The sequence below is a fragment of the Pleomorphochaeta sp. DL1XJH-081 genome (assembly GCF_049310885.1).
GTDB lineage: Bacteria > Spirochaetota > Spirochaetia > Sphaerochaetales > Sphaerochaetaceae > CAYZJV01.
The window spans coordinates 173015-286491 of the sequence record NZ_JBMDYO010000001.1 but is presented as its reverse complement, the minus strand read 5'-3'; the positions used below and the strand labels follow the sequence as shown (position 1 = coordinate 286491).

Annotated in this window: 99 protein-coding genes and 1 tRNA gene (1 of these 100 cut by a window edge); 61 read left to right on the top strand and 39 right to left on the bottom strand. The window is 45.7% G+C overall.

The features are described 5' to 3' along the window. On the bottom strand, window positions 1-1588 hold a 1588-nt coding region (locus ACODJP_RS01285), incomplete at its 3' end, for a hypothetical protein (protein ID WP_422477653.1). A gap of 172 nt (window positions 1589-1760) precedes the next feature. Between ACODJP_RS01285 and ACODJP_RS01280 the strand changes: the two genes are divergently transcribed. Next, on the top strand, window positions 1761-2126 hold the full coding sequence (locus tag ACODJP_RS01280; RefSeq protein ID WP_422477651.1) for a DUF7670 domain-containing protein: 366 nt from the start codon (window positions 1761-1763) through the stop codon (window positions 2124-2126). 1 nt (window position 2127) lies between these two features. After that, window positions 2128-2520, top strand: coding sequence for an FMN-binding protein (locus tag ACODJP_RS01275; protein ID WP_422477649.1), 393 nt, complete (start codon window positions 2128-2130; stop codon window positions 2518-2520). Between the two features lie 17 nt (window positions 2521-2537). Here ACODJP_RS01275 and ACODJP_RS01270 read toward each other — a convergent pair whose 3' ends face one another. Both ACODJP_RS01270 and ACODJP_RS01265 read right to left on the bottom strand, forming a co-directional pair. Then, window positions 2538-2948, bottom strand: coding sequence for a flavodoxin domain-containing protein (locus ACODJP_RS01270; protein ID WP_422477647.1), 411 nt, complete (start codon window positions 2946-2948; stop codon window positions 2538-2540). A gap of 21 nt (window positions 2949-2969) precedes the next feature. Then, window positions 2970-3773 (bottom strand): SDR family NAD(P)-dependent oxidoreductase, encoded by an 804-nt coding sequence (locus ACODJP_RS01265; protein WP_422477645.1) that lies wholly within the window; start codon window positions 3771-3773, stop codon window positions 2970-2972. 138 nt (window positions 3774-3911) lie between these two features. Between ACODJP_RS01265 and ACODJP_RS01260 the strand changes: the two genes are divergently transcribed. Beyond that, window positions 3912-4709 carry an inositol monophosphatase family protein gene (locus ACODJP_RS01260; protein ID WP_422477643.1) on the top strand — a complete coding sequence of 266 codons (798 nt, stop codon included), beginning with the start codon at window positions 3912-3914 and terminating at the stop codon, window positions 4707-4709. Window positions 4710-4718: 9 nt separating this feature from the next. On the opposite strand, the gene ablB is transcribed toward ACODJP_RS01260, so the two are convergent. Both ablB and ablA read right to left on the bottom strand, forming a co-directional pair. Continuing rightward, the gene (ablB, locus tag ACODJP_RS01255; RefSeq protein WP_422477641.1) at window positions 4719-5555 is read right to left on the bottom strand and encodes a putative beta-lysine N-acetyltransferase; all 837 of its coding nucleotides are present in this window, start codon (window positions 5553-5555) and stop codon (window positions 4719-4721) included. Between the two features lies 1 nt (window position 5556). Further along, window positions 5557-6891, bottom strand: coding sequence for a lysine 2,3-aminomutase (gene ablA / locus ACODJP_RS01250; RefSeq protein WP_422477639.1), 1335 nt, complete (start codon window positions 6889-6891; stop codon window positions 5557-5559). Between the two features lie 561 nt (window positions 6892-7452). On the opposite strand from ablA, the gene ACODJP_RS01245 reads away from it, so the two are divergent. The 6 genes from ACODJP_RS01245 (at window position 7453) to ACODJP_RS01220 (ending at window position 12269) form a co-directional block, all read left to right on the top strand. After that, window positions 7453-7848, top strand: a complete 396-nt coding sequence (locus ACODJP_RS01245) for a MarR family winged helix-turn-helix transcriptional regulator (protein WP_422477637.1) — start codon at window positions 7453-7455, stop codon at window positions 7846-7848. Between the two features lie 16 nt (window positions 7849-7864). Continuing rightward, a complete protein-coding gene (locus tag ACODJP_RS01240; protein ID WP_422477635.1) occupies window positions 7865-8527 on the top strand; it encodes a methyltransferase domain-containing protein in 663 nt (220 codons plus the stop codon). Between the two features lie 335 nt (window positions 8528-8862). Next, complete coding sequence (locus ACODJP_RS01235) at window positions 8863-10170, top strand: radical SAM protein (RefSeq protein ID WP_422477633.1); 1308 nt, start codon at window positions 8863-8865, stop codon at window positions 10168-10170. A 35-nt stretch (window positions 10171-10205) separates the two neighbouring features. Then, a complete protein-coding gene (locus ACODJP_RS01230) occupies window positions 10206-11486 on the top strand; it encodes an FAD-dependent oxidoreductase (RefSeq protein WP_422477631.1) in 1281 nt (426 codons plus the stop codon). Window positions 11487-11494: 8 nt separating this feature from the next. Next, window positions 11495-12049 carry a DUF1847 domain-containing protein gene (locus ACODJP_RS01225; RefSeq protein ID WP_422477629.1) on the top strand — a complete coding sequence of 185 codons (555 nt, stop codon included), beginning with the start codon at window positions 11495-11497 and terminating at the stop codon, window positions 12047-12049. Between the two features lie 58 nt (window positions 12050-12107). Then, complete coding sequence (locus ACODJP_RS01220; RefSeq protein WP_422477627.1) at window positions 12108-12269, top strand: hypothetical protein; 162 nt, start codon at window positions 12108-12110, stop codon at window positions 12267-12269. A gap of 5 nt (window positions 12270-12274) precedes the next feature. Here ACODJP_RS01220 and ACODJP_RS01215 read toward each other — a convergent pair whose 3' ends face one another. Further along, window positions 12275-14011 (bottom strand): M3 family metallopeptidase, encoded by a 1737-nt coding sequence (locus ACODJP_RS01215; protein WP_422477625.1) that lies wholly within the window; start codon window positions 14009-14011, stop codon window positions 12275-12277. Between the two features lie 192 nt (window positions 14012-14203). Here ACODJP_RS01215 and ACODJP_RS01210 point away from each other — a divergent pair, with 192 nt between their 5' ends. The 5 genes from ACODJP_RS01210 (at window position 14204) to ACODJP_RS01190 (ending at window position 21542) form a co-directional block, all read left to right on the top strand. Beyond that, on the top strand, window positions 14204-15286 hold the full coding sequence (locus tag ACODJP_RS01210) for an ABC transporter substrate-binding protein (protein ID WP_422477623.1): 1083 nt from the start codon (window positions 14204-14206) through the stop codon (window positions 15284-15286). 66 nt (window positions 15287-15352) lie between these two features. Continuing rightward, window positions 15353-16978, top strand: coding sequence for an ABC transporter permease (locus tag ACODJP_RS01205; RefSeq protein ID WP_422477621.1), 1626 nt, complete (start codon window positions 15353-15355; stop codon window positions 16976-16978). 3 nt (window positions 16979-16981) lie between these two features. Next, on the top strand, window positions 16982-18073 hold the full coding sequence (locus ACODJP_RS01200) for an ABC transporter ATP-binding protein (protein WP_422477619.1): 1092 nt from the start codon (window positions 16982-16984) through the stop codon (window positions 18071-18073). A 47-nt stretch (window positions 18074-18120) separates the two neighbouring features. Continuing rightward, window positions 18121-20790, top strand: a complete 2670-nt coding sequence (locus tag ACODJP_RS01195) for a histidine kinase (protein ID WP_422478831.1) — start codon at window positions 18121-18123, stop codon at window positions 20788-20790. Continuing rightward, window positions 20787-21542, top strand: a complete 756-nt coding sequence (locus ACODJP_RS01190; RefSeq protein WP_422477617.1) for a LytR/AlgR family response regulator transcription factor — start codon at window positions 20787-20789, stop codon at window positions 21540-21542. The genes ACODJP_RS01195 and ACODJP_RS01190 overlap by 4 nt, the downstream gene beginning before the upstream one ends. Before the next feature lie 80 nt (window positions 21543-21622). On the opposite strand, the gene ACODJP_RS01185 is transcribed toward ACODJP_RS01190, so the two are convergent. Further along, the gene (locus ACODJP_RS01185; protein ID WP_422477615.1) at window positions 21623-23146 is read right to left on the bottom strand and encodes a catalase; all 1524 of its coding nucleotides are present in this window, start codon (window positions 23144-23146) and stop codon (window positions 21623-21625) included. A gap of 147 nt (window positions 23147-23293) precedes the next feature. Between ACODJP_RS01185 and ACODJP_RS01180 the strand changes: the two genes are divergently transcribed. Further along, entirely contained in the window at window positions 23294-23863 is a 570-nt protein-coding gene (locus tag ACODJP_RS01180) for a TetR/AcrR family transcriptional regulator (protein WP_422477613.1), read from the top strand. Here the strand turns inward: ACODJP_RS01180 and ACODJP_RS01175 are convergent. Beyond that, window positions 23784-24953, bottom strand: coding sequence for a mechanosensitive ion channel family protein (locus ACODJP_RS01175; RefSeq protein WP_422477611.1), 1170 nt, complete (start codon window positions 24951-24953; stop codon window positions 23784-23786). The two genes, ACODJP_RS01180 and ACODJP_RS01175, sit on opposite strands and share 80 nt — an antisense overlap. A gap of 101 nt (window positions 24954-25054) precedes the next feature. On the opposite strand from ACODJP_RS01175, the gene ACODJP_RS01170 reads away from it, so the two are divergent. Together ACODJP_RS01170 and ACODJP_RS01165 are read left to right on the top strand one after the other, a co-directional pair. Then, window positions 25055-26095 carry a polyprenyl synthetase family protein gene (locus tag ACODJP_RS01170; protein WP_422477609.1) on the top strand — a complete coding sequence of 347 codons (1041 nt, stop codon included), beginning with the start codon at window positions 25055-25057 and terminating at the stop codon, window positions 26093-26095. An 11-nt stretch (window positions 26096-26106) separates the two neighbouring features. After that, on the top strand, window positions 26107-27336 hold the full coding sequence (locus tag ACODJP_RS01165; RefSeq protein ID WP_422477607.1) for an arginine deiminase: 1230 nt from the start codon (window positions 26107-26109) through the stop codon (window positions 27334-27336). An 8-nt stretch (window positions 27337-27344) separates the two neighbouring features. On the opposite strand, the gene ACODJP_RS01160 is transcribed toward ACODJP_RS01165, so the two are convergent. Then, entirely contained in the window at window positions 27345-28589 is a 1245-nt protein-coding gene (locus tag ACODJP_RS01160; RefSeq protein WP_422477605.1) for a TIGR00300 family protein, read from the bottom strand. A gap of 508 nt (window positions 28590-29097) precedes the next feature. Here ACODJP_RS01160 and ACODJP_RS01155 point away from each other — a divergent pair. Together ACODJP_RS01155 and ACODJP_RS01150 are read left to right on the top strand one after the other, a co-directional pair. Further along, complete coding sequence (locus tag ACODJP_RS01155) at window positions 29098-29706, top strand: carboxymuconolactone decarboxylase family protein (RefSeq protein WP_422477603.1); 609 nt, start codon at window positions 29098-29100, stop codon at window positions 29704-29706. 5 nt (window positions 29707-29711) lie between these two features. Beyond that, window positions 29712-30920 carry a hypothetical protein gene (locus ACODJP_RS01150; RefSeq protein WP_422477601.1) on the top strand — a complete coding sequence of 403 codons (1209 nt, stop codon included), beginning with the start codon at window positions 29712-29714 and terminating at the stop codon, window positions 30918-30920. Between the two features lie 14 nt (window positions 30921-30934). On the opposite strand, the gene ACODJP_RS01145 is transcribed toward ACODJP_RS01150, so the two are convergent. Continuing rightward, a complete protein-coding gene (locus ACODJP_RS01145; RefSeq protein WP_422477599.1) occupies window positions 30935-32203 on the bottom strand; it encodes a POTRA domain-containing protein in 1269 nt (422 codons plus the stop codon). A 173-nt stretch (window positions 32204-32376) separates the two neighbouring features. Here ACODJP_RS01145 and msrA point away from each other — a divergent pair, with 173 nt between their 5' ends. Continuing rightward, the gene (gene msrA, locus ACODJP_RS01140; protein ID WP_422477597.1) at window positions 32377-33024 is read left to right on the top strand and encodes a peptide-methionine (S)-S-oxide reductase MsrA; all 648 of its coding nucleotides are present in this window, start codon (window positions 32377-32379) and stop codon (window positions 33022-33024) included. Here msrA and ACODJP_RS01135 read toward each other — a convergent pair. Further along, a complete protein-coding gene (locus tag ACODJP_RS01135) occupies window positions 33000-33743 on the bottom strand; it encodes an HAD family hydrolase (protein ID WP_422477596.1) in 744 nt (247 codons plus the stop codon). The two genes, msrA and ACODJP_RS01135, sit on opposite strands and share 25 nt — an antisense overlap. 126 nt (window positions 33744-33869) lie before the next feature. Here ACODJP_RS01135 and ACODJP_RS01130 point away from each other — a divergent pair, with 126 nt between their 5' ends. From ACODJP_RS01130 to ACODJP_RS01110, 5 genes are all read left to right on the top strand, one after another. Next, entirely contained in the window at window positions 33870-34637 is a 768-nt protein-coding gene (locus ACODJP_RS01130) for an SDR family NAD(P)-dependent oxidoreductase (RefSeq protein ID WP_422477594.1), read from the top strand. Between the two features lie 54 nt (window positions 34638-34691). Next, the gene (locus ACODJP_RS01125) at window positions 34692-35675 is read left to right on the top strand and encodes an AEC family transporter (RefSeq protein ID WP_422477592.1); all 984 of its coding nucleotides are present in this window, start codon (window positions 34692-34694) and stop codon (window positions 35673-35675) included. A gap of 110 nt (window positions 35676-35785) precedes the next feature. Next, on the top strand, window positions 35786-37564 hold the full coding sequence (locus ACODJP_RS01120; protein WP_422478829.1) for an MASE3 domain-containing protein: 1779 nt from the start codon (window positions 35786-35788) through the stop codon (window positions 37562-37564). 56 nt (window positions 37565-37620) lie between these two features. After that, on the top strand, window positions 37621-38553 hold the full coding sequence (locus ACODJP_RS01115; protein ID WP_422477590.1) for a polysaccharide deacetylase family protein: 933 nt from the start codon (window positions 37621-37623) through the stop codon (window positions 38551-38553). Between the two features lie 11 nt (window positions 38554-38564). Next, window positions 38565-39323: a serine protease gene (locus ACODJP_RS01110; protein ID WP_422477588.1), complete on the top strand. Its 759-nt coding sequence runs from the start codon at window positions 38565-38567 to the stop codon at window positions 39321-39323. Here the strand turns inward: ACODJP_RS01110 and ACODJP_RS01105 are convergent. The 8 genes from ACODJP_RS01105 to ACODJP_RS01070 form a co-directional block, all read right to left on the bottom strand. Then, window positions 39304-42153, bottom strand: a complete 2850-nt coding sequence (locus ACODJP_RS01105) for a glycosyltransferase family 2 protein (protein WP_422477586.1) — start codon at window positions 42151-42153, stop codon at window positions 39304-39306. The two genes, ACODJP_RS01110 and ACODJP_RS01105, sit on opposite strands and share 20 nt — an antisense overlap. 2 nt (window positions 42154-42155) lie before the next feature. Continuing rightward, complete coding sequence (locus ACODJP_RS01100; protein WP_422477584.1) at window positions 42156-44186, bottom strand: diguanylate cyclase; 2031 nt, start codon at window positions 44184-44186, stop codon at window positions 42156-42158. A gap of 3 nt (window positions 44187-44189) precedes the next feature. Next, the gene (locus ACODJP_RS01095; protein ID WP_422477582.1) at window positions 44190-47426 is read right to left on the bottom strand and encodes a hypothetical protein; all 3237 of its coding nucleotides are present in this window, start codon (window positions 47424-47426) and stop codon (window positions 44190-44192) included. Between the two features lie 104 nt (window positions 47427-47530). After that, window positions 47531-48478 (bottom strand): hypothetical protein, encoded by a 948-nt coding sequence (locus ACODJP_RS01090; protein ID WP_422477580.1) that lies wholly within the window; start codon window positions 48476-48478, stop codon window positions 47531-47533. 14 nt (window positions 48479-48492) lie between these two features. Further along, the gene (locus ACODJP_RS01085; protein WP_422477578.1) at window positions 48493-49197 is read right to left on the bottom strand and encodes a hypothetical protein; all 705 of its coding nucleotides are present in this window, start codon (window positions 49195-49197) and stop codon (window positions 48493-48495) included. An 11-nt stretch (window positions 49198-49208) separates the two neighbouring features. Then, complete coding sequence (locus ACODJP_RS01080; protein ID WP_422477576.1) at window positions 49209-49835, bottom strand: hypothetical protein; 627 nt, start codon at window positions 49833-49835, stop codon at window positions 49209-49211. A 12-nt stretch (window positions 49836-49847) separates the two neighbouring features. After that, window positions 49848-50516, bottom strand: a complete 669-nt coding sequence (locus ACODJP_RS01075) for a hypothetical protein (protein ID WP_422477574.1) — start codon at window positions 50514-50516, stop codon at window positions 49848-49850. Between the two features lie 67 nt (window positions 50517-50583). Next, the gene (locus ACODJP_RS01070; protein ID WP_422477572.1) at window positions 50584-51216 is read right to left on the bottom strand and encodes an RNA polymerase sigma factor; all 633 of its coding nucleotides are present in this window, start codon (window positions 51214-51216) and stop codon (window positions 50584-50586) included. A 217-nt stretch (window positions 51217-51433) separates the two neighbouring features. Between ACODJP_RS01070 and ACODJP_RS01065 the strand changes: the two genes are divergently transcribed. The 7 genes from ACODJP_RS01065 to ACODJP_RS01035 all read left to right on the top strand — a co-directional run bounded on the left by ACODJP_RS01065 (window position 51434) and on the right by ACODJP_RS01035 (window position 56687). Then, on the top strand, window positions 51434-54274 hold the full coding sequence (locus tag ACODJP_RS01065; protein WP_422477570.1) for a hypothetical protein: 2841 nt from the start codon (window positions 51434-51436) through the stop codon (window positions 54272-54274). A gap of 117 nt (window positions 54275-54391) precedes the next feature. Then, window positions 54392-54949 carry a DUF4256 domain-containing protein gene (locus ACODJP_RS01060; RefSeq protein ID WP_422477568.1) on the top strand — a complete coding sequence of 186 codons (558 nt, stop codon included), beginning with the start codon at window positions 54392-54394 and terminating at the stop codon, window positions 54947-54949. Further along, on the top strand, window positions 54946-55200 hold the full coding sequence (locus tag ACODJP_RS01055; RefSeq protein ID WP_422477566.1) for a hypothetical protein: 255 nt from the start codon (window positions 54946-54948) through the stop codon (window positions 55198-55200). The genes ACODJP_RS01060 and ACODJP_RS01055 overlap by 4 nt, the downstream gene beginning before the upstream one ends. A gap of 41 nt (window positions 55201-55241) precedes the next feature. Continuing rightward, window positions 55242-55487, top strand: a complete 246-nt coding sequence (locus ACODJP_RS01050) for a hypothetical protein (RefSeq protein ID WP_422477564.1) — start codon at window positions 55242-55244, stop codon at window positions 55485-55487. 28 nt (window positions 55488-55515) lie between these two features. After that, window positions 55516-55881, top strand: a complete 366-nt coding sequence (locus ACODJP_RS01045) for a DUF4180 domain-containing protein (protein ID WP_422477562.1) — start codon at window positions 55516-55518, stop codon at window positions 55879-55881. A 63-nt stretch (window positions 55882-55944) separates the two neighbouring features. After that, window positions 55945-56016 (top strand) — tRNA-Val (locus ACODJP_RS01040). A 503-nt stretch (window positions 56017-56519) separates the two neighbouring features. Beyond that, the gene (locus ACODJP_RS01035) at window positions 56520-56687 is read left to right on the top strand and encodes a hypothetical protein (RefSeq protein WP_422477560.1); all 168 of its coding nucleotides are present in this window, start codon (window positions 56520-56522) and stop codon (window positions 56685-56687) included. Window positions 56688-56840: 153 nt separating this feature from the next. On the opposite strand, the gene ACODJP_RS01030 is transcribed toward ACODJP_RS01035, so the two are convergent. Together ACODJP_RS01030 and ACODJP_RS01025 are read right to left on the bottom strand one after the other, a co-directional pair. Further along, window positions 56841-57689 carry a YjjW family glycine radical enzyme activase gene (locus ACODJP_RS01030; RefSeq protein WP_422477558.1) on the bottom strand — a complete coding sequence of 283 codons (849 nt, stop codon included), beginning with the start codon at window positions 57687-57689 and terminating at the stop codon, window positions 56841-56843. Next, complete coding sequence (locus tag ACODJP_RS01025) at window positions 57686-59197, bottom strand: YjjI family glycine radical enzyme (protein WP_422477556.1); 1512 nt, start codon at window positions 59195-59197, stop codon at window positions 57686-57688. Before ACODJP_RS01025 ends, ACODJP_RS01030 begins: the two co-directional genes overlap by 4 nt. Before the next feature lie 102 nt (window positions 59198-59299). On the opposite strand from ACODJP_RS01025, the gene ACODJP_RS01020 reads away from it, so the two are divergent. From ACODJP_RS01020 to ACODJP_RS00980, 9 genes are all read left to right on the top strand, one after another. After that, a complete protein-coding gene (locus tag ACODJP_RS01020) occupies window positions 59300-60001 on the top strand; it encodes a Crp/Fnr family transcriptional regulator (RefSeq protein WP_422477554.1) in 702 nt (233 codons plus the stop codon). Window positions 60002-60021: 20 nt separating this feature from the next. Next, window positions 60022-60774 (top strand): GntR family transcriptional regulator, encoded by a 753-nt coding sequence (locus ACODJP_RS01015; protein ID WP_422477552.1) that lies wholly within the window; start codon window positions 60022-60024, stop codon window positions 60772-60774. A 147-nt stretch (window positions 60775-60921) separates the two neighbouring features. Beyond that, window positions 60922-61983, top strand: coding sequence for a BMP family lipoprotein (locus tag ACODJP_RS01010; RefSeq protein WP_422477550.1), 1062 nt, complete (start codon window positions 60922-60924; stop codon window positions 61981-61983). A gap of 88 nt (window positions 61984-62071) precedes the next feature. Further along, window positions 62072-63559, top strand: a complete 1488-nt coding sequence (locus ACODJP_RS01005) for an ABC transporter ATP-binding protein (protein ID WP_422477548.1) — start codon at window positions 62072-62074, stop codon at window positions 63557-63559. A gap of 2 nt (window positions 63560-63561) precedes the next feature. After that, window positions 63562-64626, top strand: coding sequence for an ABC transporter permease (locus ACODJP_RS01000; RefSeq protein WP_422477546.1), 1065 nt, complete (start codon window positions 63562-63564; stop codon window positions 64624-64626). 5 nt (window positions 64627-64631) lie between these two features. Next, entirely contained in the window at window positions 64632-65540 is a 909-nt protein-coding gene (locus tag ACODJP_RS00995; protein ID WP_422477544.1) for an ABC transporter permease, read from the top strand. After that, a complete protein-coding gene (locus ACODJP_RS00990; RefSeq protein WP_422477542.1) occupies window positions 65540-66868 on the top strand; it encodes an amidohydrolase family protein in 1329 nt (442 codons plus the stop codon). Before ACODJP_RS00995 ends, ACODJP_RS00990 begins: the two co-directional genes overlap by 1 nt. 11 nt (window positions 66869-66879) lie before the next feature. Further along, window positions 66880-67665: a nucleoside phosphorylase gene (locus ACODJP_RS00985; RefSeq protein WP_422477540.1), complete on the top strand. Its 786-nt coding sequence runs from the start codon at window positions 66880-66882 to the stop codon at window positions 67663-67665. Between the two features lie 167 nt (window positions 67666-67832). After that, window positions 67833-68771: a nucleoside hydrolase gene (locus tag ACODJP_RS00980; protein WP_422477538.1), complete on the top strand. Its 939-nt coding sequence runs from the start codon at window positions 67833-67835 to the stop codon at window positions 68769-68771. A gap of 445 nt (window positions 68772-69216) precedes the next feature. On the opposite strand, the gene ACODJP_RS00975 is transcribed toward ACODJP_RS00980, so the two are convergent. Next, a complete protein-coding gene (locus ACODJP_RS00975; protein WP_422477536.1) occupies window positions 69217-70758 on the bottom strand; it encodes a Fic family protein in 1542 nt (513 codons plus the stop codon). 438 nt (window positions 70759-71196) lie between these two features. On the opposite strand from ACODJP_RS00975, the gene ACODJP_RS00970 reads away from it, so the two are divergent. The 4 genes from ACODJP_RS00970 to ACODJP_RS00955 all read left to right on the top strand — a co-directional run bounded on the left by ACODJP_RS00970 (window position 71197) and on the right by ACODJP_RS00955 (window position 76157). Beyond that, window positions 71197-72630 (top strand): amidohydrolase family protein, encoded by a 1434-nt coding sequence (locus tag ACODJP_RS00970; RefSeq protein ID WP_422477534.1) that lies wholly within the window; start codon window positions 71197-71199, stop codon window positions 72628-72630. Between the two features lie 30 nt (window positions 72631-72660). Next, window positions 72661-73299 carry a hypothetical protein gene (locus ACODJP_RS00965; protein ID WP_422477532.1) on the top strand — a complete coding sequence of 213 codons (639 nt, stop codon included), beginning with the start codon at window positions 72661-72663 and terminating at the stop codon, window positions 73297-73299. 278 nt (window positions 73300-73577) lie between these two features. Further along, the gene (locus ACODJP_RS00960; protein WP_422477530.1) at window positions 73578-74411 is read left to right on the top strand and encodes a hypothetical protein; all 834 of its coding nucleotides are present in this window, start codon (window positions 73578-73580) and stop codon (window positions 74409-74411) included. Between the two features lie 459 nt (window positions 74412-74870). Continuing rightward, entirely contained in the window at window positions 74871-76157 is a 1287-nt protein-coding gene (locus ACODJP_RS00955) for an alpha/beta hydrolase family protein (RefSeq protein ID WP_422477528.1), read from the top strand. A 10-nt stretch (window positions 76158-76167) separates the two neighbouring features. Here the strand turns inward: ACODJP_RS00955 and ACODJP_RS00950 are convergent, their stop codons facing one another. Together ACODJP_RS00950 and ACODJP_RS00945 are read right to left on the bottom strand one after the other, a co-directional pair. Continuing rightward, window positions 76168-78657: an HD domain-containing phosphohydrolase gene (locus tag ACODJP_RS00950; protein ID WP_422477526.1), complete on the bottom strand. Its 2490-nt coding sequence runs from the start codon at window positions 78655-78657 to the stop codon at window positions 76168-76170. A gap of 177 nt (window positions 78658-78834) precedes the next feature. Further along, window positions 78835-80235, bottom strand: coding sequence for an MATE family efflux transporter (locus ACODJP_RS00945; RefSeq protein ID WP_422477524.1), 1401 nt, complete (start codon window positions 80233-80235; stop codon window positions 78835-78837). Window positions 80236-80522: 287 nt separating this feature from the next. Between ACODJP_RS00945 and ACODJP_RS00940 the strand changes: the two genes are divergently transcribed. From ACODJP_RS00940 to ACODJP_RS00915, 6 genes are all read left to right on the top strand, one after another. After that, window positions 80523-81272 (top strand): FadR/GntR family transcriptional regulator, encoded by a 750-nt coding sequence (locus tag ACODJP_RS00940; RefSeq protein ID WP_422477522.1) that lies wholly within the window; start codon window positions 80523-80525, stop codon window positions 81270-81272. A 70-nt stretch (window positions 81273-81342) separates the two neighbouring features. Next, window positions 81343-82356: a zinc-binding alcohol dehydrogenase family protein gene (locus ACODJP_RS00935; protein ID WP_422477520.1), complete on the top strand. Its 1014-nt coding sequence runs from the start codon at window positions 81343-81345 to the stop codon at window positions 82354-82356. Between the two features lie 73 nt (window positions 82357-82429). Beyond that, entirely contained in the window at window positions 82430-83440 is a 1011-nt protein-coding gene (locus tag ACODJP_RS00930) for a TRAP transporter substrate-binding protein (protein WP_422477518.1), read from the top strand. 54 nt (window positions 83441-83494) lie between these two features. Beyond that, a complete protein-coding gene (locus ACODJP_RS00925; protein ID WP_422477516.1) occupies window positions 83495-83983 on the top strand; it encodes a TRAP transporter small permease in 489 nt (162 codons plus the stop codon). Continuing rightward, window positions 83984-85276 carry a TRAP transporter large permease gene (locus ACODJP_RS00920; protein ID WP_422477514.1) on the top strand — a complete coding sequence of 431 codons (1293 nt, stop codon included), beginning with the start codon at window positions 83984-83986 and terminating at the stop codon, window positions 85274-85276. It begins immediately after the preceding gene. 12 nt (window positions 85277-85288) lie between these two features. Further along, window positions 85289-86572, top strand: a complete 1284-nt coding sequence (locus tag ACODJP_RS00915; RefSeq protein WP_422477512.1) for a lactate racemase domain-containing protein — start codon at window positions 85289-85291, stop codon at window positions 86570-86572. Between the two features lie 2 nt (window positions 86573-86574). Here ACODJP_RS00915 and ACODJP_RS00910 read toward each other — a convergent pair whose 3' ends face one another. Then, window positions 86575-87027: a putative immunity protein gene (locus ACODJP_RS00910; RefSeq protein WP_422477510.1), complete on the bottom strand. Its 453-nt coding sequence runs from the start codon at window positions 87025-87027 to the stop codon at window positions 86575-86577. A gap of 162 nt (window positions 87028-87189) precedes the next feature. Here ACODJP_RS00910 and ACODJP_RS00905 point away from each other — a divergent pair, with 162 nt between their 5' ends. Continuing rightward, window positions 87190-87864, top strand: a complete 675-nt coding sequence (locus ACODJP_RS00905; protein ID WP_422477508.1) for a Crp/Fnr family transcriptional regulator — start codon at window positions 87190-87192, stop codon at window positions 87862-87864. A gap of 4 nt (window positions 87865-87868) precedes the next feature. Here the strand turns inward: ACODJP_RS00905 and ACODJP_RS00900 are convergent, their stop codons facing one another. The 6 genes from ACODJP_RS00900 to ACODJP_RS00875 all read right to left on the bottom strand — a co-directional run bounded on the left by ACODJP_RS00900 (window position 87869) and on the right by ACODJP_RS00875 (window position 95373). Continuing rightward, window positions 87869-89401 (bottom strand): DUF5050 domain-containing protein, encoded by a 1533-nt coding sequence (locus tag ACODJP_RS00900; protein WP_422477506.1) that lies wholly within the window; start codon window positions 89399-89401, stop codon window positions 87869-87871. Between the two features lie 34 nt (window positions 89402-89435). Beyond that, window positions 89436-90512 (bottom strand): Gfo/Idh/MocA family protein, encoded by a 1077-nt coding sequence (locus ACODJP_RS00895; RefSeq protein WP_422477504.1) that lies wholly within the window; start codon window positions 90510-90512, stop codon window positions 89436-89438. Between the two features lie 12 nt (window positions 90513-90524). Next, a complete protein-coding gene (locus ACODJP_RS00890; protein WP_422477502.1) occupies window positions 90525-91559 on the bottom strand; it encodes a zinc-dependent alcohol dehydrogenase in 1035 nt (344 codons plus the stop codon). A 30-nt stretch (window positions 91560-91589) separates the two neighbouring features. After that, window positions 91590-92711 (bottom strand): PfkB family carbohydrate kinase, encoded by a 1122-nt coding sequence (locus tag ACODJP_RS00885; RefSeq protein ID WP_422477500.1) that lies wholly within the window; start codon window positions 92709-92711, stop codon window positions 91590-91592. Window positions 92712-92789: 78 nt separating this feature from the next. Next, window positions 92790-93656: a MurR/RpiR family transcriptional regulator gene (locus ACODJP_RS00880; protein WP_422477498.1), complete on the bottom strand. Its 867-nt coding sequence runs from the start codon at window positions 93654-93656 to the stop codon at window positions 92790-92792. A 145-nt stretch (window positions 93657-93801) separates the two neighbouring features. After that, window positions 93802-95373, bottom strand: a complete 1572-nt coding sequence (locus ACODJP_RS00875) for a helix-turn-helix domain-containing protein (protein WP_422477496.1) — start codon at window positions 95371-95373, stop codon at window positions 93802-93804. Window positions 95374-95601: 228 nt separating this feature from the next. Here ACODJP_RS00875 and ACODJP_RS00870 point away from each other — a divergent pair, with 228 nt between their 5' ends. Genes ACODJP_RS00870 through ACODJP_RS00860 form a run of 3 tightly spaced genes read left to right on the top strand, consistent with a single transcriptional unit; the run spans window position 95602 to window position 97951 of the window. Beyond that, window positions 95602-96108, top strand: a complete 507-nt coding sequence (locus tag ACODJP_RS00870) for a nucleoside deaminase (RefSeq protein ID WP_422477494.1) — start codon at window positions 95602-95604, stop codon at window positions 96106-96108. A 29-nt stretch (window positions 96109-96137) separates the two neighbouring features. Then, window positions 96138-97220 carry a translation initiation factor 2 gene (locus tag ACODJP_RS00865; RefSeq protein WP_422477492.1) on the top strand — a complete coding sequence of 361 codons (1083 nt, stop codon included), beginning with the start codon at window positions 96138-96140 and terminating at the stop codon, window positions 97218-97220. After that, the gene (locus ACODJP_RS00860) at window positions 97217-97951 is read left to right on the top strand and encodes an MTAP family purine nucleoside phosphorylase (RefSeq protein ID WP_422477490.1); all 735 of its coding nucleotides are present in this window, start codon (window positions 97217-97219) and stop codon (window positions 97949-97951) included. Before ACODJP_RS00865 ends, ACODJP_RS00860 begins: the two co-directional genes overlap by 4 nt. Before the next feature lie 64 nt (window positions 97952-98015). Here the strand turns inward: ACODJP_RS00860 and ACODJP_RS00855 are convergent, their stop codons facing one another. From ACODJP_RS00855 to ACODJP_RS00830, 6 genes are all read right to left on the bottom strand, one after another. Next, a complete protein-coding gene (locus tag ACODJP_RS00855; protein WP_422477488.1) occupies window positions 98016-99101 on the bottom strand; it encodes an extracellular solute-binding protein in 1086 nt (361 codons plus the stop codon). A gap of 86 nt (window positions 99102-99187) precedes the next feature. Beyond that, window positions 99188-99940: an ABC transporter permease gene (locus ACODJP_RS00850; RefSeq protein WP_422478827.1), complete on the bottom strand. Its 753-nt coding sequence runs from the start codon at window positions 99938-99940 to the stop codon at window positions 99188-99190. A 125-nt stretch (window positions 99941-100065) separates the two neighbouring features. Beyond that, the gene (locus tag ACODJP_RS00845) at window positions 100066-100968 is read right to left on the bottom strand and encodes an ABC transporter permease (RefSeq protein ID WP_422477486.1); all 903 of its coding nucleotides are present in this window, start codon (window positions 100966-100968) and stop codon (window positions 100066-100068) included. Next, a complete protein-coding gene (locus ACODJP_RS00840) occupies window positions 100965-102089 on the bottom strand; it encodes an ABC transporter ATP-binding protein (protein WP_422477484.1) in 1125 nt (374 codons plus the stop codon). Before ACODJP_RS00840 ends, ACODJP_RS00845 begins: the two co-directional genes overlap by 4 nt. A 266-nt stretch (window positions 102090-102355) precedes the next feature. Then, entirely contained in the window at window positions 102356-103813 is a 1458-nt protein-coding gene (gnd, locus tag ACODJP_RS00835; protein ID WP_422477482.1) for a decarboxylating NADP(+)-dependent phosphogluconate dehydrogenase, read from the bottom strand. Between the two features lie 48 nt (window positions 103814-103861). After that, a complete protein-coding gene (locus ACODJP_RS00830) occupies window positions 103862-105133 on the bottom strand; it encodes a lactate racemase domain-containing protein (RefSeq protein ID WP_422477480.1) in 1272 nt (423 codons plus the stop codon). 158 nt (window positions 105134-105291) lie between these two features. On the opposite strand from ACODJP_RS00830, the gene ACODJP_RS00825 reads away from it, so the two are divergent. The 5 genes from ACODJP_RS00825 to phoU all read left to right on the top strand — a co-directional run bounded on the left by ACODJP_RS00825 (window position 105292) and on the right by phoU (window position 110117). After that, a complete protein-coding gene (locus tag ACODJP_RS00825; RefSeq protein ID WP_422477478.1) occupies window positions 105292-106287 on the top strand; it encodes a PstS family phosphate ABC transporter substrate-binding protein in 996 nt (331 codons plus the stop codon). Window positions 106288-106370: 83 nt separating this feature from the next. Continuing rightward, the gene (gene pstC, locus ACODJP_RS00820; protein WP_422477476.1) at window positions 106371-107273 is read left to right on the top strand and encodes a phosphate ABC transporter permease subunit PstC; all 903 of its coding nucleotides are present in this window, start codon (window positions 106371-106373) and stop codon (window positions 107271-107273) included. Window position 107274: 1 nt separating this feature from the next. Then, a complete protein-coding gene (gene pstA / locus ACODJP_RS00815) occupies window positions 107275-108534 on the top strand; it encodes a phosphate ABC transporter permease PstA (protein ID WP_422477474.1) in 1260 nt (419 codons plus the stop codon). A gap of 29 nt (window positions 108535-108563) precedes the next feature. After that, complete coding sequence (gene pstB, locus ACODJP_RS00810; RefSeq protein ID WP_422478825.1) at window positions 108564-109358, top strand: phosphate ABC transporter ATP-binding protein PstB; 795 nt, start codon at window positions 108564-108566, stop codon at window positions 109356-109358. A gap of 48 nt (window positions 109359-109406) precedes the next feature. Continuing rightward, window positions 109407-110117, top strand: coding sequence for a phosphate signaling complex protein PhoU (gene phoU / locus ACODJP_RS00805; protein ID WP_422477472.1), 711 nt, complete (start codon window positions 109407-109409; stop codon window positions 110115-110117). Between the two features lie 15 nt (window positions 110118-110132). Here phoU and ACODJP_RS00800 read toward each other — a convergent pair whose 3' ends face one another. Next, window positions 110133-112016, bottom strand: coding sequence for an ATP-binding protein (locus ACODJP_RS00800; protein ID WP_422477470.1), 1884 nt, complete (start codon window positions 112014-112016; stop codon window positions 110133-110135). Further along, entirely contained in the window at window positions 112013-112720 is a 708-nt protein-coding gene (locus tag ACODJP_RS00795) for a response regulator transcription factor (RefSeq protein ID WP_422477468.1), read from the bottom strand. The genes ACODJP_RS00800 and ACODJP_RS00795 overlap by 4 nt, the downstream gene beginning before the upstream one ends. 196 nt (window positions 112721-112916) lie before the next feature. Between ACODJP_RS00795 and ACODJP_RS00790 the strand changes: the two genes are divergently transcribed. Further along, window positions 112917-113477 carry the start of an ABC transporter substrate-binding protein gene (locus tag ACODJP_RS00790; protein WP_422477466.1) on the top strand. The gene runs 582 nt beyond the window's last position, so the window shows 561 of its 1143 coding nt (coding positions 1-561); it begins with the start codon at window positions 112917-112919; the stop codon falls past the right edge of the window.

Sequence of the window (113477 nt, the reverse complement as noted above, 5' to 3'; positions counted from 1 at the left end):
TACTACCGTCACCGTTGGTGTCGCCAGCGATATCGTCGTTCGCACTGGTAAGGATAACCGGTCTTCCCGTGGCACCCCTGGCTTTCAACTTTCCAGCGACTTCCAGACCGCTACCCGCATCGAACTTCAACACGACGCCCTCGGCCAACGTCATAACTGCACTCTGGTTGATCTTAAGACCGCCACTGTTATAGGGGAGATTGTCGTAGGAACGTAGCGTGAAGTCGACTTCATTGACATTGCCATAACTCAACCGTATACCGTGGTTTTCGATTGCTGTATACCGGTTGTATTGCAAATTGGTAAAGTCAGATGAGGGAGATTGTACTTGTGCGATAAAGGAAGCACTGTCAAGGTCACTATGGGTGATCGTAGGCTTGGAATCGTTGAAGAGCTGGATGATACTTCCAGCTGTATATGCTATCTGGCTCTGCTCGATAATTGGTGCTGCGTTCCCGAGAGTATACAGGGCGGAATTACGCCATGCACCTTCAAGAACGATTCTGGCGCCTGCATAGAGGACTCTGGCATGATTCAATTTGGCTTTTGAGCCATTGTTAAAGATAATTCCAATCCATGAACCTTCCTTGGTAGCATTTTCGCTGGTAAAGACGACCTCCCTTCCAGCCGAACCACGGACATCAAGAGTTCCATTGACTTGGAACTTCACATTATCTTTAAACCGTAAGAGAACACCTTCTTCAATGACTAAGGATTTACCTTCTGCAACTGTGATATCGCCAACTACTGTATAGGGGCTGTCGGCGGTTGTAAGTACACCTTCGATATTCCCTTTAAGCTCAGATTTCGATACATTGGCGGGATTGTCCTTGAAAGGTGCCATCCGGACAGCTTGATTACCATCCGCAGTAGCAACATCTTTGGCAATCGGGTATACCTTGGGTCGTTCGGCTTCTTCCAATTCGAGTTCAATCTTCTCTACTTCATCAACTGGAATATCGTAAGTGTGGGGATGTGGTGTCTCTACCCAGATATATCCGGGTTCAGGGTCCACCGATGCTCCGAGGTAATTGATGGAGAATCGTGTGGTTTTATTTAAATCCTTCGGAGAAAGTACACCGATACCTAAGATGTACGTATTACCCGCCTCTAAGGATACTTGTAACGACTCAGCTGGGTTCCCATTAATCAAATTATCCGCAAGTGCATCATCCTGATCGAAGCTATAGATGCTCATATAGAGCGGAAAGCGAGCGAAATCATCATGGATAATTTCAAATGTACCTGTCTCTTCTGCATCGAACAGGATGATCAATGGATCGGTAAGTATAATGGAGAATGGCCAATCGATGAGATTTACATAGGCCACGCCATCGGCATCAGCTTGGAAAACGAACTCCTCTGGAGGCGTCGCAGGTTTTGGAGGCTCCGGTGGAGGAGTTGGTTTTTGTTGGGGTGCCGGTGGTGTTGGTTCCGGCTGCGGTTCAGAAGCCGGTTCGGAGGCCGTCTCCGTAGGGTAGGAATAGATGGGTCTAGTAGGACCAAGGAGGGAGGAACATCCTCCCAAAGCAAAGATGAGGATAATCAACAGACTGACTATCAATGGTTTTTTTTGCGTTTTTTTCATCACGCCGCCTCCGAAAGTTATTGTTTTATGTCACAATGGTAGCATAGAATCTAGATTTTTCGATGGAAAAGTGAAAATATTATCGATTGGAAGGATGCAAAGGAACGCAGACGGTATTTAGTTGTACTGGTATTGCAAATAGTAATGTGATAAGAAGAGGTTAGAATTGAAAATGACAGGAAAATTTATTCGCTTGTTATTGGTCATAGGCTCTGTCCTTGCACTAGCCTATGCCTTGGTTCTATTTCTATTGGCAATGGATTCTTTCGAATCGGATACTATTGCCTTACGTGATATCCTAGGCTTCGGCATCCATAGTGTCCCTTCTTTGATTGTTATGATTTTGGCCTTGGTTGGATGGAAAACCCCATTGTGGGGTTGTCTTGGATTTTTTGCCGTAGCTGTGGGTTTCCTCCTATTCTTCGGGGGAGGGTATGATACCATTTCCTTCACTATGATTACGGGAATTCCCCTGGTACTTGCGATCATCTATGCTGTGGTATGGTTCGCATCCCGAAAAAATATGAAGGAGCTTTAGCTTGAAAAAACGTTATATTGTTTTATTGGCAGTTGTTGTGATCATCGTAATCAGTATTTTTGTATTTCGTTCTTTTGTCAGACAAGCTGAAGAAGGTTTGGATCAGTTATCATCGCTTACCATCGACACCCCCGATCTACAAAGTATTCCGGACGGGACCTATGAAGGCTCGTATGAGGCGTTTCCTGTAAAAGTGGTTGCCCAAGTCCAAATCCAGAATCAGAAGATCACCAACGTTGAATTGTTGGAACATAGAAATGGACAAGGAAAACCAGCGGAAGCACTCACTTCTCGGATAGTTGAACAGCAGAGCGTGGAACTCGATGTTGTTTCCGGAGCAACCTATAGTAGTATGGTGATCCTTAAAGCGGTTGAGCTGGCTTTGACGCAATAAGTCTTATTTGACAGCGATTACATCTGCCGTTTGGCAAAGGCTATGGCAGCATCGTAATCATCCCTATTGGGATGACCCCATCCGTAGATGAGGAAGCTTCCCCAGCATACGACCTCTTCCGTTACCACTTCAATACCCTTAGCGACCAAAGCAGCACGGATCTCTTTCTGGAAGAATTTCCGGCTAGCACAAGAGGTAACCAAAGCCACTCTCTTTACCTGTCGTGGATCCAGGTTTTGTACAAAGTCGATGAGATCTGGGTTACTCTTGCCTCCGTAGATTCCTCCCACGATGAACAAGAGATCCACTGCCTCGAGTTTTGGATTGTCCTTCGCATCGACTGCCTCGATCTTTAGATTTTCAGCCATTGCCTTCGCGATCTTACGTGAATGTCCAGTTTTGGTTCTATATACGATCTTTGTATTCACCCGTTCCTCCCTATTCACTGTTTACTTGTATAATTTCGAAACCGAACTCTGCCTCGTTGTAAGCAGCCGTGCTATACGGGGAAAGTGTCGGTACATGAAGCTGGCGAATTTTCCCAACGGGGTCAATGTCATCTCTGCGACTCTTCTATCGGTACATGTTACTACTTTCTCTGCAACCGATTCTTGTGATGCTGCACGATTGCGATGCTGTAGTGAAATTGGTGTCCCATCCGGCCCAAACAATCGTTTTTCCGGATCGTTTTGCGTCATTGCCACATGGACTATACCGATATGCACACCAGAACCGGATAATTCACAACGGAGCGATTCTGATAGTACCTTAATTGCGGCCTTGCTTGCCCCATAAAATGATGTGTAAGCGAGGCCATATAAAGCCATGATACTGGAAATAAAGACTATACTTCCCCTCCGTTCTTTGATCGAATTCAGAGAGCTTTTGATCATATGCAGACTTCCAAAGTAGTTCGTATCCATGATCTTCCGGGCAACGTCGACAGTGGTATCTTTAATAGTGCCACGCATTGACACACCTGCATTAAGAATAAGGATATCGATGCCTCCATAATGGGAGACTATCGTAGTAATGATCTTATCACATGCTTCGCAGTCGGTGACATCAAGCTGAAAGGCGAGTATATCGAATCCTCTAGCCTTGAAAATAGATTGGCAAGTATCCAATGCCGTAGCATCTCTCCCAAGAATCACCAAACGGTATCCGCGTATACCATAGGCTTCTGCTATTGCCCTTCCGATGCCCTTTGCTCCTCCGGTGATCACCACCACCCGGTTGTTCTTGTTGTGCATCCATGTGCTCCTCTTCCTTCAAGTGTAGATGATGGCTTGTCGTCCTGTCCACAAGGATCCGTTGCATTAAAGGATAAATTTGACCATACTTGCGGTATCGATTCAAACAGAGACAATGGTAGACAAAGGAAGGCAATCATGGGAAATGGTGATGGAAGAACTCAGAGATTACAAGCCGCACAAGAGGTTGCCCGCATAGCGGGGAAACTCCTGGCAAACAGGCCAGACCAAGGACTGCAGACTGCAACCAAAGGCAGGAATGATTTTGTCACGGTCATGGATGTTCAATCTGAAAAACTGATCAAAGAATACCTGCACCAGCGTTTCCCGGAGGACAACTTTCTCGGTGAAGAGATGGGTTTCGAAAAATATGGCGATGGGGGTACCTGGATTATCGACCCCATAGATGGGACGACCAACTATATCCACGGACTGCCTGGTTTTACCATCAGTATTGCCTACGAGGAGAAACGATGGAATCCTGTAATAGGGGTGGTTTACGATCCAACCGGTGATGAGATGTTTGCTGCTCAAGAGGGGAAAGGGTCCTATCTTAATGGTAAGCCGATTTCTGCTTCGACAGTCGGTAATCCCCATGAGACAGTGATCATGATTTCACCTCCTCTGAGGAAGATGCAACGGATGGATGACTATATGCGCATGCTCGAAGTACTCAGCAAGGATTCCGGTGAGATGAGGGATTATGGCTCTGCGGCGTTGCATCTGAGTTACATAGCAGCGGGAAGGGCTGAGGCTTTCATTGAATTCAACCTCGGATACCATGATATCGCAGCCGGAGTGGTGATACTCGCTGAAGCTGGTGGAAAAATATCCCCAATCGATCTGGGAGATCTGCAGGATTGGACGAGCAATATTATCGCTACCAACGATGTATTACATAGTTGGTTTACCCGACAAATACAGATTCCTCGATAGGTATCATACTCAAAGACTTTTGAACCACACATTCATACTCTCGATATTTCCCGCGATATCGGTATTGTTGTGTAATCGACCACCGAACTGGTAGTCGGCTTTCCCGAAGGTCACATTCATGCCAGGAGAAATTGCTCTGGCTATCGTATAGGCTGTGAGTATACCCTTCTCTTTAATTTCCTGCTCCAAGAAGCTAAGGAGTTGGAGGGCATAGCCGTTTCCGCGAGCGTCGGGGAGGGTCGCAAAGTCGGTCATTTCAGCATAACGCTTGTCGTGTTGGACGCTACATTCTGCTGAAGCGAGGGCAACGAGTTCCCCGTCAGTCTCAATTCCTGCGAAAACAGTACCTTCTTCCATGGATTTGACGATAAATTTCGGATTGTCGATTGGGAAAGGGTAGGAATCGAATACTCGTCCGTAGATCTTGGCCATCGTTTGGGCATCTTCGGTGGTGCACAGGCGAACCGATTCATGGGTCGGTTCATCGGTCGATTCTTTTGCCAAGGCTACAGTACATATGTTCTCGTACTCTTTCTTTAGCGACTCTTCATATCGATTTTTGTCCAAAAACAGACCTAGAAATAGACCATCTACTTTCCCATGGAACAATTTGTCGGCCTTAGCCTCGATCAAGAAACCAGCATCAAGGAATGCTTTGGAGTTTTTCGCAGGTATTTTGGCGAAAATTTTCCCGTAGTTATTCGTCCTAGCTAATTCGAGAAGGTCGGGGACAAGAATCGATGGATCGGCTGATCCCAGATCCATCAGATAGATGCGGTCATTACTCGTACCATGCTGGACGAGGGCGCCGTCCAGCATCATGGTGGTGTCATTCATATCGGCCATATTAGCTATTTCCTAGTTCTACATTCGCCTCTGTATAAGCATCGGATGCCTTTACATGGCCTTCCGGGGTCATGGAATAGCTTTCATCATAGTCAGCCAACAATTTTTCTATACCATAAGCCTTGAATTCATCTGAGTCATTCATCTTCAGTTCCAACGTACATTTGTCGCAATTTCGATCGCACATGACTGAAGCATAGTCATCCGGTTCCCGATAAGTGGTTATGACACCTTCAAAGTTTCGAAGTATAACCTTGTTTGTTGACCAGGAGAGTATGTAGTTAGGCATGATGGGGATTTTTCCACCGCCACCAGGAGCGTCGATCACGTAGGTGGGAACACTCAAACCACTGGTGTGTCCACGAAGACTTTCCATGATTTCGATTCCTTTACCTACCTTTGTCCTAAAGTGGGTCAGGCCTTCTGAAAGATCGCATTGGTACAAGTAGTAGGGGCGGACTCTGCTATAGGTAAGTTTCTGGACAAGTTTTTTCATGATTCTCGGGCAATCATTTACATCATTAAGTAGGACGGACTGGTTACCCATCGGAATTCCTGCATCCGCAAGCATCTCAACCGCCTTACGGGAAGATTTTGTTAACTCACGGGGGTGGTTGAACTGAGTATTGAGAAATACCGGATGATATTTCTTGAGCATGGAAACCAATTTTTCATCCACCCTATAGGGAAGGACGACTGGTATCCGAGAACCTATTCTAATGATTTCAACATGCTCGATTGAGCGTAGTTCAGAGAGAATCCATTCAAGATAATCGTCAGAGAGCATTAATGGATCACCACCACTGAGAAGGACATCACGTACCTGCGGAGTATTACGAATATATTGCAATCCTACTTCAATCTGATCTCGGTTTGGAATACTATCTACATCGCCCACCTTCCGTTTTCTTGTACAGTGGCGACAATACATCGCACAGACATTGCTTATCAAAAACAACACCCGGTCTGGATAGCGATGCGTAATACCGGGAACCGGGCTATCCGCATCTTCATGGAGGGGATCTTCCATATCATAGGCAGCAATATCCAACTCTCGTATATCTGGAAACGATTGTTTAAAAATAGGATCGTTTTCAATGTTATCCGTATCGATCAATGACAGGTAGTAGGGTGTAATGGACATGGGGAATTTGCTGATGGTTGTCTCAATATCCTTTCGTTTCTCTTCTGGAAAGGTATAGTCGAGCAATTTTTCAAATGTCGCGACATCCTTAATACAGTGTTTGAGCTGCCACTTCCAATCGCGCCAGCGATCTAAGCTGATATCCTTGTCAAAACGATCTACTATGTGTTGTTCTGATTCGGTGAATTTCATAGATATTCCTCATTATTTACTCCTACCATGGTTCCAAAGGCAAAGGTAAGCCCAGGGCACACAGGAGGTCTGTGGTCGAATGATTGCTTCAATCAATATGCAATTATTCTTGTCTTGAATAATGCAATTATATCATGGATATGGAATAACCGCAAGGAACCAAAAATTCCACATCCTATATGTCCCAATTCTGATCATATTCGAGAGGCGATTTACAGAGCGTATGTATCGGCACTCAAGTAACATGGAACATCGTATGGACAATGCACAAAAACCCATTCTAGCGAGCTGAAACATCCTCATCTTTGCTTCCTTGTCCTTGTTCTCTGTCCGATTTGCTCCAAGTTCATCCACAAGATTATGCTGTTACAGATTTCTAGGAGTACTTTGGTCTTGGATTCTGCAGTATGATGTAAGTGGGAAGCAGGTGTGTAGCATAGTCACACAAGCTTCCTAGGTCGCTTGACAAGCAGAGAGGGATATGGTTAATTGCGTATAACAATAGTTGCTAATAGCAACAATCATACCTGCAGATCACTGGAGTGGAGAGTTCGGAGAGAAATGATTGAAGATATATTGCGAATCAATAAACGGTGTAATTTTGGTGATGAGATTGGTAAAACCCATGATCTCACCCTTGGAGAGGTAGAATGTATCTCCGCAATTGCCCGTAATGAAGAGCTTACTTCAAAAAATCTCTCTTCGATTTTGGAACTTTCTCCCTCGCGCGGGAGCAGGGTCGTGAACAAACTGGTTGAGCGGAATTTCGTCAAGACCAGGTTTGATTCCCACGATAGGAGAACCGTATTGCTCTCCCTAACTCAGAAGGGTCACGAGTGTTATCTTGAGCTTGAAGAAGAGAAGCACCGATGTGAACAACGGTTGTTCGCCCAGTTGGATGAAGAACAATTGCATGTGGTCGAACAAGGACTACATATCTTGTTGAATGTTATATAGAGGAGTTGTTGTCACTATGGAATCACAAGTGCAAAACGCAATCAATCTGCGCTACTCGGAGCTTGCCCAGACAAGCTGTTGTCTCTCCTGTGGTGGAGCGATCAATCATAGCGGTGCGTCTGAGGGTGAAGTCTGTGTAGACCTCGGCAGTGGAAGGGGTACGGATGTCCTAAGACTGGCAGAAAGTGTGGGGCCCCATGGCTTTGTATATGGAATCGATATTTCTGATGGAATGCTGGGAAAAGCTCGCAAACGAGCTGAGCAGATGGGAGTAGCGAATGTTTCATTTGAAAAAGCGAATCTTGAGGAGCTTCCGATCGAGAGTGGAACAGTCAATCTGGTCATTTCCAATTGCACGATCAATCATGCCGATGATAAACTAAAGGTATGGAAGGAGATCCATAGGATTCTGGCTCCCGGCGGACGTTTTGTCGTTAGTGATATTTATTCATTGCTGCCGGTCCCTGAGAAGTATCGTGATGATCCGGAGGCAGTCGCTGAATGCTGGGCAGGCTCGGTAACCCGGGATGTATACAGTAGTCAGTTATCAGAAGCTGGCTTTTCCGATGTGCAGATACTTGAGGAGAGTGAACCATACCCCAAAGGTCAGATAGAGGTTGTCAGCTGGACTATTCTTGGAGTCAAAGCTTCCAAGAAAAAATGCAGTTGCCAAAAGTGATAAGTTTGGATACCCCAGGGCAAGCCCTGGTAAGAGGAGGCGTTGCCTCCTACTTTGCCCGAGAGGGTGGAGTATCAATAAAACGTTTCCTGTACGAGCTTGGCAAAGGCTCCATGTGATGGCTCCGCTGTCCTTGCTTAGTTGGGAAATACATGAGGAAGGAGGTAAAACATGAGATCACTCATTACCAAGAATCCTGTCGTCAAGAAAGCCGTAGCACAGTGCTGCGCAAAGAATTCAGTTGTTGTAGCAGGTTGCCACGACTAAGGATTCCGGATGTTTCCGGTCGACTTCTCAGTCGGCCGGGAACTCCACTTTCAAAGGAATAGTACCCCATGGAACAATCAAGACATAATATTATTGGAAAACTGAAAGATAGTGACGAATACTTCATCGTGAATCCGCTGAGTAGAGAAGCCGATATCATCACTGTCGAAAAGGCAAAGGAGTTTGAAACAGGGAGGTTCACCAACTCAGAAGAATTGGTGGAAAAAGGTTACCTGGTCAAGCCCGAAGAGGAGAAGAGACGATACAATCGGGAGTATCTTGATTTTCTGGATAATCGTGATGAAGATGAAATCCAGATATTCTATGTCCCTACCTATTTCTGTAACTTTGCCTGTACCTATTGTTACCAAGAGGGGTATGAGCATACTCCTGAAGTGAAACATACTGATGTTATTGATGCATTTTTCACCTATGTGGAGAAAGAATTTGCGGGGCGACGGAAGTACATCACCGTGTTCGGTGGTGAACCATTATTGCCAGGCACAGCTGCCAAAACCAATGTCTCTTACCTGATCGAAGAGGCTACGAAACGTAAGTTACAACTTGCTTTTGTGACTAATGGCCATACGTTAGCAGAATATGTCCCTATCCTGAAGAAAGGATTGATCAGGGAAATTCAAGTTACTTTGGATGGTCCAGCTGAAGTCCATGACCGTAGGAGAATGCTCAAAGGTGGTCAAGGAACGTTTTCCCAGATAGTCGAAGGTATCGATGCGGCATTAGCAGAGCATATGCCGATCAACCTTCGTGCCGTTATGGATAAGCAGAATATGCCCTATCTTGGAGAACTCGCCGATTTTGCGATAGAAAAAGGATGGACAGATAGTCCCTTGTTCAAGACCCAATTGGGGAGGAACTATGAGTTGCATGTTTGCCAAGCGGATCAACAAAAATTATACGATCGGGTAAATATGTATGAGGATGTTTATGAATTGGTTAAGCGCCAACCGTCATTTCTTCAATTCCATCGCCCCGCCTTCTCAATCTCCAAATTCCTTTTTGAAAATGGAGAGATGCCAAGCCCACTTTTCGATTCATGTCCTGGATGTAAGACTGAATGGGCATTCGATTTCTCTGGTCGAATCTACTCATGTACCGCAACTGTAGGAAAAGAGGGGGAATCATTGGGTACCTTCTATCCAACGGTAACGAAAAAGGAAGAAATTATCGAACAATGGGAGGAACGGGATGTTACAACGATTGAGGCCTGCAGAGGCTGTCCACTCCAACTTGCATGCGGAGGCGGTTGTGCTGCTGTGGCAAAGAATGCGACTGGTAAAATCGGTAGTCCCGACTGCCGCCCGGTGAAGGATCTCATGGGAATGGGGCTTTCGCTCTACTTTAACCAACAATAATACATATACGAAATATACGAGGAGTTGTTACTATTATGACTGAATTTGTAAAAGAAATTACTGCAGCAGATTTCCAGAAAGAGGTGCTTGATGCACCAAGAGCTATTGTCGATTTCTATTCAACCGAATGTCCCCCTTGTGAGGCATTGGCATCCAAGTATGATGCATTGAGCGAGATCTACGGGGAATATGTTCCCTTTATCAAGATTTTTCGCCAGGGAAACCGTGAATTGGCAACAGAACTAGATGTAACCGGTTCACCGACTGTCCTCTTCTATGAGAAGGGTAAGATTGTAGGTGAAAAGTTGACCGGAGGAGTGAAACGATCCGATCTAATGAAAAATATTGAAGCTCTGCTTAGTGAAAAAGAGATCGAATCAGCAAGGAAGAAGATAGTTCCAGTTGAGACAGAGACCGATGTTGTCATCCTTGGCGGAGGACCTGCAGGTCTCACTGCAGGGATCTATCTTGCGCAAGCACATGTAAAGACAATTCTAGTAGATACAGCCTTGCCTGGAGGATATGTCGCTACGACTCATCAAGTATCCAATTATCCAGGGTTCATAGATGCTCAGCAGGGGGTCATGCTTTCGCACTATATGAGTGAGCAGGCAAAGGCCAATGGAGTGGAATTTAGAGCTGCTGTTGAGGTGAACTCGGTTGATTTGGAGGGAAGGACAGTAACCATAGATGGAGTTGAGACTATCCACGCGAAAAGAGTTGTCATAGCAACCGGATCCCGGCCACGTCCTCTTGGTCTTCCTGGGGAGAATGAGTATCGAGGCAATGGCATTTCGTACTGTGCCACATGTGATGCGAAGTATTTTGAAGGGAAGGATGTTGTAGTTATCGGTGGCGGGAATTCCGCTGTTGAAGAAACCCTATTTATTGCCAAGTTCGCAAAAAAGATCACCATGGTGCATCAGTTTGACCATTTCCAGGCTAATAAGGTTGCCCAGGACTCCTTGAGGAAACTGGATAATGTCGAGGTACTGTTTGAACACGAGCCGAGGGAATTCAAGAAATACGCTACTATGGATATGGGGGTAGTGGTTGAAAATTTGAAGACCAAGGAGATGAAGGAATTGCGGACCAACGGGATCTTTGTTTTCGTTGGGTTCCTCCCAAATATCGAGATGTTCAAAGAAGGCTTGGAACTTGATCAATGGGGGTACCTGATGGCCAATAATGATATGGAAACCAATATCAAGGGTGTCTATGCAGTTGGCGATGTAAAGACAAAGCAATACCGTCAGATCACTACTGCTGTAGCTGATGGAACTATAGCAGCAATCGCAATTTCAAAAGGCCTATAGACTTACCGATGAATTGTTTGGCATGTAAGACCAAGTCCTGCAGGAAAGCAGTTTCCTGTGGGGCAGAGTCATTCGATTTGGATTCAGCTCTCCAGCAATACCATGAACCTGAAAATCAACGGGTCATCCAGACAGGAGCCCATTTGGTTGATGGCGGAAGGGCTGGCTCCCTTTCTCGAATGCAGGAAATCGTGGAATTTGTAAAGGAGATGCAGTATACGAAGATTGGTCTTGCCTATTGCTACGGAATGGAGACTCTCGCCGAGCAGGTCCGTCAGATACTTGCATCGGAGGGGATTGCAGTCATTGGTGTATCGTGTACGATTGGAGCTTTTCGTCAGAATGAGGTCAATGAAGAGAGTTCATTACCTGGTGTATCATGTAGCCCTCTCAACCAAGCTGCGCAATTGAATGCCCAAGGTGTGGATCTTGCTATTGTCATCGGATTGTGTATGGGACACGACGTATTGTTCAATCGACAGTTCGCCGGAGATGTCACCACTTTAGTAGTCAAGGATCGCGTATACGATCATGCACCGGTCAAGGGTATCGTAAACTACTAATAATCGTTGCCCGGGTGGCGTTTCCCGTCTATACTATACGTGTAAAGGGAGGATGCCTATGGAAAAAGAGATTACTCTTACCCAGTTCGCCCAAGAATTGAAACAACGCCTCAATACGGGCAAGACTGTCGATTGCTGTAAGGATGAATTACTTCGTCTAGCCGATATCATTAGCAAAAAGATCGGCGATGAAAAAATTCTCGTGACTTGGAAAGATTGACGATATTAGAGCAAACCCAAGGAATCGACCATCTCTTCAAATGTATGGAGCAGGGTATCAAAATGCTCCATTGCTTGCTTGTAGAGTCCGTCACTGGTGAGATCGATTCCGACTAATGAGAACGTTTGCTCTGGTGGGAATGTCCCTCCGCTTTTCAGAAGCCTCATATAGCGGGAAATCGCGTCCTTTTTACCGTTAAGAATCGAATCCGCTATCGACAAAGAAGCTATTGCTCCCGTCGGATACGTATATGAGTAGTAGGGTGTATACATTTGGTCTACGGTAAGCCATTCCAGGTCACCCACCGGTGTGAGATGGACAGACGGACCATAGTAATGTTTCCACAATGATCTGAACAAATTCCGCATATCCTGTAAGGACATGGGGGTCCCAGACTCTTCGCTGAGGAATACCTTGTGCTCAAATTCGGCTAACAATGTCTGGCGTAATAATTTTAATGTCATTCCTTGTAGTTGCCGTTCCAATAGGAAGGCTTTAGTCTGAACATCATGGGCTTGCAAGATAAGGTGTCGATAGAGCAACTCTTCGTGTACAGCTGCGACGGTTTCTGTTACCAAGACATCGTATGCATACGTGTGGAAAGGATTATGCTGGATACTGTACCATGCATGCATGGCGTGGCCACTTTCATGTGCTAAGGTAAAAAGACTTTGCAGAACATCTTCCTTATAGTTCAAGTTGACCAAAGGTCCGCCGTAGTAGCTGGTAGAGGTGAAAGCTCCAGGTCGTTTGTCCTCACGTTCGGCATAATCTACCCATGTTTTAAGTAACCCCTCTTTCAACGTAGTGGTGAATGTATCGCCGAGTAATGCAACTGAACCACAAATTTCTGTGACAGCTTGTCTGTAGGGGAAGTGAAAATCTTCAATCTCTACCAGAGGAACCATCAAATCATAAGCTTCCAGTCTTTCGACACCTAAAATCGCTTTCCTGAGGGAAAAATAACGATGGAATGAAGAAGCATGTCTGCGTATAGTCCCTATCACAGTATCATGGACCGATTCGGCAACGTTGTCTTCGTCAAATATTCTTTTCCGTGTAGATGACGAGCCTTGGATACGGCTGTACATGATCTCTTGTGCAATATGTGTCTTAAAAATGGTCGACAGCGATTGTTTATGAGTATCAAACTGCTTGTAATAGAGGTTATAGGCTGTATTTCTGATTTCCCTGTTATTTTGGACCATCATTCTCGAGTAGTTATTCTTCTTCAATGCAGTATGATTTCCCTGTATGTCTATTTCTCCAAAGTCGAAATCTTGGTTGACTAGGGCATCGAATAGTCGTTTAGTTGAATTTGGAAGGGATTTCATACGTGTCGTGAGCTGCCTGGAGCGATCGTCCAACGATTGGGGGAATTTATGCCGAATGTGAGCTATCAACCTCGTATAGGAGACTAATCCTGGTTTTTTTTCGATCAATCGGTGAAGGTCTTCTTCTGTAATGGATGCTATCCTTTGCAGGAAGGAGTTGTACCGTTCTTCCAATTCAACACCCATGCTCTCAACAGCTTCTACCTTGGAAGCGTCGGGCTGAAGGGTTGTTCCTGTGAAGAGAGCTTGTTGATGAGAGTACTCGAATACTGCCAAATCCGCACAGTACGATTCCAATGATTCCAAGAGTTTTGATGGTGAGAGCATCTGTCCATTGAAAACAGTGAGAGCATTCTTATCCTCGATTTCGGTATTCGAATACTCCTCACTCGAGTTTATGGTAGTCATGTACTATTCCTTCGACTCCTGTTATACCATGCAATCACAGGACATTCCAATCAGTATTGAGTATCTTGGAGTTCCGGCTCACACGGTAAAATGCCCGGCTCACCTTGGGTATGGTCCCATTCGTTCGATTCTTTTTTGGGCGAAGGGCTATATAAGGATACAATACGGCATCATTACACAGGAGGTAGTAAGATGAAACGTTTTATGGTTATTGCCATGTTCATCGCTTGCACAATGACAGTTTTTGCAACAGGTGCTCAGGAGGCTGACACACCAGCTGCAGATACCGGCCACGGTGAAACAGAATTGGTTGTCTACAGCACGATTTTCGCCGAATATGCCGAAGCAATGAAGGAGGGCTTTGAAGCTTTGCACCCAGGAGTGACAGTCAATGTGCTGAATCCCGGTGGAACCGAAGCAATGTTCAAGAAGTTAGAATCGGAGGCTGCGAATCCACAAGCAGATGTTGTCCACGCAGGTTCGATGATCAATTATCAGCACGCGATAGAGATGGGCTTGCTTGAGCCGTATGCTCCACAGGCTCCTGGATTCAAGTCTTCAATCGATGTTGGTTCCAGCAAGCTCGAGTTGAGCCATCCTGAGAACTATTATCATGTATGGTCTCTCATGTTTACTGGAGTAATGTATAACCAGCAGGTTCTTGATCGTTATAATCTTCCGGTACCAAAGACCTATAAGGATCTTGCCAATCCAATCTATAAAGATCAGATTATCAGTGCAAATCCTTTGAAGTCATCGACAGCAAGTTCCAATGTAGTCGCCATGTTGCAAATTTATGAAGACGATGCTCCTGCGATTTGGGAAGGTATCAATGAGAATTTGCCTTACTACTCAGGATCCAGCTCCAGAATCTACACATTGGTCAGCAAAGGTGAATTTGCCCTCGCCATTGGTTTGTCTAGACCAGCTCTTGTCGCTATGAACGAAGGCTATCCAGTCGGATTCGTATTCCCTGCGGATGGAAGTCAGGTATACGACAATTCGATGGCTTTGGTAAAAAATGCGAAGCATCCCAACTTGGCTAAGGAATTCATCGATTATATCTTGAGTGATGAAATGCAGTTGAAGGGTTCGGAATACCTTTACATTCCTGTCAAGCAGGGTGTGATGGATCCCTCCTTGCCAGTCAGCTTGGAGAGCGTCACAGCCGATATGGGCACAATCTATGCTCCCGATCCAGCACTTGCAGAAGCTAACAGGGATCTGATCCAAGATACCTTTGGTGAATATATCAGAACCAAGGGCACAAAATAAACGATCTGTCTCAGTCCATACCATGCCTCGGTGTGGTATGGACTCTCGAATGATTGGAGATTCTTCATGAAAAAAATCTACACCTTTTCTTGGTTCCATATAGCTTATGCATTTGCAACCCTGTTTCTGGTCGTTTTCCTTCTTTTTCCCATTGTTAAATTATTCACTGGATCATTCGGCATGATCTTTGGGAGTAGTGAACCCTTGCCTCCCGGATTCTTCTCATATCTCATGCGGGTCACAGGGAATACTCTCAATATGGCTTTGATGACAACAATCATCGCTGTCTTGATAGCCGTTCCTCTAGGTTTCTTGATCGCCAAACTTCAAATACCTGGTGCTGCCTTATTTTTAGGTATGCTCTCAGTTCCTTTGATTACCCCGGCATTCATTTCCAGTTTTGCTACCATCATATTACTGGGAAATAGTGGTGTGATAACCATGTTCTTCGAATTGTTCGGTATCAACCTGCCTTCAATTTACGGTTTGAGAGGTCTCGTGATTACGCAGGTTCTCCATGCCATGCCCTATGCATTGCTATTGGTGATAACAGGACTTAAAACTGTACCTCGCCATCTTGAGGAGGCCTCCATATCCCTTGGCAATGGAGTGTTGAAGACTCAATTTTCTATTGTTCTTCCCTATATAGCCCCCCATATCCTAATGGCTGCCCTTATGGTTTTCTTGACATCCATGGGTGATGTCGGAGGACCTCTGATAATCGGTGGAAGCTACCAGGTCATATCCACGGAAATATACAACAACTTCATCACATACATGGGTGATGAGCGGATTCCCATAATCTTCGGTGCTTGGACGCTCATTCTCTCTTTTATCCTACTCTTCATTGTAAGCCGTTTGATGAAGCTTACCGATGTCAAACATAGATTCAGAATCGGACAAATGACCTATGATCGTCCTCTTGCAAGAAAGTTCGGATTCTTGACATTGATAATTGTATCGCTAATATTCCTCGCTCCTTATATTGCAATAATAATCCAGTCATTCGGTACGATATGGGCATATGATTGGCTGCCAAAAGAATTTACTACGAACAACTATGTTAAAGCTTTGAGCGATATCTTGCCTATCAGGAATACCGTCATTCTGCTTTTAACCGTCACTCCGATTCTGATTATTCTGAGTGTGATTTTTGCACATATGTTCAAGAATCGAAAAATGATGCGGTGGGTCAGCTATTTTACGCTCATGCCGTTTACGATTCCTGGTGTCATTATTGCTGTAAGTCTTCTGGAGACGTACGCTGGTGTTTCGTTGGGTAAACGGGATCTTATTGCTTCAATCTACATCCTCATCATCGCGATTAGTATCCGACGTCTGCCATTTGTGTTAAAAATAATCGAAGCGGGATTCTCCAAGATCGATGATTCCCAACAAGAGGCTGCATTCAGTCTTGGTGCGTCTGAGGTGAAGGCCTTTTTCTCGGTGATATTGCCTCAGTTGAAACCGGCGATCTCCATGGCAGTCGTAATCGGTATGATAAAGGTTGTTACCGAATTGTCTTCCAGCCTGATGCTAAATCCTCCAGGTTGGAGAACCATGTCACTGTATATAGCCTACTTTGTCGAAGAAGGTTTCATTTCAAGAGCTGCGGCAATGGGTATCGTGCTTATAGCAATTGTGGGTATCGGTACAGCTATCTCCAATAAAATGAAGGAAAGGAATCAATAGACCATGAGTGAAATAACAATTGAGCATTTGCAAAAGAATTTTAGTTCTACGGTTGCTGTTAGTGATTTGTCGATCACTATCGAGAAAGGCGAACTGGTATCTCTCTTGGGACCTTCAGGGTGTGGAAAGACAACCTTGCTGAGGATGGTTGCCGGTTTCGAGACTCCAACAAGCGGAAAAATCATGCTTCGTGATAAGAATCTTGTGGATATCCCTCCCCAGAAAAGAAATATCGGTATAGTTTTTCAGGATTACGCGATCTTCCCGACGATGAATGTTTTCAATAACGTAGCGTATGGTTTGAAAATCAAGAAATACGACAAGGAGACCATCAATTCACTTGTGGCTGAGTATTTGGAATTGGTTGGGCTTACCGGATATGAAAAGAGAATGCCATCACAACTGTCTGGAGGACAACAGCAACGTGTAGCTCTGGCAAGAGCCTTGGTAATCAAGCCCGATGTCTTACTATTGGATGAACCGCTGTCGAATCTTGATGCCGCATTGCGTCTTAATATTAGAAAAGAGATCCGTAAGATTCAACAGACTCTGGGAATCACAACCATTTTTGTTACCCATGACCAAGAGGAGGCTCTTTCCATCTCTGATAAGGTCTTTGTCATGAGACAGGGGGAGTTGATGCAAGGTGGTACACCAGAAGTAATCTACAGAAGACCGAACAATGACTTTGTTGCCAGCTTCATTGGAAAATCGAATATCCTTTACGGAAAAGTAGCTGATCGCAATGACGATATCGTCTCGATACATGTCGATAACGAAGTGTTCCATGTCAAAAGCGATGAGGCAATAACAAAAGGTACCGATGTCTGGATGTCATTGAGACCACAGTATATCCGACTGAACGAGGATACTGCCGATCAATTCGACAACACGCTGGAAGGAACGATCAACTATATCGAATATTTGGGAGGTCTTGTAAAAGGTGAGATCTTGCTGTCTAATGGCATAACACTGGAATTTGAGCACCCTATTCGGGGTAACGCAGCTCCAGATCTGAAAAAAGGGCAGGCTGTCAAAGGTATATTCTCTCCCAAGGATCTCGTGATCGGGAGGAATATCAGGAAATTGAACTAGAGATAGTCGGTAGGTGAATCAAGGGAGGAATTGTATTAGTGAACCGAATGTCGAAGCATGTCCCATCGGTCTTGTTGATGCTTCCTCCGATTCTCCTTATCATTGGATTTCTTCTTATTCCGGTGATACATCTTTTCGTAAAAGGCCTTGGCTCCGCCTTAATGATCACAGAGCCATTGCCGTCATTCTTCTGGCCACACCTCCTGCGTGTGACAAAAAACACTTTCACCCTCGGTTTCCTAACTACCTTCATCTCATTGGTGATCGCCTTGCCGTTGGCCTATGTCCTCGTGAGGACCGATATCGGGGGGAATAGGGTATGGCTTTCCCTGTTGACCATTCCAATGATCACTCCTCCATTCATTATGGCATTCGCAGTCTTGTCGATCTTTGGAAGAAGTGGGTTGATATCACTAATTCTGCAAAATATTGGCATATATATGCCGCATATATTTGGTTTGAAGGGATTGCTCATTAACCAACTAATCGTATCCATACCGTATGCGACATTTATCATCGCTGCAGGACTGCAGGGCGTTCCTCGTCATGTCGATGAGTCTGCGGCAGCATTGGGTAGTAGCAATTTGCAGATCCTGTTCAGGGTTACCATTCCATGTATTGCCCCGCATTTGATTATTTCAGGACTTATGATCTTTCTCATGGCAATAGGTGATATAGGTGGGCCGTTGGTGATTGGAGGAGGTTATGCAGTTCTTTCTTCCGAGATCTATACGAATTTCCTATCGGTATTGAATGATGAAAGGGTAGCCCTGATCTTCAGCTTATGGGTAATCATACTATCGGTTGTATTGTTGACCTTGGTGAATCGCTTATTGAGGGCAACAACGAGAGAGTACCAAAGGGGTATCGCTCCAGTCATCTATCGATTGAGGAATTTGAACTGGATTATCTATTGTCTTGTCGGGTTGGTCTTCATGTTTCTTCTTGCTCCTTTCTTGGTTACTGTCGTGCAGTCCTTTATTACCATTTGGGGATATCAAATAGTGCCTACCGGTTGGACACTGGCCAATTATGCAAGAATTTTTGCAGCACCTGCTATGTTGAAGGACACTATCCAAATGTCCTTGACGGCCACGATAATCATTGTAGTCTTGGCGTTGATACTCGGAAACCAAATCTACTTCAAGAAAAAGTTCCGCTTTCTGGATTATATTCTGGTAATTCCCTTCATCTTGCCAGGAATAGTCTTGTCAGTAGGGGTTCTGAGTGCTTATGCAGGAATTTTTCCACAAAACCATCCCATCCCATTCTATGTATTGCTCCTCTTTACCATCGTAGCCCGTCGTTTGCCATATAGTCTAAAAACAATGGAGGCTGGTTTCCTTGTAGCGGATAGGAGAAGGGAGGAGGTCTCAAGGAGTTTGGGAGCAAGTGCTGTGAAATCCTTCTTTCAGATTACCTTGCCACAATTGAAGACGTTTGTATTCGCCGCATTCATCATAGGAGTGGTAAAGACCTCGACGGAACTGTCAGCAAGCCTCATTCTGGCACCAGCTGACTGGAGGAGCCTATCGCTAGGTATTGTACACTATATTGATCAAGGAGCTCTTCCATTGGCCTCAGCGACGAGTGTATTATTGGTGTTCATTATTGGACTCGGAACCTCTGTGGTCGCTTTCTGGTCCCACAAACCTATCGATGAAGATAACGCTCGGCAATCACAAGAAGCTCTGGAAAGGCTTGTTCTTGGACGTACTCCTGTTCCAATTGTAGGGCCATCCAAGCGGATGAGGCGAAGGTGGAGTCTAAATCTCTACAAGAAATCACGTGAACCATTCGTGGTTTGTGTAGATAATCTGGGTATAACTGAAGCCAATTCGGCATTCCTGAAACTGGTGGGAGCCGATACTTTCGGACAATTGCAGGCTGAGAGTTCCTTCTCAATGTTGTTCTTTGGTGATAGGGAAGTCCTGGAGTTGTTCTCTTCTATGGAAACCATTGAAAATAGAGCCACATCACTGATGAATCTTGAAGGTGGTCGTGTACCTATAATTCTGAATGCGTACATTGTAAAGACAGAGCAAGGACACAGAAGAGCTGTCTTCTACTGTAGAAAGGTCACTGGACATTCCAGGAGGGTACAGGAATACAATAAGTTACGTGAAAGGATGATATTGGCTGAACAGATGGCTCTAAAAGCCCAGATCACTCCCCACTTCCTGTTCAATTCCTTAAATAGTGTTATGGATCTTGTAGATACAAATCCAACGGAAGCCAATGAGACTCTGCAGAACTTGGCGGACTTGTACCGGTATATCCTCTCATCGACAAAACTGGAATTTGTTCCGATAGTGGATGAAATAGCAGCTATCCAGCACTATCTACAGGTTGAGAAGTCACGGTTTTTCGATAAGCTTACCTATACCATTGAGGTTGACAAGGACTTGGAATATTGTGAAATTCCACCGATGCTCCTTCAACCTATCGTGGAGAATGCTGTCAACCATGGAGCGAAAGAGACAGGGGAAATTGATATTTCCATACGACTTTTCAAAGCTAAAGAAAACTTTATTATCCGTGTCGAGGATTGTGGAGATGCCGAATTCGATCCTGTGCGTGTAGCTACCGGCAAAGGAACGGGATTGAAGAATGTTGAAGGCCGATTGTTTGCGATGTATCATCGACGCTTAGGTTTTGAGAGTAAAAGGGGAGGAGGTCTAGTCGTAACGATGGCTATACCAATTGATGCTACATGAAGAAGACCATATGTATAATAGATGATGAGATAAGATCACGTGAAAGGGTAAAAAGGATCTTGGATAACCAAAACGATTTCCGTATCGTCGGAGAGGCTGATAATGGAAAAGCCGCTGTCGAATTGATTGATGAAAAACTACCTGATATCGTTCTTCTTGATATAAAAATGCCAGGCCTCTCTGGGTTTCAAGTATTGCAGCGCGCTATGCATAAGCCAGCTGTAATATTTATTACCGCATACAATGAACATGCCGTCCGTGCCTTTGAGATCCATGCTGTCGATTATGTATTGAAGCCGTTTCAAGACAATCGTCTCTTTGAAGCCTTGTCCAGAGTCCCCTCACGCTCGATCCCTGATGATGGAGTATTACAGCAATTGAGTTCTCTGGTTGAGGGAAGTGCTCCAATCATAAAGAAATACCAAACTCGTTTTACTGTAAAGGATCGTTTCGAGCTTAAGATTGTCGATGTCAACGATATAGATTTCTTTGCAACTGAGGATAGTCTGGTTTTTCTGTACACGAATGGTATTCGCTACATTGTGGATAAGACTCTTTCTCAAATCGAAGAGAATGTGAACCCAGAGCATTTTTTCAGAGCCCATCGCAAATCGTTAGTGAATTTGAACAGAATTGAGCGGATTCTTCCTTGGGGAAGAGGACGCTATGTATTGAAATTTCCACATGACGAGAAAGTTCATGTAAGCAAAGACAAGACACGAGAATTCAAGGGATTGATGGGCTTGTTATAGCATATCGTAAGTGTAGGTAAGTAAAAAGTGCCAGACCCAATTTCTCAAGTCCAGCACCCTATAACATGGAAGCACCCTGACTAAGCTCTCGCACCATAGGTGTCATCCATGTCCACCGAATCAAGATCTACCCCCAAAGCCTTTGCAACACCCGCTCCGTATGCTGGATCGGCTAGGAAGCAATGGCGGATATGTCGTTTCTGTACCTGAAGGGTGGTTCCTTGCATATTCCGACCGGTATTCGCGAAGAGGCGCTCCTTGGCATCCGTATCCATGAGATTGAATAATTTTCCTACCTGTTCATAATAATGGTCGTCATCTTGACGGAAGTCGTAGTGGTCGATCGGCCCCTGTCCATCATATGGGGGCTCTTGAAGTGCATTCTGGTCTTTCCACTTGCCATATGAATTTGGATTATAATGGACAGATCCTCCAAAATTGCCATCCATACGCATAGACCCATCCCGGTGGAAATGATTACTGGGAATCTTACTACGATTCACAGGGATCTGGTAGTGGTTTACGCCAAGACGATAGCGCTGAGCATCACCATAGGCAAACAAACGTCCTTGTAGCATGCGGTCAGGGGAATAACCGATTCCAGGTACACTGTTGGCAGGATTGAAAGCTGCCTGTTCTACATCCATGAAATAGTTATCGGGATTACGATTCAACTCGAAGTAGCCAACCTCATGAAGTGGGTAGTCCTTGTGATACCAGACCTTAGTCAGATCAAAGGGATTGTCAGGATGTTCCAATGCCTGTTTCTCAGTCATGATCTGCACATACATGGTCCATTTTGGGAATTCTCCCTTTTGAATTGATTCGAATAGATCCTTTTGGTTTGATTCCCTATCTTTTGCTACCACTTCCTCAGCCTCGGCATCGGTAAGGAAATCTATTCCCTGTTGTGTCTTGAAAGTGAATTTTACCCAGTATCGTTCATTTTTAGCATTAATGAATGAGTAGGTATGGGATCCATATCCATTCATGTGACGATAGCTTTTGGGAATACCTCGATCTCCCATGGTGATGGTTACTTGATGCAAGGCTTCTGGAAGCATGGACCAAAAATCCCAGTTGTTTTGGGCTGAGCGCATATTTGTTCGTGGATCACGTTTTACTGCATGGTTCAGGTCGGGAAAAAGCATGGGATCCCTAAAGAAGAAAACGGGTGTATTGTTTCCTACAAGATCCCAGTTTCCTTCATCGGTATAGAATTTCATTGCAAACCCACGGATATCACGTTCTGCATCTGCTGCACCACGTTCTCCCGCAACTGTAGAAAATCGTACAAACATTTCGGTTTGCTTTCCAATTTCTGAGAAAAGGTCAGCCTTCGTCCATTTCGTTATATCATGGGTGACCGTGAAAGTTCCAAAAGCCCCGCTACCTTTTGCGTGCATCCGTCTCTCCGGGATAACCTCACGATCGAAGTGGCTCATCTTTTCCAGATACCATGTGTCCTGCAACATCGCACCACCACGTTTGCCTGCCGTTTGAATATTCTCATTGTTGGCTATAGGGCGTCCACTAATGGAAGTGAGCGGTTTCTTGGAAGATGTGTCTCTTCCATCTTGGTCTTTTTTCTCATTATTTCCCATAATTACCTCCATTACGAATATGTAATTATTACATATATAAAATGAGATGCAAGAAAATTCATCCTATGTAGAATATTACTAGGTGTATAAGGTGGTTTGTGATAGTATATGAATTGTTATATAACAAATGAGATTAAAGGAGTAATCATGCCACCAGTAGAGAAAATTTCAAGACAAATGGTGCTGGAGGCGACGTTCGCAATAACACGCGTAAAGGGCTTTGCTCAGGTGAACGCTAGGACTCTCGCAGCCCAATTGGGGTGTTCGACCCAACCGATATATAGCAGATTCGGGAATATGGATGATCTTAAAAGAGCGTTCATACTCTATCTAGAAGTCTCCTTTTCCGATTATGTTAAGCAGAGAATAGGAGATGATAATCCACTTATCCAAACAAGCCTTGCCTATATCTCCTTCGCGAAAGAGGAGCCTCATCTATTTTCACTTCTATTTTTGACTTCTTATAAGGGTAAGCGAGGTCTTGGAAAGAATCTCAAGATTATTGAACGGTTAGGTGTGGTTGGTAGCATGTCTAGGAAAACGGGAATTGACCCAGATGTCGCCACCGGGCTATACAGAAATATGATGCTGTACGCTCATGGTATAGCTGTCATGGTAGCGACAAAACAGATGGATATTACGGAAGACGAGCTTCACTTCCAGCTGGAATCTGCATATTCGGCTTTTCTCCATCAGGTAGATCACTTACAGAAGTAATCCGCAATGGAACATCTTGAGCTGCATATATCTTTTGGGTAGGATAGGCGAACTCAATGCCTTTTTCGTTGAAAGCACGGAAGATTTTTTGATAGATCTCCTGCTGTACATCCATATAGATATAATAATCTGGAGAGGGTACATAGTAGACTGTCTCAAAATTAAGAGAGAAATTACCGAACGACTGGAAATGGGAACGATCACAAGTGATTCCTGGATGACATTGGACCGATTCTACGATGGCTCGGATGATAGAAGGAATTTCCTCAACATGTTCTTGGGTTGTTTCATAGGTTACCCCAACAGTAAAGACCACTCGCCGTCGTTGCATCTGTTTATAGTTGTGGATGCGAGATGCGACAAGATCACTATTAGAAACGACGAGTAATTCACCACTAAGGACTCGTATCCTACTCGATTTGATACCAATCCTTTCAACAACACCGGATTTATCCCCAAATATAACGAAATCTCCCAATGCGAAAGGTTTATCTAGAAAAATCACAAAGTAGCTGAACAGGTCTCCCAATATCCCTTGGGCTGCTATGGCTACTGCAATACCACCTACTCCAAGGCCTGCAAGGGCAGTGGATACATCGAAACCAAGGTTTGCAAGAAGAAAGATGAAGCCAACGATCCATAGAGTGAATTTAATCAAGGAGATCAGCGGTTTTAGATTTCGTTCATGGTCTTGATTAGCCCACTCTCGTTCGAAATAGCGTGAAAAGCTCAGTTCTATTCCCTTGTTAATAGACCGAACGATAATGATGGTCATGATTATAGAGAAAACTGCTCGTACCGTTGTTTGGATACGGTCATCGAACTTTACAATACCTATACCTATAGAGAGGACTCCAAGAAATGTAAGTGGCAAGACAATCCGCTGGAAAAACCGAAGTATAGGAAGAGATCGATATTTTCCCCTCTCTTCTGATTGCAGACTCTTCTCCTCCAACTTCTTAATTTGTCTTTTTAGGATGAAATTGGTAATGAGAAGGACAATCAACCCACCAAAAACTACCAGAAATGCGGTAAGGTACTGATCGGTGTGTGGGCCTAAAAATTCCTTGATCGATGTAATAAGATTCATGAATTCAGTATACTCAATAATCATGCAAGGAGCAAACGAAAGATACCAGCGTACTGGATTTATTCGTTGCATGTATTGTGTCCACCTTCTATAATCCGGGAATGAAGATTTGGTTGGACAGCATTGAAAATGAATTGTATCGGATCTTGCCCAAGCATATAGATTCGTCTTGGGTAAGGAAAATATTCACACCAGAAGAGACTCTTTCAGAATTTAATCTGTTCGATGCCATTTGCGAACCTGCTAGGGATTTGATGTATAGTGGGGGGAAAAGATGGCGACCATTACTTATGCTCCTATCAGCGAAAATGCTTGGTGGCCAAGAGGCTTTTGAAAAGGCGATGACACTGGTTCCTCTAGTGGAGATGCCACACAATGGTAGTTTGATCATTGATGATATTGAAGATCAGTCAGATCTTCGAAGAGGCAAACCGGCAACTCATATAACCCATGGGATAGATCTCTCGATCAATGCAGGAAGCATGCTCTTTTTCCTACCTACTGTTGCGCTTGATGAGGCTCCTATTAGTGATGTTAAACGACTGCTGATCTACCAGATTTATGCGAAATACATGCGCAAGATCCATATGGGGCAGGGAATGGATATCGTGTGGCACCATGATATCGAAGGGATACCGAGCATAGAGTCATATGAGACCATGTCTAGACTTAAAACAGGTTGCCTTGCGGCCATGGGAAGTGAGATCGGAGCAGCGGTCGCTGTTGACGATATGACGATAATCGAAGAAGCAGGTATGATTGCAGAGACAATCGGTCTCGGGTTCCAAATCCTTGATGATGTGATAAATTTGGAGAAGGGTAATCCCGGGAAGAATCGGGGAGATGATATCGTAGAGAACAAGAAGAGTCTTCCCGTCATTCTCTATGCCAATGCACACCCTGAGAAACACGAACATCTTTTCTCAGTCTTCCGTCATGCGCAGTCTAACGGATATGGAGCGTCAAAAGTGGAGATTCTGGCACTGATTGATGAAATCATTGGCTCTGGAGTCCTCGAACAGGCACGAAAGCGCGCCCACGACCTGTTCCAAGGTGTATTGGAAATGATCAATGAAGTATATGGACCATCACAGGAGCGAGATCTTCTCATATCCATGGTTGAAGGTTTCAAAGAAGCGTAGGGGGAGGGCAGATGTACAGTCGATTGATGGTAGGATCGGAAGTCGGGAAACTCGAATCGGTACTTCTCCATAGGCCTGGACGGGAGTTGGAATCGTTGACTCCCCAGTACCTTGATTCGATGTTGTTCGAGGATATTCCATTCCTTGAGCAGATGCAGGAAGAACACGATTTGTTCGCAGATGTATTGCGTGGGCAAGGTTGTAGGGTCCATTATGTAGAATCGCTACTTGAGGAGGTGCTTTCGGATAGATCACTTCGCCTAGAAGTTGTCGATTTTCTGGTAGAAAGTGCCCAATTATTCTCTCCCTCACTACAGGAAATTGTCCGTGATCATCTACTGGCTTCGGATTCCAAGGAATTGGTTTCCTATTGCATCGGTGGTCTGCTAAAAAGTGCTGTGGATGACAAAGTCCGCCAGAAGACACTCTCTTATTACATCCGGGATGCGTATCCTTACTATATATCGCCACTGCCAAATCTTTATTTTACCCGTGATCCGGCAACCATGGTTCGCAGTGGAATCTCCATAAATGTTATGAAGACCGAATCCAGGCGTCGGGAAAACTGGATCATTTCCCTTTTGGCAAACCATCATCCCCTATTCTCCCAAACCAAAGTCCATAGTGATTTTAGTTATGGCAATAGCATTGAAGGCGGAGATATCCTTATCCTTAACGAACATTGCGCTGTAGTTGGAAGTAGCGCCAGAACCGGAGTGTGGGCTATTGAAGCATTTGCAAAGAGGATGATGGCTCCCTTGGAAGAAGGAGGGGAGGACTTGAAAGAGGTTCTGGTAGTGCAGATTCCATTCACTCGAGCTTATATGCATCTCGATACGGTTTTCACTATGGTCGATCGTGACAAGTTTTCTATTTTCGGAGGCATTGAACCATCACTACGGGTGTTTAGCCTGAAATTATCCTCTCGGGGTGGACTCACCATTGGAGAGGAGCCGAATTTAGCGTCTGCTCTGAAGAGAGTCCTAGCAGTTCCTTCAGTGGAGTTGATCAAAAGTGGTGGATCCGATTCGATCGCCTCTGCCCGCGAGCAATGGAATGATAGTACGAATACCCTAGCGGTCGCTCCCGGTACTGTGGTGACCTATAGGCGCAATACTGTTTCAAACGAGACACTGGAAAAACATGGAATAACTGTGATTCCTATCCGAGGATCGGAACTGGTCCGAGGAAGGGGTGGTCCACGGTGCATGAGTATGCCACTTGCACGGATGCCTATGTGAATTCTCTATCAGCGTCCGATCGAGGTCTCTTGTAGACGGGCTTCTAAAGCACGAAGGAAAAAACCAACATCGCTAACTATGCCGATGGCTTGTCCACTTCCCCGGTCGGTGAGTTTTGTCACGACAGCTGGATTTATATCGATGCATACCGTTTTTACCCACGATGGAGTCATGTTTCCCACTCCGATTGAGTGGAGCATGGTGGAAAGCATGATAATGAGATCTGCACCATCAATGATTTCAGCATATTGTCGCTGTGCCTCTATCATATCGTTAACAGTCTCTGGAAGTGGACCATCGTCTCTTATTGAGCCTGCCAAGCAGTAGGGGATTGCAGCCTTCTCTACCGAATACATCAAACCACTGGTCAAGACTCCTTGCTCGATGGCAGCTTTGATGGAACCACAACCATGAATGGTATTGATGGATCGCATGTGATGACTATGACCATGTTCGGCAACTATTCCAGTCTTCAGGTCCACTCCCAATGATGTACCGAAGAATTGAACTTCGAGGTCATGCACAGCTACGGCATTACCTCCGAGGAATCCTTGCACATATCCTTGTCGGATCAATGAAGCGAGGGCTGCCGAACCTCCCGTGTGTACCACGACTGGGCCACAAACAACCACCGTCTTGCCTTTCTTAGCTCTTATCCGTAGGAGTTCACTGGCCAATTTATCGACAGCGATATCGACACTCCTCTCCGAAGATACATCGTTTGTCATGAATGCGAACTGAGGAGCACTATCCTTCGGGCTGCGGATTTCAGCTTCTACAGGATAGACGCGTATAGATTCATTGCCGCAAACTATAGAATCTCCTTTCTTGAGGTCGCGTAATTTCTTACATGAAAAAGAATCCTTGGACTGATCATATACGATCGCTGCATCCATCCGTTGGTGTCCCACTGCATACCAAGCACTCTGATAATAGACTTCGGTACGGTGATTGGAACTCGAGTAGAAGTCGTTAGGAGCGTAGCGGTCCTGTTCTACTATGACCAAGTTCGCCGAAGGGACCGACTTTTCGAATACACCTGAAGGTTTCAGCGTCCTTATGAGGGTTTCCAAGTGTTCGTCATCCTTTCCCGACAGCTCAATCTCCAGATGGGAAATCTCTTGGGGAGTTTTTCCTACGCTGAAGGAGGTGATGCGATAATCGCCATCTTTGGCCAATATTGTATTCAGTATAGTTGAGAGGAGACCTGAGTCAATCAGATGTCCCTCTGCTTGGAGCATTCTCGTTTTCATATACTCTTTCTTACCGTGTCTTGGCCAGATTGTAAAGAAGAATCGGTCGAAGGAGGTTCCAATCTTATATATCAGAGGTTTTTATGGAATGATCAAAGTCCATGTAAACGATTTCATTATGCTATATGAATATAGCTTGGTATGGAAATCAAACTTGTTGGTTTAGATATTTCTAAATTGGGCATATCATCAGTATAGATAAAACATCTTAAGGTATACCAAAAAATATTTATTAAATATTTATGATATCCACTTGATTTAATATTTGAAAATGATTATTATCCAAATAGATAAAAAATTAATTAATAAGGAGTGTGCATCATGGAAAAGATAACTTGGTTTGCAACCTACTTCGGTGTGGTAGCGGGTGTCGTCTCCCTAGCTTTGGTCTTGGTCAAGCATATATAATATATATCACACAGAGTTCCAAACTTCGGTCGAGGGCAGTTGCAGTGGCAGCTGCCTGAATTTTTTTGTATGTTGGTTATGCTACAGAGGAGAATCCCCATTGGAACAGAGAAGAACATATAAACGCACCTTCAGTTTTGGACAGTTGTATCAGACCATGGTCGCTTTGCCACATGCATTGGGCGTACTGCGAGGAAACAAGAAAAGCAATGTAGTCCATGCAAAGACTATAGAGCGGATCATGCTCGCCGTTACTGAGGTGAACGGCTGTGGTGCATGTAGCTATGCCCATACTCGGATTGCTCTACGTGAAGGGTTGGGTAATGAGGAAATTACAGCAATGCTACAAGGAAGTATGGAAGCGGTACCCGAACGAGAGGCAAAAGCAATCTTGTTTGCCCAGCATTTTGCGGAGACAAAAGCCATAGTCGACAGGGATGCCTACTACCAATTCATCTCGTCGTATCCTGAAGAAGAGGCCTTCGTGATGATAGCGGCAATGCAGGTAATCCTATTCGGTAATGCCTACGGAATTCCCTATAGTGCGCTGTCTTCTCGACTTAAGGGGAATCCTTACCACGATAGTACCCTTCTTTATGAGGTGGGGATGCTCGTTTGGGGACTTTTATGTCTACCTGTTGCATTAGTTCAGGCACTTGTGCAGAGACTATCTTCCCGACCGATTATCCGCTATTCATCGATAAATTGAGATAAATGCCCATTTTCCTCCTTGAATCCTCCGTGGAGGTCTTGTCCAAAGGCAAAAATGAATTACAATTACAGGACAAACGTAAGGAGCAGATGATGGTAACGATCAGGCAAGTATCTTCAAAAAAAGACTGGAACCGTTTTTTTTCCTTCCCCAACGAACTTTATCGAGACAATCCCTATTATGTCCCGACCTTAATTTATGATGAGAAGTGGAATTTCAACCCCAAGAAAAACCCTGCTTACGAATATGTGGAATCGGTTGCATTTCTCGCTCTCGATGGAAATGAGGTTGTAGGACGCATTGCTGCGCTGATCAACCATAAGCTGAATAAGCTCAAGAGCGAGAAGAAGATCCGTTTTACTCGTTACGATGTCATTGATGATTTCTCTGTCTCCGAGGCATTGTTCTCGGCAGTCTTCGAGTGGGGTAAGCAAGTCGATGCCGACACCATTATCGGACCTATCGGTTTTTCCGATCTAGATAAGCAAGGTCTCCTCGTCGAAGGATTCGATCAACCAGGAATGTTCATAACCCTCTATAACCATCCCTATTACCATGACCACCTGGTACGACTTGGGTTCGAGAAAGAGGTCGATTGGGTCGAGTTCAAGGTGTTCGTTCCGGAAAAACCGGATGAGCGTATTGAGCGGATTTGTGATATAGCGCAAAAAAGACATGGATACCGATTGCTTGAGTTTAAAAAGAAGAAAGAGGTCATCCCGTATGCCCGGCAAATGTTCAGGATGTACAATGACTCGTTTGCACAGCTATATGGGTTCTGTCCTCTCAGCGATGGACAGATCGATATGGCTATTAAGCAATTCATCAGCCTTGTGAGTCTGGAGTATGTCTTCATTGTCGTAGATAAGAGCGATGAGGTAATTGGATTCGGGATCATGGTCCCATCCCTCTCTCAGGCTGTAAAGAAATCCAATGGTCGGCTATTGCCTCTGGGACTGCTACGAATAACACGGGCACTGAAATACCACGATATCTTGGATATGTACCTCATTGCCGTGAAGCCGGAATACCTCGGAAGGGGAGTAAATGCTGTCATATTGAATGAGGGAATTAAGCGGGCTATTGCCAATGGGGTAAAGTTCGCTGAAACCGGTCCAGAACTCGAGGACAATGATAATGTACAGACTCAGTGGAAGGCTTTCACCGTTGAGCAGCACAAACGTCGCCGCTGTTACGGAAAACCCCTTTAACAAATAGCCTTCCATTACATCTGGACACCGACACTCACGCTGAATATCCAAGAAGGATCGAACATGTTATAGGCTATGTCGACTCCAACAGCCGGTATGGCGACCTTACGGAGATAGAGTCGGAAACCGGCTCCCGGTCCTCCAAAGATCTGCGGTTCTGCGATCACATCCGTATCGTACATGCCGAATTCCCAGAAATGGCCTATAATGCCAACTCCCCATGAGGTTCGGAATATGGGAAGATCATATCCTGTAGTAATGCTTGCCCAACGGTCGGCACTACTGCTCTTGGGAAGAGTTCTGTATCCATCTTTTCCATCAATGTCGGTCTCAGCAAGAGCAGGCATTTCCCCATAGCCACCCGAGAGCATGAATTTCAGTCGTTGCGTTTCCCACATTGGCAAGCTCCAAGATAGGTCTCCACTGACCTCCCATCCCGATTCCAGCAACAAGAATCGACTTGATAATGATGCTGTGGTTCCCACTGTAAGTACGTCTGCAAGTCTTGTATCGTCATATCGTAGAGAGATTTCGGGTTCTATATAGGTCAAATCGGTCAATGGGACGGAATCGACTCCGATTTCGATCTCCTGGATCTTCCAGTCACGAAAAGTTGCATTGGCACTCATGTCCAGTTGTGGTGTGAATGAGTAGCCAATACCAGCACCAATATTCAGGTATCGTGAAGTGAATGCACGGACAAGCGTTGTATCGGGAAGATACACCGCGCTGTCAGATGTTCCGAACCCGCCTGTCAGTGTATGTGACCATGCCGAGCGAGCTATGGACGGATTGGAGTAGACTAGGAGACCTCTCAAACCGTTGGTACCTCCATAGACGGCTGTCATGAGGAATGTATTATATCCGAACAGGTTCGCTTCAATGAGAAACAGTCCACCATTGAAACTCTCCCCGTCGGAGGTGAAGTAGGGTACCGGTATAAGACTCCACTTCTCTTCTACGGTTACCACAAGATCGGAAACGGGTATTGATGTTGAATCTTGGGTTTGAGGAGTGAGTGACAACGAGACAGTGGAGAACAATCCACTTTTCAAAAGGACAGTCTCTACGTTTTCTATATCTTCTTGAAATATAGTTTGACCCTCATCTAGGGGGATGAGAGCCCTCACAACCGAAAATTTCGTCCGTTTCAGACCTTCGATTTGAATTTCTCCAAGCATGACACCGGTAGTCGCGATGGAAGGGGTTTGTGCATATACAGCGAATGTGATGAAAAGTAACAGAATGACTGTGAAGAATGTCCGAAGGTGTTTCATATGCATACGTAGGTCCCTCCTCAACGAGCTTATTAGTGAATATTTAGACTTTTACACTAAAGCATTATTCTACACAAGGGACACAGAGTGAAATCGATTCATGGCGAAGGAAGCATTTTACGTTGGACGTATTTATAAGTATCTTCAGTTTATCATAGTGTTTCAATAGGAGAATGATGATGAAAATCTTTACATATGCATTGATACTTGCCTTGGTGCTTTTCGGTCTTTCACCATTGGTAGCGTCGGGGAATCAAGAGTCTGAACCATTGCAAACTGCCTCGGACCTTTCCGGGCCACCTATAACGACGGTTCCCGGATCTATTAGCGACTACGAAGACTACCCTGTAGCAGTGTTTGCAGGAGGGTGCTTTTGGGGCGTGGAAAGTCTGTTTGAAAACCATTCAGGAGTCTTAGATGTTGTCTCCGGATATACTGGTGGAACCATGGAATTCCCTACCTATCGTTATATTTCCATGGGTAACACAGGCCATGTGGAGGCGGTAGCGGTATTTTATGATCCGGAGAAAACCAATTACCGGACATTGGCAAAATATTTTTTCGAGATCCATGATCCTACCCAAGAAGGAGGACAAGGCCCAGATATTGGAAGTCAATACGAATCCGTGATCTTCTATGGTAATGGAGAGGAAGAGACGATCGCCCACGATCTCATCGAAATCTTGGAAAAAGAGGGGTATGATATAGCTTCTCGGGTGGAAGAGAGATCAGCGTTCTATCGTGCCGAAGGGTATCATCAGGATTATTATGCCAATAATGGAAGTACGCCCTACTGTCATGTCTACACCAAACGATTTCCCGATTGAGCGATAACGTTTTCTTCCAGCCAGATGGCGACGCCATCTTTTTCATTTGACTTGGTGATGTAGGAAGCTGCATCTTTTGCCGCGGATTTGGCATTCTCCACTGCCACCCCAGTAAAGTATGCCAGCATACCTACATCCATCAGGTCGTCACCGAAGCAGATGACTTGCCCTGGATCGACATCCTCCAAAATATGTTGTAGAGCAGAAAGTTTTGTAGCATGCACGTGTGATAGACGGTACAGATCGGGTTGCCACAGAGCGGTTACCGTCCCGATTCCCTGCCACCTTTCGCCAAGCTCTTTCGCATGATCTGCTGCAGTCCATAGGAAAAGGCTGAACACATCCTTAGGAACCGATTGAAAAGAGAAGGTATCATGGGTAATCCTTCCCCCAGCGGTATCCATTGTCCACGACTGTATCAACGGGTTTACCAAAAGATCTTGCATCACATGGTCCAGCATTTCACGGTCTATCGGCTTTAGGTATTGTACCGAATCCCCTTTCATGGCGAGAGCACCTCCACTGAGTACCATCGCATCAGGTTTGAGGATTTCTATGAACTCCGATGCGTAGGATTTGCTTCGGGTAGTGGCGATCGCAAATTTGCAACCCATTTCCCGAACTGCGGAAATGGTCTTAAGCGCCCGCTCCGATATGCTACGGTCATCATACAACAATGTCTCATCCAGATCGGTAACTACCCATTTGGGAACAATCATGGCAATTCTCCCTGTTGAAGTTCTCCTAAGGATGGTACAAATTCCCGTTTGAGACAAGGTGATTATTGGGCTTTTCAGGTATCCCACTTGTTCGCTACAATTGAATTACGTTTCGGGAGGCACCTCATGTCGAATGTCAAGTCAGATCCTGCCAGTATAAGAAAAGCCTTGGTGACTGGTAGTTCAAGAGGAATAGGGCTAAGCATAGCGAAGGTCTTGGCCAGTCATGGAGTTGATATCTGTATCACAGGAAGGAACTTCGAGAGTCTTCTGAAGGCAAAACGACAGATTCTCGATTATGCACAACCCCATTGCGATACACCCGAATGCGGTTTGGTTTTTCCAATCCAAGTCGATCTTGGTCTCCCTGAGACTCCTGCCATCCTTATGGATAAAACCATCGAAAGTTTGGGAAGTTTAGATCTATTGGTGAATAATGCCGGTATTTCCCTTAGCACACCGCTCGAAGAGACTACCATTGAGCAGTGGAATACCATAATGGCCATAAATGCGAGAGCACCCTATTTCTTATGCAAACAGGCGCTTCCATATCTACGAAATTCCTTTTCTCCAACGATAGTACAGATTGCATCGGTAGTAGCCTATGAGGGCTATGTGGACCAAAGTGCCTATACAGCTTCAAAGCATGCTCTTCTTGGATTTACCAAATCTTTAGCAAAGGAAGTCCATGAAGATGGAATTCGGATCCACACTATCTCTCCTGGGGGAGTCGCAACCGATATGATCGGAGCAGTCAGACCGGATATCGATACCAGTGCGCTTATCGATCCTGATGAGATCGCACAAATGGTATGGTTCCTTGTATCCCACCGAGGTAACGCAATGGTCGACCATGTTGCAATCCATAGATCATCCAAATTACCATGGACCTGAAATAGGGTAGTACAAACTACTGCAGAGAACTGAAATTTCTGTTATAGTCAGTCCGTGGCTCCGTCGACTGGACTCTTGAATCCACTATGGATGCCAACAATGGTTACAGGTGGCATTTTCATGGAATTCCTCAATCTCTGGAATCTACAGGGACAGTTGTTGTTACTCCTTGTAATCGGAGCATTTTTACGACGGTTTGGCATATTTACTGGGCAGACTAAGGCTTTCCTGACCGATTTTGTCATTTATGTGACACTCCCTTGCAGCATAATCCTCTCGTTCAGGATGGATATCGATTCTACAGTTCTCGTATCTTTTGCCTTGGTTCTTGTGGTGTCACTATTGATCCAACTTTTTTGTATGCTGCTGGGTGTATTACTGTATAGGAGACAAAGTGCCCCACGCAGAAGTGTTTTACGATACGGTATCCTGGTTTCCAATGCGGGTTTCATGGGATTACCTATAGCGGGGGAGTTGTTCGGTAGCGGGGGACTCATGTTTGCCTCTATCTATCTGATTCCACAGCGTATTGTATTATGGACTGCTGGAATCTCCTGCTTCTCCCATGAGGATGTATCCTGGAAACAGACTGTTAAGAAGATAGCTATCCACCCTGGTTTGGTTTCTGTCTATATCGGATTACTTGTCATGTTTTTCAATCCACCTATACCGGTGTTCATTGAGAAGACGATGGCATCCATAGGTTCATGTACTACACCGCTATCGATGATGTTGATCGGAAGTATCGTCGGTGAAATGGACAGGTCGCAAATGCGAATAGACTGGTTTTCCCTCGGGTATTCCACTATCCGCTTGGGTTTGATTCCCTTGGCTGCTTATCTAGGCTGTCGAGCATTTTCCATAGATCCACTGATCACCAGCGTATCTGTGCTTCTTGCGGGAATGCCGGTGGGGAGTACTACGGCGATTATAGCGGCAAAATATGGTGGGGATGCGCCATTCGCCTCACAGTTGGTGACGATCTCTACCGTCCTTTCCATGGTATCCATACCGCTGTGGGCTTTAGTACTTGCATAAAAGGTTTATTGAAATAGATATAAGTCTTGTGCAACTTTTTGTTGCAATTCGGAAGGTTGGATGACACAATTCTTTAAAGATGATGTAAGGGAGTGTGTGACTTGTTAACAGTGGAGAACCCCAGAAATCGTTGGTTCATCCTTGTCATGGTGTTATTACTCCTAGTCGTGCTCTGGTGGACGCAACCATATGTCCTTTTCCATACCGTCATTGAATTCATTGCGATTTTTATAGCCATGTCGCTTTATAATATGGGCTCTCAAGCCTATCGATACTCACAAGATAAGGTCTTATACTTTGTAAGTATAGGAGCTTTCCATGTTGCTGTAATAGATAGCCTGCATACACTCACCTATGCCGGATTACAGGCATTCCCCAATGCCACTGTGAATCATACTACCCAACTCTGGATTGCCGGTAGATTAGTTCAACTTGTTCTACTAGCTTTGGTTCCATTGGTCCACCGTCAGAGTAAACGGATTTCCAAGGTATCTATAGAAGTCTTTTTCTTCGTTCTTTCGTGTTTTCTTATTGGTCTTATCATCTTTGATCGGTTTCCTCTTTGCTATGTGGAAGGATCTGGCCTAACTCCATTCAAAATCTATACGGAGTATATAATTATTGCCCTAGTGATTGTAGCTTTGGTATGTATCAAAAGGTTCCATGTGGTCACCAACCAGAAAATTGTTAACTATATTCGGATTGCACTGGTATTCCTTGCACTCTCAGAATTGAGTTTCACCCTGTACCGGGATGTCTATGGCATTTTCAATGCTATAGGACACTTTCTTAAGATAATCTCATTTTTCTCGATCTGGATATTGGTTGCAGACGAAGGATACGCCAAACCCTATGATAATCTCTTCTTCCAAACCTATCAGAATTCCATTCACGATCAACTCACAGGATTGTTCAATCGTCGCTATTTTGAACTGGAATACGACAATATAATGAAGCTATACCAGAATCGGGAAATTTCTGTAGTGATGACCGATATCAATGGGCTGAAACTCATCAATGATGCATTCGGCCATCATGAAGGTGATCGTCTGATTGTAGCATTTGTACAACTGCTACAGTCACGATGTAAGAGTAATGATGTCTTGATCCGCATTGGTGGCGATGAATTTCTTGCTATTATTCCAGATTCCAGCCATGAGAAGGTGGAATCATTCTTCTTGGATCTCAGTATTGCCTTCTCAAAAATCGAGACGGGACGGATTACCTATTCCGTATCATTTGGTGTTGCGACAAAGGATAAAGGAGAAATCGATGGTAAGCTCTTGGTAGCTCGGTCAGAGGAGCAAATGTACCACTACAAGCTAATGTACAGTGCCAAAGTCAAAGCTCTCATAATCAAGCGGGCATTGCAAACCGTGTATGCTATGGATACGTACGAAGAAGAGCATAGTAATCATGTCTCCGAACTCTGTGAACAATTCGGTAAGGTCATGGATTTCTCTCCAGAGAGGATTCAAACCTTGGCACTGGCAGGGAAGATGCACGATATCGGAAAGGTTCATGCTTGGGAATCGGGAGCAGTGCCGTCAAAAACCTGGAATAAACAAGATTCGGTCCATGTTCGTAGACACACGGAAATTGGTTTTACTATATTGAGTTCAGTCAATCTGTATTGTTCTATAGCCGAATTCGTTCTCTACCACCACGAATGGAATAATGGGGAGGGGTATCCGGTCGGACTGAAGGGGGATGACATTCCCGTGGAATCCAGAATGATCGCTATTGCTGAAGCTTATGATGTGATGGTTTCCGGAAGACCGTATCAGAGACAACGTACCCATGAAGATGCAATCGGTGAGTTGAAGCGATGCAGTGGCTCGCAGTTTGATCCACAGCTTGTTGAAGTTTTCGTCTCAAAAGTAGTTTAATGATGGGAAAGGCTTTCTCTATCCCTTTTTTCTGGATATAATCCAAATATGGGAGTATGACAATAGTGATTAGACGGTATCTGCCTATCCTCTTGGGTTTCATTCTATCAAGTATGGTATTCACATTGTCAGCCGAAGGTGCCTCCACAGCAATTGCACCTGAGGAGGTCTCAGCTCCATTGACAGTAAGAGAAGTTCCTGCAGTCAGGTACTGGAAGAGTAGTAATGATATTGGCTTTCCCACTACGTTATTACCATTCCAGCGGGACGTGGCCAAGGTTCCTCTCCGGAACGAACCTAAGATTGTTCCAATCCTCTACCACAATATTGTTTTTGGACGGACTGGGAATATCTACAACCGGGATATCTACAACTTCGAACACGATCTGGCTTTCCTGAAAAGGAACTACCTCATACTCGATTTCCAGGAACTGCTCGATATTTATAACGGGAAGAAGACTATAGCATCAGATGCTACCGTGATTACTTTTGATGATGGTGACCTTTCCATCTATGCCATTGTCTATCCCCTATTGAAGGAGATGGATATGAAAGCTACCTTCTTCCTCGTTCCCAATTTTATCGGGGAGGTCGGTTACATGAGCTGGGACCAAGTACGGGAAATGAATAACTACCGTACCCTGACTGGACGAAAATTATTTTCCTTTGGTTCTCACTCGCTGACCCATAGACCACTCGGAGATTTGACCAAGGAAGAGGTCTTCTTTGAGATGCAAGAGTCAAAGCGAATTATGGAGAAGGAGCTGGGAGAACCAGTGTTTACGATTGCCCTTCCGTTCGGAAGTGGAGCTGGAAGCGCAAAAATTATTGAGGCTGCGAAGGCGAGCGGGTATCTAGTCGTGAGGACTTCACAACCAGGCGCTGTCGCGACCGAAATGATTAATCCGATGAACATTCGTACCTTCAATGTGGAAAATTACAGCACTGATGTCTTCGTCAGGCATATGCTTGACCTTACAGGCCGATAGGGGAAATTGCCATGCCTAGAATCCTACGACTCTTTGTAATTCCATTCCTTTTTCTTTTGACTTCCTGTCTCCATGGAGTTGCTACGATTGATACGCTTGAAGTCGGAAGGCGAGAAATGGAATTCGGAGATTTTACCTGGAGAGTCAAAACCTCAACTGCAGCTGTTGCTCCCGGTCCAAACTTCTACGCAGGAACTACAGATGCCGTGTGGGTAGATGATGAGGGGATGCACCTGACCATAGCAAAGCAGGGAGATCATTGGTATGCGACAGAAGTCTTTACTAGGCAAAGGGTGGGATATGGCACCTATACCTTCACCGTGGAAAGCGATGTTCTCTCGTATGATCCTTCAGTGGTAGCTGGATTTTTTACCTGGGACACTGCTCCGGTAGAGTTCAATAGGGAGATCGATATAGAGTTCGCCGCATGGGGTGAACCGGGTGGGACCAAATTCCAATACGTGGTTCAACCTTACACCTCTTCAGACCGTATACGAATATTCGATCCAAAATTGCAAGGTAGTACCACCACTCATCGGATTATTTGGACTCCCAAACATTTGGAATTCTTCAGCTATCATGGTCCTGTCGATCCCGACGATCCACTTTCACAGGAAAATCTTATGCAACACTGGGTTTTCTCCGGAGATCCACCAACTGAAGGAAAGGTTCGATTCCGCATCAACCTCTGGCTATTTCGAGGTCAAGAGCCCGAGAATCGGACAGAAATGGTAGTGAAATCGTTTGATTTCAAACCTTTGGAGCGTTGACCTTCGAAGTTCGTTCGAACCCCTTTCTGACCTGAGCTCCCCAGCCTTTGTCCTTCCTCATTGCACTGAAGAATCCAGTTACCCGCCAAAGGCTGATATATTGGCGTATGCCGAAATTTTCCATGACCGCTATGCCTAATAATCGTCGTACATCCCTTGGGCCATACATTTCATAATCCATTTCGCTGATAAGCACGGAGGAGACACTTACTAGAATTCCCAGTAGGATCGTTGCAGTAAAGAGCAGCAGTCCTATCTGAAGATTCAGCAAACCAAAGAATGCAGAGAGAATGACAAGAAACAGTCCTTGAGCTTCAATGAAAGGACCGACCAGTTCAAAGATGAAGTAGTAGAGCATGCCAGCCATTCCCAACCGCCCATATCGAGGATTTGCAATCATCGTACTATGGAACAACAGGATATCGACAAGTCCCCGGTGCCACCTGTCTCTTTGTCTGTGTAACACCTTCCAGGATTCGGGTACTTCGGTCCAACAATTCGCATTAAATGCATACTGGACCCGGTAAGGACGTTTGGCTTCCCTCATGGATCGGGAGAGACGGACCACGAGTTCCATATCCTCTCCTACCGTATCTTTTCGATATTTCCCACTCTTTGTGAGGTACCCACCAGTCTGAATCGTCCTTTCCCGATTAAAGACTCCAAAAGCTCCACTTATTATCAGAAGAAGATTCATATGAGCCCAACCGACTCTTCCGGACATGAATGAGCGCATGTATTCCAACGATTGCAAACGAGCTAGGAAGTTCTTTGGTAGCGATATTTCATCGAGAGAACCCAGCTCAACCGAGCATCCGTTTATGGGACAGATATTACCTCCACTCGCTATTGTCTCAGCCGATGCATCAATCATTACAGATACAGCCTTCAATAAAGCATCGCTTTCCAATAGTGAGTCGGAATCGATACCACAAAAGAACTGCTTCGAAGCAACATTGAGACCGAGGTTCAATGAATCGGCTTTTCCTCCATTTACCTTATCTACAACTAGTAAGTTTGGGATGTTCTTATTCGTATAGATTCCTCGTAAAGTTCTGGTCTGTAATCGTTTTTGGATGATACGATCCCGTTTTTCCAGGTCAAAGTAGGATATCAGAGTGTTCAACGTTTCATCTTTACTTCCGTCATTCACCACAATTAACTCAAAATCGGGATACCGTTGGTTCAGCAACGAATTGACACTCTCGATAATATTGTTCGCTTCATTGTATGCAGGAGCAATAATCGAAACCGAAGGGAGGAGCTCTCTCGTATAGAGCATGGTAAGATCCTTGCTCTTCCAGAGTCTTGATTGGATTCGAGCTCCCCTGACCGATACAAGAAGCACGGAAAGATAAATCAAATTTATTGTTATTGCATAGAAAGCCAATAGATAATTGAAACGTACTATGTAGAGTCTTCCAATTTCCTTCCATGATAAGCTTATAAGGTTTGTGAATTCACTTGAGAGGATCACTATGGGAAACAACAAGAGGATGAGCATAAGCAAGAGAGCGAGTCTAAGACGTTGTGGAGGTTCCTTATGGGGTGGGGGTAATTCCGTCTTATGCTTTGCTATGCGTATCTTGAATTCTCCCAAAAGCCTTTTATCCAGATACTGGATAATCTCCGATTTCATCATGGGATCACTTTTCAGCATAGGGCGAAGTACTTCAATAATCTGTCGTTCTATAGCCGGATCCCTATTTCTGTTCAAGAAAAAGATGATACCGCTCGTATGTCTCGCCCGTACCAGGTGGCGTATCAGGTCGACAACCTGATCGTGTAAAGTGCCGGTGATTCTAAGAAGGAAGTATTCGATTCTGCGATCCAGTACCTTGGCAAGCAGCTCTGAATGTATATGATTCTTGGTCTGGGTAAAGCGTTCCACAATCTCGGAGAGCAATACGGGATTCTGGAAAGTCATTTCGGCAAGACATTGGACAATCTGGTCATGAATGGATCTTTTTTTCGCATAGGAAAGGATAATGGGAATACTCTCTTTACTTTGGAGTGTGCCATATGCCCGGATCACCGAGAGAAGGACATCTTTTTTCTTGCTGGAGATAAAGGGCTCTTGTATGAGTTCTTCGGGAAAGTGTTTCACCAAAGCCTCTAATGCCAAGTGACGTATGGGAATTCGATCCGACTGTGCAATTGTTGTCAGGTAAGTTCGAAACTCTTGTGAAGGATGATAATAGGCATACTTACAGATAATCTTTTGCATATAAGAACGGGAATTGTCTTTGCGTTTGAGCAAGTACGGAAATAATAGATCTTCATAGGTGAAGAGTATCGCTCGCAATCGTCCCGCCATCCAAGGTGTCGCTTTCCTGATTTTGCTTATCACGGGTATAATTGCCCTTGTGTCCTTCTGTATTGCGAGGGCTTGTGCGATATAAAGGGAGACATTTACATCTTTTTCCTTTTTAAGTGCATACAAAAGGGCATCCCTTACGGATCCATGGTTCAGATAGCGTAGGTTCGCTGCAGCCTCAATTCTCCGAATCCGCCTTCTTGATTGGAGTTGATTCATATAGAAGTGCGGTAGATTCGTGCCAAGCAATAGTTGAAGAAGATATTCTTCCCTCTCCGTTGGCAAGGATACCGAGCACTTCAGTTCCTTGAACAGAGTGAACAATTCTTCTGGATCGATTTGATCTTCATCTATTTCCCCATCGATCAATTGGTGTTCCAATATATCTCGATGTTGTTCGATTCGTTTAGTACGGGCTCTCCGATACCATTTAAGTATAAAGGTAGCAAGGATTAAGGAAACGTCGATACAAAGTACGACGATGGTTAGTACGATGGCGAACGTATTACCCATGTTCAACCACCCTGGATCTGTAGTCTATTTGCGATAAGTTTCACTACACCAAGAAGCTCAACCATCATTACCGGTCTCCAGAAGAAATGCGATATGAATACATCGAGAGCTCTCCCAACAGTTGCCTCATTCTTTGTAGATGACATGAGGAGAAAAGGAATTTTTCGTGTAGCCGGCTTTGCCAGCAACTGCTTTCTCAAGGTTATAGCGTTCACCTTAGGAACCATTAACTCGCTAATGATGAGATCAGGGATCTCCTCTTCTATTGATCTTCTCCCTTGTAAACCATCATCGACTACGATAACTCGAAAACGCTCTTTCTCAAGTGACCGTTTTATCAGGTTTCGGCCGAGACCAGGATGGTCAATCAATAGAATTGTGAAAAGGGTATTGGTTTGTGTGGAATCTCCTGAATCGGTTACCAGGATACCTCCACCTCTCTTTTGCGCCAGTTTCAATCGATACCGTGCTGTCTGTATGGTTATATTTCTCATCTGATCAAGATCATCGCGTATACTGATAGGCAACTCGGTTGTGGAAAACAATCCTATAGAAAGGGTGATGGGAACAATGAAAGCCTCAGAATCCGATACATGGGAAATCAGGTTATTGGCTTTTTCAATCACCTCTTCACGGGATGGCATGGTGCAATAGATGCCGAAAATGGCTCCTGCGAACCGGAACGCTTGGCTCGTGGTCTCTATCTGTTGCCCGATCATTGATGCAAGGGTTTTCATGGTCGCATCACCCTCCGCACTCCCGAAATCGAGATTGATTTGGGCAAGATTGTCTATACTTATCATGATAAAGTGGAGATGCTTCCCATTTTCCACAATATTCTTCATTGCCTCTTTCACAAATACCGAATGAAAAGTCTCATTATAGAGACCAGTGATAGAATCGCGGAACAGGCTCTCCTCCATTGCGTGGAGTTTGGCTTCTAAGCCCGATTTTTGGATCTCAATTTCCTTCAATTGAGAATCTTTGCTATCGAGATCAGCCCTTGCCTCAAATACTAAAGTGCTAAGCGTGTCGGGTAGAGCAATTCGATACTCTTTGCTGAGCAACTCCACAAAGGGTGCGACAACGGTGATCCACGACATTCCCTTTCTTTCATGCACTAGGGAGAAAAAGGCATTCCAAATGCCATCTTCGGGTAGGCTGGTTTTCTGGATAGTTCGAGATTTCGGATCATAGGAAAAAGGCGACTCTACGAAGACCTTCTTTACCTCGACTGGTCCAAACATGTGTACATATCGTTTTACTATACGATTGCAGAGGGCTAGATACCCACCATCATCGAGCAGTTGTTTCTGCACAGTATCTAAAAATATGCCACATTGGAGGTCTTTCAAGATATTGATGTAATGCTGGGGATCTTTCTGTATGATTGAACCGTGTTGGGGACAGATCATGCCGATATCATAGGAAGAAAGTTGTTCCATCACCGGCTTGAGTATTGCATGAGAGGGCATGTACGATTCATGAAATGTCTCCATTCCCTCTTCGTAGTCATCTCCTGCAAATAGTTCCCATTGCGTCCCTATGGAACCGAATAAATCTCCCGATACCAAAATCTTTTGCTTTGGCAGGTAACTCATAATAGCTCCGGGAAAGTGGAGATAGGGTGCAGGCAAGAATTGAACACTCGTCCCATCGCTCAAAGGAAACGTATAATTGTGGATTTCGACAAAATAGAAGGGGCGGGATACACCATAGTAACGGATAATATTCGATGTTCTCTGATGGCAACAGTATACCCCTTTGAACCCGGCTTTTTCAAAGAGTGTGAGTGATCCACATAGATCTGGATCCTGATGGCTACATACAATTGCATCCAGTCTATCCACAGGAACCAGACTATTTACCTTTTCCAATACCATATCAAAGTCAATGGATGACCCCGGATCGAATAAGATCGCACTGTTATCTTGGATAAGCAGATAGGGATTACATTGCAGGTTGTGCTCGAGATGTCCCGAGCCAACCCACCAAAAGCCTTCTGCCAGCTGTACCGGTTGTGGATAATCCATAATCTATTGCTCCCTCCGCGTAGTAAAATACTCACGGATGATATGAAAACTATCTTTCAATCGTTCCCTATAGGTCGGTTGGTTCCATGGAGTCCAAGGAAGTGTAACTGCGTTTTGTGCATCGGTTGCAGTTGAAAACGTTCCCAGAATTGTATCGGTCTTTTCCTGGACAAGAAGACCGGAAACCACAATCCCCTCGGATTGAGTTGTTTGTAACACATCCCTGAGCGGATCGGTATAAAAAGTTCCGCGATCATTAAGCACTGTTCCTGAAGAAGGATCGGAGACATTGATCCGTCCCCATGGAATACGGATGCTCACGATATCGCCCTTCATGACCCAATGGTTTGTGGATCCTTGTAGATCACCATACCTGAGTTGGCTGGAATTCTCATATCGTGCGGCAATAGGCGTTCCATCTTCTAGCGCTCTCGCCTTATTGGTCAATTTCCGCATTTCTTCGAATATTCCTCGCTGCTCAAGCGAAGCATAGGTGGAAAATCCATACTCGGCTCCATTCGCTGGAGGAATAGCCAACAACCGGGCTGTATCCAAGCCATCGGTCACTATAAGGTATTCCATTCCTGTTTGGGCTTTCACAGGAAGAGAAGGATCATACACCAGTTCTCCCTTGTCTCTAGCGAACGTATCGATTCCTAGAATAAGCCTCTCTTTATCCAAATCGAGAGTATTCTTTAAGGTGATATCGATATGGAGGAACGAGGCATCTGCACGCAAGGCTACCTGCTCAATTGCTCCTGAACCGGAGGTTTCCGCGCCTGCTCGGGTAGGCTTTACCGCTTCGTATGCAATAATACCATAATTCTGTTCTGGGTCGATCGCATTATGCCAGAGTATATGCCTATCGTAGGGGATCATGTACGGTTCGGTTGTCCAAGTCTTCTTTGTCCACTCGTCCATCCACTCAAAGATGATGCCGCCGGCGTACCCTTCAACGCGCATTGCCTCGAACATTCGTATGATACCTTCCCCTTGGACCTCTTCGGTCATTGATCCATGGTGGTATCCATCAGGACTTATGTGGGCATTGCCCATTCCTGTGGCAAGACCGAATTCTGCCACTACAGCTGGGTAGGCAGTGTGCATCTGTATGAATTCTCGCAGATAGCCACCGTAGCGAAAACGACCTTGTCCATCTTCATACAGGTCATAGAGGGGATCGTTGTTCATGAAGTCGGGATAATTGGGATAGATATGGTATGCACCAAAAAGTCCCGCCTTCAGTTGGGATCCTGGCAGTAGATGATTGATATTAACGGTTATACGGTCGTTGGATTCCTTGATCTTAAGACCGTCTTCATTCCTCTCTGATGGATGATCGATAGGATCAAGTGTTGGCCAGTTGACTATGGCTACCGGATGTTGCCATCCATAGGTGGATTCCTCATAGTTCAGCACATAATCAAGACTAGCTGCGAGCCATGCCTCGGTCGGCGTTGCATCCTCTGTAGTTCCAATGTATTGACCATTGAATGCATACCCTACGTTAAGCAAATCGGTTGCCTCAACCTCGTGAGGTTCTAGCTCTCTTCCTACCAGATATCCGATAACGTAGGCCGATACATTGCTGGTATAGGTTCCCCAGGCTCTTCCTCTCCGTTCTCCGATAGTTGCATTGCCATGGACCGCATCGATCACATGCTCAATTTCCTTTTCATACTCCGCTTGATAGGCGGAGGCAAGATAATCGTTCCCATGTGGTTCTTCCTCCGGCCAGATTTCCTGCATCAACCAGATAGGCCGGTTAGGATGGAGCTGGTTATACAGGAGGAATGCGTTATAAAATTCTGGGTCTAAAAGAGTGTAGATACGAAGCGTATTCACTCCCAAGTCTCCCATTTTCGTTAGCCAACGGTAGTAGAGAGCCTTGTTGTTTGGGAAATCGGTGAACCATTTCCCTGGCATCGCAATTCCAAGATTGACCCCATGGATGAAGAGGTCATTCCATTCGTTGTCTTTCCATACTTGGAGCATATTTCCTTGAGTCCGGCTGACCATGGTCGTATGGTCTATTTCTACTACTTTGGCAGCAGTTTTGGGTGCGGGATTCTGCTTTCGGAATTCAGCTTCAGAGAATATGGAACGTAAAAGAGGCATGTAGACATGCCATTGGAAAAAGTGTTCTCTATCAAGGTCCTCAGGTATACTACGTTGCATGAGCGTAGGTACCCCGGCAAGGAAAGAGAATTTCAAGGGTGTTCGGCTATATGCCCAGTTCCCTGCAAAATAGTATGTGGTGTGCTCAGCAACCGTGCTTTGGATGATAGCGGGAAAAGATGACGGTATGCCATAATTTTCAAGTTTATCCATTCCAGAGGCTGTTGTATCGAGCGTGTAGGTGCCTAGGAGCTGTGCGTCGGAAAGTGGTATGACGATATCGAACATCCGGTTATAGGAGAAGGATCCTTGTAATCCAAGGGTCTTTGTAGCTTCTGGTGTATACTCGAATATATTTGCCTTAGAACTAAGATCTGCTTCCATGGTAAGTACAACGACCTCTTCGGCTGTATTGTAGAGCAAAATGCCGCTTCCTCGATAATTCCAGGATTTTCCCGTATGCCGTTCGTACATGGGATATACCCATGGCGGACAGTCCCCTCCAATAGCAAGATTATTGATATAGAGGCCAGACCATCCGGTCCATTGGACACGGAACATTTCATACAGTTGCGACTGGATATAATCGGGAGTAGGGGTGGCAAAGGTGTTGTATTCTGCGATTACTGTATTGGGCTCATCACGATTCAAGAATGAGCGCAGGGCATCCACATCGTCCTGGTCGACTCCACCATAGATTAAGTTTCGTACGCCATCTTCTGTAACGGTGGTAATATCGTTGTTATTCCTGTAGACACCATACGTGTCGGCGATATAAACGATGTCAGTGTCTTCGGGGATGGGAGAGAGCGGAGAAATGCGGTCTTTTTCAGGAAGGTCTGGGAGGTATCCCCGGTAGGAGATCTCAGTACTATGAGGAATGCCTTCGGACTGTGGGATTTTTAGATGATGGAGAATCCAGCCTAACCCGAGATGTTGTACAGCAGGATTTTCGGGTACACTTTTATTATACACAAGGAGATTCAAAGGAACCTCTGGTCGGATAAGCCATATGATCCATGGTGTTAAGATAAGCAATATGAGGATAACGGTTATAAAAAGGGGTCGATAGACAGTGGTTTTACCGGGAAGCGATTTTTTTCGCTTTTTCTTTCCTCTCATGCGTGCAGTATAGGGCAAACGAACGTGATTGGATAGGAAAAGAGTTTCCTAATTATTCATCTATCAGGAAATTGTTGATCCAATCTTGGAGGAGAAAGGAGTAATTACAGCGCAATATCTAGCCCGATGGTGATAGCCATGCTCGTCTCCAGTTGTGCAGAATCCTGTATATGGTCCATAACAAAGGATGGGCCGACATAGAGATACAGGGAATCTTCCAATGCAAGATCGGCACGAGTGGCGATCTCAACCGACATGTCCAAAGATTCGCTACCGGTAAGATATGACCAATACCATGCCGGTGCCAGATATACTTGAAAGAGTCTTGAAGGTGTGAACATCATTTGCCCGGCGACACTGCCGGAGAATCCCTGTCTCATATCTTCTTCAGAGATTCGATATGACGTTCTCCCCCAAAGATCCCAGTTTATCGTATACCCTACCAAGCCATGGATTCCTCCTGAGAGGGTTATGGGAATATCGGGGGATGGGGTATCGAAATAGGAATCGACACCTGCTCCCAGCGAAAGGTCATAGGAGAATTCCACTTTTGGGGCCTGTTCCATTCCCACTCGAACACCATTGAATACTTGAGATTCCGATGCATAGCCAAAGTAGGAGAAGTTTGGGTTGACCTTTCGATATCCACGGAAGATTCGATAGGTCACATCCCAATCAGGTGAGAAGTGCGCGGCCGTATCCCCATATCCGGAGAAGGAAAATTGTGAACCTGCCGTGATGGCCAATTCATTATCTTCTATGAACCACATGTTTTCGATATCCACTGAGAAAAAGTCTGAGATATCGGAAGTCGAAAAATCATAGGAAAGCTCTCCTAGGGATGAGAATTTCAGATATCCCACAGAACCTAGGCTCGTGCGGTAATCATAACTTCCTTGAACCCCAGATCCGACCGATCCCTGTGTAGTTAGATATTCCCCGAATACACCAACGTAAGCAGAACTTTGTCCTGCAAGGGGCAAGGTAGCGAGTATCATGGTTATGATAAGAGCCAATCCGAATTTTGCTAATTTCTGCAAATTGAAGTACATGAAGTCTCTCCTCTCTACCGTACCATCCGTTCCAAGACCTTGAGGGAACGACTGTTTGGTGCTGAATCAATGATTCTGTTGGCGATATCCTCTAAAGAAGTGCGATTTGATATTCCTGCATTGAAGAGGTCTATTACCGCACGGTAATCCTCTCCTGGAATAGATGATCGGGAGAGTGCTTCGACCACCTTAAGGCTCAGGGTTTCTTCCAACCCCCATTGTCTCAATGCTATAAGCAGCCCTCCACCATAACGGAAGTTATTCCACCTTTCAGCAGATCTCTGTTTGTTGAACATAGCAATTAGGGCTTTAAGGTCTTCATCGGGAACTCCTTGACGATAGATGGTCGTTACTCTAGACCATATCGTGTTATCGGACACTATGCGTTCGGCTTCCTGTAATCCCAATTCATGTACGATCAAATCTCGTGTGTAAGAGTAGGCTTGCCTCTCCAGTTCCAAAGCGTTGTACAATGTAGAAGTAGGGACCCGCTTGGCGACTCCCTCTTCCAGTCTCAAGACAAGAAGATCTACTGGTATCTGATCCTCTTGGGCTTCGGTGAGAAGGTTATGTATTTGCTGTTCTTCGGATTCAGTAAAATGAGCGGATTTGACTGTCCGCTCAAATCGGGCGTTCCAGGTCCCGGCAGGGAGAATACTCCCCACCAGAACCCAAAACATAACGAGAATGGGAATAATCCTGGAAGTATGGATACCCAATTAAAACTCTCCTATCTAACGCCACCTGGTGTGGCAAACTTATGCGAGAAGGCACTGCCGGATGCACCGGGATTTCCTTCAGCCTTTGCATTCCGTTTTGTCAAACCAACCGCATTTCGTGTAGTAGTCTTCTGTTGCGCTGCAATTTCTTTTCCAACCGCAGATCTAACAGCGGAACGAACTACCTCTGAATCCAGCGGATCATACCGTTCACCTTTGGATACACCGTTTTGGGCTTTGGTTTGCTCAACTACATCATGAAGACCTTTAGCAACACCTTGGGCAATTTCCTGTTTGGAATAACCCAGTCGAGTCATTTCCCGCGATTCGATTGCAATTTCCAAAGCCATTTCGGCTCGAATCCTTGCCATTTCCATTGATGGTGATTCCATTTCAGCGGTTCCATAGTGAAGAGCATACGCAATCATTGCCGGGTCTGCCATTCTGGCTTCATCCCAGTTCAATAGTCGGGCTTGCTCACGTAACATACCCACTGACTCCTCGTCCCATCCGCGCTCTCTCAGTTGATAAGCCAATTCAGCGACAAAAGGATCCTCCATGCCGGTTTCTAACTCCTCAGCCATTACTGGGATCACGGTAAACGCTACAAGCAATAATAACAATCCTATACGTTTCATTTTACATATCTCCTACATTTCTAGAACTGAATTTATTCCACCGAATCCATCGTCTACCTGAAGATAGGCGTTTGGATCGGCTATCCAGCGTTCTCCATCGATGACGAATTGGTAACGATATTCCTTACCCTGTTCCAATTCCATCTCGATGCTCCAAGTCTCCCCCTGGTCACCTCTGGCTAAATAGTGCGATTGTGTATCCCAATTGTTCCAATCTCCAACTACAACCACACTCTCGGCGTGGGGCGCCTCAATTTCCAGCCTCACTTGTGCCAGCTCTGCCCCGACGTTGTCTGTTGGTTTGAAGCCACTGTCTTGTCTTCCAACGAAAGGTAGGAGAACCATTGCTAATACTGCAGCGGCCATCACATATTTGTAGAAATGGGAATTCCGCTTCTTGAATTTGCTGTTTACATCTTCATCTCTCTGGATACGTTCAAGTACAGATGCCGAGATCCGATCTTCCATGCCTGCAGGAATTGGAGTGGCTTGCACTCCCAGATTGTCTGATGTACCGAACACCATCTTTATGGTCTCGTAGTACGTGGCACATCCATGACACGTGGATAGATGGTCCGCGACTTGTGGAGCGATTGGTAGCATGTCATCAATCAATATATTGGATCCCAATTGCTCTTGTAGCCAATGATCCAGGTATGTTTTGCATGCTCTACAGGTCATCTTTCCATCTCCTTCAGTTTCTATAAACCCTATACGCAGGGTTTTTCAAATGGTTTCACATTCTTTATCAATCATTATACCACTGGTGTTTTATCAGCCATTTTCGTAATTGTTGGCGTCCCCGGTGCAAATATGTTTTTACTGTACCTTCGGGGAGTTTCAGGATCTTGGCTGCCTCAGATACCGAGAGGTTCTGTATTATCCTGAGAATGAATACTTCCCGATATGCTTGTTTGAGATTCTGAAGCGCTTGATCCAACAGGTTCGAGGCCTCTTTTACCAGCAATGCATGTTCAGGTGCATCGGTGCTTTGAAAACCTTGTAGGGTTCCAATCTGCTCGTCATAGGTAACGATCTTCTGCTTCTTCGTTCTTCGGTCTTTCCGATATTGTGAGCGGATCCAATTGATCGCAATGGTATACGCCCAAGAGTAAAACGGGTTTCCCTCTTGGTACGATGGCAGAGCTTTGTATATATGGATGAAGATTTCCTGAAGTTCGTCTTCTATGGTTTCTGGTGATTTGTTGGGGCTGAATCGTTTTATTAAAGAATAGAAAATCGGTGTGTATGATTTTACGATCTCTGCGTAGGCGTTTTTGTCCTCATGGAGAGTACGATAGACTAACTGAGCGTCGCTATCTTCAACCTGAGCTTGCTTTTCAATGTAGGAGAACTGATCGCGCTGTTTTACTTCCTCCATCGTACCAATTATTATACGCCTGAATGGGAAAATGGTTTCAATATTTTAAAACAAGGCTGAAAAATTATTTTGGTTAATAAATGATAACCGAGTGAAGTGCCCCGTTCAAATACTATTTATTTTAGTTATTGTAAGAAAATATGGGATTGACTTAGTAGTGTAGGAGTGCCTTAATGAAAGCGGAGCCGAAATGGCTCAAAGAGATAAGGAGCAAAAAATGGACTGTCGTTTGGCCAAAGGGTATATCCCTTTTGTTGCTGGCGTTGTCCTGTTAGTGTCATTGCTTTTTAATTCGTGTGCTTCCACACAACAAGAAACCGACGCCGCATTGCAGTATTCTCCAACTTATGAAGATTTGGAGAATTCACCCCTATCCGTTCCCGATGGAGCAGCAGGTTATGGACGGGTATACGAATTATGGGCTGTTGAAGATTTTTCTACCATGCAGCGTGGTCCAGGTCGAGGTTTCGAGCTTGGTGAAATCGGATCTTTCCCCACAGAAGAACACGATCGTTGGATTATAGGGTATTCGACTGGGAAAGAGAAATTCCTCCAGTATTATCGGACGGATCCCCATCTGATACCTCTTACACCACGAGGAAGATATGAGCTTCGGTTTAATTACAAGGTGTTGGAGACTCCAGATGAGGGCTTTGAGGTCCTTTTCTACTCTGAAACCGGTTCCTCGCGCGATGATTGGGTCGAGCAGAGTATGTATATCAACGAACCGGCCGGTAGCAAGGGTGAAGCTGTCATGGCTTTCCAACTGAAGGATTATTCTGATTATCGGCTACTAATGAATGTTATTAACAAAGGAAAGATCGCAGTAACCGATATCAGGATCAAGGACCTCAAGACAGGCGCTATTGTCGCTTGTGAGGACACGACAAGTGCATTGCCAATCCATAGTCCCTATGTCACGGTAGAGGGGAATCATTACATTGGCAAAAGTTCCATCGCTGGAGCCACCAACAGCATCTACTTGAACGGTTGGGCAAAATTATCTACCAAACCATCCATGGTAGATCTTCCGGAAGATGTCGTTCTTATCCTTGAGTTCGATTGGAAACTGCTAAGAAATGGCAAGAACCACGAATATATTGGCTATGTGAATATGTACAATTCTGCGGATGCAGACGAAGAGCGCAATAGTATAAATATTCCAGGTTTCGAAATAGATGGAGGACATTTCATCTGTGGTTTGAAGACAGGAGAGAAGGATATCCCCTATGTCATCGATTTGAGAGTGCTTGATGGAGTAAGTATTGAGATAGCGAATATTGAGGTTTCTCTCCAACGTCCTGAAAATCGGACAATGGAAGACCATCCCGCGCAGCTATTGGCTTCAACTGCATACCCGAGGCTAGGGAATATCCAGTTCGGCTTCACAGAGTGGATAGCCCCAGATGGAGGAGGTACCCAGATAGGGGACAAGCCATTGATGAATTCTATGGAACTTGAACGAAGGTTGGCTTTCTACGATATAGTTGTTGGGCTCCATCCAAGACACAGTACCAACGATCCGGCGGTATCGCTGAGACTACGACAGCAAAATCCCGATATCGTCTTACTTCCAAAGATGGAATCTCACAGCTTCGGGATTGATAAGTGGATGATTGAACAATATGCGAATCCTTTGGCTTCAGCTGAGGTATTATTCCCCGAAGGAATTGAAGAAGATTGGTATCTTCGTGACCCAAAGGGCAATGTCTTGAATGAGTCGAAGGACTACCACGATATCCTTTTGAACGTCTCTCCTTTCTGTCCATACAATGCTGAAGGTCAAAAGTATCTTGACTATTGGGCAAGCGCGGTAATGGATCTCCATGTAGAGGATGGTACATGGGATGGTTTATTCCTCGACCAGTTCAAAACCAGTACTCATGATGGAATTCCAGGAGCTTACACATCGACAAAAATCAAGGCCGATTACAACCGGAATTTCAAGAAGGATGAGACGCTGATCTGGGCTCATGAGATGACTGCGAGTGCGTCATTGACCATGCTTCGCAGTTTACGTAAACAATTCGGTTTCAATGAAATCATTCTAACCGGGCCTTCTTTCGACCAGACGATCGCACCATTGACGAACGGTGTGGCAATAACCTATTTTAACAATGCTTGGTATCTCACTGAAGATCGAGATATGTACAGTGAAGCCCAATGGTGCTGGAATCTATACAATTGTTGGCGTTTCAAGGATCTTTATGCCCAACCGTCGATCATTGTCCTGCAGGCAACCCCCATCCATCCGAACTGGGACGTTCCTGAGGATAAACGTGAACCCGAAGAACAGGATCTCGACTTTCAACGTTTTGCTATCGGCTCTGCTCTTCTCACCGATGCTTTCTATGAGTTCGACCTTGGCGATATGAGAAGTACTCCGTTCTTCTTCGATGAGATGCTGGTTGATGATTCAGGTCGAAGTACCCATGATTTTTCGGGAAAAGGATGGTTAGGACAAGCTCTCGGTCCTGCAGAAGAAATTGTCAGGAACAAGGTTGAAGTTGTGGCGAAACCAGAACCATCTCTTCTTGGCAACAAAGGAACCAAATCGAGGATTGTTTATAAAGGACGCAATACAGATTCGGAGAGCAGACAATTTGTCATGGAATTCGACTATGAGATCTTGGAGACAACTTCTACTATCACAACAATAGGGGTTACAGTTGATGACAAGTGGAGAGACTATTTCGATCTTTCTGGTCTGCTCAAAGGTTCCAATGGTCATGTGCAGTTCCATACTACGGTAAATCCAAAAGACGAGATAATCTACAGGATGAATGTGGGGAAAAAAGGTGTGGTTGAAATTCGGAATCTCACTGTCACGATGGCGGAATCGGGAGTATTCAGACGGGATTTCGAGCATGGTATCGTCCTGGTCAATGCGACGGATATGGAACGCGAGATTTCGCTTGACGATATTTCAGGGTCCCTCGCTAGGAGCAATATTAGAAGGATAAAAGGGATTCTGGATACCGAGACCAATAGTGGGAAACCGATTCTAGGTACCTTGGTACTTCCTCCTCATGATGCGATTGTATTGTTAGCCGATTGAGAAATTTCAGATGAGGGGGATGTCCTTACTGTCCCCCTCGCTTCAAGTCCTCGCTATAGACTGTTGCCATTTGATCTATCCCCCTACTATATTTTTAATATGGAAGGAGGATAAGACATGGGTAAGAGTATATCCGAACAGGAATTTACCGAGTTGTTGTCTATCCTAGGTAAACGATTCGAGGAACATAAGAATAGACACGCACAGATTGTATGGGAAGATGTTGTGGAAAAATTGCGCCAACAACCTGAAAAAGTGTGGTCACTGCACGAGATGGAACGTACCGGTGGAGAACCGGATGTCGTTGATTATAACCCTGCTACCAACTCTTACCTCTTTTATGACTGTTCTGCAGAGAGTCCAAAGGGAAGAAGAAGTATCTGTTATGATGAGTTGGCGCTCAATGACCGAAAAGAGCATAAACCACTCCACAGTGCAGTTGGAATGGCTCACGAAATGGGTATAGGATTATTGGATGAGACCGATTATCGGAAATTACAGCAATTGGGAGAATTCGATCTGAAAACATCCAGTTGGATCCTGACTCCGGAGCCGATTCGTTTATTGGGTGGAGCTTTGTTCTGTGATAGGCGATACGATCATGTATTTGTCTATCATAATGGAGCCTCTTCCTACTATGGAGCCAGGGGGTTTCGTGGTAAACTCTCGGTATGAGAAAACCTATTCGAACACTTCTCTTAAGCGTTTGCATCTATGTGTTTGTTTCTGCTGTAGCCTATGCGCAAGAGCTGCCTTTCCAACATTTTCCCAGAGCTTTGGGGGGTCAAGTCGGACGGGTTGCCGGTATTGGTTTGAGCTACCAACATTGGGATGGCTCATGGGGGTATCAGGTCGCAGCTGGTGGTCTCTACCATCCTCTCACCGGTGATGGACAGGACCTTTATATCTACAATGCTCTGGTATAGAGGGATTGTACTCGCTTTATGAGGATGATTTTGCTTCTTGGTTGAGCGGACGGGTATATCTATTTGCAGGGATCAACCATAGGGGGTATCAAGAGACGGCTTCCGACGATTTTAATCCCGAATTCGCTTTCGGGAGTGGAGTAGGGGTAGAGGCACTCTTGTTTGAGCATTTCTCCATCGCAACCGAGATGGCCTATGTATTATTATGGATGCCGATACAAGGACAGCCCCACCAACAGCTCGCTCTTGAGATGTTGCCGCAAGTAAGTCTGCGGTATAGGTCCTAATCAGACCAATACGATGAAAGGAATATGCATGAATATTACGGTATTACGAAACAGGGGCGTGGGGATTGCTCATGTGAAAGTTGACCAACCAGTCTTTCAAGATGTTGGAGAGGCCTTGGATCTCATGGCTTCGGTGCGGTATGAAACCTCTTGTGATCGGATGATTTTGGATGCGTCTGCGATTGATCGGCGGTTCTTCGACTTAAGTTCTGGTCTTGCAGGGGATATCCTTCAGAAATTCGTCACTTATTCCATGAAATTAGCGATTGTTGGCGATTTCTCTCAGTTTACGAGTACCAGCCTCAAAGACTTTATGTATGAGAGTAATAGGGCAGACCATGTTCTTTTCCTCTCAAATCACAATGAGGCTACAGATAGGCTCTCTCGTTTGTAATAGAGTTTTATTCGGCATATGGACAAAAATATTGAATTCCCGTACTATAGCTTACACATTAACGGGCGCGTAACTCAGCGGGAGAGTGCTACCTTCACACGGTAGAAGTCGTTGGTTCAAACCCAATCGCGCCCAAAAAATTCTATATACTGTAAGTATTTAAAAGCCATTCTCAGAGCAGTTGAGGGTGGCTTTTTATTGGGTGCGCCGAGCATGGTGCTTATCTAGGAGGTGAAAGTCTTCTGTGGGGGTTGCAGTGCCTACCGCTAGCTGAAGGCAAGGGTGTCCATCGCGAGATGGAATCTGAAGGAAGCCGGAGGCAAAACCTTGAGCTAAGGCACACTAAATATTGATATTCATCGCCGGAAGCTAAACCATGGTCGAATTCCTACAAGAGACCCTTGATGATGCGTGATCAGATCTTTGCACAACTGCATCTACTTACCAAATAGAACCTCAATTGTTCTCTCCTCGTCCCGAAGATCCTTTGTAAGCAAGATACGTTGTTACACAAGTTGATGTATCCTTAGGCTAGACCGTTGGCTTCTCGCATCATAGGTCGCAGCCATTTGGAGGCTATTCACAAAGATGTCATGACCTAATACATCGCTCATCATATTACGCTTATAGGAGCCAAGATGCCAATAATCTCCGATGCAGCGATTATGGCAGTTCACCAAGATTCCGGAGGGCTACTATGCAGAGCGAATTCCTTATGTAAGGAAACACTTTTTGCAGTTTCGATGGAAAAGGTTCAAGTCGTCGCTTCAAAACATGTGAAGTCTGCTTTGACTGAGTTGATCTGAGGAGCAGACAAGCTTTTTGAATCGCAGTACCATAGTGATAAGAATGTCCTCTGCATTACAGAGCATCTTTTTCTATCCGGCTAATCTTTCGTGATAATGTGTTTTACTCAATGTGATAATTTACGTTATTAAATTTTAAAAATTCAACAATAATTAGATTATTTTCACTTCAAGGCAGCTATACCCTGCCACCAATTGCTTCAACTTTCTCATGTATTCTAGCGTTGGTGTTTCGTACTTTTTCGCCTCCTTCTTGGTTCCGTGCGCGCGGAAGCGAATCAGTTTATAGGTAACTGTAAGGCCATCAGGAATATGAGATGCGATGAGTTTGGCGGTTTGTATGACAGTTTCTTCATTGGGAAGGACTTCGGGAATCACAACCGTTCGTACTTCGGTCAGTTTTCCATTTTTAGCCAAATATTCTGCATTCTGTAAAACCGCTTTATTGCTTTTCCCGGTAAGCTCTTTGTGTGATTTCTCATTAAAACACTTCATATCCAGCATCACCCCATCGCATGCATTCAACAATGACAATTGTGTACTGAAATCAATACTTCCGTTACTGTCAAGGAGCACCGATCCCACCGATTCATGCAATCGTTCACTCAAGGGAGCCAGCAATTCGGCTTGCAGCATACACTCGCCACCTGAAAATGTCACGCCGCGAATAAAAGGAAGATTCCTTTCAACCTCTACAGCAACCTCCTCCACATTCAAGAACCGCACCTTTGGTGATGCGCTGTGTGGACATACCGAAATGCAGCCGTCACAACCAATGCAACGCTCTTGATCCCATGCCACTTTCCCATCATGAAGAGTCAAGGCATTGCTTGGGCATCCGGGGACGCACAGGCCACAATCGTTACAACGATTGATTGTTTCGGGATTGTGACAGTAGGTGCAATTAAAATTGCACCCTTGGAAAAATACGACTGTGCGATTGCCAGGTCCATCCACACAACTCGATGGAATGATCTTGTTCACCGGGAGCAAAGATCTCATGAACGCACCTTCCGTTCCAGGATTCGACCGTTGTGCACTTCTCCAAGTCCCCAAATCGTATTGTTCTGTTGAACTACTTCACCATTATCCAACGCTTCCATATCCGAACGCTTTGCCAAATATCCGGTTATCCTGATCACATCGCTGTCGGCACTGTAGGTGGAAAGATACTGCATGCCTACACCAAAACCGCCATTAATGATGTCTAGCACACTCGATGGGTTCTGTTGGTAGGTTGAGTCGAAGGGGAAGATGTCTCCGGTACCGCTTGGGAAATATTTATGGAACTTTCCGGCATGCCGTAGATGGTTGTACAGAGGGATCTCTTCTCCAATGGCGATCCGGGCACCCGGGCTTATTCCGATATCGGAGTCGATTCCTACCTGTGCATGCAATACGAAATGGCTTCCTGAAATTTCACAGTAAGCATTGGTATGGCGGTGGACCAACGACTCCAATGTATCCATGATCAACTGGCCAAGCGCATCAGCTTCTTCATCCACCCCATATCTGGCGGTCTTTCCTTCTTTTTCCATCAGGATGTTCACCGCCTCATGTAGTCCCACGACACCAAACATGCCGGTGAACCGATCTCGATGCAAAAAGCCCTCTTTCACAAGGAAGCTGGAAGAGAAAAAGTGACTTTGCTCCACAAGGAATCGAATCTTGGCATCCATGAATGATGTGAGGGCCGTAACCGCATTTGGGATAACCGAATCGAGGAATTCGCGTATATCCTTGGCTTGGTCGGCAGCTCTCTTGAGTACTATACGGGATAGCGTATAGGCTCCTCCTCCTACTGACAATGCATTGTAGCAGCTGGCGATACCATATCCTTTTGGACTATCGAGATGTTGCTGTGAATAGATCGAGTGATTGGCGAAACTTGGTTTTGCACACGCCAAAGCACATGTCACACAAGCTTCAGCGAAACTCTGGGAAGTGATTTCCCTGTCGTACAATAGCGTGATTCCAGGTACCGCCTCCTGTCGTTCGGTTTCGATTTCGATAATTAATCTACCCGCCAAGGTTTCTTCAGGACCAATGTTAGCGTGACAGAACGAGTTCGGTAGTGCCTTTCCAATGAAATCCAAGAATCGTTCAATTTTGGGGCGTGCTTCATCTTTGTCGAGAACGAATGGATTCAACAGCATGTCAATATTTCCCAAGTACACCGGCATATGGGTCACAGACGGTACTTGAAGGTAGAAGATTTGCAATGCATGGATGGCTTCATCAAGTGTCTTCGGTGGTTCTAAACGAAGAAATTCACTACCCTCACGCATGAGTTTTTCATAGTCGGGTAGGGCATACCGTGGAGCATAGGCTGCTCTTGGCTCACTCATGTCGCACACTATGCCGAGCTGGTGCAATCGATCGAAATCTGGTGAGGTTTCCCAAAATCCCTCTTGCGATACAGCCACATCGGCAAGGTTCATCATAGCCTGTTGGTGCGTCAATGTCGTATTCTTCACAATGTTCAGTACCGTCTCTTTCCATGTATCCATGTCATCCTCCATATTTGTCATTGGCAATGTCACGATTCCATGGTAGTATGCTGGCGAAGGTAGATACATGACAATTGTCAGTTATTGCAAAAAAAATTTAAAATGATCGATACTCAACTTGCGGCGGCATTACGTTCAGTCATGGATAGCCCAACCGATCACAAGCTACTCGGCGAAACATTCGCCCAATGGGAGGGTGCTGGTAAACGTTTGGTTCGATATCCTGAGGGGAAAGTCGTCATTAGGACAGAGGATCCTATTGAGAGGATTCACATTCTTTTGGATGGCAAATGTCAGGTGCTTAACCATGGCAGTGATGGTAAGGTTGTCATGGCAGGCAATGTGCTGCCACCACAGATTTTCGGTCTTTACGAACTTGTGGCGAAGTTACCTCAGCACACAGCCGATGTACAAACCCAGACGGATTGCATCTTCTTCTCCGTGTCAGCTCGGGTGTATGCACAACAACTCACCATAAATACCGAAGTAGCCTCCTACTCGGTGAGTTTTTTAGCAACCTTTATACATCGCCTATTGGACCGAAGCGATCGAATGACACTTCACACCGACCGTCAGAATCTGGTATGGTACATCCTCGAATCCTGTAAAAAACAGAAGTTCCCGGTTGTTCTCCCGGTGGAGAAGGAAACCATGGCCGCGGAATTGAACATGAATCTGAGAACTTTGTACCGCAAGTTGGCAAAACTACGGCATGAGGGGTTGGTGGATAGCCGTAAGGGAAAGATCGAAATTGACAGCCAACAATACCGCGCATTGCAGCGGCAGTTGTACGAGAATATTTGACAAAGGAAGATGGTGAGAAGATGGCAGAGAATGAAACCTCCCAGGGGATACCTCAAAGGAAATACCTCCATGTGGAAGTCTACGAGAAACTTTACCAGAAGATCAATGATGAAGGGTATCGGGAAGGGGATCAATTGCCTGGGGAAAACCAATTGGCAGCCGAGTTTGGGGTAAGCCGCATGACGCTGCGTCAATCCTTGATGCTTCTAGGGGAAGATGGAATCGTTCGTCGTGTGCATGGTAAGGGAAACTTCATTACCAGCCTGAAACCCAGATCCACCATTGGGGCCGAAGGAGTGGCGAATCCTGTCCATGGGTTTTCCCGTATCAATATCGACGACATCAAGATCGATATTCGTTTCGAAGCTGCCAGTGATTATGTGGTGCAACTGTTCGGCTACCCTCAAAGTACCGTGATGATGGCGAGCGACCGTTGGTATCGCTCAACATCTCGACTTGTGGCATTCTGTTTCTCCTTCACTGATCTTGCCAAGATGACGGAACAGGGTGTGGATATCGCCGACAAGGCCGCGGTGCTCGAGTTCATGGACCACACCATCTATTCCTTGTGTCCCCACAGCACGACCCATATCACTCTTTCGACTAGGAAGGAGTTTTCTCTGACACCAGAGCAAATGGCGGCTCCGTCTTTGATGCTTCTCAGTGAGACGCTTTTTACTTCCGATGGTAAACCTATAGCACAAAACAAATACTATTTGGATCCCGCCTATTTTGATATGATGGTAAATGCCCGGCGTATGCCCACCATGTAGTGTTTTGGTTCACTCGATCCTACCACTTTGAAAAATCCAGAATTCTTTCTTTTTCTTCTTGACATGGGATAGGGGTGTGCTATTATGAGAAACAACTTGTACAACAAGTTACATATTTTGGCATACAAGTACAAAGGAGAAAAACACATGAAAAGAAACCCATTCCTGCTTGTTGGTGTGATGTTGCTCGTCGGCACACTCCTGTTCGCCGGTGGCGCTAAAGAAACCGAAGCCACTTCTTCGTCGGATATCAAGATTGGTATGATTCTTGGGGTTGGCGGACTCGGAGACCTGTCTTACAACGATTTGGTCTATGATGGACTCGAGAGGGCTCAGAACGAGCTGGGTATCGATTTCGATTATGTCGAACCACAATCCATCGCCGACTTCGAAACTTTCTTGCAGCAGATGTCTTCAACGAAGATGTACGATGTGATAATTTCGGTCGGTTACGATCAGGTGGAACCTTTGAAGAAAGTTGCACCCCAGTTTCCGAACCAGAAGTTCGCCATAATCGATGAAAATGTCGACCTTCCTAACGTGGCAAGCTTTGTCTCCAAGGAAGAGGAGGGCTCCTTCCTTGTCGGTGCATTGGCGGGATTGGTGAAAAAGACCGATTCAGTGAAGCAGAACAATACCCTCGGCTTCATCTCCGCTCTGGACATCCCTTTGTTGGACCGTTTTTATGCCGGATATGAGGCTGGTGCGCGTTATGTGAATTCCGATATCAAGGTGGTGGCGAACTACGTGGGTGGAAATGCTCCCTTCAGTGATATCACCACTGCGAAAGAGATTGCCCTCAAGCAGTTCTCCCAGGGTGCGGACATCATTTACCATGCTGCTGGTGGTTCTGGGCTTGGACTCTTTCAGGCTGCCAAGGAAAAGGATTTCTACGCGATTGGAGTCAACTCCAACCAAAATGTGATTGATCCGGACCACATCATGGCGAGCATGCTCAAACGCGTGGACAATGCTGCTTTCGTCATTGCCCAGAGTTTGGTGAACGGAGATCTAAAGACCGGAGGATTGTCGGTTTTGGGCCTCGCAAGTGATGGAATCGGCTACACGGTTGCCGAAAGCAATGTCCCCATAGATGAAGATATTATCGCCGTGGTTGAAGACATCAAAGATGCGATCATCGCGGGAGAGCTTGTTGTTCCCAACGCCCATAAGGATGTGGAAGCCTTCTTGGCATCCAACTCCTACTGAGCTAACAAGACAATAATTTACCTTTAAATTTGCGTCCCGTGATGTGCGACATTGTTGCCTCGCGGGGCGCTCGATTGGGAGATTCGTCATGGATGCTATACGAATGAGCCACATCACCAAGACATTTGGTACCACCGTTGCCTTATCGGATGTCAATTTACAGATCCGGGCAGGGGAAGTCCACTGTCTTCTTGGTGAGAACGGTGCAGGAAAATCTACGCTCATGAATATTCTTTATGGTCTTTACCAAGCCGATTCGGGTGCAATCGAGATCAACGAAGTTCCTGTTGAGATTCCCACTCCCCGAATGGCCCAAAGTCTGGCTATTGGTATGGTGCACCAACACTTCATGCTCGTGGAATCCATGACGGTGCTACAGAACATCATTTTGGGCAGCGAAGAAGGTTCCTTTGCAATTGACTACGAGGCTTGCAGGGAACGTATTGAAGTACTCGAACAGTTGTACCACTTCGATTTCAATCTCGATAGCAAAGTCTCACAATTGAGTGTAGGTGAAATGCAGAGAGTCGAGATCTTCAAGGCAGTCTATCGAGGAGCGGACATCATCATTCTCGACGAACCCACAGCAGTGCTTACCCCTCAGGAGGTCGATGTCCTCTTTAGGATTTTGGATGATATGAGGAAGCAGGGCAAGACCATCATCTTTATCACCCACAAGCTTCAGGAGACCATGCGTTTGTCAGATCGCGTGACTGTATTACGCAGCGGATATTTTGTGGGGACGGTTGAAACCAAAGATACGAATCCCGAAGCTTTGGCCACCATGATGGTGGGGCATGAGGTTGATTTGGTGACCAACAAAGGAGCCTGTTGTCCTGGCGAACCAGTGCTTGAGATACATGATCTGAAGATTTTCGAAAATTCTGACCATACGATAGACATCACGGTGAGAGCTGGTGAAATCTATGGTATCGCCGGAGTTGATGGCAATGGACAGCAGGAGCTGGAACGTTTCATCGTAGGATCGGCACGTCCCAAGAATGGGAGGGTGAAGCTCAATGGTGTCGATGTCACGTCTTGTTCCGTATCAAAGCGCAAGCATTTGGGTCTTGGCATCATCCCCTCCGACCGACATAAGGACGCGATTTTGCCAGATATGTCGTTGATCGATAATTTCCTGCTTGGTTTGCAGCGCAATGAACGCTTTTCTTCAAAAGGATTGGTGCGACATTCGGCTTTGCACGCATATGCGGATTCCATGATTAATGCCTATTCGATCAAGGTCTCCTCCACTGAACAACATATCTCGGAATTATCTGGTGGTAACCAACAGAAACTGGTGTTCAGCCGTGAAGTCGGCATGGATCCCGTATTGTTGGTGGCCGCCCAACCCGTACGGGGTTTGGATATTGGTGCAATAGACTATATCCATAACCAATTGCTGAAATTGCGTGATCGTGGGCAAGCCATACTCCTCATATCGACCGAACTTTCCGAGATCATGGAGATGAGCGACCGCATCGGAGTCCTCTATAAAGGTGGAATAATCGCGGAACGCAATGCCGAGGATTTCACCAAGGAAGAATTGGGCCTCTATATGGCAGGAGGGAAATGAGCATGGGCAAACACAACATACGTGCCAATGCGGGCATGAGTAAGAATTGGGAAAGCCTCTGGTATTCCCTTCTGGCGATAGGAGTCTCATTCGTTCTGGTAGCCTTTATCATGCTCGCGATGGGATACAATCCCTTCAATGCCTACATGGCGCTGTTCCGAGGTTCCTTTGGTTCCCTATACGCCATTTCGCTCACCTTATGCCGTAGCGTGCCTCTTATTTTCGTGGGTCTCGCTGTTGGATTCGCACTGAAAGGTGGGATGTTCAATATCGGCGGAGAAGGACAGTTGTACATTGGTGGATTTACCAGTGCTGTGGTTGCATTGGCTTTGGGGAACTCGCTACCACTCGTAGTTTCCCTTCCTCTTGCGGTCCTAGCAGGAATGGTTGCCGGTATGGCATGGGGAGGTGCCATTGGCTTAATCAAAGCCAAGTTGCAGATCAACGAAGTCATCGTTGCCATCATGCTCAACTATATTGCGCAACTGCTCACCAGTTATTTCGTGAATAACCATCTGATGCAGGAAGGGAGCATGACTCCCCAAACAGAAACTCTCCCCGCAGGGATGCAGTTGCCAACAATCGTAGCGAACAGTCAGCTGACCACCAGCCTCTATATCGCATTGTTCATGTGCTTTGTCTATTGGTTTGTTTTCCGTCATACGGTATTCGGGTATGAGGTGAAGGCCTTGGGCAACAACCCGAATGCCGCCGGCACAGGTGGTGTCCACAACGTATGGACTACCATTTTGGTAATGGCGGTATCGGGAGCACTGGCTTCCATGGCAGGTATTTTCGAAGTTTTCGGCACATACGGCCGATTCATCGATGGGTTTTCTCCAGGCATCGGATTTACTGGCATTGCGATCGCATTTATCGGGCAAGGTACTCCCATAGGCATCATTTTGGCTGCAATCCTCTTCGGAGGGTTACAGGCAGGAGCTATGCAGATGGGGCTCATGGAAGGTGTTTCGGCCCATATCGACAAAGTCATCCAAGGTTTGGTGATCATATTCATCGCGACACCCAACTTCATTCGTTATCTGCTACACAGAAAGGAGAGATGAAAATCATGGAATTACTCTCTACCATCGTCAATCTGTTGCTTATGACGTTTCGTCTCAGCATTCCCATCGCTCTTGCCGCAATCGGAGTGTCCATCAGTGAACGATCCGGCGTCATCAATCTGGGAATAGAAGGTATCATGCTCTTGGGAGCCATGGGGGCTGTAGTGGGATCCCATATTTTTGGTAGTGCCTTAGTCGGTCTCATTGTAGCATTGATCACAGGTGTCGCCGTGGGAGGCCTCTATGCCCTTTGCGTGCTCTACTTCAAAGCAAACCAATCGGTGATCGGTATCGGACTCAATTCTCTTGCAGCCGGTCTTACAGTAGTCACAGTTAAGTCGATTTGGAACAAAGAAGGTATCAGTGGAACCGTTGACCAGTTGGGAACATTTACTTTACCACTTCTTAATCGGATTCCGGTTGTTGGAGCGATGTTCTCCGATCAGTCACCACTCATAATTGCATCACTATTCATCGCTTTGTTCGCCGCCTATGTGTTGGCGAAAACCAAGATAGGGCTTCGTTTGACTTCGATTGGAGAACATCCTTTGGCTGCTGCGACTGCAGGTATCCCGGTGACTAAATACCGCACCTTTGCAATCGTTGTGGGTAGTGCCCTTGCAGCTCTTGGAGGAGCTTATCTCTCTGTAGTCCATAGCAATCTTTTTGTGAACAATATGGTTGCAGGTCGTGGATTCATGGCTATTGCAGCCAATATCCTTGGCGGTTGGAATCCTATCGGAGCATTGTTGGCGAGTCTCTTGTTCGCTTTTACCCAAGCGCTACGTTTCCAGTTCTCCTATATCCAAATGCCTGAACAGATCAGCCAGATCATGCCGTATGTGATTACATTGCTGGTGTTGGTCGGAATCGGCCGAAAGGCAAAATCTCCGGCAAAGCTAGGGGTATTGTAATGCATAGAATCGTACTACGCCATGCTGTGGTGCTCACCATCGATGAATCCGACCACTTCCATCCAGACGGATGTATCGTCATAGAAGATGGCATTATCACTTTTATCGGACCTGATGATGAAATGATTATTCCGCAAGAACCTTTTGAGGAGCTGGATTTCAGTGGGAAGTTGGTTATGCCTGGGTTGGTGAATACCCACATCCATACCCATTCTCCCCTTTTCAGGAATCTGGGGGAGGACGTGGAATTGCATACTTGGCTCAATGATCTCATGTGGCCGGCCGAAGCACTCTTGGATGCACAGGGGGCACAATGGGGTACTCGATTGGCTTGTGTGGAGAGTATTTCCAACGGCGTCACTACCATTGCGGATCAATTCTACTGGGCTGATACCACTGCCCAAGCTATCGCTGAAAGCGGTTTGAGAGCTTTTGTATGTTCAACTATCTTTGCAAATGGTGACGCATCGAAAGGACAAATACTACAAAACGCCGCTGATTTCATAGCAAAGTGGAAGGGACGAAATCCATTGATACATGCTGGGCTGGGGCCTCACGCCCCTTATAGTGTGACTTCAGATCAATGGAAAGCAGTGGTGGAAATCTCAGAGCTTACAGGTGTAATAATACATACCCATATATCGGAAACAGATAAAGAGAACCATGACATCATCCGATTGCATGGGGTTTCCCCCACACGTTGGCTGGCAGACCTAGGCGTGTTGGACCGACATATACTCGCTGCTCACTGTGTGCATCTTTCCGATGAAGATATCCATATTCTCGCAGCTCATGATGTACATGTCTCCTACAATCCGGTAAGCAATCTTAAGCTTGTCTCCGGCATCATGCCGTATCGAGCACTTCGAAAAGCGGGAGTGCAATTGTCCATTGGTACCGATGGTGCCCAGAGCAACAACACGTTGGATCTTCTGCAGGACCTCAAAGTGGGTATGTTGATCCAGAAGCAAGCCGAGAAGGATCCGACGATATGTGATGTAAGAGAGGCGGTCCACCTCGCTACCATCTGTGGAGCCCAAGCCCTCGGTTTGGAAGATGTCATCGGTACGCTCGAGGTAGGCAAGCAGGCGGACCTTATCGCCATCGACCTCGATTCTCCACATTTCTCCCCATTTGTCACACGAACTGCGAATGATCTGTATACTGCATTGGTCTATAGTGCATCCGGTAGGGATGTGGCAGATACAATGGTTGCAGGAAGGTGGCTCATGCGTGATCGTTCCGTATCCTCGTTGGACAGATACGCAATCATGGGACAATGCAACGAAATTCGCAAAGAAATACAACGGAAAACGGAATCTACTTAAGGAGTAACATCATGGCATTGGATAAAAGTGCAATTACCAAAAACACGAAACAGTATCACATCGAACTCGATGTCGGCGAAATCGGCGAATATGTATTGCTTCCAGGCGATCCCGCCAGGAGTGATCGGGTCGCCAAATATTTGGATGACGCCAAGCTTGTGGCCAACCATCGTGAGCACCGTACCTTCACAGGATATTACAAGGGGGTGAAGGTGAGTGTGACGAGCACCGGAATGGGTTGTCCCTCTGCAGCCATAGCGGCTGAGGAGCTGATCAATATCGGGGCGAAGACGCTCATCCGGATAGGCAGTTCCGCAGCAATTGACCCTGGTATAAAGATTGGTGACCTGATGATTACTACTGGTGCTATGAAGAACGAAGGTACATCAAAGTTCTATGTCCCAGAAAATTTTCCTGCAGTTCCCGATTTCGCCTTCACCAATCACCTGATTGCGACAGCCAAGGAGATGGCTACCGATTCTGAGGTCGGTGTATTTGCAGGAATCACCAGCACTGACGATGCATTCTATGGAGAATCGCCGGAATTTATCAAGAAACTTCAGGATCTCAAGATTCAGAATATCGAGATGGAAGCTTCTGCTTTGTTCACTATCGGCCATATGCGGGATGTAGCAACTGCATGTATCTGTGGAACCAGCGGAAACCTGACCACGGGTGAAGTAATCTACACGACTGAAAACACCAAGTTGATCGAAGCCTGGGATCTGGAGATTCGTGTGGTCCTTGAGGCAATCGCCCGTTGGGAATCTATATCCCAGGGAAAGAGTGCAACTTAACACATTGTCTGCATTCTAGACCCCTAGAAACAGAAGAGTATCATCAAAGTTATGGTGTAAGTCTTGCTCACCAGCTTTTAAGGGGATTGCGAAGGGGTACCCATTCTGCAATCCTCTTCTCCTAGCTCAATAGCATTGTACTCAGAGAGAAGGACCGGTAATTGGATATGAAAAAGAATATCATATTGGATCTCGATACGGGAGTCGACGACTCCATCGCATTGGCTCTTGCTGCCATCGATCCTTCGGTAAATTTGCTTGGAGTGACCGCTACATTCGGCAACGTGACCACCGACGTCGGAGCACGCAATGCACTCGATGTGCTCGCATTGGTTGGTCGCTCCGATGTCCCTGTGTATGAAGGTGCATACCATGCACTCAACCAGCAGAAGTTTCAACCCCATGATGTAAGTGTGAGAATCCATGGAAGGAACGGAGTGGGACAGGTGAGCTTTTCCAGATCGACACGTGAGGTCGAGAAGGAAAGTGCGTTCGACTTCATCATCAATTCGATGCATTCCTACGGTAAGGACCTCACGATCATCACCACCGGTCCCTTGACCAATCTTGCCACCGTGCTCCAAAGGGAACCCGAGTTGTGCTTTTGGAACGGTCAAGTGGTGGTAATGGGTGGCGCGCTCACCGTGCGGGGGAATGTGAATCACTTCGCCGAGGCAAACATCTCGCAAGATCCTGAAGCGGCCAAGATGGTGTTCGAGAGCGGGCTCGATGTAACCATGGTGGGTTTGGATGTAACGATGCGTTCAAGACTGACACAGCATGATGCGGATCTATGGCGTTCCGGTGGGAAGCAGTTCGGTATCCTGTTCGCCGGCATGGTTGAGTACTACATTACCAATACTTTGGGTAGCGACGAGACCTATGTCCATGATCCCTCGGCTGTCGTATGTTCTTTGCATCCAGAATATTTCACGATCATTCCTCTGCATCTGACGGTGGAGACCGAAGGGGTGGACAGGGGGCGGACGATAGTGGACCACAGAAGACTCCGGGAAGGGAATCCCACCACCAAGGTTTGTGTCGATGTCGATGCAAGTAAAGTGGAGATGTCCCTGGAGAAAATCGCAACATTCGCACGTTCATAGGGCGACCACCGAGACACTTACCAAGGATTTGATACTATCGTAAAAGAAGACACGAAGTGATGAAAAAGATTTTATTCCAGAGATGAATTTCGCTAAAGAAATGGAGTCTACTTGAACCATGGAAAAATACTATAACCCGTTACAGAACGAATTTCTCATCCTTCGGTATAAGAACAACATGGGGATATAGCTTGCTGACTTCTGTAATGCAAACGGCGCATCAATTGTTAGCTTTCAAGAAATGGCTCAGACTTTACAAAGAAGCGATTTCACAAGATGGAACGATGAATAGTCCAATGCTTACTGTGACATACAATCGAATTACGCTGGTGAGTCAACTTTTAGAAAATGAATAGAGAAATTGAAACTTTTTATGTCTAATTTTATAGACACCTACAAAGTCTGGCCAGAGCTTCCTGGTGGTTTTCTCTCTATTTTGCGAAAACTACTCAAGCGCAACGGCATTGAATAGCCTATCATAAGCAGCTTCAAAGTGTTCAATTTCTTCTTCAGTTAACTGTAGGAATTCCTTTTCACGTGCTCGTTTTGATAGTTTTCCCATATTCTGTGAGATGAAACTATACAAGAGGAAGACGGTAGAATCAGGCATCTCAACGGAATCCTGTACAGTTTCTCTAAACCGATCATAATTCACGAGGAATCGTGTCTCTTTCGGGAGATCATGTTCAATCGTCTGCTGCACACAATGATAGAGGAACTCTGCATAGGGGGTCGCATCAAAGTATCGGTAGTAATCTATTGTCGAATTCAGAACACGTACATTGTGATCTTCTGTAGGTTCCCATCGTATGAAAGGGAGAATGCTTTGTGAGTAATCTTTTAGGATGGTTGCATATTCTTCTATTCGAAGTAGCATTGCACTTGAAATAGGAAATATCATTCCTGGAGGATTGTAACCATGCTCTGCGAGAATATGATGGATGAGATATCGATGAATTCTTCCATTTCCATCAGAGAATGGATGGATAATCACAAAACCGAAGGCAATCGCAGCTGCGGCAACGACTGGATCGATTTTTTGGAAAACTCTTTTGCTATATGCAATAAGTCCTGAAATCAATGAGTCAACATCTTCATATCTAGCACTTATATGTTCAACAATAGGTGTTCCTGTTTCCCTATCATGTTCTCCAATGAAGCCCCCTTCGTCCCTGAACCCAATTTTTACAAAACCTCTAGAGCCTATCACAATATGTTGGAGACGTATCAGCTCCTCTTTGCTCAAAGGCGATTTCCCTGCTTCTCTCAAAACATTGCCCCATCGCTGAATCCTATCATGGGCGGGTGACTCATTTTCAATGGAAAAACTTGCCTTGGAATCTTTAAGTAGCAAGAATGCTGCAGCACGGGCCACGACATCCTTTGGAATAGCTGAAATGACTTGGCGAGCTTTAAGTTTAAGGTCCATCTTGAGAAATTCTTCAAGTTCTTCCGTTTTTTTGATCATCGGACAAAAATCAGGAGTCCCCGGGAGATTGTTCACAACACGGTGTCTTTTGGAATTTTCTCCTTTTATGGTAACTTGCTGTTTGGGATTCACAACCAATACGTAATTTCCTTTCTTAGCATCAGGGATATCAAGGAGTGTTCCCATGAGCCATTCATAGAGAAACCAAATCCGTCTGCTGTATGAACCAGTAATCGTCTCTTGAATTATGGTTTCAATCGTTCGTCTATTGACTACCTCGAACAATTTTTTCAATATACACAAATCAAGTCCTTCATATTTTAAAGCAAATTCAAGATGCCCTATGAGAGTCTCTTCTGGTTGATGTCTGGGTGTCAGCAAGTGCCACCCCAATTTTGTTACAATATTATGTTTCAAACCGATTGCCATTTTCAGTCGAGGAAAGGGTGCAGGAAGTTGGTATGCATCAATGAGAGCAACATACCCCACTGGGATTGCTTCCTCTGGCAGTAAGAATCCATGAAAAACGGTTACAGGCCCTGAAAAAATATTACCCATGCTGGAATCTCCTGAATTATCATTATAATAGTGTATTATTTGTGATTTGTACATACATTCTATGAAAAGTGATTATCCATGATTGTTGTAGGTGAAAAATCAGTCTGAGCAACAGAGTGGAGGTTGGTTTACCATTCATTATCAGGAAACTAGTAGTTCGACAAAAGGGTATAAAAATAAGTGCAGTAAACCGAAGTGCGAGGTTTTCCGTACGGTTAAATACCATACCTTCAGATTAAATGCTTTTGTAAGAACTGTAGAGCAACTACTTCCTCAGAGGGGTAGATGATCTCGTTTCCTCAAATCATATCCCTACAAATTCACCCAATTACAACTAAATACTTAGATGTTTACACGCATTCTCATACATTTATTCGATAGGAGTAGTCTCCGTATAACCATATCCTATCCTTCGTCAAGAGTGAGGAGGATTGCGATATGCAATGGAAAAAATGTAAGAATGGTATGATTGTGTTTCTATTAGGCATCATGTTACTGATGACCTCGTGTTTTTCCGGACCGCGTGCGGTTCGGGTGGAACTGCCAGATTTGAAGATGGCACAGGTAACACAGGCTTTCGTGCATGCAAATGTGATTCCGATGACAGAGCCTGATATGGTTTTGGAAAATGCGATAGTGGTTATCGAAGGCAATACAATCACATATGTAGGTACTGACTATGATAGGATACCTAAATCTGCAGATGTTATCGATTGTTCGGGTAAGTGGATAGTCCCGGGTTTGGCCGATGCCCATGTACATCTGCTTTTCAATTCCTTGGATCCTCTGTTGTTTTTGGCAAATGGAGTCACTTCCGTACGTAATATGGCTTCGTTGACTGACTCCGGGCGTGATGACACGAGATTCGCTTTCAACGTCCCCCTGGAATTCCGTGATTCTACCCAAAGAGGAGATGTCCTTTCACCTTGGGTGTACCAGGCCAGCCCCATCCATGAGGCAAGAACGGGAAAATACTTCGATCGATCTCTCTACTTGGATATCAATTCCGCTGAAGCAGGAAAGCGGGCAGTCCAGATAGCAAGCGAAAAAGGTTTTGACTATTTCAAAATATATAACAAACTTCCACGGACTGCTTTCTTCAGTGTTGTTGAGGAGGCTGAGAAGTTCGATTTACCAGTTGTAGGTCACGTTCCTCATGAAGTAGCTATTGAAGAGGTGATAGAGGGCTCCTTGATGCATTCAATAGAGCACCTTACTGGCTATATCAATCCTTTTGGGAAAATGAAGTTCAGCCTTGATAGGCTCGATGATTATGCTGAGCTTTCAGCCGTTGCGGGGATTTGGAATGTTCCCACGCTGGAAGTCTGGAAAAATATTGTGACACCCGATCATATCGATGATATTGATTCCGATCCATGGACTCGCTATATATCCGCATCCAACCGGAAAATCTGGTCTGGTTCCATCAATTCATTTTCTTCTCTCATTAAGAGAAAAGTAGATGGTTACTCTATTTTACCTTCTGAACACATTAAGGACTTTGAATTAATCGTTAAAGCACTTATCGAAGCAGATGCTCCGATTGCCGCAGGAACGGATAGCGGTACATTGAACGTGGTCGCCGGGACTTCCCTACACAAGGAACTTGAGAGTTTTGTCGAGTTGGGCATGACTCCCTGGGAAGCTCTAGCCTCATCAACGTCACATGCAGCCGAATGCTTTGGCAAAGCCAATGAATTTGGTTCAATCCAAGCAGGATTTCGGGCGGATCTACTGGTCCTTGATAATAATCCTCTCAAAGATATCTCTCATCTGCGTGATATCAATCTCGTCGTCGTACAAGGAATACCGTACAAACAATCAGAATTGATCGACATCCTTGATCAATTGGTTTTGGAAAACACCAACTAGATAGAATATTGGATATAAAGGAAAAAAATTATGTGTAAAAAAATTAAAATTGTCTTATTGGCTTTGGTCATGTTGAGCACCAGTAGCTTTGTATTCGCATCACAAACAGTCTTGGATGTTGCTGATCCATCGTGTTCGTTCGTGAATTATCTAAATGTAGGTGGCGGAGAAGCGCTCATTGAGGATGACATGTCATTCTTGATTGACATGTCCTATGGATTCCAAATTTCTCCTAGGTTCTCTATTGGAGCATTTATCGCAGTCAATCCGTTGTCAAATTTCGAACATGCCAACCTTGGGATCTCAATTGCAGATACAGAAGCAGCTTTTGCTCTGATGTCCGGAATGGAGTTGCTGTTCACTTTCTCTTCCGATAGTTTGATACATCCCTTCATGCGTCTGGCTATAGGTGGGATTTCCGTTGGATATCTCGAGGATGCCGATGATAAAGAGGGGTATGATGGTGCAACCGCTGACCGTTCTACTTTTGCTTCTATTTCTGCCGGTTTGGAACTGAATATTACAAAACGGACGCGGCTCGCCCTGCGTGGAGGATGGCGGTTCGCTGCACATGAGGAAACCATGGGAATAGAAAAATATGGTCTGGGTGGCCCGGAAGTATCATTGACCCTACGCACGTTCTGGAAAATGGATATCAACAAAAATTAGGTTCGAGAAATCCAAGTGGGAGCAAATTCTCGGAATGGAAGTCAAGAATCAAACAAGCGAAACAATACCATGAGAGTAAGACCAATAAGAGCTTTCTGATGAGTCGTTGACTGAAGAGTATTCGTTTGTTTTCATCTTATTTTCACTTTGTCCGTAAGGCAAATTCTTGAATTAATAGATATTTTTTTGCTCTATTTTACATGAAAAAGGTTTTTTGTCTGTAAATCCTGTGTTACCATAAGAATCAACATATAAACAACCATAGTTTGGAGTTAACCTTGAAAAGAAATTCTCATGTCCTACGTTCACTAGAAAAACCTAAAAGAGCCTTGATCCTTATCGCATTCGTGATTCTCCTTTCTGGAGCATTATTTACTTCATGCGCCCTCGATCAGGGGTCGGGGCATACTGTTTCCCTGCGAATGCCTGTATTCAGTTCCTCTGTAAGGTCTGCAGAAACGAGAGGCGCTATCCAACCCGATAATACTGACCCATATCTTACCTCATCGGTACCCCCTATCATCAGTTGGGAAACTGATGTCGTTTCAACTTCCGATACCATCAATTTCGAACTGTTTGATATGAGTGTAGAGTGTGAGATTGAGCTGCTGGAAGATGGAGTTGTCTACACTGGAGTTAATGACTTTATCGATTTTAGCTTCACTGTGTATGATGATGATAGCTTTGAGTATAGGATGATTATCCTTCATGAAATCAATGATAATACTGTTCACCAGAAGACCTTGATTGAAACATCTATTGCTGGAGATATAGAAGGAGATTTCATCACAGGTACCGGTGGAACGGTTAAAATTTGGGAAGTGAATAATTATTATAGTGAGGAGACTGCCGATACAGGTCGACGCATATATCTCACCTATGATGTTGGACTTGAAGCTGATCAAATAACTCCTTCTTTTTCTATTAAGACGAATGATGAGGTGAATTTTAGTCCACCATTTGATACTATCAACAATTTGGGTATTGGTGCTTGGGAAGGTTTGGAGATAGTGTACTTTGGGAGTCAATTTCCTCCAGAAACGTTAACTTCGGCTGTTATGGAGTTCCAATTGAATGAGGGGACTTGGAACCAAATTCTCAGTGAGAACTAGAGGTCATAAGGTTCCTGCACTATTGTGCTCCTGCTTTGAGGGCAGGGGCACTTTTTTGAATAAGTGAAGAGTAGCGATTTTCTTGTACGCAGGCGACTTCATAGGGCGATGGCTCATACTTCATTTCATGAAACTAGGTTTTTGTCTTACACTCGATTCGCTGAATGACTCAACCCGATAGATTTGGTAGGTTAACCCCAATAGATTTTCTAATAATTGGAATGACAATAAAAATATTGCAAAATAGAGAAAAAATTATCTATAGTAATATTTACTAATTCCTTCTTTAGCTGTAAAGTATCTGAAAATTAAATATTCGTAGCAGATTGTTGATTACAATAAATTACTCTTTTGGCACCTCAATACAGTATGAATCGTTAATTGGAATTTGACGCTAATCACCATCCAAGTAGTGGTTGGAGGCTATAGGTAGATAGTACTGTTGTGAGGAGAAGTTTGATGATTGCATTACTTGTGTTTTCGGTTTTGGTGGTTCTTGAGATATCCTTATTCATGCTACAGCGTAGAAGGGCAACAGTAATTCCACGTGAAAGAAGCTTCTATTGGTTGGCTGTAAGTGCCATATTGCTCATTACATTGTTGAGTCCTTTTCTCGATTGGAGCATATCATGGGCTGGTGTTGCCCTGATCTGTATATATGAAACTATCCGAGCTCTTTTGTTCTTGTGGAAAGGGTGGGGTAGAAAACGGATGACAGGTGTTTCTCTAGCCTTCAAGATCTTTCTCTATTTCTTCATAACGATACCTTTAGCGGTTTTTCCAGGTAACAAAGACCTGGAGGTTACCGGCCAGTATGCCGTAAGGACGGAAACCTATACATGGGTGGATGAATCGCGGGAAGAAGCGTTCACCGAAGAACCCGATTACAGAACTGTGACCGTGCAGTTCTGGTTTCCGGATGTAGATGATGGATCATTTCCCCTTGCGATATTTTCCCATGGGGCGTTCGGTTACCGTATGAGCAATTATTCCACATTCATGGAACTTGCAAGTAACGGTTATGTCGTCTGTAGCATAGACCACCCGTACCACTCATTCAGGACCAAGCAAACCGATGGTAAAACCATTTTGGTCGATATGGAGTTCATGAAGACAGCGATGGCTACAGAGAATGGAGAAGTAGTGGGAGAGGAGCTCTATAACCTCGAACAACAGTGGATGCAGTTGAGAACCCAGGATATGGAATTCGTTTTGGATACGGTCCTTACAAATGTAGAGACTACGGATACCGAAGGTGTATTCAGTAAGATCGATGATAATGCCATAGGATTGCTTGGACATTCCATGGGTGGGGCAACTGCCGCGGAAGTTGGGAGAGAACGTAAAGAAATCGACGCTGTTATCGTTCTGGATGGTACGATGATGGGGGAGACCGTTGCCTATTCAGCGGGAGAAGGGACTTTTGACAGAGAACCGTATCCAAAGGCAATCCTCAATATCTTCAATGAAGATCATGCCGACCAAGCCAGTAGACTCGGTAGTTCGTACCCAAATACATTCATGCATGGAAACTCAGACAATTCCTATCAGGTGACGGTCAAAGGATCGGGTCACTTGAATTTCACCGATCTGCCATTAGTTTCTCCTCTGCTAGCCGGTCTGTTGGGAACCGGAACAGTGGATCCAGTTTACTGTATGCAAACTACGAATACTTTGGTCTTGGAATTCTTCGATCGCTATGTGAAAGGTGAAAAATTGGAGATTGCTCGGGAACGGGAATTCTAACAGGTAGAATTCAATATGTATCCGTAATCAACTGGGTGAACAATTTAATCAGCTGAGTATCGTACTTCGTTCCAGACTCCCCAGAAAGATGTTCGAGCGCCTCTGTCTCTGTAAATCCAGCCCCGAATGGTTTTTCTCTAGTCATATGCGCATAGCTGTCAGCCAACGCAAGAATCCTACCTTGAAGGGGTATGGTAGTACCCTTCAATCCACTTGGATATCCTGTACCGTCCCATCGCTCATGATGCGTGAGAACATATTCGGCGATAACCCCATAGTGAGGAGCTGCGCTCAATATGTTGTATCCTATTTCGGGATGTCGTAATACATCACCTTTCTCAATATCATGCAAGTGGTTTTCGTTTTTAAACAGGTCCGGTCTTAAAGCAATCTTGCCAATATCATGCATGGTGCCAGCCATACCTATTTCATCCACTTCATCCTCAGACAATCCTGTGTGTTCAGCTATCATGCGACAAAGTTTGCTTACCTGCTCGCTATGCGTTTGTTCCTCTTTGTTCTGCTCGAATAATGATATAAGCAATTGATCGATAATCCGCTTCCTTATTTGTGGTCGATCTGCAATCTTCTTGCGGTACATCTCATGTTCTGCTTCCCTGAAGACCACATCCATATCATCTGTTTGGATGAGTTTTATCGATTTTCCCAATGAGACGGAAATCGGCATATCCTTTACTTTTGCCTTCGAAATTGAGTTGTTTATTCTTTCAATAATACTATTCGCATGCTCAGCGTCAGTATTCGGTAACAGCAACACAAATTCGTCTCCACCTATCCTTGCTACAATATCGGTCTCACGGCTCTCTTTTCTTAGAATATCAGCAACCGTTTGAAGCAACGTATCTCCGGCATCATGACCAAAGGCATCATTTGTAAGTTTGAGGTTATTAACATCGGCTATTACGAGTACCAAAGGGCAATAGCGAACATGATTCAATCGAAGGGATTCCTTTTCAAATGCTCTTCGGTTTTTCAGGCCAGTCATGGGATCGCTATAACTGAGGTGTAGGATATTTTGTTGTTTTTGCCGTTTCTCTGTACAATCCCTAAAAACTAACACTATGCCATCGACACTCTTATCAGAACTAAAAATTGGAGAAGCTATTGCTTCAATGGGAATAGTGTCTCCCGATTTTACAATTAATATAGCCATTGGTCCGGCTTCAATAGACTGCTTTTGCTCTATCGATTGTTTGATGATATCGTCCTCACCAAACTCAATGATATCTTCGTACGATTTTCCGATTGCCTCGGAAAAGTGCCATTTGGTGAGTGTCTGAGCCACATTATTGATAATCTCTATACAACCGTTACGATCAAGTGTAATTACTCCATCTCCGACAGAGAGAAGGGTAGTTTCGAGCCGGGCTTTTTGGAGCGCGAGTTGGTTCTGAGTCTGTCTGGATTCAGTGATATCGTCAATGATTGCGGCAAAAAGCAATGGTTCGGGAGAATAGGCAGATATTCTTAACTGTTTATCGAGATACGATGAATAACGCTCGATGGTTATTGGTTTCCCCGATACTACGACATCATTGAACAATGCTATCCATTCGCTCTTATCGCTAGCGAAAATCTTCTCTACCGAAGACCCTACTATGTTTTCTGCGGATATTTGGATTATTTGTTCAAACCGTCTATTCATGCTGATGACTATCGCATCTACAATCTGGTTGTTGGTATCCTGCTGGACTTTGCATACGAGTAGTCCCTGATTCATATGTTCGACCAATTTGCGGTGACTACTTTCGCTCTTTTCCAATGCCGATTTTGCAAGTTTTGCATCCGTTATATCCGCATGGGTACCGCTCATAACCACAGGTTCACCCGATTCGGACCTTTTGGTTATTTTCCCTCTATCTAGTACCCACACCCAAGTTCCGTCCTTATGGTGCATCCGGCATTCGGCTTCAAAAAAATCCCGTGTCCCCTCCACCAACTCTTCGATTTGAGTATCCACAATACCCAGATCATCTGGATGCAAAAAATCTTTAAACAACTGGATAGTGGGGGAACCTAGTTCTTCCAATGTATAGCCCACTATCTGTGCCCATCGTGCATTGATCTCGATGTTACCAGTAGGGATATCCCAGACCCATGTGCCGACATGAGTACCCTCTATCACACTGGAAAGTTTTTCATTGCTTGATCTCAACTCCTTCTCTATACGGTCTCGTGTCGCTTTTTCCTTCCGTGTGAACTTCAGTCCTCCAAAGGTCATGAAAAAGTTGAAAAGTATCAAGAACAATGAACCGGATGCTACAATGATACTGCTTGCAAAGGTATCTCTCTTCAAGAGTTGTTGGGCTTGACCAAAGAGAGAATTGTTCGATTGTTCAAGCTGTCCCAACTCAAGTAGAACAGAATCCATAGTCCGGTTGATGCTGATAAGACTTATGATTCCAACAAACAAGATAATACAGGAAAACGCTATGAACGAAACAATGAGACCTTTTTCTGTCGATCGTTTTTGATCCATAGCTCTTCTCCCTATATATAGTAGGCAGTAGTTACATCTGTTGACTAGTGTATATATACGGTAGGTAAGGTATAAAGGCAAGGATGGAAATCCAAAAATTATAATTATTGTAATTTCATTTTTTAGCTACAGGGTAGGGCTAGTGCTTCTGTTTATGGCCGTAGCCATTGCATGTCGCTAAGGAGAAGGGGACTCTTCGATTGCTGTTCCTTCTACGGCTATTGGATTCCATTTGTGCAATTGTCCGACAACCAAAGCCAGGACAAGTAGCCCGCTTATTATATCGGATATGGGGAATGCAAAGAATATTCCTCTTGCTCCATAGATTTTTGCGAGAATCAGGATTAGCGGTATGAGAAGGGCTCCTTGTCTTGCAATCCATATAACAAGAGCAGGGGTTGCTTTTCCGATGCTTTGGAAAAATGCTGTTCCTATACTCAGCATAGCGAGAAAGGGTAAACCCAACATCATAATCTGTGTGAAAGGAGCTGCAAGATCGAGTAGATCCTGATTAGATGTGAACCATCTCAAAAATATGCTTGGCATAACGATAGTACATAAGAGAAAAAGTATTCCCACTGAACAGCTTATCAGGAGAGCATAGCGGAGAAGTTTTCCAACCTCCCTATGGCGCTTTGCTCCAAAGTGGAAACCTACTAGTGGTTGTAAGCCTTGAACGACTCCTGAGATAGGCATATTGAAGAACATTAAGAGCATCCCGATTATACCGTAGGCGGCTATCTCTAAATCACCACCCAGCTGACCAAGACTGCGATTGACAACAATAGTGACAACGCTTGTTCCCATTTGCCGCACCAGTGTCGGAAAGCCTATGGTTACGATACTTGCAAAGACTGATAGTTCGAAAAGCTTGCCATGTTTGGACAGGGAAAATAAGGAAGCCGGGGAGGAAAGGAAAGCAAACGCGTACAGCGCTGCAGCTAGTTGTCCAACTATGGTGGCGATAGCTGCTCCACGTATACCCCAACCAATAGAACTTATCAGTAGAGGATCAAGGATGATGTTGATCCCGTTCCCTATGATATTTGCCAACATTGCCTGTTTAGCCCGGCCTTGGGCACGAAGGAACGCATTTAGCACTGTAGCCATAGTTATTACAGGGGCACCCCATAGTAGGGTTCCCAGATATTCACGGATAAACGGTTTTGTCGCTTCGGTTTCTCCTAAGATAGAGGAAAGCTGTGGGAACCAAACAGCTGCCATCACAGTGATTAACGATGCAATTAGAAGCATTCCCAGTAGACTCGTAGTTGCACTCTTGCCAGCCTCTCTAGTGTTGCCACCACCCAATTGTCTGGAAATGTGTGAGGCTCCACCCACGCCAATCATTAAGGCGACAGCCGAGAGTAAAACATAAGCGGGGAGGGAGATTCCTAACGCCGCTATTCCAAGTGCTCCAACAGATTTCCCCACATAGAGCATATCCACCATGGTATAGAGTGTATTGACCAAAAGACCGATCATCGCAGGAACCGATAGACGGATCAATTGACGTAGGATTCTTGGATCGTCCAACGCTTGGGTGCCTTTCACCCCCCTCGTGTCGTTTGTTGCCATTCGGTATCTCCATTATGGGATATTAAAATGTCTAGTATGTACGAGACCATCTTCTGTAGTTCAGCATGTCTTATGTAATACATTTGGTAAAGTATACATGTCAATGTGAAAAAATGTCATCAAATTGTTATCCTGTCTTCTATATATGCATATTTTCTATTTAATTTATTGAAGATTAAAATAATGTGAAATTTATGAAATTAATGTTTGACAATTCGAAATTCCTGATGTAGCATACTTAAAGTCGCTAATCGACTAATCGACTAATCGATAATTAAGGTGAGGCAATGGACTCGGAAATGGTTGATCAATTAAAAAAAATCGAAATTCCCCATGTGTCTGACCTGATCATAAAAAGGGTCTATGATCTTCTTCTCGATGGGACGCTCAAACCAGGGGATCAGCTACCGTCAGAAGCCCATTTGCAAAAAGCCTTGGGAGTCGCCAAACAGCAATTGAAAATTGCGTTCAACAAACTTGAATTGTATGGAGTCTTAGAGACCCGACCTCAGGCGGGGACTTTTGTAGCAGACATCAATACGCGGATTTTAGTCGGTCTCATAGACAATATTCTGAACATTGGCGATGGATTCGATCCTTTGTCACTAGCCGATACCCGTACCACGTTGGAGGTTCGAGCTGCCGAGCTAGCAGCCCAAAGGATTGATGATGCAGAGTTATCTCAGATCGTGAAAGCGAATGAAATTTTTTTTGAACGTTCTCAGAAGACGTTTCGTGTAATAGAGGACGATATATTTTTCCACCAGGAGATTGTCAAATATTCCAAAAGTCCCACACTCATTGCATTGTATTCGTTTCTAACTAGACCGTTGATTGAAGTTTGGAAACGAATGGACCTCTTTGATCTTGATAGGACTCACGATCGACTTGAGAAGACCTTTGAAGAACACACCCGTATCTTAGAAGGTTTGCGTGAAAGGGATCCTAAAGCGAGTTCCATAGCTATGAGGGCTCATTTGGATAGTGTATATAAGGAAACCGAACTATTGAGCGAAATCGTTTCCAAAAACGACTGAACTGATATATAATCATCCGAGGACTTGAATATCTTCGGTTGTGGACAGGTGAATCTAGGGGAGAGCCAGAATGAAAGTACTGCAAGTGAAGCAACCGGGTGAAGTCCAGGTCGCAGAAAAAGAGGTAAGGAATTTACAAGCAGGTGAAGTCCTTATCGATATCAAAAGGGTAGGTATCTGTGGATCGGACATCCTTATCTATACGGGTGGCAATCCATTTACTGTCTATCCCAGGGTAATTGGACATGAAATGGCTGGTGTCGTTTCCCAGATTGGAAGCGATGTCGATACTGTGAAGGTTGGAGATCGGGTCTGTATCGATCCCGTCTTGAACTGTGGGGAATGTGATGCCTGTCGTCGCGGTCACCCGAATGTCTGTTCCAATCTCCAAGTCATGGGAGTCCATACCGATGGGGGCTTCGCATCACAACATATCGTTCCTTCCGAAAATGTATATCGCATTCCCGATTCCCTCAGTTGGGAAGCCGCAGCTATGGTTGAACCCTTCTCCATCGGCTCTAATATCTGCCAGAGAACCCAAATCGGTACAGGTGACCGAGTTTTAATCGTAGGTAGCGGTGTGATCGGCAATACCGTACTCATGACAGCGAAGATGTTGGGGGCTCAAGTTATCGTTTGTGATATCTTGGATGACAAACTCGAAAAAGCACGAGAGCTTGGAGCAGACCATACGATCAATTCCGCGAATACCGATCTGAAAGAAGAGGTTATGCGTCTGACAGATGGCGATGGTGTGACAGTCGTAATCGATGCAGCGAGTATTCCTTCCCTGTTTCTCACCTTGCTCGAATGCACCGCTCCCGGTGGACGGATGGGTGTTCTGGGATTTTCCAAGAATGAGAGTATGGTGAACCAATTCGAAATAACTAGGAAAGAGTTGACGATCGTCGGATCGCGACTGAATAACCGCAGATTCCATGCAGTTATAGAGTCGTTCGATAAAGGATTGCTCAAACCAGAGCTTCTCATGGATGGCGTTCACCCTTTTGAGGAAGCTGAAAACATGCTCAAGAAATTATCGAAGGATGGAATGAAGGGTAAGGTGTTGATCAGTTTTGCCTAACAGCAGACTGAAGAAAAATCGTTTTGTAAGGCCTTAAGGCTTTATCATATTTACACACTATGTGGAGGAACTTATGAAAAGAACACTCATGATTGTTGCAATCGCAATTTTCAGTGTTGCTCTGGTCTTCGCGGCTGGAGAGCAGGAAACTGGACCCAAGAAGGGTCAGTATGTCATCAAGACAGGTATTGGTTATAATGACCAGTCCCTACAGTACAAGACCTTGGAGTTCATGAAGGCTCATCTCGAAGAGGCTACTGACGGTGTGGTGACCATGGAATTGTACCACTCAAGTACTCTTGGTGACGACTTGGCGATCCTTGAAGGTCTCCAGCTCGGAACTGTTGAAATGTTCTGTGGTACAATCGGACCAGCTGCACAGTGGTCAAACGCTGTCAAGTTGTTCGACTTGCCCTTCCTGTTCACCTCGTACGAAGAGGTTGATGCTCTTCTCGATGGTCCTGTAGGCCAGGAAGTCCTCGACTCCCTCAAGCCCGCTGGTATGGTCGGTATCGGTTACTGGGAGAACGGTTTCCGTCAGTTGACCAACAGCAAGCGTCCTGTGGAATCTCCGGAAGATATGGTCGGTCTTAAGCTCCGCACCATGCCTACCCCCGTTCCTTTGGCCTTCTTCAAGATGCTTGGCGCAAACCCCACTCCAATGAACTTCGGTGAAGTATTCACCGCATTGCAGCAGGGCGTTGTCGATGGTCAGGAAAACCCCTGGGAAACCATCCTTGCCAACAAGTTCTACGAAGTACAGAAGTATGCAACCAACACTGGTCACGTATATTCTCCTTTCGGTGTTCTTTTCTCCCAGAAGTTCTGGGACAAGTTGCCCGCCGAGTACCAGGAAGAAGTACGCGAAGCAGTATTCGCAGCACGTGACTTCAACAGAACCAGCGCTCGTGAAGCAGAGCAGGCAATCCTTGCTGAGCTCGGCAAGTACATGGAAATCACCATCCTCACTCCAGAAGAAATTAAACCCTTCCAGGAGATGACAAGACCGGTGTATGACCAGTTCGCTGAAGAGATCGGTCCTGAATTGGTCCAGAAGGCAGTCGACTTCTTGGCCAACCTGTAAACAAAAGGAGCATATGGAGAGTCTGGCTTTGCTGGGCTCTCCATTACTATGCATATGAAAGGAATTGAGACAATTAAGAATGCGGTAAAACAGATCTACAGATGGTTCATGATCCTGACTACATTGGGATTGTTCATCATCGTAGCCTATAATGTAATCAGAAGATATGTTTTCAATAACTCCATTGCTTGGGCTGATGAATTATCGAGATTCATGTTCATTTGGGTGAATCTTTTGGGGATGATAAGTGTCTTTCAAAATAATGAGCTTATCGGGCTCGACCTATTTTCCAATATCATCATCAAGAGAATCAAACATGGTAAGAAAGTATTGTTTGCCATAGAGACAATAGTAATTTCTGTGATTCTTGGAGTTCTTGCTTTTTATAGTATTGAATTCTTGCGCACAATGGGACACGTATCGGCAACTTTAGGATTGCCTATGAAATTAGTCTATTCGGTGTTGCCGTTTTCCATGATCGCCATGCTCGTTGGAAATATCATCAAATTCACAACAATAATTCGTGAAAGTAGGAATAAGTAAATGCTTTTTGTATTTTTAGGTGTTCTATTTGCAGGTATTATAGTGGGAATCCCCATCGTGTTCAGTATGGCAGCAGCCAACCTGATCATGCTCGTGATCATGGATTTCCCAATCGTTAGTTATGCCCAGAAACTGTTCAATGGTATGGATAGCTTTGCCTTGCTGGCTGTCCCGTTCTATATGTTCGTTGGTGAAATCATGAACCGGGGTGGAATCGCAAAACGTCTCATGGTCTTCTCCGATGCGCTAGTCGGCCATATTAAAGGTGGTTTGGGTCATGTGAATATCCTTTCAAGTATGTTCTTTGGAGGAATTTCCGGTAGTGCAATTGCCGATACCGCCGCAATCGGAGGGCTGTTGATTCCGACCATGGAAGAAGAGGGATATGAACCTGCCTATTCGGCAGCGGTAACTGCATCTTCATCGGTAATTGGTATCATCATACCACCGAGTATCCCATTCATCCTCTATGGAGTAACTACCAGTACCTCTATCTCTCGGATGTTCATTGGTGGAATTATCCCGGGGATCCTCGTTGGTTTCACACTCATGTTTATAACTCTCCTAACCGTTGGCAAACATAAGGTCGATCTCCATGGTGGTGAGAAGAGAAAATTTGAGTTCGGTAAAGTATGGAGTGCCTTCAAGGATGCCTGGTCCGCACTTATCGTCCCATTTATCATCGTTGTGGGAATTCTTGCCGGTGTCTTTACGGCAACCGAAGCAGGTGTAGTGGCTGCCATTGTTGCCTTGGTGCTTGGGCTCTTTGTCTTCAAGGAACTCAAAATCAAGGACCTTCCAAAAATTCTGTTCAACACCAGCAAGACTACCGCATCGGTGCTGTTCTTGTGTGGTAATGCATCAGTTACCGCATATCTGCTTACCTTAGCCCAAGTCCCTCAGGAATTGGCAATGATGTTCAGTACTTTGAGCGATAATCCGTTGGTCATCATCATTGTAGCCAACATCCTCTTGCTCCTGGTAGGATTTGTCATGGACATCACCCCTGCTATTTTGATCCTCGGCCCGGTATTGCTGCCTGTCATGACCAAGTTTGGTGTCGATCCGGTATTCTGGGGTGTAATCATGTGTATCAACTTGGGAATCGGACTCATTACTCCTCCCGTCGGAACGGTACTGTTCGTTGCTACTGGTGTAGCTGGTATCAAGATGGAGGAATTGGTTAAAGCAATCATTCCGTTCTTCATCGGTATGGTAGCTCTGTTAGTGGTCCTGATCATATTCCCGCAGATCATAACTTTCTTGCCGAATTTGGTATTACCGATAAAATAACTGGAGATCTACATGTTGTATTGCCATGAACAAGTTGCCGAAGGTGGAATATCCTCCGGCGACTTGAGTGTTATTATTGAAGAGTTGATTCGATCGGTTTCCGCTGGCAGATCGTTACGAAATGTCTTAGTGATTCCACCCGATTTCACCCGTTACCACTCCCGGGCGGGAGAAATTACGAGCAAGATTCATGCTATTCTCGGTGACTCTGTAACCATGGTGTTGCCTGCATTGGGTACGCACTATGGAATGACCGATGAGGAGAAACGGACCATGTTCAAGGATGTTCCGCTATCCATTATCCATGATCACGACTACAGGACAGAGGTAGAGGAACTCGGTAGGATCCCATCGGAAGAGGTTTCTCGGATTTCTAAAGGGGCAGTCGATTTCGATTGGCCTGTCCAAATCAACCGTATACTGTTGGAAGAGCAGTGGGATCTGATTATCTCAGTAGGGCAGGTTGTACCTCACGAAGTTGCCGGTATGTCCAATTATACCAAGAACACGCTTGTCGGAACCGGCGGTAAGGAATGCATCGATAAGAGTCATTTCGTCGGTGCCGCTTGTGATATGGAAAAGATCATGGGTCAGATTCATAATCCCGTACGGGATCTACTCAACTTGGGATCAGACCGCTATCTTTCCCATCTTCCTTTCCTCTACATCCAGACAGTGGTAGCCCCTGATATGCAGGGAGGCACTTTGTTGAAGGGTGTGTTCGCAGGAGACGATTCAGAGTGCTATGAAAAGGCTGCAGCCCTTGCCCAGCAAGAGAATATTTTCCTCCTGGAAAGAAGTCCAAAAAAGATCGTTGTTCTTCTCGATGGGGAAGAGTATAAGAGTACATGGGTAGGAAACAAGAGTATCTACCGCTCAAGGCTCGCAGTAGCCGATGGTGGGGAGATCGTCATTCTCGCTCCTGGTGTACATACATTCGGAGAGAACCCCAATGCCGATTCCCTGATCCGCAAGTATGGGTATCATGAAGCTCCCTATGTGGTCAAAGCCATAGGGGAGAATTCTGATCTTGCCGATAATCTAGGGACCGCCAGTCACCTGATCCAAGGAGCTTCGGGCGGACGGTTCACGATCACCTATTGTCCTGGAAAGCTGAGTCGGGAAGAGGTCGAAGGTGTCGGTTTCAACTATGGTGATTTGGCTGAATATTCCAAACGCTACGATCCTAAAGTCTTGAAGGATGGTTGGAATATGGTCGATGGAGAGGAGATTTACTATATCTCCAATCCCGGTCTTGGGCTTTGGGCGCATAAGGATAAATTCAACCCAGCCTGATGTTAGATCATTCCTTGTATCACCAGATCTCGTACATGTGAAGGCAGGTTCAGCAGTTGTTGTTCCTGCCATTTTTGTTCCTCTTCAGCCGAACCTCCCGTTAACATCATGATCTTACGAATGTACCAGGCAGGACCGAGACAATGGTCGGCCATATGGGCTGTAGCGACTGTATGGCCAATACATCGGGCTATGAGTTTCATCACAGGATCGGATATATCCCTGGCAAGGGCATGAACCTCTCTGGATGCCTTTATGGCATCTTTTGTGCTTGCTCTTCCAGCCTCCCAATCGTGCGCTATCTGAAGGGCTTTTTCTAAAAGAGGATCAAGTTCGTAAGGGATAAGTTTCAAAATATGCTCGGTACATACGATTGCCCATCCCATTAAAGCACGATGGTCGGCTTCTTCTAGGCTTCCCCCTCTATGGACTCTGACAAATCGCCTATCGCGCATTATTAACCTTTCCCAGATGAGCTCTTATGAATCCAATTATATGGTATCGGTACAAATGATTCGAGTAGTCTTTTCACCAGCTCTTGCATAAAAATGGGTAAATCGTTACTATCCCATTATACGTTGCTATTGCAACAAAACCACCGATAAGTGAGAGACTCCATGGAACCGTACCTTCCTATGCTTGCGCAGACACCGTTATTCGCAAGTTTGACGCAAGAAGAACTACCACATATGCTCAGTTGTCTTCAAGCGAGACATAAAAAATTCGAAGCCAGACAATTCATTCTCCATGAAACCGATTCTACCGAGGATCTTGGCGTAGTACTGCATGGACAAGTCCAGATCATTACAGAGGATGCATTTGGGAATCGCTCTATTACTGCCAAGCTGGGTCCTGGAGAGCTTTTTGGACAGGTCGCCGCAAGCAAATTGGCTCCATCAAGCCCTGTATCGGTGATGACCGATTCGGAAAGTGAAATCTTGTTGTTGAAATTCAATAAACTAGTCACTCCCTGTACAAGAGCATGTTCCTTCCATTCCCGGGTAATCGAAAATATGATGAATGTCTTGGCTGAGCGCAATCTCATGATGAATCGCAAACTCTCTATTCTCAGCCAGCGGACCATGAGAGAAAAATTATTGACCTATCTTGTTTGGCAGAGCCATGATAAAGGGAGTACGACTTTTTCGATTCCCTTCAATAGGGATGAATTGGCCGACTATCTCTGCGTTAACCGTAGTGCGCTTTCACGAGAAATATCAAAAATGATAGAAGAAGGTATTATTTCAAGTGAGCGCAATCACTTTACGCTGTACGACCATAGTCCACTATAGCAGCTCACATACGGGATCCTATCAGTTCAATCAGATCAAGTGCCTTCTGGTGCCATGATACTGGTATACCGTATCGATCACCCTCGCCACTCTTTATTTCACTTGGTGGTCGTCCTTGTACTATCCATGAGCTATAGGGCTTGTTACGTTCGGGGTGGAAGAGGGTGATAACGGTATCACGCCTATACGCAAGGCCACCATCAGTGTAGCGACCGAGAAGCGTATCTTCAGAGCTGATGATTGCCAAGGTCCCTACTTCATCGGGGGTGAATTCAGCCCCTTTCAAGCGATGTAACTGGATGATTTCTCCATCTTTGGAGACCTCTGCGAATAGGATTGGAAGAGAAAGTTCTCCCCCATATCGTTCATTGGTTGATCGCTCATGAGCAATCTCTCCGATCAGCTTTGCGTATCTTTCAATGAAAATTCTCTCTTCATCATCTCCCATGATGGTGAAATGGATTCCTCCATCGGTCATTGTCGGTCCCAACAACGCTGAGCGGACGCCTTCTTCCAAGTCGATACTATAGATCGCATCTTCATCGTATCCATTTCTGTAATAGAGTCTATTGTCCATAAGCTGGATTGAAGATGCCATATCGGACGATACTTGGGCTATTTGTGAACCGTCTAAAAGGCTAATGAACAAGCCTCCTTCCGGTTCGGTAAAAGCTAGATAGGATCCCCATACAACAAATTCATCTATTTCCCGTACACTTGCTGCGACTGGAGTCTCCCCACTAAGTGGTTGCCTCATAAGCCGATTATCTTCAAGGTAGTAAAGCCATGAACCGCTGATTTGGATATTACGGTAATAGCCGCCAACGAGACTTCCTCGCAACTGAGCGGTCGTGATATCTATCATATCGAGGGTCGTGAACGTATCGGCTTGTGTGGTGTAGGCAATCCCATGGGCAATATCCATCAAGATCCCTGCCGACTCGTAGAGGAGGGTAGGCACGGTCTCAATTGCATTTGATAAATCTACGTCCAATTGGATTTTCCACAAAGCTCCACTTTCAGGCGTAGTGGCAAAGAGTTCGTTCTCCAAGAGAAAAGCCTTATCCACAGGTTGTTCAAAGAGTATGCTCTGGTGGTAATTCTGAGTGTCAAAACCATAGATCAAGCTGCTTGTAGCATCCACATACAGAATATGGTGGCGATACGTACCCAAAAGAATGCCATTCATCTCGGCGATCATTTCATTCCTAGCTGTGAGACTGCCTATCTGAGAGAGGGGTAGTTCCTGCAGATAATGGACCAGAGAAGTATCGGCGAATTCCATATGGGTTATGAAGCGAATATGCTGTCCATCTGATAGGACATACCCACCATTGCGCATATTCGATGAAGTATTTCCCATGAGCATGTGCTCAGAATCCCACAACTGTTCGTTTACCCTGTTCTCCATGAGATGGGCTGTCTCCCCATTAATTACCAGTCGGTCCACTTGCTTACACCCACTGGCAATGAGTAGGATTACGAGTGAAATGATTAAAAAGAGACGGTACGGAACATTGGAACGCTTTCGCATCATGATAATCTGACTCTATAGGTTGGCGGACTTGCAGTCAAGAATATATGATAGGTCGTGTTTCTCTCCCACTTCTATAGATTCCTTCGATTATTCGGACAGTCTCGCGTCCGTCTTCTCCCGTAACCATGGGTTTGCACCCCTCGGTGATAGCTTTTGATACATCGTCGATCTGGCGTGAAAAGAAATAGGTGGTCGCATCTATAGTCTTGAAAAATGCCTCATCCTGCTGACGGAATGTAGGAAGGAGAGCTGCTTCTCCCTCTATGGTCCATAGGTCGTTGACCGGTGGCTCTAACACAGAGCTTCTTCCGGCAATGAACATAGCTCCTCCATCGGTCTGCACCCCAGCGGAAGCTCCCGATGAACCGTGAACGTGCACTTTCGCATAGATTCCCGGTTTCTGTGAATTGCTGACTAGGATAGAGCCCATTCCTCCATTGGCGAAACGTATGGTAGCAACTGCGGTATCCTCAATCTCGACATAGGGATGATTCACATTCCCCCATTCACTGTAGATACGTGCAATGGGACCCATGAACCAATGTAGGAGGTCAAACTGATGGGGTGCTTGGTTAATACAGACCCCGCCACCTTCGTTTTCCCATGTTCCTCGCCAAGGATCGCTCTTGTAGTATGCTTCATCACGCCAACCAAGAATGGTAGCGAAACCGATAGAAGGCTTGCCCAGCTTACCACTGTCGATAGCCTCCCGGATTCGCATGGTGGAGGGATACCACCGTCTTTGGCTGACAACTGAAAGTACTTTTCCAGCTCGTTCGGCAGCAAGGATCATATCAGTACATTGTGTCTCTGTGAGAGCCATCGGCTTTTCAACTAAGACATGGCAGCCAGCGGCAAAAGCCTCTATCGCATGGTCATGGTGTTGTGGATGTGGTGTGGAAATGATTACAGCATCGATATGGTCTAGGGCAACCATATCGGCAACATCCTTGCGACTGGCGATTCCCCATTTTTCAGCGAATTCGTCTCTTCGTGCATCATTCCTTCCACAAACAGCAACGAGTGTTCCTGTGGACGAGTCTTTGATAGCTTGTGCGTGCAGGTGGGCTACCTTGCCATATCCGATCAGTCCGTAACGTACGATATCCATGTAAAATCCTCCTTACGGTTCCAAAACGACTTTCAACAATCCAGGCTCTCTTGCATAGAGTCTTTCAAACCATGCCTGTCCCTCCTGGAGCGGAGCTTTTGCACTCACCAGAGGCATAACATCGATTTTTTTTCGTGCCATGAGGTCCAATACTACAGGATATTCACCACTAATGGCACAAGATCCGTACAGGGTAATCTGTCTTGTCACTACTTGTTGTAATGGGAGCTCTATGGTGGGACTCACATTACCTATCAAGGTGACCGAGCCTCCTTTTCTCACGATAGAGAGCGCGGTCTTGATGGGGGCAGTGGCTCCCACAGCCTCAAAAACTCTATCGACTGAGGAGGAATTGGTTTTGTTTTCCAATTCATGTAAAAGATTCGTATCTGCTGGGTCCAGAGCCAGGTCGGCACCGAATGAGAGGGCGGATTTCCTTCTCTCGGCATCCGTATCCAGGGCAACGATAGTTCCGCTGGTAGCAGTCTTCAGAATCTGTATGAGTAGTAGGCCAATGAGTCCAGTTCCTACCACCGCAACGGTATCATTCAAATGTACCGGAGTTATCCTGAGGGCGTGGGCGGCTACCGCTGCAGGTTCAGCAAGAGCCGCCTCTACAAATGAGAGCCCCTGGGGGAGACGATAGACGATATGGTCAGGCACCACTACGTATTCAGCAAAGGTGCCATCCTGTCTATATTCGTCGCACGATACTCCAAGGACTCTCCGATTGTCACAGAGATTTACCTCTCCACTGTGGCAGAAACGGCATGTTCCGCAGTAGATGGTGGAATCGAAGGTGACCGCATCTCCCACGTTGAACGCGGTAACGGCCTCACCGATTTCTACGATGACTCCAGCTGCCTCATGTCCCATGATCACCGGTGGCTGTCGCCGACCGGTAGAACCGTCGAATCCATGGACATCCGAACCGCATATCGCTGATGCTTTCAGTTGTACCAAGATATCGTGCGGCCCCTTGATTTTGGGATTCGGCACCTCTTTGTAGGTCATTTCCTTGTAGGTTTCCATCACCAAAGCTTTCATACCATTTGCTCCCTTCATGTTCTCAATCGCTTATCTCTGGATTCGTGCACTACCACCTTTTGCGAAGGCTTCGACCTGGTCTAATGAAGCCATAGTCGTATCTCCAGGGAAGGTGGTGAGTAATGCTCCATGAGCCCAACCGAGACGTAATGCCTCTTCGGGAGTCTTACCGGAAAGCAGTCCATAGATGAGTCCAGATGCAAAGCCATCTCCTCCTCCTACACGGTCATAGACATCCAAGGATGCTGTAGGAGCCTGATAAGCCTGTCCATCTATCCAGAGGACAGCAGACCAGTCATGGCGGTTGGTTGATCGGACTTCACGCATGGTGGTAGCGACAGCCTTGATATTGGGGAAACGCTTTGCTACGGTCTCCATCATGCCGAAGAAGACTGTCGGGTCAAGCTTGGATTGCTTTTCTACCTTTGGTCCTTCGAGTGCCAATCCCATCTGCAGGTCTTCTTCATTACCGACGAGGACATCAACATGTTCTACGATCCTGCTGAGTACAGATTGGGCCTGTTTTACCGGATCCACACCTGTGCTTGCATTTGCAGCCCAAAGTTTCGCACGATAGTTGAGGTCGAAGGATACAATAGCACCAGCTTCGTGGGCAGCTTTCATTCCTTCAATAACGACTTCGGGAGTGGTCTCTGAAAGAGCACTGAAAATTCCACCGCTGTGGAACCAACGTACGCCGTTTGCAAAGATCGCTTTCCAATCGAATGAGCCTGGTTTGAGTAGGGTAGCCGCTTCATTGGCACGGTTATAGAACACGACCGGAGCTCTAACTCCACCACCTTGATCGCTCCATACCTGGGCGATGTTTGGTCCATGGACTCCGTTATGTTCGAATCTTGCGTAGAAGGAGTCTACTCCCATCTTGCGGACTTCGGCTTCTACCTTCTTTCCGATGGGGTAATCTACCATAGCCGATACGACTGCTGTCTTTTGACCGAATGCTCTGGCCAGGTTTGCAGCAACATTGAACTCTCCACCCGATACATGGATATCGTACGTATCCGCGTATGCGAATGGGATGATTCCTGGATCAAGACGGGTAACCAATGCCCCGAGTGTCATGAAATCGTATGGTTTCTGTTTCACGGTTTTCTCTACTTCTTTCGATGCCGGTATTGTCAACTTACCCATGTGCATCCTCCTGATAAATTACATATTCATGGTATTATCCTACCATGTTGTTTGAAATCATTACAGCCTTGGGAGGACTCAAGTCTTCCGTTTAGCTATCGTATTGCGCATTGCCTCTATGTGCTCCACCGATTCATCTCCCAGGAGCTTAGCCAAAGCCACGTATAGCAGATCCACTACCAGCAGTTGTGCTATCCGGCTCGTGAAAGCTTCGGAAATATAACTCGTGCTTGCTACAGCTACCGGAAGGATGACGTCTGCCATTCTCGCCAATGTCGAGCGTCCTCCATTGGTCACTACAACCATGGTGCAATCATTCCGTTTCAATTCTTCTGCGATTGCCAACGTGTCCATATTTGTTCCTGTATGGGAAAAGACGAGAGCGACACAATCGCTCTTCGTTTGGCTGGCAAGCATCAACTGCATATGGTAGTCATCCGCTATGACGCAGTCCAAACCAAGTCTTATAAACTTATGGAAGGCATCGAGTGCTATGATATTCGAACCACCGATTCCAAATATCAGGATACGCCTACCATGGAACATCATTTCTGCAGCTCTCTCTACCATCGTATGGTTTATCAGCTGCTTGGTAAGTGAGAGCGTGTTCATGGCATTGGTGAATACCAGGTCGATATCATCTCCACTGGGATCGATGTTTGTTTCATAGACTCTCGATGAAGGTTGGACAGTCTCGGTAGCCAAGGCAATACGGAAGCGTTGGTATCCATTGTAGCCTAATTTTCGGACAAAGCGTACGAGAGTAGATTCGGAAATTCCGATCATATCGGCAAGTTGGTCTATGCTGGGGTGGACAGCTTCTGCTGGATTGGCAAGAATATGGTCGGCGATCGAACGCTCCTTTGCACTCAAACTAGAGTACAAGGATTTGATAGTATAGAGACATCCAGACTCGGGACCCCGATTTCTTTCCTGTTTTGCCATGGGTCGAGTATACTATGAAATAAATATTCATGTAAATGAATATTACCTGTCAAAATGCCGGATATCGTGATATCTGAGCCGACACGAACGCCGTCCATCTGTTCGATAGACTAAAGAAAAGCAAAGATTAGGATGTTAGAGATCACTAGGGTAGCATGCGTTTCTTGGAACCCTCTTCGATTCTCTGAGCGAATTGACGAAGTTTATCGATAACGAATTCCCTGTTACGTTCCCGTTTTGGAATTCGAGAGGCTTCCTGGTTCATGAAACTGATTATAGCACCGATAAGATCATGCTGTTCCGATATGAATACGAATTTTGGATCCCTATGTTTCAATACCATGAGACCTGCATTTGACATAGCGAACAATTGGACCGTATGCAGCATGTGCTTGTTGGGTAGAATACAGATTTCCAGATTCTCATGAGTCTCCAATAATTTGATGATGGCCATAATATGGGTGTGGTATTCCATGGGGAGGTAGGTGAATGGCTGTTGGGTGATCAGTTCAGGTATCAAAGCCGGCACTTTGGCTTTCAGTACATCGGTTATCCTTGGCAGACTGATTACCATCTGAAATTTTTTCCGTTTCAGATGCGTATGCATCAACTCAAGTCGCTTCTCCTGCTGTACGATGATTTCATTTCGTTGTTCTTCGTCTATACCCTCACGTTTAAGCATTGTTTCCAATAGCTTCTTGGGCATTCCGCTAAGCAGGAGACTCTGCATTCCGACTCCATTACCTGTAGTGGTTGAGAAAAGGTGTATCTGCTCATCAATGAACTTTCGAGTATTTTGTCCAGTATAAGTTCTGACCAAAGGTTTACATAGGCCGAGTTGTGTCTCAAAAGCGTGGCTCGCGCCATCTATGACCATCTGGTCGGTAGAGTAGATATATTGGATTGAATCCTGATTTTGTCCCCTCACACTGGTGGAAAAGACTGTTGCTTCCCCCTCTAGTACGAATGAGGTATGGTTGAACATGTCGTCACGCTTTTCCGGGTAGTAATAGCTTACAATTGCTCCGGTCATATAGAAGGGGAGCCATCTTTGTACAGCCATGGCCAGTTCATTACTATCCCGGGATAGGGTGTGGATCACTTCGATAGTCATCCCCCTGCGTATTCCTTTCGTCATAAGGTAGAACCACTGTTTTGCGAATTCAGGATTCTCTATGATCCACTGCATGCTCTCATCACTATAGAGTAGCAGTTTCGGATTCTTGAGAGGGGACTGTATCGCTTTCAGCAAGAGTTTCATGGTTGCAGAGCGCAAGCCTTCATTACCAAGGAAGGTTTGGGTATCGGTTGGCAAGCCGGTCGGCTCGACTGGGATAGGTACCTCTACTGCCTGGTGTGTTGCACTTCCAGAAGATCCAATACTATCGAGCAAGACTTGGATGGCCTCTGTGCTGATCTTCGCTTCATTGGAAAGCCATCGGGTAAGATAGGTCGCAATAACAGACTCGCTGACATTCTTATCCTCCATCCTATGGCCAGTTAGCTCCAGTAACGCCACTCTTTGAAAATCCTGTCTTGCCTGGGAAGCAAAATACATACCGATCAGTTGGATATAGCGGGAGTCTTCACTAGGTTCCCGAGCCCCAGTCCTCCATCGGCTGACCAATGAAGGGTCTATACCTAGTGCATCGGCAAGTTTTGAATTGGTGGTATTTGCCATTTTCATCAGCAAATTAATTTTTTCATTGAATCGCATATATGTATCCTTCCCATAAAAACATTGTTATTATCCTAAGTATACCAAGAAGTTCCAGACTGTTCCACTAGGTATAAAGACAAGGAAAAATAATACGGTTGTATTGTTCAAAGATATGGTTGCGATGCATCGCTTTCCTTGTAGATAATTTGGGACGACTGCTTTTTTAATCTCTTGCCTTATGGTATGGTTGTTACTGACTAAAAACCACGACAACAGGAGAATCATATGGCTGTCATTACCGAAGAAGCTACTGAGAAAGACATCGGATTGTTATATGAGACCGCTCGGATCGCAACGGAATCCCGCAAGGTAGGAAACCATCCTTTTGGAGCATTGTTGGCCGATGGGGATGGCACTATTCTCATGGAACAACCGAACGAAGTGGTCTCTACCCATAACGATTGTGCCCATGCCGAGACCATGTTATTGATGAAAGCCTCACAAGCCTATGATCGTGACTTCCTCTCTGGATGTACGCTCTATACAAGTATAGAGCCATGTGCAATGTGTAGCGGTGCTCTCTACTGGGCAAATGTCGGTAGGTTAGTCTATGGGCTTACAGAACATCGTCTCTTGGAGATGACTGCCGATAATCCTGAGAATCCGACTTTCAGTCTCCCTTGTAGAGAGGTACTGGAGCGAGGACAGAAAGACATCGTGGTAGTCGGCCCTGTAGAGGATGCCGAATTGGAAAAAAGGATCGTCGAAGACCACAAAGGATTTTGGGATTGATAATCCTTAGCTGATGACGGGGTATGGGCATGGATTTGGATGCGTATCTTCCTCCTCTCTTGAAAAAACGTACTATCGCAAAAATTGAGGGTAGGCAATTGCTTATTGGAGATCGGCGTTCCTATCCCTGGGAAATGCAATTCGTCCCGTGTGATTCGGTGGATGCAGTTTTCCAGGCAATCAAGGATATGGTTACCCAAGGAGGAGGGCCGCTTCAGGTAGGTCTTACCACCATGCGCTTTATCGCAAGGAAAATCCATGCAGGAGAGATGCCCGATCATGCGCGTACGTTTTTGGATGCAGCGCAGAAACTTTCTTCTGCTCGGCCGACCAATACCACGATGGCTCGTACGTTGCAGCACGTAGTCTCACACATAGCTCGTTGGTATGTCTGTTCTGGTGTTCAGGATGTACATGCGAACGATCTCGTCGGTTTCGTGGACTCCATTATTGATTCCCAGGAAGCAGCCTTTGATGCCGACTATGACATCATGGGTGATCTCGGTAGCCGGTGTATTTCAGATTCCGATGGAATCCTCACCACCTGCTTTGCAGAACATTCATTTTTGGTCAGTTTGGCAAAAGCGAAGGAACAGGGGAAATCTTTCACCGTATTCGTGCCCGAGACACGCCCGTATCTCCAAGGGGCAAGACTGACTGCGCCATCTCTTCATGAAATGGGAATTGATGCCTATGTGATTACCGATGGTATGGGAGCGCACTATATGCGCGATGGTGCAATCCAGCTCTATATGACAGCAGCCGATCTGGTGACGATGGATGGAACCGTAGTGAATAAAGTCGGTACGCTGGCCAATGCAATCTCAGCAAACCATTACGATATTCCCTATTATGCATTCGCCATGTCTCCCGATCCATCTAAGAAGAGTAGTAAAGACATCATCATGGAAGAGCGCGAAGGCAAGGAGATACTGGATATTAGGGGGGTGCCGACAACACTCGATAGCATGAAAGGTCGATATCCTGCCTTCGATATCATCGATCCACCCTTGGTCGATGGAATTATAACGCCAAAGGGATTACTAAAACCTCATGAAATCGCAAGGGAATTTGACTCATCCTATCGCAATCAAGGAGCAGAAAATTCATGAAATCGGCAATAATCGGAGGAACTGGTTGCCAAGCTATGGCAGGCAAGGACGCTCAGCGTTCAACAGTCGTTACACCGTATGGGGAAACTGTGGTATTTGAGAAACAACACGGTGATGATACCCTCTATTTCGCCCTGCGACATGGTGAAGGTCACCGCGTACCTCCTCATTTGGTCAATTATCGTGCGATTATTGCTGCTTTGAAACAGCTCGGAGTTTCTCAAGCAATCGGTATCTATGCTGTGGGTTCTATCACGAGTATGGTCTTGCCGGGAAACCTTGGCCTCATAGACCAATTCATCGACTTTACAGGAGGACAGCGCCAATCGACTTTCTTCACTGGTGGGGATGCCGGAGTACAACATATCCCTATGCTCACTCCCTATAGCAAACGCCTTCGCGCTGCCATAGCGAAAGAGGCAGCACGATTGGAAATTCCCATTTGCCTGAAAGGGACCTATATATGTACAAACGGACCGCGTTTGGAAACACCTGCCGAAATTGCCATGTTCAGGAGATGGGGTGGAGACTATGTGGGTATGACAGCGGCAACCGAGACAACACTTGCCAATGAAGCAGGCATCGACTTCGCTGGATTGGTCTACTCCATCAACTGGGCAGCAGGATTGGATGCAGAGGGTTTGAGTTTTATTGAGGACGAGATTATGCAAAGAATAGTCGACCGTATGACTCTTCTTGCATCGGGGGCTTTCTCCAGTCTGGATAGATAAGCGTTTAAAAAAAATAGGGGATTTCCGGATGGAATCCCCTTCGTAAAGACTTATATTCGTACAATCAGTCGAGGTATCGGATCTCCTGCCATAGTTGGTTGTATTTCTCAAGATCCGCTCCTACATCGTTTTTCAATTCATAGTTCGCAAGATCCTCACCTTGGTAGAAAGGCTCCACAGTCATGAGTTCTCCCGCTTTCGTGTGAACTGAAGCCGGGAAGTGGAATCTGTCGAGAAACTCTGCGTAGATTTCGGGACGATGGATGAAGTTGATGAATTCATGTGCTAAATCTATGTGTTTTGCACCTTTGGGAATAACCATGGAGTCGAGATACATCGGTCCGCCTTCGGGGGGAAGAAAGAAATCGACCTCACTCCAACGAGCTTCATCAAGTTCCTCGAATACCGCCTCCGCATAGCCATGTACCACCCAGAATTCGCTATTGGCAAAACTTTTAGCGAAGCCCTCGGCATCGAATTTGACCAGATTCGGCTTCCACTCCTCGTTAATTAATTTCTGAGCTGCTTCAAGTTCATTGTCATCGGTTGAGTTGACTGAATAGCCCAAGTGGGCCAACGCATCACCCATTACTTCACGCATATCATCGAGCATGCTCATCCTACCTGCCAGTCGCTCGTCAGCGAAAATACTCCAGTCTCGGGTATAGTCTGAGATTTTGGTTGTATTGACAGCTATTCCGGAAGCTCCCATGAAATAGGGTACTGACCACGACATGTCGGGATCATAGGTTGCTTTCTCCAAAACCAAGGGGCTGATATACTTGAGATTGGGAATTTTGTCCTTGTCTATCGGCAGCAGCATATCTTCATGCATCATGATGGATGTATAGTCTTGGGAGGGGAATACGATATCATATCCACTTCCACCGGCCTTGAGTTTGGCGAACATGTCTTCATTTGATGCAAAATAATCGAGCACTACCTTAACGTCGAATTCCTGTTCGAATTTCTCGATCACCGATTCCGGTGTGTAGTAGGTCCAGTTATACAGATAGAGCGTCTTATCGTCGGATCGAGCACTCTCAGATCCATTTTTTGAACAGCCCGTCAAAACCAGGATGATCAAAGCGAACAGTAAGGCACTGGATACGAGTCTCCATGCCACCATTTTTTTTCTTCTATTGAACATGATTTCCTCCTCCTTGGAGAAAATTATTACGCCCAGGCCAACCATACTGGCCATCCCCCGGGTCGTTTTCTGTGTACCGATATCCTTCAACTCGATGCCGCTATCGTCTTGAGGAAACGCCGGAAGCCCAATGCTAACAACATGATGCCAAGAATCAGAACCAAGGAGAGCGCATTGATCACCGGAGAAACCCCATAGCGGATCATCGAGTAGACATAGAGAGGGAGCGTGGTAGAACCCGGTCCTGATACGAAGAATGTAATGACGAAATCTTCAAGACTCATGGTTATAGCCATAAGCATGCCGGACATGATTCCTGGCATGATTGAAGGTATGATTACCTTCAGAAGGGTTTGTCGCTCGGTAGCTCCAAGATCCCGAGCAGCCTCAATGACAGAGAAATCGAATTCATCCAATCGGGCCGATACCAACAGGAACACGAAGGGGAGGTTGAAGGTTGTATGGGCTACGAAAATTGAGAACATACCCAGAGGAATCTTCACTGCAGTAAAGAATATGAGCATGGAGACACCAATTATGACTTCAGGTAAGACCATGGGGAGAAAACTCAGTATCTGTACATAGGTGCGTGATTTGAATTTGTACCATTTGACCCCGATTGCAGCCAATGATCCAAGCAGCGTAGCGACCAGTGAGCTTGTAATGGCGATGATGAAACTGTTTCCGAAAGCTCGCCACAGCTCATCCGAACTGAACAGCAATTGTCCATACCATTGCAATGAAAATCCTGTCCACCGCATACCTCGCGTGCTATTAAACGAGTATAGAACCACCACGAAAAGGGGCAGAAAGAGGAAAACGATCACCAACACGAGCATGATATTTGAGAAACCCAACCCCTTATGGTCTCTGAATACATGATGCTTTGGTGGTTTATAAGGCCCTAGAGCGACATTGGGCGGGCTAACGAGAGGGGATGGTTCGAGTTCCCTTTTGTTGGTTCTCATGCGAGACCTCCACGGGTATCGACTACTTTTCTTGTCGATGTATTGCTCGATCGTTCCTTTGCCGAAGATACCAGCATCCAGATCACACCAACAGTACTCACCAGTGTGATGATTAGGCTAAATGCAGAGGCCAATGGCCAGTTGCGCGTTTTAGTTACCTGATCAACAATGATATTGCCTATCATGTAAGAATCTTTTCCTCCAACTAATAGAGGTACCGTATAAGCTCCGAATATCGGAATGAAGGTGAATATCACAGCGGTGATCACTCCACTACGGATATTAGGGATAAGTACTTTGAAAATGGATTCTGGCTTGGATGCCCCAAGATCTCGTGCTGCCTCCAATAATTGGAAATCGAATTTATCTATTGTGGTGAACAATGGAAGGATAGCAAAGGGAATATACATATAGATGAGAACGGTGATTACCGCTCCTTGATTGTAGATCAGTGGCAAACTTTCTTGGATGAATCCCAGCGCCCGCAAGGCCTCATTGATGAATCCTTCACTCGAGAGTATAGCGATCCATGCGTAGATACGGATAAGTGAATTGGTCCAGAATGGTATAATTACCAAACCCAACCACAATACCTGATGGCGACTCCGAGCCATGGCATAACCACAGGGGAGGGCAAGAATAATGGTGATGAGTGTCGATAAAGATGCAACCCATAAGGTCCGCAAGAAAACTCTGAGGAAATTGGGATTGAACATCTGGCGATATGCTGACAGGGTGAACTCCCACTCTACACCTCCATAGAGGCCTTTCTTAAGGAAACTAAAGAGGATGATGATCGCAAGGGGTACTAGGAAGAAGAGGGTCAACCACAATCCCATGGGAGCCGAATAGGTGATACCGGACCGGCGGCTTCTTTTTTCCTGGGAATGGATGTTCATGAGTCCACCACCTCTACAATATAGCCGTCCTCTGCACTCCAAGAGACATGGACCTGGTCTTTCCAGGATATGGAAGGACCTTCATCCATGTAATTGGCGTGCTGCTGTATGACTTTTACTACCGTTCCGTTATCCAACCGTACATAGTACTTGGATTGGAATCCGCTATAGACTGGTTCTTCCACAATGCCTCTGAAACGATTGATATCCTTTCCGAGTCGCTGAGGAGCATCTCCAGTTATCTTGATCTTCTCAGGACGTACGGTGAAGGAGACTCGTTGACCGACCGGTAGATTGTCATAGTCGGTTACTTTGATCTCGGTATCCAGAGCAGGTATTTCCAATGTGGTCATGAAGTAGTCATCGTAGGGGGTGCAAGCCTTAACCGTAGCGGGGAAAAGATTGGTCTCTCCGATAAAGCGGGCAACGAAATCGGTTGCCGGACTCTCATAAATTTCATATGGAGATCCTATCTGTAGTACTTTCCCCTGATTCATGACTGCAATCCTGTCACTCACCGATAGGGCTTCACTCTGGTCATGGGTAACATAAATGAAGGTTATGCCGATCTGGTCATGCAGATGGTCCAACTCAACCAGAAGATTCTGGCGAAGCTTGGCATCCAATGCGGAAAGTGGCTCATCGAGAAGCAGAACACTAGGTTCGTTAATTAAAGCCCTTGCAATGGCTACGCGTTGCTTTTGGCCTCCACTGAGCATATTAGGCTTTTTATCCCTATGTCCATCCAATTGCACGAGGTGTAGGTATTCGCGTACTTTAGCATCGAGTTTCGATTCTTCAACCTTTTTAAGGCGAAGGGGAAATGCAACATTCTCATAGACAGAGAGATGGGGAAAAAGAGCATAGCTTTGGAAGACTGTATTCACCTGTCGTTTTTCTGGAGGCAATGGAAGGATGTCCTTTCCATCGAGGAGGACAGTGCCTACATCTGGTGAGTCGAATCCGGCGATAATGCGAAGAAGGGTGGTTTTTCCGCATCCGGAAGGTCCGAGAAGGGAGAAGAATTCTCCTTTCTTGATATCGATACTTACGTTGTCGAGGGCTTTGAAGTCGCCATATGCCCTAGAAACGTCCCTAACCGTGACGTCAAAACCTTTCAATCTGTTTCCCTTTCCTCCTTGTAGCCGTGTTGCCCGTACTCGTATTTGAGCCGGGGGACTACTGCAATCACGCGATACTTGTAGGGTTTTTCCACCCCCTTGTCAATATGATGGGGCAAGGTTTTTTTAATCTTTTGTAAATACATGTAATATAAAAAGATAATTACAGACTTGCGAGGTGGTGAAAATACGTTTGGAAGCACATAGAAAGGGAGGCCGGAGCCTCCCTTTCATACCATTGTGTTGTAGTCGAAATCTTTACCGGATCATACCTGATAGGTGGAGGATGAGACATTTCCACCGGTCCCAGTCCAATTGGTGTGGTAGAATTCGCCTTCACTCTTGTCTACACGCTCGTAGGTGTGAGCTCCGAAGTAATCGCGTTGGGCTTGCAAGAGATTCGCAGGTAGGCGCTCACTTCTGTAACTGTCGAAGAATGAGATGGCACTAGTCATGGCAGGCATAGGAATACCGGCAGTGACAGCTTTGGCAATCGTTCTTCTCCAAGCATCCTGGCAATCTTCCATAACCTTGACGAAATAGGGGTCGATCAATAAGTTTTCCAGCTGCGGGTTGTTGTCAAAGGCTTCCTTGATCTTACCGAGAAACACACTTCTGATGATGCATCCACCGCGCCACATGAGGGCGATTCCACCATAGTTCAAGTCCCAACCGTTCTCCTTCGCTGCTTCCCTCATGAGCATATAGCCCTGGGCATAGCTGACGATCTTGGAAGCGAGCAGGGCTTTGCGGATATCCTCAACGATTGCTTTCTTTTCTCCATCGATCTTCTTATCGGGACCGCCGATGATTTTTGAAGCCTTTACCCGTTCGCTCTTCAATGCAGAGACACATCGAGCATATACAGCTTCGACGATCAGCGTTACAGGAACACCAAGTTCGAGTGAGCTGATACCTGTCCATTTGCCGGTTCCCTTCTGGCCAGCCTTGTCAAGGATCTTGGTAACCAAAGGCTGTCCGTCTTCATCCTTGGTTTTCATGATATCGCGGGTAATCTCGATAAGATAACTGTCCAATTCACCTTCATTCCACTCTGCGAAGATATCGTGTAATTCGTCGTGGGAAAGACCGAGACCTTGGTGCATAAGATCGTAGGCTTCACAGATCATCTGCATATCACCATATTCGATACCATTGTGCACCATCTTCACATAGTGGCCTGCACCATCTTCGCCGACCCAGTCACAGCAAGGACTGCCATCTTCCACTTTTGCCGAAATATCCTGAAGAATATTCTTTACCAGAGGCCATGCATCCTTATTTCCCCCTGGCATGACCGATGGACCGCGCCTTGCGCCTTCTTCACCACCACTGACTCCGGTACCGATATAAAGAATACCTTTCTCCTTGAGCTCTCGGGTCCTGCGATTCGTATCGGGGAAGTGGGAGTTTCCACCATCGATGATGACATCTCCCTTATCCAAGAGGGGTACAAGCTGATCAATGAAGGCATCGACTACAGCTCCCGCCTTGACCATCAGCATTACTTTGCGTGGTTTTGCAAGGCTCTCAACCAGTTCCTCCATGCTGCGGGTCCCAATAATCGTATCACGGCCTTTGGCAGCGTCTGCGAGGAATTCGTCCACCTTCGATACCGTTCGATTGAATACCGCTACTGTATATCCGTGGTCGTTCATGTTGAGAACCAGATTCTGGCCCATTACCGCCAGTCCGATCAGTCCGATGTCAGCTTGCTTTCCCATGTGTAGGTCTCCTTATGGTTTCCTGTTGTATAGAATGAGTATGTATTCCTACGAATTGAATCGATCGGCATGAGCCCACAATCCAACCGCAGGGTTCGAGACAAAATAGTATTCCTCTCCGTCTTCTGTCGTATTCCAGCCATCTTTTATACCTTCAGCCATATACCGTTCTTGCATATGCTGTAAGTCTCCAAAGAGGTATCCGACCGATTCAACTTCATCTTGGGAGAGATCTTTCGTGCAGTAGCGAATACTGAAACGTCCATCTGAGGAACCATGAATCAGGTGGGCTGCAGCACTGAGATTTTCTTTTAAGTCGTCATTATGGGCTACCGCATTGAGGACCATGTCTGTACCCCGATAGCCATACTTTCTGATAAGTCGGTCGATCTCTTTATCTTCACCGAAGGTATGCACACCTGGTGCAAGAACAATAAGTTCACCACCATCGGCAATAGCCATCCGGGTACGATAGACGCTCTTGTTGCCCAACCAGGTGGACCGATATTCACCAGGATCCAAATAGACAACCACCTTCTTCATGGTGTGGTCTACCATCGTGAAATTTGCCTTCAAGGAGAGCTCACAGGCTTGGTCGAAACACGCTCGGTCATCTCCCATGAACAATCCCTTGGGTGTCATGTTACCTTTGTCATCTCGACCTACAACAGTGAGTGCGAATACGATGGGCAAATCTTGAGCAAATTGGGTATGGGCATAGTCAAGAACAGCCCTAACCGGGCTATCGGCCCTTCCCATGATACGTTCCATGCCATAGACTGCACCGAGATAGTGGCTCTTATTAATGCCTTCCACCCCTCCGGTACCGACATAGATATTCTTGGTGTGGTTTGCCATTCCGATCACTTCATGGGGAACGACCTGGCCAAGCGATAGGATAAGATCGAATCCTCCCGAGACCAGAAGTTTATTCACTTGTGCTTTCCAGGAGTATGAGAGGCGGCCTTCGGAAACCTCTTCTATGAATGAAGCAGGCACGGTTCCTAAGGTAACAATATCATTCCTCCAATCATGAGCTACGAAGAGTTCGTGGTCTACACCTGGATACATAATATCCATCTCTTCTTCGGTCATCGGTACGTGGGTCCCTACCGCAGGAAGAATCGCTTTTACCGCATCGCTAAAGTATTCAACAGCCCAAACTGCCAATGTTCCACCCATGCCATGTAAACGGGTGATATCGGGTGGTAAGAGCAAGACCCGATTCCGTTTTCCCAATGATTTCAAGCCTTTGAAAAATTGCTTCTTCATGGTCTCGTGGTCCAATCCGTTCAAATCCTGCAGCTTTGTGTATACCATCGGATCCTCCTGTTTGTTCGAAGAACAGCGCTATAGTAGCACAAAGACCCCTCAAAAGTAAGGTGTCGACGAAAATAATAGACTTCTCATCTCCTTGTAACACTTTTCTCACATTTTCCCACTAGATTCAGGTCAAAACCACTCCATAGGAGGAGAAGATGAGAAAGATCATCGTTTTATTGTTGACAATCATGGTACTCAGTCCCTTGGCTGCAGGGGGAAAGCAGGAGTCTGCTCCCGCACAAACAAGTGAGGGTGCAATCGCATGGATAGAGGGTCCTTCAGTGAAGGGGCTGCCCGGAGTTAATCCGCTGAAAGTTACAGGCAATATCATAACCGCCGGAAGTTCGACGGTATTCCCCTTGAGCGAGAGGATGGCAGAGAGATTTAAGGAAGAGGGATATAGTGGAACTATAACGATCGACAGTATCGGAAGTGGAGCCGGATTCGAACGATTCACTGTTGCTGGTGAAACAGATATCGCCAACGCCAGTCGGGGTATTAAGGCAGCGGAGATCGAGAATGCCCGCGAGATCGGAAGGGAACCTATCGAATTTCGTGTGGGAACCGATGCCTTGGCTGTTACCGTAAGCAAGGAGAATACCTTCCTCAAGAATGTAACCATGGATGAATTGGCACGAATCTTCAGTAGTGCTGAGCTCTGGTCCGATGTAAATCCCTCTTGGCCAAACCAACCAATATTGAGATTCATCCCAGGAACCGATAGCGGAACATTCGACTACTTCTCTGAAGAGGTCTTTGACAAACAGGTCGAACCTTTGTTGAATGCATCGAATCTCCAGCTCAGCGAGGACGACAATATTCTCGTGCAGGGAATCAAGGGTAGCCCGTATGCAATTGGATTCTTCGGTTACGCATACTATGCGGAGAATGAAGATGCTCTGAATATCGTCGATATCGAAGGTGTCCAGGCCAGTGCGGAGAATGTGGACAATGGAACCTATCCTTTGGCAAGACCGCTGTTTATCTACTCTGATGCGACTATAATGCGGGAAAAACCACAAGTCGCGGCATTCATAGACTTCTACCTCAGTTATGTGGATGAAGAGGTGATTGGTGTAGGATACTTCCCCGCCAATGAAGCCGCCTTGGAAAAAGGACGTGCAGCTTGGCTAGAGGCTATGGATCTTTAGATCCAAATACCATTGGATTGCGAACCGACGGGTGGGGGATAAAGCCTCACCTGTCAACGATTATGTAGGTAACGATAAAGATTATGGCAAAGATTTCAAGAAAACCGACAATCACATCCATGATACCCCAAACAGTACTTTTCCTGTTTGCTTTGGTGTCGATAGTGATTACTCTGGGAATAGCAATTATTCTCATTAGGGAATCCTATCTATTCTTCAGTGATCCGGAAGTAGACCTGTGGGGATTCCTCACTGGTAAGAAGTGGCAACCCATGATTGGGTATTTCGGCTTCCTTCCTCTGCTCAATGCTACCCTTACTACCAGTATCATAGCCATGTCTGTAGGTATTCCGATCGGACTCAGTGTAGCGATCTATCTGAGTGAATATGCCAGTGACAGGGTGCGGGCAACTCTCAAACCGGTACTCGAAGTTTTGGCAGGTATACCCACGATCGTCTACGGCTATTTTGCTCTCACTTTCATGACACCATTACTCCGTTCGATATTCGGAGACGATGTGGTTGAAATCTACAATACTGCAAGCGCTGGCTTAGTAATTGGGATTCTCGTGCTACCGATGATCGCCACGATGGCTGAAGATGCCATTGGTGCAGTACCAAAAGAGCTTCGTCTGGCTGCTCACGCACTTGGTGGTACGAAGTTGGAAACCACCATAAAGGTTGTCCTTCCAGCAGCCCTCAGCGGTCTTTCCGCTACATTCCTACTCGCATTGTCGAGAGCTATCGGAGAGACAATGGTCGTAGCCCTTGCTGCAGGAGCAGGACCCAAACTCACGGCAAATCCTTTCGAAGCTGCTGAAACGATAACCGGTTACATTGTCCGTATAAGCGGAGGAGATGTGAGTTACAACTCAGTGGACTATAACAGCATATTTGCTCTTGGTCTGGTGTTGTTCATTATCACCTTCACACTCAATCTCATATCACGCAAGATTTCCAACAAATTTCATCAGGAGTATGAATAATATGAAAAACTTCTCTGCATTCGGAGAGCCCGATCAAGTGAAATCCTTCATGGCTTCAAGAAAAAGAAGGGGCACGACCTGGCAGGCAGTCTTCATCTTCGCCACGGTGTTGGCGGTTCTGTTTCTCGTACTTCTTCTCTCATCAATTATCGATTCGGTATTCGGTTATACGGTAATCCGAAATGAAGTGGAGCCCTCGACGCTGGTTGAAACAAAAAACCAAGTGGCCGATTTCAGTAGGGAAGAGCTAATCCAAGTTGCCCAGACACATCTCTCAAGCGGCATTTTACGTAGGGTAGTCTATGAGAAACCTCTCGAAGAGCGCTCAGATAGGGATTTGGTCGGATTGATAGAGCAATATATTCTCAAGCCAAAAGTCCTTAGGACTTGGGGAATGTGGGAATCATTGACACAACAGAAGGAGATAGAGGCATTCGCCGCAGCGAATGAGAATTCACAGATCATCTTCCGCAATTGGCTCACCCCTGCATTTCTAGTGGCCGACCAATCGGCCGATCCCCTACAGGCTGGGATCCGCACAGCACTTCTAGGCTCCCTTTGGATTATTTTTATAACTCTGCTCTTCTCTTTTCCAATTGGGGTCGGAGCGGCGATCTATCTTCAGGAGTATGCTAAGGACAATAGGCTGAATAGAATATTGCAATTGAATATTTTCAATCTGTCGGCGGTTCCTTCGATCATCTACGGATTGCTCGGTTTAGCTGTCTTTGTGAGGGCAATGGAACCGCTTACCAGTGGTTCGCTTTTCACTACGATTGTGGACAATACTGCCAATGGAAGAACCATCCTCAGTGGCGGTCTCACATTAGGACTCCTTGTCCTGCCGATCATCATCATAAATACCCAGGAGGCACTCAAGGCGGTCCCCGATTCACTTCGGATGAGTGCCTATGGGGTAGGTGCCACCAAATGGCAGACCATCTGGTACCAGGTACTGCCGGTGAGTATCGATAGGATTCTTACCGGAACGATCCTTGCCCTTTCCAGGGCACTCGGAGAAACGGCACCACTAGTGGTCATAGGTGCCTCTACATTCATCAGTGTAGATCCTAGTGGTATATTCAGCAAATTTACCACACTACCTATCCAGATATACCAATGGTCAGCCCGACCACAAGGGGCATATCGAAATATCGCTGCTGCAGCTATTGTTGCCTTGCTCATCCTTCTGTTGATCATGAATAGTGCAGCGATTTGGACTCGCGATAAAATAGCAAAGAAAAAGAGGTTGGAAGCATGAAAGCATCAACACTAGCGACAATCGACCCTATGACGGCAGAGAAAAATTCAGCCCAACCCAAGAAGATAGTCTTGGAACTGTCGGACGTGAATATCCATTATGGAGATTTCCATGCCGTTAAGGATGCTTCTCTTGAAATATATGAAAAGCATGTAACCGCATTCATTGGGCCCTCGGGGTGTGGCAAGAGTACCGTTCTGAGGAGCATAAACAGGATGAATGATATGATTCCTGGAGCACGTATAGAGGGCTCAATCATGTTCGATGGAGAGGATCTTTATGGAGACCAGGTGGATCCTGTACTGGTGAGAAGACAAATTGGTATGGTTTTCCAGAAGCCGAATCCATTTCCCAAAAGTATCTATGAGAATATTGCATGGGGAGCCAGGATAAACGGGTATCGGGGGAACTACGACCAGTTGGTAGAACAGAGTCTCAGACAGGCTGCTTTGTGGGATGAGGTGAAGGATAAGCTAAAGCAAAATGCACTTCGTCTGAGTGGTGGGCAGCAACAACGACTTTGTATTGCCAGAGCTTTAGCGGTCTCTCCCGAGGTTATTTTGATGGATGAACCGGCATCGGCACTTGACCCGATCGCCACCGGAAGGATTGAGGAGCTTATCTTAGAACTGAAAGAGCATTACTCGATCGTAATCGTAACGCATAATATGGGACAAGCTTCACGTGTATCGGACTATACAGCTTTTTTCATGGTCGATGGGCAGAGGACCGGATATCTGCAAGAGTATGCAGAGACCGAACAGTTGTTCCTCAACCCGCGCCATAGGAAGACAGAAGAGTATATCTCCGGAAAATTCGGTTGATGGTACTGTAACACCCATACCGTATGGAATATGGAGAAGGAGAGAGATATGGAAATGAAACAAGCGCATACATTGGATGACAAGATGCGTTTTTACCAAGAGATGTTGATCCAGATGGTCAATCGTGTTGAAGAGGCTATCTATCAAGCTCAGTATGCCTTCCAGAACCATGATGTGGAATTGGCGAGGAAAGTCGTCGCAAATGATTGGTTTATTGACCAGTTGCAGGAGATGGTAGAGAACGATGGAGTGAGGATGCTTATTTCCGAGGCTCCTTACGGCCATTACATGCGACATATCATTGCAGGAATGAAGATCGTCTCCAGTTTGGAGAGAATGGGTGATCATGCCGCTCACCTTGCCAAGATGGCTACAGCGAAGGAATATGATACCTGTACTCCTTTTGTCGAAAGGATAAGCGAGATGGCATTGCTTGGAGCTACCATGACGCGTCGTGCGGTTGAGGCGTTTTTAGATGTCAAGGCAGAGATGGCAATAGAAGTGGCTGCTATGGATGATCGTATGGATGCCATGCGTGATTCGATCAATGCAGATCTGTTTTCGACACAACCAGCATCCAAAGGAGAAATGGAACGGTTATTGAACTTATTCTATCTCACCAAGGAAATGGAACGGCTTGGTGATCATGTCACCACGATCTGCCGATGGATTGTCTATATGGATAAAGGTGAAAGACCCAAGCTCAATGGACCTAAAGATACAGAAGGGTCTCCGATGGGACCTAAGAAACAAGCTTAAGCTATGTTAGCGAGTCTATGGAGTGTCGCGCTGGTAGAGGGCATCGCTACGCGACTGTAGCATCTCCAGTTCGACAGAACTGCGCGGTAGGCTGATGGTGAAGGTACTCCCTTTTCCGAGTTCGCTATCAACGGCGACAGTTCCTCCATGGACTCCCACGATATGTTTTACGATGGATAGCCCTAGTCCGGTGCCTCCCTGGCTCCTGCTTCGGGCGGCATCGACACGGTAAAAACGTTCGAAGATCCTTTGTTGTGACTCTTTAGGAATTCCTACCCCGGAATCTGTTACCCGTATGGTAACTGCCTGGTCTTGGACTTCCATATTGAGGCGAACGGTACTTCCATCATTGCTATAGGTGATCGCATTCATCACTAAGTTTGCTAGGGCTTGTACGATCAACATGCCATTTGCCCATATCTCTAAGTTCTTTGGATTCTCGATTTGGGTAACGATTTCTGTCCTTTTCTGTTCAGCTTTATAACGACAGGTCTCCACAGTCTCGGTCATTATTTGCTCTGCGGTTGTCCATGTACACGTTGGTTTCGCATTCTGTTGCTCTAGTGACGAGAGAAGGAGCAGGTCCTCAACTATCCGTTGCATATTCAAGGCTTGTCTATTGATGATTTGGATGAAGTGAGCGTGTTCATCTTCATCATTTTGGATCCCATCGAGCAAGAGGTTGGAGAAGCCTGCGATGGCGGTTATGGGAGTTTTCAGTTCATGCGATACATTGGCGACGAAATCTTTCCTGACTTGTTCAAGATGGTGTAATTCAGTCATATCGTTAATAGTCATGACCACTGCACCGATAGTCTTTTCTTGGTAGACCGGCACGAGTGAGATCTTGAGCGTTTTTGTCGCACTGCGACCTGCCAGTCGGGCGGTCTCTCCAAATAGGTGCCCATAGTGGGCAATGGTGATATCACGTTGTTCGCCATTTTGTAGAACTTGCGAAATGGCTTCCACAATCTCGGTCGATCTGATTGTATGATTCAGAACCACCCCTTCGATCGCTTTTTCGGTATTGAACAACAACGCTCTTGCAGCGGTATTCGCTATCCGGATTACCATATTCCTATCGATAAGTAAGATACCTTCAGTCATACTCTCGAGGAGTGTCTCCAGTTGGGATCTTCCTTCGTGTACTTCGGTGAGGGTCTGTTTCAGTTGGATTGCCATGGTGCGCATGGTTTTTGCTAGGTCTGCCAATTCCTTTGGACTTTCTATCAACATGGTAGCATCAAGATCCCCTTTTGCATAACTTAGTGCTGTATTCTTGATGGTATGTAGGGGGCGGGTGATCATGGCAATGCTGATCGCGGTGATTGAACCTACCAATAATACGAGTACGGCCAGACCACTGTAGAACAGGTTCAGGTAGGTCTGTTGGTAACCAAGTAGTTGATTCAAGGTAGTGGAGACTCGTAGGATCGCTACTTCTGGTACTTCATCTATACGTACGGCATGGTAGAGAACCGGTAACCCCTGGGTATCGCTTCGACGCTCACTGATACCCATGCCATCCGTAAGGGCCTTTTGGACCTCCTGGCGCCAAAGGTGGTTGTCCAGTGTTTCCAAAGGGTAATCGGAATCATAGATTACCAGACCAGTCGGTCCTATGAGTGTGACCCGGTACTCCGTATTCTTCGAAAAGGTATCTAAGGGCGACTTCAATTGATTGACCACGCCGGTCTGCTGTCGTTCGCCGATAATGGTATCTTGCCCAAGGAGTATGGTCTTCAGATAATCGGCATTATCAGAAAGCTGTGCATACGTGTTTTCACGCAGGGTGGTGTTGAAGGCTCCCAAGGCAATCATAAGGCTACCTAGGAGCGCCAGAACGAGAACTGTGAGGGTCAGTACGATAAGACGTTGGCGTATGGTTTTTCCAATCATGGTTGTTCCTGGAAGGAGTACCCGATACCCCAGACGGTTTTTATTGAAGTACTACCGGATTCCATTTTTCTTCTCAGGCTGGCTACCTGGACATCGATGGAGCGTTCTGTAACAGGGTAGTCGGATCCCCGCATATGGGTGATAATCTGATTGCGGGTATAGACTCTCCCGGGAGAGGTGGCCAAGAGCTGAAGCAGGCTGAATTCACTCGCTGTGAGGTTCAGGATTTTTCCTGCCCAAGTCGCTTCATGCCGGTCGATATCCATGGTCAGTTCGCCAACTGTTAAAATTTTTGCAGCAGTAGCCGGTTCTTCGGATGGTTGTTTCGCAGCACGACGGAGCAATGCCTTTACGTTCGCGACCAGTACCTTTGGACTGAATGGTTTGGGTAGGTAGTTGTCTGCTCCCAATTCCAAGCCTGTAATGATGTCCACCTCATCGGTCCTTGCCGAGACGATGATAACCGGTAGTTCGCCCATGGACCATGAATAACGAATGGTCTTCAGAACCTCGATCCCACTCAAACCGGGAAGCATCAGATCGAGGAGGACCAGAGCTGGCATATGCTTTTCTATCGCATGCAGTGCCTCGGTTCCGCTATTTGCCTTTATTGTGGCATAGCCCTCTTTTTCAAGATGGTAGCAGATGAGCTCTTGGATATCGCCTTCATCCTCCACCACAAGAATCGCTTGCTCGTCTTTCATGCCAATAGTGTATCCAATAATGGGATGTTTTTCCTAGATGGTCGGTCTGGAGAGAATGAAGAAAAAAAAGATTGACAACTGTGTTAAGGTCTCTTAACATAAACGTGGAAATGTTAAGAAAAATTTACATTAATGTTTACCAACCATTGCGGTGCCTTAATCTGCCGCATGGAAAAATCATTCAAAGGGGTATTTCATGAAAAAGAGATTGTCGATCGTTGCTCTCATGATTGTCGTCCTGGTTCTCGGCTCCTCGGTATTCGCCGGTGGGCAGCAGGAAGCATCTGCACCGCAATTACCAGAAACACCAAAGACGCACGAAGAGTTGGTTGCTGCGGCCAAAGAAGAGGGAAAGGTAGTTGTCTATTCGATCACGAGTCGAATCGCTAATGCCGCGGAAGGATTTTCAGAAAAGTACGGTATTGAGGTCGAGGCTACCAACCTCAAAGACTTCGAACTTATCGAAAAAGTTTCCAAAGAGGGAAGCACCGGTGCTGCTGGAGCAGACTTTGTCATTGCCCAGGATGGTGGTCGTGTCATGGGTGAACTTATTAACCTCAACTACCTCTATAACTATGTTCCCGAATCCATGAAGGATGTCATTCCTTCCGAATTCCAGAATCCCTTGGTTATGTCATTTATCAATAAGTTGTTCATTTTCAACAATGAGTTGTCTACCGAAGAACCCTTCACCAATGTATGGGCACTTACCACTGACGAATGGGCGGGGAACTTCCAGTTCAAGAACCCGTTCCAA

Bases quoted from the DNA above. Each gene is read 5' to 3' on its own strand.
- ACODJP_RS01280 (WP_422477651.1), top strand. From the start codon at position 1,761: ATGACAGGAAAATTTATTCGCTTGTTATTGGTCATAGGCTCTGTCCTT.
- ACODJP_RS01265 (WP_422477645.1), bottom strand. From the start codon at position 3,773: ATGCACAACAAGAACAACCGGGTGGTGGTGATCACCGGAGGAGCAAAG.
- ACODJP_RS01260 (WP_422477643.1), top strand. From the start codon at position 3,912: ATGGGAAATGGTGATGGAAGAACTCAGAGATTACAAGCCGCACAAGAG.
- ablB (WP_422477641.1), bottom strand. From the start codon at position 5,555: ATGGCCGATATGAATGACACCACCATGATGCTGGACGGCGCCCTCGTC.
- ablA (WP_422477639.1), bottom strand. From the start codon at position 6,891: ATGAAATTCACCGAATCAGAACAACACATAGTAGATCGTTTTGACAAG.
- ACODJP_RS01245 (WP_422477637.1), top strand. From the start codon at position 7,453: ATGATTGAAGATATATTGCGAATCAATAAACGGTGTAATTTTGGTGAT.
- ACODJP_RS01240 (WP_422477635.1), top strand. From the start codon at position 7,865: ATGGAATCACAAGTGCAAAACGCAATCAATCTGCGCTACTCGGAGCTT.
- ACODJP_RS01235 (WP_422477633.1), top strand. From the start codon at position 8,863: ATGGAACAATCAAGACATAATATTATTGGAAAACTGAAAGATAGTGAC.
- ACODJP_RS01230 (WP_422477631.1), top strand. From the start codon at position 10,206: ATGACTGAATTTGTAAAAGAAATTACTGCAGCAGATTTCCAGAAAGAG.
- ACODJP_RS01225 (WP_422477629.1), top strand. From the start codon at position 11,495: ATGAATTGTTTGGCATGTAAGACCAAGTCCTGCAGGAAAGCAGTTTCC.
- ACODJP_RS01220 (WP_422477627.1), top strand. From the start codon at position 12,108: ATGGAAAAAGAGATTACTCTTACCCAGTTCGCCCAAGAATTGAAACAA.
- ACODJP_RS01215 (WP_422477625.1), bottom strand. From the start codon at position 14,011: ATGACTACCATAAACTCGAGTGAGGAGTATTCGAATACCGAAATCGAG.
- ACODJP_RS01210 (WP_422477623.1), top strand. From the start codon at position 14,204: ATGAAACGTTTTATGGTTATTGCCATGTTCATCGCTTGCACAATGACA.
- ACODJP_RS01205 (WP_422477621.1), top strand. From the start codon at position 15,353: ATGAAAAAAATCTACACCTTTTCTTGGTTCCATATAGCTTATGCATTT.
- ACODJP_RS01200 (WP_422477619.1), top strand. From the start codon at position 16,982: ATGAGTGAAATAACAATTGAGCATTTGCAAAAGAATTTTAGTTCTACG.
- ACODJP_RS01195 (WP_422478831.1), top strand. From the start codon at position 18,121: ATGTCGAAGCATGTCCCATCGGTCTTGTTGATGCTTCCTCCGATTCTC.
- ACODJP_RS01190 (WP_422477617.1), top strand. From the start codon at position 20,787: ATGAAGAAGACCATATGTATAATAGATGATGAGATAAGATCACGTGAA.
- ACODJP_RS01185 (WP_422477615.1), bottom strand. From the start codon at position 23,146: ATGGGAAATAATGAGAAAAAAGACCAAGATGGAAGAGACACATCTTCC.
- ACODJP_RS01180 (WP_422477613.1), top strand. From the start codon at position 23,294: ATGCCACCAGTAGAGAAAATTTCAAGACAAATGGTGCTGGAGGCGACG.
- ACODJP_RS01175 (WP_422477611.1), bottom strand. From the start codon at position 24,953: ATGAATCTTATTACATCGATCAAGGAATTTTTAGGCCCACACACCGAT.
- ACODJP_RS01170 (WP_422477609.1), top strand. From the start codon at position 25,055: ATGAAGATTTGGTTGGACAGCATTGAAAATGAATTGTATCGGATCTTG.
- ACODJP_RS01165 (WP_422477607.1), top strand. From the start codon at position 26,107: ATGTACAGTCGATTGATGGTAGGATCGGAAGTCGGGAAACTCGAATCG.
- ACODJP_RS01160 (WP_422477605.1), bottom strand. From the start codon at position 28,589: ATGAAAACGAGAATGCTCCAAGCAGAGGGACATCTGATTGACTCAGGT.
- ACODJP_RS01150 (WP_422477601.1), top strand. From the start codon at position 29,712: ATGCCCATTTTCCTCCTTGAATCCTCCGTGGAGGTCTTGTCCAAAGGC.
- ACODJP_RS01145 (WP_422477599.1), bottom strand. From the start codon at position 32,203: ATGCATATGAAACACCTTCGGACATTCTTCACAGTCATTCTGTTACTT.
- msrA (WP_422477597.1), top strand. From the start codon at position 32,377: ATGAAAATCTTTACATATGCATTGATACTTGCCTTGGTGCTTTTCGGT.
- ACODJP_RS01135 (WP_422477596.1), bottom strand. From the start codon at position 33,743: ATGATTGTTCCCAAATGGGTAGTTACCGATCTGGATGAGACATTGTTG.
- ACODJP_RS01130 (WP_422477594.1), top strand. From the start codon at position 33,870: ATGTCGAATGTCAAGTCAGATCCTGCCAGTATAAGAAAAGCCTTGGTG.
- ACODJP_RS01115 (WP_422477590.1), top strand. From the start codon at position 37,621: ATGACAATAGTGATTAGACGGTATCTGCCTATCCTCTTGGGTTTCATT.
- ACODJP_RS01110 (WP_422477588.1), top strand. From the start codon at position 38,565: ATGCCTAGAATCCTACGACTCTTTGTAATTCCATTCCTTTTTCTTTTG.
- ACODJP_RS01105 (WP_422477586.1), bottom strand. From the start codon at position 42,153: ATGGGTAATACGTTCGCCATCGTACTAACCATCGTCGTACTTTGTATC.
- ACODJP_RS01100 (WP_422477584.1), bottom strand. From the start codon at position 44,186: ATGGATTATCCACAACCGGTACAGCTGGCAGAAGGCTTTTGGTGGGTT.
- ACODJP_RS01095 (WP_422477582.1), bottom strand. From the start codon at position 47,426: ATGAGAGGAAAGAAAAAGCGAAAAAAATCGCTTCCCGGTAAAACCACT.
- ACODJP_RS01090 (WP_422477580.1), bottom strand. From the start codon at position 48,478: ATGTACTTCAATTTGCAGAAATTAGCAAAATTCGGATTGGCTCTTATC.
- ACODJP_RS01080 (WP_422477576.1), bottom strand. From the start codon at position 49,835: ATGAAACGTATAGGATTGTTATTATTGCTTGTAGCGTTTACCGTGATC.
- ACODJP_RS01075 (WP_422477574.1), bottom strand. From the start codon at position 50,516: ATGACCTGTAGAGCATGCAAAACATACCTGGATCATTGGCTACAAGAG.
- ACODJP_RS01070 (WP_422477572.1), bottom strand. From the start codon at position 51,216: ATGGAGGAAGTAAAACAGCGCGATCAGTTCTCCTACATTGAAAAGCAA.
- ACODJP_RS01065 (WP_422477570.1), top strand. From the start codon at position 51,434: ATGGACTGTCGTTTGGCCAAAGGGTATATCCCTTTTGTTGCTGGCGTT.
- ACODJP_RS01060 (WP_422477568.1), top strand. From the start codon at position 54,392: ATGGGTAAGAGTATATCCGAACAGGAATTTACCGAGTTGTTGTCTATC.
- ACODJP_RS01055 (WP_422477566.1), top strand. From the start codon at position 54,946: ATGAGAAAACCTATTCGAACACTTCTCTTAAGCGTTTGCATCTATGTG.
- ACODJP_RS01045 (WP_422477562.1), top strand. From the start codon at position 55,516: ATGAATATTACGGTATTACGAAACAGGGGCGTGGGGATTGCTCATGTG.
- ACODJP_RS01035 (WP_422477560.1), top strand. From the start codon at position 56,520: ATGCCAATAATCTCCGATGCAGCGATTATGGCAGTTCACCAAGATTCC.
- ACODJP_RS01030 (WP_422477558.1), bottom strand. From the start codon at position 57,689: ATGAGATCTTTGCTCCCGGTGAACAAGATCATTCCATCGAGTTGTGTG.
- ACODJP_RS01025 (WP_422477556.1), bottom strand. From the start codon at position 59,197: ATGGATACATGGAAAGAGACGGTACTGAACATTGTGAAGAATACGACA.
- ACODJP_RS01020 (WP_422477554.1), top strand. From the start codon at position 59,300: ATGATCGATACTCAACTTGCGGCGGCATTACGTTCAGTCATGGATAGC.
- ACODJP_RS01015 (WP_422477552.1), top strand. From the start codon at position 60,022: ATGGCAGAGAATGAAACCTCCCAGGGGATACCTCAAAGGAAATACCTC.
- ACODJP_RS01010 (WP_422477550.1), top strand. From the start codon at position 60,922: ATGAAAAGAAACCCATTCCTGCTTGTTGGTGTGATGTTGCTCGTCGGC.
- ACODJP_RS01005 (WP_422477548.1), top strand. From the start codon at position 62,072: ATGGATGCTATACGAATGAGCCACATCACCAAGACATTTGGTACCACC.
- ACODJP_RS01000 (WP_422477546.1), top strand. From the start codon at position 63,562: ATGGGCAAACACAACATACGTGCCAATGCGGGCATGAGTAAGAATTGG.
- ACODJP_RS00995 (WP_422477544.1), top strand. From the start codon at position 64,632: ATGGAATTACTCTCTACCATCGTCAATCTGTTGCTTATGACGTTTCGT.
- ACODJP_RS00990 (WP_422477542.1), top strand. From the start codon at position 65,540: ATGCATAGAATCGTACTACGCCATGCTGTGGTGCTCACCATCGATGAA.
- ACODJP_RS00985 (WP_422477540.1), top strand. From the start codon at position 66,880: ATGGCATTGGATAAAAGTGCAATTACCAAAAACACGAAACAGTATCAC.
- ACODJP_RS00980 (WP_422477538.1), top strand. From the start codon at position 67,833: ATGAAAAAGAATATCATATTGGATCTCGATACGGGAGTCGACGACTCC.
- ACODJP_RS00975 (WP_422477536.1), bottom strand. From the start codon at position 70,758: ATGGGTAATATTTTTTCAGGGCCTGTAACCGTTTTTCATGGATTCTTA.
- ACODJP_RS00970 (WP_422477534.1), top strand. From the start codon at position 71,197: ATGCAATGGAAAAAATGTAAGAATGGTATGATTGTGTTTCTATTAGGC.
- ACODJP_RS00965 (WP_422477532.1), top strand. From the start codon at position 72,661: ATGTGTAAAAAAATTAAAATTGTCTTATTGGCTTTGGTCATGTTGAGC.
- ACODJP_RS00955 (WP_422477528.1), top strand. From the start codon at position 74,871: ATGATTGCATTACTTGTGTTTTCGGTTTTGGTGGTTCTTGAGATATCC.
- ACODJP_RS00950 (WP_422477526.1), bottom strand. From the start codon at position 78,657: ATGGATCAAAAACGATCGACAGAAAAAGGTCTCATTGTTTCGTTCATA.
- ACODJP_RS00945 (WP_422477524.1), bottom strand. From the start codon at position 80,235: ATGGCAACAAACGACACGAGGGGGGTGAAAGGCACCCAAGCGTTGGAC.
- ACODJP_RS00940 (WP_422477522.1), top strand. From the start codon at position 80,523: ATGGACTCGGAAATGGTTGATCAATTAAAAAAAATCGAAATTCCCCAT.
- ACODJP_RS00935 (WP_422477520.1), top strand. From the start codon at position 81,343: ATGAAAGTACTGCAAGTGAAGCAACCGGGTGAAGTCCAGGTCGCAGAA.
- ACODJP_RS00930 (WP_422477518.1), top strand. From the start codon at position 82,430: ATGAAAAGAACACTCATGATTGTTGCAATCGCAATTTTCAGTGTTGCT.
- ACODJP_RS00925 (WP_422477516.1), top strand. From the start codon at position 83,495: ATGAAAGGAATTGAGACAATTAAGAATGCGGTAAAACAGATCTACAGA.
- ACODJP_RS00920 (WP_422477514.1), top strand. From the start codon at position 83,984: ATGCTTTTTGTATTTTTAGGTGTTCTATTTGCAGGTATTATAGTGGGA.
- ACODJP_RS00915 (WP_422477512.1), top strand. From the start codon at position 85,289: ATGTTGTATTGCCATGAACAAGTTGCCGAAGGTGGAATATCCTCCGGC.
- ACODJP_RS00910 (WP_422477510.1), bottom strand. From the start codon at position 87,027: ATGCGCGATAGGCGATTTGTCAGAGTCCATAGAGGGGGAAGCCTAGAA.
- ACODJP_RS00905 (WP_422477508.1), top strand. From the start codon at position 87,190: ATGGAACCGTACCTTCCTATGCTTGCGCAGACACCGTTATTCGCAAGT.
- ACODJP_RS00900 (WP_422477506.1), bottom strand. From the start codon at position 89,401: ATGATGCGAAAGCGTTCCAATGTTCCGTACCGTCTCTTTTTAATCATT.
- ACODJP_RS00895 (WP_422477504.1), bottom strand. From the start codon at position 90,512: ATGGATATCGTACGTTACGGACTGATCGGATATGGCAAGGTAGCCCAC.
- ACODJP_RS00890 (WP_422477502.1), bottom strand. From the start codon at position 91,559: ATGAAAGCTTTGGTGATGGAAACCTACAAGGAAATGACCTACAAAGAG.
- ACODJP_RS00885 (WP_422477500.1), bottom strand. From the start codon at position 92,711: ATGGGTAAGTTGACAATACCGGCATCGAAAGAAGTAGAGAAAACCGTG.
- ACODJP_RS00880 (WP_422477498.1), bottom strand. From the start codon at position 93,656: ATGGCAAAACAGGAAAGAAATCGGGGTCCCGAGTCTGGATGTCTCTAT.
- ACODJP_RS00875 (WP_422477496.1), bottom strand. From the start codon at position 95,373: ATGCGATTCAATGAAAAAATTAATTTGCTGATGAAAATGGCAAATACC.
- ACODJP_RS00870 (WP_422477494.1), top strand. From the start codon at position 95,602: ATGGCTGTCATTACCGAAGAAGCTACTGAGAAAGACATCGGATTGTTA.
- ACODJP_RS00865 (WP_422477492.1), top strand. From the start codon at position 96,138: ATGGATTTGGATGCGTATCTTCCTCCTCTCTTGAAAAAACGTACTATC.
- ACODJP_RS00860 (WP_422477490.1), top strand. From the start codon at position 97,217: ATGAAATCGGCAATAATCGGAGGAACTGGTTGCCAAGCTATGGCAGGC.
- ACODJP_RS00855 (WP_422477488.1), bottom strand. From the start codon at position 99,101: ATGTTCAATAGAAGAAAAAAAATGGTGGCATGGAGACTCGTATCCAGT.
- ACODJP_RS00850 (WP_422478827.1), bottom strand. From the start codon at position 99,940: ATGCTCGTGTTGGTGATCGTTTTCCTCTTTCTGCCCCTTTTCGTGGTG.
- ACODJP_RS00845 (WP_422477486.1), bottom strand. From the start codon at position 100,968: ATGAACATCCATTCCCAGGAAAAAAGAAGCCGCCGGTCCGGTATCACC.
- gnd (WP_422477482.1), bottom strand. From the start codon at position 103,813: ATGGGAAAGCAAGCTGACATCGGACTGATCGGACTGGCGGTAATGGGC.
- ACODJP_RS00830 (WP_422477480.1), bottom strand. From the start codon at position 105,133: ATGGTATACACAAAGCTGCAGGATTTGAACGGATTGGACCACGAGACC.
- ACODJP_RS00825 (WP_422477478.1), top strand. From the start codon at position 105,292: ATGAGAAAGATCATCGTTTTATTGTTGACAATCATGGTACTCAGTCCC.
- pstC (WP_422477476.1), top strand. From the start codon at position 106,371: ATGGCAAAGATTTCAAGAAAACCGACAATCACATCCATGATACCCCAA.
- pstA (WP_422477474.1), top strand. From the start codon at position 107,275: ATGAAAAACTTCTCTGCATTCGGAGAGCCCGATCAAGTGAAATCCTTC.
- pstB (WP_422478825.1), top strand. From the start codon at position 108,564: ATGACGGCAGAGAAAAATTCAGCCCAACCCAAGAAGATAGTCTTGGAA.
- phoU (WP_422477472.1), top strand. From the start codon at position 109,407: ATGGAAATGAAACAAGCGCATACATTGGATGACAAGATGCGTTTTTAC.
- ACODJP_RS00800 (WP_422477470.1), bottom strand. From the start codon at position 112,016: ATGATTGGAAAAACCATACGCCAACGTCTTATCGTACTGACCCTCACA.
- ACODJP_RS00795 (WP_422477468.1), bottom strand. From the start codon at position 112,720: ATGAAAGACGAGCAAGCGATTCTTGTGGTGGAGGATGAAGGCGATATC.